This is a genomic window from Sphingomonas sp. AC411 (assembly GCF_979253035.1).
In genome coordinates, this window is record NZ_CEEDAQ010000003.1 from 1 (window position 1) to 94,132 (window position 94,132).

The following is a 94,132-nucleotide window of genomic DNA, read 5'->3' on the forward strand; positions in this document are numbered from 1 at the left end:
TAAGGCGAGGGAGTCCGCTTGGCCGATCCGCAAAGCTCACCCCCGATCCAGATCACGCTCGGCGAACGGTCGATAAGCGAAGGCGTATCGGTGCGCGAAGCCGCCAAGCTGCTCAAATGCCACCATGCCACACTCTACCGGGCGCTGACCGCAGCGACGGTGGCTTTATAATGCGGTGGACTGCGCAGCCTGACACTTCGGCAGGGAAGGCCTGATGCCTATCCGGCCCGAGCACGTGTTCTTGTACCCGATCGACTGGGTGCAGCTATCACACCAGGTACGCTTCGTGCGGGCGGGGGACACTGCGAGCATTGTGGACGTCCCCACAGGCAGAAGGTCTTCCACCTAGGCGACGGACGGTGGTGGGATCGGAACCGGCAATGCTGGCGCAATGGCCGGGGCCGGCGCGTGCGACGGCCTACGGAAAACATTCTGGTACAAGGCCGGTGGACACACCGGTGGTCCTGGCTGTGCGCGCACCCTAACGCGCATGATCCGAGCGACGGTGCGCTTCACCAGCTCGCTGGCGCTCTGCCAACGCTGCCACATGCTCCACGATGGCCCGGGAGCCTCGACGCCGGCGCTGGATGAACGCGCGCTATCGGCGTGCGCACAGGTGATCTGTTCTGCGGTCCATACCCCAAGCTGGGAGGCGACTGGATTGCGCCCACCCGCTCAGCATGCTCGACGATCACCGCAGTGGAACGTCTTCCCGTTGACACTCGTTTCACTTATTGCGTTTACAACTCGCAGTCACTAGATGGCTTCCGCCCTGGGGATGAAACATGGCCGCCGTGGCCTTCAATATCGACGAGGCCCGAGCCTACTGCACACGAGATCGAGGCGGCCGGTAACGCCGCGCGTGCACTGTCGAGGGTAGATTCAGCCGCCCTATTCACCTGACTGTAGAAGGGGCAGGTGAGGACGTTATCAGCCTGCCGTCTGGTGTGTTCAACAGCATCGTCAAGATGCTGGTTGAGATCGGCAACAGTCATGCCGTCACATGCGTGCCGGTACGAGGCCGAGCTTACAACTAGCCAACAGCCGACCTGCTCAACATGTCGCGTCACACCTCATTAAGCTCTTAGAACGCGGTGATCTGCCGTTCCGGATGGTCGGCACGCATCGTAAGCTTCTCGGCCGCGACGTGCTGACCTACCGCAAGCCGCATGGATGCGGCCCGGCGCTGAGGCCCTGCAGGAAATGGCGGATCTGGATCAGGAAGCTGGCCTCTTCGACGATCACACGCCTCTCGATCGTCCCTGATGCTGGTCGGCCGCTACACCGTCCTGCTCGATGCCAACGTCAGCCGCACCCCTCCATCGTGCGGGGTGCGCGCGTGGTTCGCCGCCAGCCGGCTGTTCCGGCGCTCTGGAGCGAGGCCATCCTGGCCGAGTGGGAGGAAAGCTTAAGGCGACGGTTTGCCGATCTGGCAGCTGACCATTTCCAACGCCAGCGGACCTACATGGACAGCTTCGGAGGCGCTGGTGGAAGGCTACGAACCGCTGATGCCTGCCCTGACACTGCCTGATCCCAAGGACGTCCATGTTCTTGCCGCAGCGATTCACGGCAGAGCCGACGCGATTGTCACGTACAACCTCAAGGATTTTCCGGTCGAAGCAGCCGCCCGCCACGGTATCGAGGTGAAGCATCCGACGACTTCATCGTTAATGTCATCCGACCTCGATACGGCCAAGGCGCTGACCGCAATCGGAAACCAACGCACGTCAGTTTCACAATCCGCTGTCACCGCCGAAGATTACCTCGACCGCTTTCGGAAAAGCGATTTGGTCCAAGCAAGCCACCGACTGCAACCCCTTGTCGAGCTATTCTGAATGAGGGTTCTGACTACCAGTAAGCGCTTGAAGGCGGCGACCTATCTCAAGCGTCAGAACCGTTCGGTTTTGACACAAAGCTTCCTCGAAAACGATGGTCTTTTGGGAACGATAGATCTTTCCCAAAGCCGTTTTCCACGAGAAGGGAGAACACTAGAACCGCTTGCGAAGCCTACAGGCGGTAGAGCGCACGCACGCTAAGCGCCGCGCTCGATCGGATTGTCCAGCGAGCTTTCGATAATTGGGCACTCCGGGCGATCATCGCCGTGACAGCGCTCAGCCAAGTCGATCAGCGCCAGTGCGCCAGCTTTTCAACGCGCGCGCCTTGCGGCCCAGCTCGGCAGCGCGCGCTTTCGCCAGCGCCTTAACTTCGGCGCTCGACCGATCCGATCCGACCACAAGCCGAAGTGGCGTGCGGATCTCCTCGATTAAACACAGGTCTCGCGCGTTGGCGATGAACCGCAGCCGATGAATGTCCACTTCCGAATAATCCCGGTAGCTCCCGCGCCGGAGCGGTGCCGGGCACAAGGTCGATCTTCTCGTAGTGGCGGATCATGCGTTGCGAGACGCCGCTGGCCTCCGACGCCGCCCCGATGTTCATGGATTTCACCGTGTTCAGACGCAGCGCGTTGAGCACGACGGTGAAGGAAGAGGGCCATCGCAGCGCCAGCCAGCATTGGTGACAGAAGGATGCCGGCAACGGGAGTAGAGCACGCCGGCCGCGACGGAGCACGCCGACCCCGTTGAACAGGAATGAGAAGAACAGGTTCTGCCGAATGTTCCGCATCGTCGCACGGGCGAGCTTGCGCGCGCGCACGATCGCCGAAAAGATCGCCGCGTGTGAGCGTCATGCCCGCGCTTTCTATCGCTACGTCGGTTCCCGTCCCCATCGCGAGCCCAACGTCGGCAGCGGCCAGCGCCGGGGCGTCGTTGATACCGTCGCCGGCCATTTGCAACCTTGGCACCATCAGCTTTCAATTCGCCGATGATCCGCGCCTTATCTTCCGGTCGCAGATCGGCGCGTACATCGTCCAGGCCGCCCACGGCGCGCGCAACCGCATCGGCCGTCCCGCGATTGTCGCCCGTCAGCATGATAACGCGCAGAGCCTTCCTTGCGAAGAGCCGCGATGGCGTCGCGCGCCGAAGGGCGCACCGGGTCAGCAACCGCGAGCAAGCCCGCGAGTGCGCCGTCGATCGCGATCAGGATGACGCCGGCTCCCTCGCTCCGATGGCGATCGGCCGAAGCGTCGAGTGACTGGGGATCGGCACCGACCCGGCTCATTTGTGCGGCATTGCCGATCACCACCGATCGGCCGCCAACCGTGGCGCTGCACACCCATGCCGGTCTGCGAAGCGAAGTCTGCGACCGTGGCGAGTTGCAATCCGCGTTCCTTGGCGGCGACGACGATCGCGTGGGCTAGCGAGGTGTTCGGACTGTCCTTCGACAGCCGCAGCGAGCGCGAGCATGTCGTTCTCTCCAACGGTGCCGGTTGCCTCGATCGCGACCAGCGACGGCTTGCCTTCCGTTAGCGTGCCCGTCTTGTCGATGACCAGCGTATCGACCTTATCGAGTGCCTGTAGGCTTTCGGCATTCTTGACGAGCACGCCGGCCTGCGCGCCGCGGCCGGTTGCCAACCATAATCGACGCATAGGGTCGCGAGCCCGAGCGCGCGCAGGCAGGCGATCACCAGCACGGCGATCGCATTAAGGAGGCGTGACCCATGCGCGGCTCGGGACCGACCAGCGACCACACCACGAAGGTCGCGACCGAGATCAACACGACCAAAGGTACGAACCAGCCCGATACCCGGTCGGCGACCGCCTGGATCGGGGCACGGCTGCGCTGCGCTTCCGCGACCATGCGGACGATGCGCGCCAGCATCGTGTCGAACCGACCGCGCCGGCTTCCATAGCGAGGCTGCCCGTGCCGTTCACCGTCCCCCCGTGACTGCGGCATCGACTTCCTTGAGGACGGGGCCGGCTCGCCGGTGAGCATGGATTCATCGACCGAGGAGCGACCCTCGACCACCACGCCATCGACCGGGATCGCATCGCCGGGGCGGACCCGCAACCGATCTCCGGTTGCCACGTCGGCAAGGCTGACTTCTTCCTCTGACCCGTCAGACCGCAACCGTCGCGCTGTCTTGGGAGCGAGGTCCATGAGGGCGCGTATCGCGCGGCCAGTCGCCGCTCTGGCGCGCAATTCGAGAACCTGTCCGAGCAACACCAGTGTCACGACGACGCCGGCAGCTTCGTAATAGACTGGGACCATGCCCCCGTGCATCCGGAACGTCGCAGGGAAGATGCTGGGCGCGAGTGTTGCGACCAGGCTGTAGAGGAATGCCGCACCGACGCCGATCGCGATCAGCGTGAACATATTCAGATGGCGGGTGCGAAGCGACATCCACCCCGCTCGAAAAGCGGCCATCCCGCCCACAGCACAATTGGCGCAGTGAGTGCGAGTTGGACCCAAGGCGAAGCGGTAGGGCTAACAACATGGAGCCCAAACATCTCGGCGAACATCGAAACAATGAGCAGCGGAACGGTGAGCGCTCCTGCTACCCACAAACGCCGGGTGAAATCGACTAGTTCTGGATTGGGACCGTCATCGAGCGACGGCTCTTCCGGTTCGAGGGCCATGCCGCAAATGGGGCACGTTCCCGGCCCTTCCCGACAGAATCTCAGGGTGCATGGGGCACGTCCACATCGCTCCCGGGGTTGCCACCGGCTCGGGCTTTGGCTTGGCCCCAAGGTAGGCATCAGGGTCAGCGACGAACTTGGTTCGACACCCTGCACTACAGAAATGATACTCGTGCCCGGCATGCTCGGCATGGTGCGCTGTTTTTGCCAGATCAACGGTCATGCCGCATACCGGGTCGGTCACTGTGGCAGAAGGTTCTCCGCCCGCTTTCCCTGAGCAGCATCCTTCCTTGGCAGCTTGTGGAACAGCCGGAGATTTGGAGGACGAGCAGCAGGACGCGCCCGCCTCGCGCTCGATCGCAGCAGCTTTATCAGCTTGCTTGTTCGAGCACCCGCAGCCCCCGGCCAAATGGGCGTGGAAATCAGGGTCGTTCATAGAAAAACTCCTTCAACCCGAGAGCATGTAGAGGTCTCGACACCGTGTCAGGGTCAAGCCCCCTTCCAACGACTCACGGCACCTAATTAAATTACGTCGCAAAGCTCGATTGCCCTCAAACCAATAGCTACATGGCCGACGCAGGGTTCGAGCGTGCCGAGCCAACCTACCAGCACGAGGATCGCGACCACGCACGAAGCCTCGACTGCAAGACTTGTTCGCAAGGTTCGCAGCGCGCCTTTATAATCGCCTGCTGACACCGATCGTTCGAATGCCGGTGTAAAGCGGAAGCGGTTAAGCGAAGCGAGTCCGAGCATCCCACCCAACAGCACAAGCTTGGCGATCAAGAGCCTGCCGTAGACCGTCGTGCCGAGGGTCGGGAGATTGCCAAGGCCAACCAACAGCCAAGCGTTGATGAGGCCGGTGATGACGATCGTACCGACGACAATCGTGCCGGTCAGACCGAACCCGTGCAGCGCTCGATAGGTCAGTGCGAGGTGGGCGGCATCGGTGCGCCGCGCTGGTCGTGTCACCAGCAGCCCAAGCCCGAGCAGCGCTCCCACCCACGCACCAGCGCTCAGGAGATGGAGGATATCGGCCGCCAGATGCACCCACCCGGTCGCGCCTTCGTCCATCGCCCCGTGCCCCGTCCAGGCGAGCGTTGCGAGAGCGACGCCGGAAAAGATGGCGACCAAGCCAAGCGGCATCGTGCGCCGCGCCGCTATTAGGGCAGCGATAGACGCCACCAAGAGCGCGATCATGCGTACTTTCCATGCCGTGCCCGTTGCGGAGTCGAGAGCAGCATTCCGACTGCTTCCCGATCGATCGGCCACGGAGGTGCACCTGCCATCGCGGCTGCGAGCAGCGCGACCGCTATGCCGGAGAATAGCAGGGCGAGAAGCCCGGTCCCGAACAGCCAAGGGCGGAAGGCAAGCGCGTTGCCGCGCTCACCGACCTTCAACCCGTAGAGGCCGAATGCCGAGAGGCCGAACAGCCCGCTCAGCGTCACGTAAAGCGCGAAGCGAACCGCGATCAGCGGCCAGTCGGCTTCCACCTTACTTCACCGTGAAGGCGTAGTTTCCGGTGATGCGGTGTGTGTCGGTCGAGACCACATGCCAGGCAAGCTTATAGCTACCCGCGCCGAGCGGCGACTTGGGCGTGACGACGAGGGTGCGACCGTCCGAGCCGACAGTTGCGGTCCCGACGACTTTCATTGGTGCGTGCGTCATGCCGCCATGCCCGGTCATCATCAGATCCGCACCGGAAAACTTGGGCATCAGCTTCTCGCTGAAGCGCAGTGTGACATTGGCGGGCTTCGCGACCATCGCATTCGGTGCCGGGGATGCGGATACGAGTTTGGGATGGGCCTGGGCGGCTCCGGCAAGGCCGAGAAGGACGACAGCGGTAGGAAGGAAGACGCGACGCATGGGAATACTCCGATCAGGTTCGTGCCTGTTCTACGCGGCCCGGCCGCTCGCCCCTCATGACGGAAGTCGAGGGGTGATGGGCATCGCTGCGTAACAAGTGGTAGAGGCGCGGAGTGGACAGCATGGACGATCTAGACAGAACATTGGCGAGGCTCGCGGGCGCACCCGTGCCGGCATCGCTGGACGGGATCGAAGCGCAGGTGTTCGCACGCATCGGTGCGCAGCCCGTCGCACGGTTGACCGGATTGGGCGTCGGGGGCGTGATGGTCGCAGCGCTCGCGATCGGCATGGTTGGCGCGGAACTTCCGGCGACCGCCAGCCCTGCGGTGTCGCTTTCGCCGCTCGGGGGCGCATCACCACTGGCGCCATCGGTCTTGCTGATTGGTGAGCCATGACATCGACCAAGCGGCTTATCGTCTGCGTTGTACTGGCCTTCCTCGCGGCTATCGCAGGCGTATTTCTTGCGCGCGTGTTGCTGCCCCAGCCTAAGCAACCGGGCACCGCCTTGCACGAGGTCCTGCACCATAAGCTGGCGCTTGATGGCAATCAGCAGGCCCGGCTGAAAAGCCTAGAGGACCGGTTCGCGGTGCAACGCCACGCGCTGGAATTGGAAATGCGCGCGGACAATGCACGGCTAGCCGAGGCCATTGAGACCGAGCATGGCAACGGCCCCAAGGTGACCGCCGCGGTCGATCAGAGTCATGCGGCGATGGGCGAGTTACAGAAGGCAACGTTGGCGCATATCTTCGCCATGCGGCAGCTTTGCGCCCGGATCAGACCCCCCAATTCGATGCTGCGGTGGTGAAGGCGCTCACCGACGACCAGGGGTGAGCCTCGATTGGACCACCCTGTCCGACGGCGAACTGGCGACGCTCAGCATCGCTGGCCGACAAGCGGCATTCTCCGAAATCATGCGTCGCTATCGTCAGCCTATATTCCGGCTCGCGCGCGCCTTTGTCGGCGAGGCCGACGAAGCGCTCGATTTGGTTCAAGAGACGTTTGTCGCGGCGCATCAGGCGATGCCGCGCTACGATACACAGCGGGCGATGAAAGCATGGCTTTCTACGATCGCCGTCAACAAATGCCGGGATTGGGCAAGGAAGCGCGCGGTCCGTCGGTTTTTCTCCTTTGCCGCACCGCTCGACGAACAGGCCGAGACGATCGCGGACGATCAGGTAGCAATCGATGACGCAGCAGCCGATCGGCAGGAACTTGCCAAAGTGACGCGCGCCATCGCGACCTTGCCGATGAATCTCAAAGAACCGTTGGTGCTCCGCACGATCGAGGGTTTGAGCCAGGCGGAAACGGCCGATGTATTGGGGATCAGCCAGAAGGCGGTCGAAACCAGGCTATATCGGGCTCGCGCGCGCCTCGCCGAAAATTTGAAAGAGAACCAAGGGGTAGGCGCACGGGACGCGTAAGAGGTGAGACGGGCCGGCAGCGGCTCAATCCCAAGGAGCTACCATGTCGCGCGTTCTAGACCGCCGCCAATTGCTGCGCGGTGCCACTCTTGCAGGAGGCGGTGTTGCGCTGTCGGCATATATGCCGGCATGGGCGCAGCCTGTTTCCGCTGGTATTGTGAAGCCGCTGCCTACTGTATCGGGTGATGAAATCCGGCTCCGGGTCGCGCACCAGATGATGATGATCGACGGACGGCAGAGCCACGCCATCGGCATTAACGGCACTGTGCCCGCACCGCTGATCCGGCTGCGGGAAGGTCAGACCGTGCGGCTGCATGTCGAGAACGGTCTTGATGAGCAGACCTCGTTGCACTGGCACGGCCTGATCGTGCCGTTCCAGATGGACGGCGTGCCGGGCGTTGCCTTCCCCGGCATCGATAAGCGCACGACCTTCACCTACGAGTTCCCGATCGTGCAGGCCGGCACCTATTGGTATCACAGCCATTCCGGGTTGCAGGAGCAGATGGGGCTCTACGGCCCCATCGTGATCGACCCCAAGGGCGTTGACCTGATCCAGTCGGATCGCGAGCACGTTATCGTGCTGTCCGACCACAGCCAGCTCCACCCGCATCGCATCTTCATGAAGCTCAAGAAGCAGTCGGGCTATTTCAACCGGCAGCAGCAGACGCTCGCCGGCCTGCTCAAGGGCGAGGACCAGCCGCTCAAGGATCGCCTCGATTGGGGCAAGATGCGGATGGACCCGACCGACGTCGCCGACGTGACGGGTTCAAACTACACCTATCTCGTCAACGGGCATGGGCCGCAGGACAATTGGACGGGGCTGTTCAGGCCGGGCGAGCGGGTGCGGCTGCGTGTCATCAATGCGTCCGCGATGACGACCTTCAACGTCCGGATTCCGGGGTTGAAGCTGAGCGTTGTCCAGGCGGACGGCCTCAACGTCCGTCCCGTTGAGGTCGACGAGTTCCAGATCGGCGTGGCCGAGACCTACGACGTGATCGTCACTCCATCGGACGAGCGCGCCTACACGCTGGTCGGTGAGAGCGTGGACAGGTCCGGCATGGCGCGCGCAACGCTAAGCCCCCGCGAAGGCATGGCCGCTGAAGTCCCTCCACTTCGCAAGCGCCCTGTCGCCACCATGAAGGACATGGGGATGGACATGAACATGGATATGTCGGGCGGCGGTTCGATGCAGGGCATGGACCATAGTGGCATGCCTGGAATGGATCACGGATCAATGGCCACGGCTGAAAAGCCCGCCGCTGCGATGGACCACGCGCAGATGGACCACGGTGCTGCCGGTGCCGGCGCGGGCGGAATGGCCGGGATGGATCACGGCGCGATGCAGTCGGGTGCTACGATGCCAGGCATGGCAGGTGCGCCCGACGCCGCAGGTGGTATGGCAATGGGCGGCATGGCGGGCATGGACATGAACATGCGCGACTTTTCGAAAGCGCCGGGCGTGAAGAAGGGGCCGGGTGTCCAGACCATCTCGCCGATGCCGATGGATCGTACCGGCGACCCCGGTCAGGGTCTGGAGAATGTCGGGCATCGTGTGCTGAATTACCGCGATCTGGTCGCGGTCGATCGCAATCCCGATCTGCGCGCGCCGTCGCGCGAGGTGCAGATCCACCTTACCGGCAACATGGAACGCTACATGTGGGCGCTCGACGGTGAAAAGCTGTCCGAGGTGAAGGCACCGATCCCATTTCTTGCTGGCGAGCGCGTCCGCGTCACGCTGGTCAACGACACGATGATGGGCCACCCGATCCACTTGCACGGCCACTTCTTCGAATTGGTGACGGGGCACGGCGCGTACAGCCCGAGAAAGCATACCGTCATGGTCCAACCGGGGGCAAGGTCAGTTGGGACGTGACCGCCAACGAGGGCGATTGGGCATTCCACTGCCACATGCTCTACCACATGCACGCGGGCATGATGCAGGTCGTCCAGGTCCGTTCGGCGAAGGGAGAGGCGGCATGAAGGCGCTGCTTCTCGCCGGGATCGGCGCGCTGGTCGCCACGGCACCTGCCACGGCGCAGACGATGGACCATTCAATGATGCCGGGCATGAGCATGCCGGGCATGAAAATGCCGGCGAAAAACCGACCGCTAGATCGAGACCGGCCACAAAGCGGGCCCCTGCCAAGAAGGCAGCGACTAGGAAGGTCCCGGCAAAGCGTCCTCCAAGCCTGCAGCCGATCCACATGCCGAACACACGATGCCCGGCATGGACATGAGCGGTGCGAACGCGGCCGATCCGCACGCCGGCCACGACATGTCCCAAATGTCAGGCATGAACCCTGCTCCGGCTACCGCAACAGGCGAGCACACCGGCCATGATATGTCGGCGATGCCCGGCATGGATATGGCACCCGGCCAGCCAACGCAGCATGACATGTCTTCAATGCCGGGAATGGCGACCGTGCCTGTCGGTACAGACCTGAAGCCGGGCAATGCGCCCGCGCCTGCACCATCTCCGGTGCTGGCAGCGTCTCGCTATTACGGCGAGGCAGCCATGAGCGATGCCAACCGCGACCTGCGCCGCGAGCATGGCGGAATGACCTACTACCAAGTGCTCTTCAACCTTGCCGAGTATCAGGCGCGCAAAGGCGGGGACGGCTATCGATGGGATGGCGAGGCTTGGATCGGGGGAGACATCAACCGTCTCACCCTGAAGAGCGAAGGCGAGGGCACATTTGGCAAACCGCTCGAAGCGGCCGAGGTGCAGGCGCTCTACAGCCGTGCGCTCGATCCCTATTGGAACCTTCAGGCGGGCGTCCGCTACGACTTCAAGCCGAACCCTTCTCGCACCTACGCGACGGTCGGGATCGAGGGGCTTGCGCCCTATTGGTTCGACGTCGAGGGGGCACTGTTCCTTTCTGACAAGGGCGACGTGCTTGGCCGAGCCGAGGCATGGTACGACGAGCGAGTGACACAATTCTTCGTCCTTCAGCCTCGCGTGGAAGCCAACTTTGCAGCCCAAGACGTGCGCCAGGACGGCATCGGATCGGGGCTTACGGACCTCGAACTCGGGCTCAGGCTGCGCTACGAAAAGTCGCGTGAGTTTGCGCCCTACATCGGCGTGTCGTGGGAAAGGCAATTCGGCGACACGGCACGCTTCACGAGAGCACGCGGTGATGACACGGGCGGCTTCAGCTTCGTTGCCGGCGTGAGGACCTGGTTCTGAGGAGCGGCAGGCTCCGCCTTCATGTCGGTGCCAGCAAGCTTCATCGCTGGCTGGCACTGATTATCGGGGTGCAGCTACTGCTCTGGTTCTCCAGCGGCTTGTTGATGAGCATCCTGCCGATCGAGCGGGTACGAGGAGAACACCTCGTTGCACGCGAGAACACGGCGACGATCGATCCGGCTCAGGAGTTTGCTTCCCCGGCATCGGTGTTGGGCGCTGCCCCCGGCCCGGTGCGCGAACTGCGCTACACGACCTTGTTCGGACAACCCGTCGCCGAGTTGACGATGGCTAACGGCACGGTCCGGATGCACGACGCCCGGACCGGTTTGCCGATGCAGCGTATCGATGCGCCCTTTGCGCTACGAGTTGCACGCGCGGCATATCGCGGCCCCGGTGTCCCTGTTGCGTCCGTCATGTTTGCTCGAACAGCGAGCACGGAGTTTCGTGGCAAACTGCCGGTCTGGCGTGTGGAGTTCGAGGACGCCGAGACGACGCGCGTGTTCGTGTCACCGGAGAACGGTAGGATTGTCGGTGTCCGAACGGGTACGTGGCGGCTCTATGATTTTTTCTGGGGCCTCCACATCATGGACTGGAAAAACCATGAGAACTTCAACACCCCTTGGATGATGGCATTTGCAGCTGGGGGCTAGCCCTTGCGGTGGCAGGCGTGGTGCTGCTCTACATGCGCTGGCCGCGCCGCAGGCAAAGAAAAGTCCAAGGGTGCACGACGTTGCCGCGTAACTCTCTCTAGGTGGGGGATACCTCGGGAGAACGACTATGAAGACCATTACCACGATCGGCATGTTAGCCGCAGCGCTCGCCGCCAGTCCGCTTGCCGCACAGAGCAGCATGGCGGGCATGGATCATAGCCAGATGCAGGGAATGGATCATTCCAAGATGATGAATGATCCGGGCAATCCTTACGCCGCATCCGAGATGGACATGCATCAGAAGATGATGGCCGCGAAGCAGGGAGACGCATCGGAGATGTGGACCCGCAAGATGATCGAACATCATCGTGGAGCCGTTACCATGTCGCGCGTGGCGCTTCGGGACGCGAAGGATGCCGACACGAAGCGGATGGCGCAGATGACCATTACGAAGCAGGAAAAGGACATCGCCGAGCTTCAGGGCTGGCTCAAGTCGCATGGCAAGCGCGCCCAATAAGGCCGCTGGCAGGAACCCCGCCCCCGGGCGGGGCTTCACCAAAGGAGTTTAGCAATGAAGTTTACGATCCGGAGTGCGATCGTCGCCGCAGCGATGATGACCCCGGCTGTGGCCTTAGCGGCGAACAGCATTGCCATGCACCGCGATCCAGGGTGCGGCTGTTGCGAGCAGTGGGCCAAGCAGGTCCGTCAGCAGTTCGGGCGCAACGTGCAGATCATCGATGACGCTCACCGCGATGTGCTTCAGCGCAAGATGGGTGTCCCCGCCGACCTCAGTTCATGTCACACCGCGGTAGTCGACGGTATGGCATTTGAGGGCCATGTACCGATTGCCGACATGAAACGGGTGCTTGCCCAGCATCCCAAAGGCGTAAACGGGCTTGCTGTGCCGGGTATGCCGGTGGGATCACCTGGCATGGAAATGCCGGGCATGAACGCACAGCCCTATGAGGTGATCGCGTTCGGACCAACCGGACGCAAGGTGTTCGCCCGCCATTAAAGAGGGAGGCGCGGACGCCTCCTCCCATTTACTTTTCATGCCCGACATGTCGTGGCCGGCATGGTCTTTACGCCTGCCGCTTTCATGTCGGTGCAGGGCGTTGTCGGAATCGATAGTGGTTTGAAGATCGTGAGAGCTTTCATAACTTAACATATCCGCTATGCCGGATGCATGGATAACGATCTCGGCTATCATTGCGCTTGGTGCGCTCGCGCAAGGCACACGCCTCGACGTGTTTCGCCTGCTGGTTCGCCACGAACCGGACGGCATGGCGGCGGGTGAAATTGCCCGTCAGCTCGACGTGCCGCAGAACACCATGTCCGCGCACCTCGGCATTCTCGCGCGCGCCGGCATCGTGCGCTCGGAACGGCATAGCCGGTCGATTATTTACCGTGCCGATCTAGACGGGCTGCGCGCGCTAACGCTGTTCCTCGTCAAGGATTGCTGTGCCGGCTCGCCTGAACTGCGTGCGCCGCTCCTGGCCGAACTCACCCCCTGCTGCTGAAAGGACGCCCCGTGGCCGTCGATATCGTGATCTATCACAACCCCGAGTGCGGCACGTCGCGCAACACGCTGGCGATGATCCGCAATGCTGGCATCGAGCCGCACGTCATCGAATATCTGAAAACCCCACCCTCGCGCGCGTTGCTGGTCGAGCTGATCGACCGCGCCGGGATCACGCCCCGCGATCTGCTACGCGAGAAGGGGACGCCCTATGCGGAGCTGGGCCTTGGTGACGATGCGCTGTCAGACGACACGCTGGTGGACGCGATGATGGCGCATCCGGTCCTCATTAACCGGCCGCTGGTCGTCTCGCCGCTCGGCGTGAAGCTGTGCCGACCGTCCGAAGCGGTCCTCGATCTGCTGCCTGATGCCCAACAGGGCGCGTTTGCCAAGGAAGACGGCGAACAGGTTGTGGATGCTTCGGGCCAGCGCATCGCCTGATGCTGCTCGCGTTCGCTATCTTCGTCGTCACGATCGCGCTCGTCATCTGGCAGCCCAAGGGCCTGGGCATCGGCTGGAGCGCGCTAGGCGGCGCGGCCGTCGCGCTACTCGTCGGGGTCGTTTCGCTCTCTGACGTGCCGGTGGTGTGGGGCATCGTCTGGAACGCGACCGCGACGTTCGTCGCGATCATCATCGTCAGCCTGTTGCTCGATGAAGCCGGGTTCTTCGAATGGGCGGCGCTCCACGTTGCGCGCTGGGGCGGGGGCATGGTCGTCGGCTGTTCGTGCTGATCGTCCTGCTCGGGGCGGCGGTGTCGGCGCTGTTCGCCAATGATGGCGCCGCGCTGATCCTGACGCCGATCGTTATCGCGATGCTGCGTGCCCTGGGATACAAGGACAAGGCGACGCTGGCGTTCGTGATGGCGGCGGGATTCATCGCTGATACCGCCAGTCTGCCGCTGATCGTCTCCAACCTCGTCAACATCGTGTCGGCCGACTTCTTCCGGATCGGCTTTGCCGATTACGCCTCGGTGATGGTGCCGGTCGATCTGGCGTCGATCGCCGCGACACTGGTTGCGCTGCTGCTGTTCTTCCGGCGCGACATACCGGCAAGCTACGATGTGGCGCAGCTCCGCACGCCCGGTGATGCGATCCGCGACCGTGCCACGTTCAAGGCGGGCTGGGTCGTTCTTGCTCTACTGCTTGCCGGCTTCTTTCTGCTCGAACCCTCGGCGTGCCGGTCAGCGCCGTGGCTGCTGCCGGCGCAGTCCTCCTGCTCATCATCGCCGCGCGCGGTCACGTCATCCAGACGCGCAAGGTGCTGGCCGGCGCGCCGTGGCAGGTCGTGATCTTCTCGCTCGGCATGTACCTGGTCGTCTATGGCCTCCGCAATGCGGGCCTGACTGACCACCTTGCCAGCCTGCTCGATCGTACCGCGCAAGGCGGTGTGGGGTGCAGCGTTCGGGACCGGGATCATCGCCGCGCTGCTCTCGTCGGTGATGAACAACATGCCGACCGTGCTAGTAGGCGCGCTGTCGATCGACGCGACGCACGCCACGGGCGCGATCAAGGAAGCGATGATCTACGCCAACGTAATCGGGTGCGACCTCGGACCGAAGATCACGCCGATCGGTTCGCTCGCGACACTGCTCTGGCTGCATGTCCTCGGGCAAAAGGGCATCCGGATTGGCTGGGGCTATTACTTCAAGGTTGGTGCGACACTAACGATCCCGGTGCTGCTGGTAACGCTCGCGGCACTCGCGATCAGGATCAGCATGGTATGACGGCACTCGTCTATCTTGCCGCGTCGCTTGCGGAAATCGCAGGGTGCTTTGCCTTTTGGGCATGGTTGCGGCTGGACAAATCGCCTCTGTGGCTGGCTCCGGGCGTGGTCTCACTTATGCTGTTCGCCTGGCTACTGACACGCGTGGATAGCGACGCAGCGGGGAGGGCCTATGCTGCCTATGGCGGCGTCTACATCTGCGCATCGCTGATCTGGCTCTGGGCTGTCGAAGGGGTAAGGCCCGATCGCTGGGACGCGGGTGGAGCTGCACTTTGCCTGATCGGCACCTGTATCATTCTGCTTGGCCCAAGGACCGCCTGATGCCGCTCCGCACTCTCTCCGATCCTGATAATCTGCCCGCGCTTGATCGGCGCTATGCGCTCGATCGTCCTGCCCTTGGGCTGGGCGCTGGTGATCCACCTCCGCGCATACTGTTGCTCTACGGCTTCCCTGCGGGAGCGATCCTTTTCGCGGCTATGCGTCGAGGAAGCTGCTCGCCTGCTGCAATTCTTCGGCTGCGAAACGCGGATCTTCGATCCTTCGACGTTGCCGTTGCCCGATCAGGTGACGGGGACGACCACCCGGCCGTTCACGAGCTGCGCGAACTGTCGATGTGGTCGGAGGGGCATGTGTGGTGCAGCCCCGAGCGGCATGGCCAGATTACTGGCATCATGAAGCTGCAAGTCGATCACCTGCCGCTGTCGATGGGCGGCATGCGCCCAACGCAAGGCCGCACGCTTGCCGTCATGCAGGTGTCGGCGGGATCGCAGTCGTTCAACAGCGTGAACACCCTGCGCGTCCTCGGCCGTTGGATGCGAATGGTGACGATCCCCAACCAATCCAGCGTAGCCAAGGCGTTTGCGGAGTTTGACGACGCCGGTCGGATGAAGCCGTCCAGTTATTACGATCGGATCGTGGATGTGATGGAGGAGCTGGTGCGCTTCACGGTCCTGCTACGCCCGCACACCACGCAGCTTGTCGATCGCTATTCCGAGCGAAAGGAGGCAGGTATGCCGATCGATAGCGCCACGGACCTTTCGAGCATCGCAACCTCACCAACGTATCGGAAAGGCCAGTAAAGTCCGCTTAGTGTGGCAAACCGCTCCTGCGACATTGTGCATCACTGAGTGTGCTTCTAGATGCATCCAATGAAACGCCGGGCTCGCCCACTGTCCAAGATATTGCATTCCATGGCGTTTTTCGTCCTGGCCGTGATGTTGCTGGTCCGGCTTGGCCCGCTCTGCGAGACGATGGCGATGGCCGCGCCTCCGGCTGCGTCCGCGATGATGGACTGCGCCAGCAAATCAGCAGGCGCTCCCATCAAAAAGGCGCCTGCGTCGGCTTGCGCTATACCGTGCGTTGCAGTTGCCGGCGAAACCGTCGAACATATCGAGCTGGTTCCGTCCTCCCGTCTATCGCCATGGCCAGCTCCACAGACGGGCCTTTTAGGCGTGGCATACGCTCCGGCCACACCCCTCCGCAAACCGTGTGAAATTGAACATCATCACACGTAAGTTTCGGAGAATATCATGACCAAGTTTAAGCTCATCAGCGCTGCCTTCGCCCTCACTCTGTCGACTGGCGCATTCGCCGCTGTCGCCAATTGCTGCGCCGACATGGCGTGCTGCAAGGACGGTGCGGACTGCTGCAAGGATGGCGCAAAAGCCAAGGCCGCGGACTGCTGCGATCATGCTAAGGGCGGCATGAAGCACGGCTGAAGCTGGATAGGGGCGGGCAACCGCCCCTATTTTTCTAGTCTACGTCTACTCGGCGCGGCACGCCGTCCCGCCACGGTCGCTGCGACGAGCGGAGAGTTACCTTCAGGGTTGAGGCTCTCCCCGAACCGCATCCATCGTTCGTCCCATCTCGCGCGCGATTACCGCCAGAGTCTGCTTGGCCTCGATACGCCGACGAAGCTCGGCGTCATCATTATCGGTCCAAGACGTTCCACGTCGAGCGGTCAGCCCAATACCTCCTCGATCAGGAGCAGGCCCAAAAACCCGATGAAAAACATCGCGCTGATAAGCGGAGTGTCCGGCTTCTCGTGTGCCTCAACCAACAGCTCTTCCGTCACGAGGTAGAGCAGCGCCATCAGACCGAAACTGAGAAACCCGGCGATCACGACGGGCGGAAACGTCGCAACGGGAGTCGCTATCGCCGCACCGATCGGCAGCAACAAGGCGATCCCCATCGTAATCGCGATGATCCGCGCCTTGGACTTGATCGTCTCGCCCAACTCGGTCGTCACGGTCAGTCCGAGAAACAGCACCTCCAACGTCAACGCGATCGTCAGCAACACGCCGGCCTTCCCGCCAGCGACGAACGCCAACCCGAGAACAAGCCCGTCGATCAGGATATCCACTGCGACCGCGCCCAACATAGCGATCGGGCCACTGGCGCGACCCTCAAGAGCTTTGAGCGACAGCATCACGAGAATGCCAAGCGCGCCGCCTGTGAATGTCGCGATCGGTGAACCTTCGTGCATCACCTGGGGCAAGATCTCGGCTGCCGCTGCGGCGAACACGACGCCTGCCGCCAAGTGCTGCATAGCGCTTACGAAGGCATCACTTGGCCGTCTCGATACCGCGAATAGCGAGCCGATCAGTACGGCGACGACGGGAATGAGCGTGAAGGCAACGGCCTGCATAGCTTAAGCCCTCACGCTGTCATGATTCAAAGGCGGCAGTTCGATGTGTCCCCTGATGGGGCTGGCAGCTCGCGCCGTCCGAAACGAGCGTAGAGCGTCGGCAGCACGAACAAGGTGAGCAAGGTTGCGGATATCAGGCCACCAATGACGACGGTCGCCAGCGGCTTTTGCACCTCGGCTCCAGCACCATGACCAAGTGCCATCGGCACAAAGCCAAGCGATGCGACGAGCGCCGTCATCGCAACCGGCCGGAGCCGCGCCAGAGCGCCTTGATGCGCCGCTACCGCACGATCCATGCCTTGCCGCATCAGATCATGGATGGACGACACCATGACCAGCCCGTTGAGAACCGCGACACCCGATAGCGCGATGAAGCCGACTGCCGCTGAAATGGAGAACGGCATGCCTCTTAGCACCAGCGCAAGGATGCCTCCGACCAACGCCAGCGGAACGCCGGTAAACACGATCAACGCATCCCTGACGGAACCAAGCGCGCCGTAGAGCAGGAACATGATGACCACGAAGCAGATCGGCACCACAACGCTGAGCCGATCGCGGGCAGATGCCAGGTTCTCGAACTGACCGCCCCATTCGAGATACGTGCCGGGCGGCAATTTCACCTGAGCGTCGATGGCTGACCGGGCATCAGCCACGACACCCGCCACGTCTCGATCGCGCACGTTGGCCTGCACCACGACACGCCGCTTGCCGTTCTCGCGACTGATCTGGTTGGGACCATCGACCACGGCGATATCCGCCACAGTCGATAGCGGTACGAAGCCGCCACTGCCGGTCGGCACCGGCACCTGAGCAACCGCCGTCAAATCGGATCGTGAGCTTTCTGCCATCCGGATCACGACGGGGAAGCGACGATCGCCTTCAAAGATCACGCCAGCCTGTCGGCCGCCAATGGCTGCGGCAACCGTGTCCTGCACGTCACCGGCCGTTACCCCGACGCGGGACATGGCGGTACGGTTCGGCCGGATATCGAGCATCGGCAAACCTTCGGTTTGTTCGACCCGCACGTCTGCTGCACCCCGCGTCTTTCGAAGGATGCCGGCGATCCGATCTGCGGTCGCGTTCATCTCGCCAAAGTCATCGCCAAAGACCTTGATCGCGATATCGCCGCGCACGCCTGCAATCAGCTCGTTGAATCGCATCTGGATTGGCTGGGTGATCTCATAGGCGTTGCCCGGCAGGGTGGAGAGGCGCTTTTCCAGCCGCTCCACCAGCTCTTCCTTGGACAGGCCGGGGTCGGGCCACTCCTTCTTCGGCTTCAAGATGACAAACGTGTCAGTCGCGTTAGGCGGCATTGGGTCCGATGCGATTTCGGACGTGCCGGTGCGGGAGAAGGCGAAACGGACCTCAGGGGCCTTGGCGAGTGCCTTTTCCACCTGGAATTGCATTGTCTGGCTCTGATCGACCGATGTGCCGGGGATGCGAACTGCCTGCACGAGAATGTTGCCCTCATCGAGCTGCGGCAAGAACTCTTGCCCCAATGTCGTGAAAGCTGCCCCGGCAAGCGCCAGCGCACCGATCGCAACGCCGATGGTAAGGGTGGGCCGGCGCATCGCCGCATCAAGTCCCGGCTCATAGCGCTGCCGGAGGAACGTGACGACGCGGCTTTCCTTCTCCTCGACCCGCTTGCTGAGCCAGATCGCAATCGCTGCCGGTATGAAGGTCAGCGACAGGATGAAGGCGAACACCAAAGCAATGATGACGGTGAGCGCCATCGGCTCGAACATCTTGCCTTCGACACCCGTGAAGGTGAGCAACGGCGCATAGACCAAGATGATAATAGCCTGCCCGTACACCGATGGGCGGATCATCTCGCGCGCCGATGCCGCGACAATCCCGAGACGTTGCTCGATCGTCAGCACGTCATCGCGACCATGCTGCGCCTCGCCCAAACGCCGTAATGCGTTCTCCACGATAATGACCGCGCCATCCACGATCAGACCAAAGTCGAGCGCACCAAGGCTCATCAGATTGGCCGAAACGCCCGCCTCCAACATGCCGATGCTGGTCAGCAGCATCGTAATCGGAATGACGCAGGCCGCGATCAGCGCCGCGCGGAAATTGCCAAGCAGCGCAAACAGAACGACGATTACCAGCACCGCACCTTCGGCGAGGTTGCGGGCAACCGTCGAAATTGTGGAGTTCACCAGCTCGGTCCGGTTCATGACCGGCTTCACGACAACATCGACCGGCAAAGAGCGGCCGATCTGCGTCAGCCGTTCGGCAACGCCGGTCGATACCGTGCGGCTATTCTCCCCGATCCGCATAACCGCGGTGCCGACGACAACTTCATGGCCGTTTTCTGACGCCGATCCCATGCGTAGCGCCTGCCCGGTGCGAACGGTCGCGATCTGGTTAAGCAGGATCGGAACGCTCTCGCGGGTGGCAACGACGGTACGTGCCAGCTCGTCGGCGTTGCGAACACGCCCATCCGATCGAACCGCCAGCCCTTCTCCGTTGCGGTTGACCACGCCAGCGCCCGCGCTGGTATTGCTGCGCTGAAGGGCGGTGGTGAGATCCTGAAGCGTTAGCCGCATTGCCGCCATGCGCTGTATGTCCGGAATAACGAGATATTCCTTGGTGTAGCCACCAAGGAGTCGACGCCAGCAAGCCCGGCCGTGCTTTTGAGCTGCGGCGTGACGATCCAATCCTGTACGGTGCGCAGATAGGTCGCCTTGTCGGCGTCGCTGACAAGGTGATCCCCTCGGGGGTGATATAGCTGGCATCGCGCTGCAAGCCGGGTTCGCCGTTGCGGTGGTGAACTTGGTCCAGCTCGCGATATTCGACCGTCCACATGAAGATATCGCCGAGGCCCGTAGCGATCGGCCCCATCTCGGGGTTCACACCTTCGGGAAGGTCTTCCTCAGCGGTTCGCAGACGTTCCGCGACCTGCGCTCGCGCAAAGTAGATATCGGTCTTTTCACCGAAAACCGCTGTGATCTGGGCAAAGCCATTGCGACTTAGCGAGCGGGTATATTCAAGGCCAGGAATGCCCGCGAGCGCGGTTTCGACCGTGAACGCAACCTGCTTCTCGATCTGATCGGGGGAGAGGGCAGGAGCAACGACATTGATCTGCACCTGGTTATTGGTGATGTCGGGTACGGCGTCGATCGGAAGCTGACGCAGCGCGCCAATCCCGAGCAATGCAGCCGCGATGGTGAGAAGCAGGACGAGCCAGCGCTTCTCGACGGAGAGGGTGACGATGCGACCGATCATGGCTCAGTCCTCATCCCCGCCTGCACCCTTGCCGAGTTCGGCCTTGAGCGTGAAGCTGTTGGTGGAAGCGATGCGCTCCGAGCCGGTAAGGCCTGCCGTTACGGTGACTTGCCCGCCGTTGGTGCGACCAAGCGTCACGGAATTGCCCGGAATCCTGTCGCAGTGCGGACGAACACGAACGACTTGTCCTCGATCATCTGCACTGCGGCCGATGGCACGGCGACGGTGCGGTCCCCGGTCGCAGGAACGAGGATCGATACGTTGACCGTTTCGCCGACGCGCCATGTGCTGCCGGCGTTGTCGAGGGTAGCGATCACCGGCACCAATCGGGTCGTCTCGTCCAGAATGGGGGATACGAACGTGACGCGCCCCTCCTGACGCCGCCCCGGTGCCGTCACTTCGACACGCACGCCGGGTTTCACCCGACCGGCATCGGTGGGGACGAGTGAGGTGGTTACAGTGACCTTCGACAGGTTGGCGACGCGGAACAGCTCTGCATCGGCCGCGACCGCCTGCCCGAGTGTAGCGGATCTCGCGATGACCTGGCCGGCGATCGGCGAGCGAACCGCGATGCGGTTGAGCGCGCCGCCTCCGCTGCCCGTCGCTGACAATTGCTGCTGCGCGAGGCGAAGGGCAATGCTGGCCTCCGTCGCTGCCGTCCGCGCTGCGACCAGATCCTGCTCTGGCGAAACACGTTCAGCGAACAGGCGCTGTTCGCGGCGAAGGTTTGATTGGGCGAGTGCGGAACGCGCGCGCGCGGCTTCTACCTCCGCTTTCAGTGATGCCGCTTCCCGGCTTTCGATGATAGCCAGCGGGTCTCCCCGGCTGACTGACTGCCCGAGATTGCTGGTGAGGGAAACGAGCCGACCGCCTACGGAGGTGGACACAACCTGCACACCCTGAGGATCGCCCTCGATCGTTGCCGATAGCTCGATCGCTCCGGCCACGCCGCCTACTGTAGGACGCGTAACCTCTATCCCGGCATCCGCAATCTGCTGCGCGGACAGGGTGACGATATCCTTTGGACCCTCCTTGGCTTCGCTGGCCTCGGCACCTTCGGTCTTCTCGGCTCCGGCTTTCTCACCGGCCTCGCCGTTGCCACCCCCGCCGCATCCGGCAAGGAGGACAGCCAGGGTCACAGGCGCGAGCGCCCGCATGATGGTCTTCGTCATTGATTGGTTTCCTCGGTCGAGGGCGCTGCGGCAACGAGCCGTTCGAGGCGTGCCTTGGCGTCGTGATAGGTGGCGAGCGCATCGATCGCGGCGGTTCGTGTTTCGGACAGGGTACGTTCGGCATCGAGCAAATCGAGCTGACCGAACTTGCCCTCCCGGTAGCCGATCCGGGCGATCCGAGCGGCTTCGCTTGCCGACGCCAATGCCGGCCCGCTGGCGTTGCGAGCGGTCGTCGCGGCATTCGCGACGTTCGCCTGTGCGCTTGCGATATCCTGCGCGGTATCCAGCTCGGCCGCGCGACGTAGCGCCTGCGCCTGATCAGTCTGCGCCCGCGCCTGCGCCACTGCCGCCTTGCCGTTGTTGAACAGTGGGAACGGGATCGACAGCCCGAACACCGCTGCCACGTCGTTCGTAGCCTCAAGCCGTCGTGCGCTGGCGCTGAGTGTCACGTCGGGAATGCGCTGCGACCTAGCAAGCCGCACCTGTGCCTCTGCCGTTGTCACGTCCGCGCGTGTCGCCGCCAATGCCAGCGTCCCGGCGGTCTCGATCGGCCGCGCTGGACCAAAGCCCTCGACACGGCCGAACCACACCAAGTCCAACGGTCCCGTGAGGGGTTGGCCGATCCGTCGGGCAAGATTGCTTCGGGCGACCTCGGCAAGCCGCTCTGCGCGCTCCACAGCCGTCTCCACGTTGATCCGCAATACATCGGCGCGCTGCTGTTCGAGCGGTGATGCTCGCCCCGCTTGAACGCGGACGCCGGCTGCGCGCGATGCTTCGCGGGCGATACCGGCCTGCTCGCGCGCGGTCACCAGTCGGCGTTCCGCTGCGGTCGCCTCGATGTAGAGCTGCGTGATGGCAAGCCGTAGATCAGCCTCGGCCAACGCCGTGCCTATCCTCGCTCGATTACCAATCGCATCTGCGACAGCGATCCGTGCCGATCGTTTGCCACCCAACTCGATCGGTAGTGCCAGACCTGCCGTTGTCTCGGCGCTTCGAAGACCGCGATATTGGCCGCTGCCGGCAATGTTCTCGGTCTCGGCGACGATCGACGGGTTCGGGCGGTAGCCGGCAACCGTGCGGCCTGCTTGTGCTGCCCGGACGCCAGCCGTGGCAGCCTCAAGGCTGGGGGCGCTGGCTCCGGCAAGCGAAAGCGCCTGCTCAAGGGTGAGCGGGGGACTGGTCGATGTTGGATCGGCTGACTGCGCCTGTGCGATCGACGCGCACGACGCCACGGCCAATAAGGCCGCAATAAAACGGTGCATGGGTAACGGACTCCTGACGAACCTTGGGCATCCGCACGGGCTTTCCCGGCGGAATTAGGCGTTGGTCAGGCTTGGGGAGGACGTAGGGCTGGGTCCGACGCTACCGGGGCCTTGGGCGCATTGCGCCACATCGATGCAGTCATACGAACGCTGCTGGCTGGTCCGGTTGAATCGGACGCGATCGGCACGCCGACATGATGGCCGTGGCAACCACCATGATGGTGAGGATAAGCCTTGTCGGCGTCTGCCGGCACTTGGTCGGCATCGCCGTCGCAATGATCGAGGGAGCTGACCGCTGTGGTATCAACGCACGTCACGCCTTCGGTCGCATGCGCGACTGATCCAAGCCCGAGCATAAGCACGAGCATGAAACTGAGGAACAGGGCGGAGAGGCGGTGCATCGGCCCGCGCCTTAGCAGCTTACCGACTGCCATGTAACGACTGCTGGTAAGTAGCGGGGGCGGGTGAGGGCTCGCTACGCATTTCGGCGCGTGCCTGCCGCATGATCTGAACACCGCCCGATATTCCCAACACAGCCATCAAGGTGGCGACGGCGAGATCAGGCCACGCGCTGTTGAGGCCGAACACTCCGCCTGCGGCCAGTACGACGGCGATGTTGCCAATCGCGTCGTTACGCGAGCAAATCCACACTGACCGCATGTTCGCATCACCGCTTCGAAAGCGGTACAGCATGACCGCGACTACAAGGTTCGCGATCAACGCGGCGATGCCGACCACGCCCATAATTTCGGCATGGGGCGTTGCTTCGTGGAGCGCCCCCATCCCGCCGCGAACAAGACATAGACGCCTAGCAAAGCAAGCGTCGCCCCCTTCAACATCGCAGCGCGTGCGCGCCAGGCTATCGCCATTCCGGCAACGCCAAGGCTGATTGCGTAGTTCGCAGTATCCCCAAAAAGTCGAGCGCGTCGGCTTGCAGCGCCTTCGATCCACCCGTGATGCCGGCAACGATCTCGATAACGAACATGCCGCCATTGATGGCGAGCGCAATCCATAGCGCGCGCCGCCACTTAGGGTCGTTGAGAGTGTCCGCCTTGTCGGACGCGCAGCTTGTGCAGGCCATATTCGCCACCTCGATAGAATCGATCTGACAGCCTATATGCACCCTCTAGTCGCTAGAGGGTCAAGCGCTGTGTCTGAGAAACTGACGATCGGAAAACTGGCTGGTGCGACCGGCACGAAAGTCGAGACGATCCGCTACTATGAGCAGATTGGCTTGCTGCCGGCTCCTGAGCGATCGGCGGGGAACTATCGGACCTATGAGGGCGCGCATCTACGCCGCCTGTCCTTCATCCGTCGCGCGCGTGATCTTGGCTTTTCAATCGATCAGGTGCGCGAGCTTATGGGGCTTGCCGATCGGCGCGATCAGTCCTGCATCGCCGTCGATGTCGTTGCCAACCAACACCGCGACGCGATTAGACGCAAAATTGCAGACCTCACCGCGCTTGCTGGTGAACTCGACGCGCTAATAGATTCCTGTAGCCGCAACACCGTCGCCGACTGCCGGATCATCGAAGCACTTGCCCCTTCCGCATAGCGCATCGCTGCTGTCCGGTGGAATGATCGGCTTGCACCGCTTGGGCACTTCAATCCGTGGAGCTGACGATCGCACTTCTTGCCGCCACGTCATCCCGACTGATCTCGATGGTACAGCGCACCGTCTTCTTAGTCCTCACAGCTATCTTGTAGCAGGCTTGCACAGCCTTGCGATTTGCGGTGATGATCCGATCGGCTGCCGCGATGTTGGCGAAAGCATCCGGCCCAGCAGCTCGCATGAGGCGCTGCCCGGCTTCCCATTTCGGTAGGTCAAGCGTGCGCGCTGCCATCCACTCGGGCACCTGCCACTTCCCCGGGAGCTCGCGCGCGATGATCCCCGGCACGATCGTCCATAGCAGCGCCCCGCCCAGGCACGCTCCCGCACCGACCTGCCACAAGGTACGGCGCTGCTCGTCCGCACGGCGGGCAGAACCGCCGATACCGTGCAAAGCGGTCGTCGCCTTGTCCATCTTCTCACCGGCGGTCGCGATCATGCGCCGATCCTCGTCGCGGGCATGGCCGCCAGCCGCGACGATCCGGTCGGCGACATAGCGCAGCGCGACATTGTCCTCGGCCGTTTTCGCCAGCACGCCGACATTTTGCATGGTCGCGTTGAGCGCCTTCGCCATTTTCCCCAGCGTCTCGCTGTAATCGGGTATCTCCGGCACCTCGGCGCGCTCCGCGGACAGCCGCTCGACGGCGCGGCGCAACAGCGCAAGCTCACCGCGGACACCTTCAAACGCCTCCGCTGCGGCGTCCAGTTCGTGATCGTCACCCATGCACTTCTTCCCCTTTACTGCATGAAACCACAAACCGGATCGTACCCGAAAGCACGAACCGTCACCGGCTCATCCCCGATCCCGGTCGCGCCCACGATCGAGCGACGACGACAGCGCATCGCCGATCGACCGCTCGCTTTCCTGCTTCAGTGCCAGGTCGGGTGCATGGCGACGCAGTGCGGATTCGAGCTGCGGGTCGCGGTGCAGCCCGCCCGCCACCTTCTCCATCCGCTCACGCAACCGCTCGGCACCGGCACTGTCGCCGGCCCGCTCCATTCCTGCCCGCGCCTGCTGCATTTTCTGCCAGCCTTCCACGAACCGCTCGGCACGCGCGTCCGGGTCTAGCCGCACACGCTTCTCGTCGGCCATCGCGCGTGTCGCGCCAACTGTGTTGCCGCCCGACACCTGCTCGATAAGCTTCGGATCACGCGCAAGCGCCGATGCAAGGTCGCGCGCGGCATGGGGACGGGTCGCGTCCAGCCTCTCGCCAGCCTTCTGCAAAGCGCTCTCCTGATGCGGCAGCACCGGCAGACCCTTGTTGCGCATCCGGCCGATATCGCCCGCGGCACGTGCATAGCGTTCGATCGCCTTGGCCTGAGAGACGTCCAAGGTGGTGTTAATCGGCCCCCTGGCTGCGATCACGGGCGGTGTTAATCAGACCCCTGGCCGTGATCGCGGGCAGTGTTAATCGCCCCTCTTTCGCGACAGCCGGCTTTGGCCGGAAACCGGCAAACATGCCCTTGGCCTTGTCGCGCACCTTCTCGACCATCTGGCGTGCGAGTTCCGGGAACCGGATCTCGCGCCGATCGGCGAACGCCCGCGCCTGATCCTGCTCGGGCTTAGCGTAATCGCCCGCCATGTCCTTGCCGCGATCACGCGAGAGCGCGCGGACGAGCTGGCGCTGGTCGCTGAAGTCGTCGCGGCCATAGTGGAGCTGCACGTCGTCACGATGACGCGACATGCCGACATAGGCGCTGTGCCGGTCCATGCCGGGGGTGGCGAGGACGTGCGCGCGATCGACCGTCACGCCCTGCGATTTATGGAACGTCGCCGCATAGCCATGATCGACATGGGCATAGTCCTTGGTGTCGAACGCGACGCCGCGCCCGTCATCGAGGCGCACCGCCATGCCCTCGGACGATACCCGCTCGATCGTCGCCAGCGTGCCGTTCTTCACCCCCATGCCGCGCTCGTTGCGCAGGAACATGATGCGGTCGCCCGTCGCGAACTGCCGCTCACCGCGCTCGGCCTTCACCGTCACGTCGTCGCCAAGGTCGCCGGATGCGCGCAACCGGTTGCGCGCCTCGCCATTGAGGCTCTGCACTTCGGCGTTGGTGTGGGTGAGGATGATCCGGGTCTTGCCCGGCTCGGTCTGGCGTGCGCGATCCCAACCGTCCACCAGCTCGCCCCGCGCCTCGTCACGGTTGTCGGCGACGTGGACCATGCCCTTGCTGTCATAGGCATGGATCGCCTCGCCGGTGCGCCCGGTCGCCAGCGCACGCGTGGCGTCGCGCTGCCAGTCCTCGCGCTGCCGGCGTATCTCGGTGATCTCGGCCGCGCCGTGGCGCTCGGTGACGCTGCGAAAGGCCGCGCCGGCCTCGATCGCCTGCAACTGCTCGGGGTCGCCGACCATCACGACCTTGGCCCCGGCATCGCGTGCTTGGGACAGCACCCGCTCCATCTGACGCGAGCCGATCATGCCGGCCTCGTCCACCACCAACACGTCCCTTGGGCCTAGCTGTTCACGCCCCCGCCCCCATGCGTGTTCAAGGCTGGCGATGGTGCGGGACTGGATGCCGGACCCGCCCTCAAGGTTCTCGGCCGCGATGCCTGACAACGCCGCGCCGCGCACCGTGTAGCCCTGCCCCTCCCAAGCCTCGCGCGCGACGCCCAGCATCGCCGATTTACCGCTGCCGGCATAGCCGACGACGGACGCCAGCCCACTGTTGCCGGTGACGTGATCGAAGGCGTCGCGCTGCTCGCTCGACAGGACAAGCCCTCGGCCCTCGGCTGCGTCGATCGCGGCGTCACGATGCCGATCGACGATGCCATGCGCGGCGCGGCCCGCCAGCTCGTCGCTCGCGCGCTCAAGCCGGTTCTCCACCGCGATCATGTCGCGGCTGGTGAACCGCTCCTGGTCGCGCCCGTCCTTCCCCAATGCGACCAGCTCGGGGCTGGCGCGCACCGCCCCCATCACCTGGTCGAACTGCTCCTTGCCGTCGCTGTGCCGGAAGGCGAACGTCGCCAGGTCGCGAGTGGTGAACGTGGCCTGCTGCCGCGTGATCGCGTCCAGCGCGACATTGGGATCGGCGATGATCTTCTCGCCGTTCTCACGAGCGATGCGCGTGTGATCCTCGATCCGCTCCGCCTCAAGCCCCTGCTCCGGACGACGCGATGCGGCCGGGCCGATCTTGTGCTGCGGTTCCAGCCCGATCCCCTGCGCCTCGTAACTGCGGTGGTCGATGCGACCCTCAAGCCCAAGCTCGGCCATGCGCTCATTAACGTGGGCGCTCCACGCCTCGCGCCAGTCCTTCAAAAGCTCGGTCGAGTTCCAGTCGCGGTTCTTCTTCCCGAACCCCTCCGGCCCCACGTCGCGCATCGCAAGCATGACATGCGCGTGCGGCTTGGGCGTGCCGTCCTTCGCCTTGTCCCAATGCACGTTCAGATCCGCGACCATCCCGCGATCGACAAACTGCTGCTTCACGAAATCGCGCGCTAGCTGGACGCCCTGTTTCTCATTCATCTCGCGCGGAATCGAGAACTCCACCTCGCGGGCAAGCTGCGCGTCCTTGCGTTTCTCGCCTGCCTCCACCTCGTTCCACAAGGTCGTGCGGTCGTTTAAACGCTCCGGTGCGCCCTGTGGCAACATCACTTCGGAGTGGATCACGCCTGCCTTGTTGCTGAAGTCGTGATTCCGGTTCAACCGATCGTCGTGCAGCTCGGATGCGGAGCGATAGGCGGCGCTCGCGACGGCGCTCGATCCGTTCGCGCGGCTCACAACCTTGGCGGAGAAATGGTAGATCGCCATGACGCCCTGCTTATTGCACTTCTGAGCGCACGTCGGCAACGACGTATAAGCGCGCACTCATCCTCCGCTTCGCTCCTCCTGATTGACTTGGTGCTGCGTTCTGCTCGTTCTGGCTTTACCCATATGCTCGGCGCGCTAAGATGTTGATGAGCGATACGCGGAAGGGTAAAGGCGATGCGGAAGGTTCGCGATTACGATGCCGAGCTGAAGGCACTGGGTGACAAGGCCCGCGCGCTCAAGGCAAAGCGGGTCGAACAGCTTGGCCAGCTCGTCGTTGCGACCGGGGCCGATGCGCTTGATCCGGAAACCCTCGCCGGGGTGCTGCTCGATGCGATCGGATCAAAGGATGCGGGCGCGAAGGAGGCATGGCGCGCGAAGGGCGCGGCCTTCTTTCAACGACGTGGGCGCAAAGGTGGCGGCGCTGCTGCAATCGACGGATCGGGCACTGCGACTGAACCAGGCGGCGACGCTGCGGGCGGAAGCGGCGGAACGGCGAACGGATAGCAGGGGCTGGGTCGTGCAACGTCGCGAACGAACACGCCATCTGATTGAACTGGGCGGGCTGGTCCAGAAAGCCGGGCTGGTCGAGCTGACCGACGACGATCGCGCCACGCTCTACGGCGCGCTGCTCGATCTCGCCGGGCGTGGTCGCGGCGACGATGCTGGCGACGTGCTGGCGCTATGGAAGCGGCGCGGCAAGCGGGCGTTCGACGCGGAAGCGGAAGGGAGCGAAGCGCAATGAGCGATTTCGATATCGAGACGATCCGTGCCCAAGTCCGCGCGATGAATTTCGTGCGCGGCACGCCGGCGGAAATCGCGATGTGGCATGAGGACATGGCGGACTCGCGCGCCAACCTGGTCATCGAGGACATGATCCCGACGCCCAACGACGATGCGTTCTTCGCGATGATGCTTGACGAGGGCGTGCCCTCCCCTTGTATCGCAAATCCTGCTCCGGCTGCTCGATCATCCCGACTCCGACCGGTCCTTGCCGGTCACGCCGATGGAAGCGCACTGATGCCGAGGCGACGGATCAGCCCGCTGTTCGCGGTCTTCGTCGCCTTCGTGGTGCTGATGGCGAGCAACGCCTGGCTCAAGGGCATCTTCGGCTATGGTGAGATTGCGACCGACATTCCGTTCCTGCTGGCCGGCGCGATCCTGTTCCTGGCTTGGCGCTTCAACCGGCGCGCCGCCAACCAGCGGAGCGATCTGCTCGGCTCCGCTCGTTTCGGCGACCGAACCGACGTGCGAAAGCTGGAGGCGAACGGAGATCTCCTGATTGGCCGCTCGGCGAAGTCAGGCAAGCTGCTGCATTACGACGGCGCGGCGCATCTGCTAACGATGGCACCCACCCGGTCGGGCAAGGGCGTCGGCACGATCATTCCCAACCTGCTGCTGCTCGATCGCTCGGTGATCTGCATCGACCCCAAGGGTGAGAATGCCCGCGTCACCGCCCGTGCGCGTGCCGCCAAGGGCAAGGTCTGGTGCCTCGATCCGTTCGGCGTGTCGGGTCAGCCGCCTGCCCGCTACAATCCGCTCGACCGGCTCGATCCCGCCAGCCTCGATCTCGCGGAAGATGCCAACACCCTCGCCGACGCCCTAGTGCATGACGCGCCGGGGCAATCGGGCGAAGCGCATTGGAACGAGGAAGCCAAGGCGCTGATCGCGGGGCTGATCCTGCATACCGTCGTCCACGAACCCGCCGACGCCCGAGTGCTGGCGACGGTGCGCGACAAGCTGACGCTCGCCCCTGCCGGCTTTGCCGCTTTGCTGGCCAAAATGCAGGACAGCGCCGGCGCCGGTGGCCTGATCGCCCGCGCCGCCAACCGCCAGCTCGGCAAGTCCGATCGCGAAGCCGCTGGCGTGCTGTCCTCGGCACAGCGCCATACCCACTTTCTCGACAGCCCTCGCATCGTCGCCAGCACCGCCGCGTCGGATTTCACCTTCGCGGGGCTGAAGGACACGACCGCCACCGTGTTCCTGTGCCTGCCGCCCGATCGGCTCGACACCTATGCGCGCTGGCTGCGGCTGCTGGTGAGCCAGGCCGTCACCGACATGGCGCGGTCCACCGCCCGTCCTGCCCGGCCCGTGCTGTTCCTGCTGGACGAGTTCGCCGCGCTCGGCCGTCTCGAACCGGTTGAACGCGCGATGGGCCTGATGGCGGGCTATGGCCTCCAGCTCTGGCCGATCCTCCAGGACATGCACCAGCTTAAGGCCACCTATGGCGAGCGCGCCGGCACCTTCATGTCCAACGCCGGCGTGATCCAGACGTTCGGGGTCAACGATCATGCCACCGCCGACATGCTCTCGCGCACGATCGGCGACACCACGATCGAATATGATACCGTCAGCACGTCGCGCGGCACCGGCTGGGGCGAAAACCGCGCTGGTCCCTCGGAGAGTGTCAGCGGGCACGTCTCCGCTCGCCGGCTCGCCACACCGGACGAAATCATGCGAATGCGGCCCGATCAGCTTCTGCTGCTCCGCCAGGGCGAAAACCCGCTCGCGGTCGAGAAAATCCGCTACTACGATCAACGCGAGTTCACTGGCCTGTTCGATCCTGCGTGACGATGTGCGAAAGGTGAGTTTTGGGGTAGCGCCTCACCTTCCGAAGGTGACGGAGCTGGTGATCGGATTGACGATCTACGAAACCGATCGCGAAGGAGCTGATTTAAGCACCAACAGCGAGGTTCGGTGCTGCAAGGGTGCGGATCGTGGCAAAGCCCTCTTCCCTGCCCTCATGGCGCTCTTGGTCGGCTCTGGCGTAGTATCTGGTCGCCAGCTTGCCTTTCTTCTTTTTCCGCTAAGCACGCGGCGTTTGCGCCGCTCTGGTGACAGCGCAGCTGGCACCAGACGAATAGTGCATCGGCCATTAGGCCGATTCCATTTGCCTATTCTGACGGTGGTTATCCACAGGCTCGCCACCCCAAAGCTCACCTTTCGCCGTTCAGATTCTCTAATTCTTCTGATTCAAGATTCAGAGCCCTGAAAGGTCCGTATTTCTGCCGAAAAATGCCTCCAATAGTGAGCGTTGGGGTCGATTCGCGTGAGTTTCGGGGTAGCATGCGGTGAGCTTTGGGGTCGGTAAAAGTGAGTGTTCGGGCAGGGTCCAGTGAGTGTTGGGGTACCCCAATGGTTGGGTTAAAAGGATCGGTGAGTTTTGGGGTATCCGCCTCTCTGCTCCACGGGGAGCTGAAACATTTGCCTAGCTCACTTTTCGTGATTAGGGTGAGTTGGTAAGTTCCTCTAGCTCACCGTTGGTCAAGCCTATGTCGCAACCTGCCGTGGTCGATATGACATTCCGCACGCTGGCCCAGAAGGGACGTGGAAATCCTTTTGATCCCGCCAACTACGGTGAAATCGTCAAGCCCGGCGAGTTGGTCGATATTGTAGAGCTAAGCCCCCTCACCCTCGCGGATCGCCGTATCTACAACCTGCTGATCGCCAATGCCTGGGAACGCATTGGCGAGCCGATCATCCATCGCATTGCGAAATCCGGACTGAAAGGGACGCACCAAGGCAACGAGCGCATAGAGAGTTCACTGCTGCGCCTCATGGGCACCATCGCGATCGTCACGATCCGCAAGGATGGCAAGAGCTACAAGCGCCGTGTCCAGCTGCTCGGCCCAAGTGATGAAAGCCTCGAAAAAGACGGCTTCCTTCACTATCGTATCCCAGAAGAGCTAATCGAGATACTGCGGAACAGTCAGGTTTATGCCCGTCTCAAGACGCAGGTAATGTATTGCTTCGAGTCAAAATACGCACTTTGTCTCTATGAAATGATCGAGCGGCGCATTGGTCTCGAATACAAACAGAAAGAGGAGTTTACGATCGAAGAGCTGCGCGGCCTGCTTAACGTGCCTGAAGGTAAACTCGAACGCTTCGCTGATATGAACAAATATTGTCTGAAGGTGGCTGTCGAGGAAATTAACAAGCTTTGCCCCTTCTATGTCGATTTCACGCCGATCAAGAACGGGCGCAAGGTCGAACGGGTGGCACTCCACTGGTTCCCAAAAACGTCCAGCGGCAAGCGCGACGCACAGAACCTGATCGACCAGCACAGCATTGTACGACGGGCAAAGCTGCGCGGCGGAATTCCCGAACTGCCCGTGCTGGTAGATTTCAGCGCGTCGGCCCAAAGGTGAGCCGCTACCCCAAAACTCACCGATAGGCTTTGCTACCAACCTCTACATGCCAGACACGTGTTCACGTTCCATCGTGTTCTCGTGTTCTCGTGCTATCATGTTCACATGCCAACAAGTGGGCTGGCGGATTCCGGGGTGCCCGTTACAGATGCCGGGCATTCACCCAGCCCTTGCATGTTCCACTCGGGACGGATCATTCGGATCGCCCCCTCTTCGGGGTCGGTACATAGAACGGACCCAGATATACGTTAAGCGCCCTCATCCGGGTTCAGGCGGCGCAAATCACCCGTTTGTCGCGCATCTGCGATGGCGACAGGGTTTTCCGTCATCCCTAGTACCTAGCGACGACTTTTGGGACAAAGCCGTCGTAGCAAGTCCAGTCACATCGCGACGATCTACGGGAAAGGCTGTCTGGCGCTCGGCGCCTTTCGCGCGACGGCATGGTGATCGCTCCACCGCCGTCTAGAAAGGGATAGGCTATCGAAAGAGTCTGGGTGACATCGCCCAGCAAAACGATCGATTTCGCTACTGATTTCATCATGGTAGGCCGCTTGCATGACCGCATCCGATCGCGCCGAACAGAATCTGATCCTCCGCTGTCCGGAGCCGCTCAATGCGGAAACGCCCCCGGATAAACTGATCACGTCCTTCCTGACGCCGCAGGCGAACTTCTACATCCGCAGTCACGGACCAACGCCGGAGCTGGCCGACGATCATCGTATAGCGCTGGACGGCTTAGTCGACCGCCCGCGCTCCTACACGGTTGCCGAACTTCAAACGGCATTTGCGACCCGGACAGTGACCGCGACCATGCAGTGCGCCGGCAATCGTCGGGCACATCTTCAAGACGTGGAAAAGACTTCGGGCGATCCCTGGGACGTGGGCGCGATTGGCAATGCGGCGTGGACCGGCGTCGCACTGTGCGACGTGCTCGCCGCAGCCGGCATCCAGGACGGCGCGTCGTTCGTCGGCACTACGGGGGCCGACAACGTGGATGTCGATGGTGAGACGGCACCGTTCGGTGCCTCGATCTCGATCGCCAAGGCGCTAGAGCCCGACGTGCTGATCGTCTGGGCCATGAATGGCGAGGCGCTGGCCCCCGAACATGGCGCACCGCTGCGGCTCGTCGTGCCGGGTTATGCGGGCGTTCGTAGCGCCAAGTGGCTGACGCGCATCGAGGTGCGCGATCGCCCGTCCGATGCGCCGATCCAGGCTAAGGACTACAAGCTCTTTCCGGCGTCGGTAGCGAAGGAGGACGCAGACTGGGATCGGGGTCTGACTATCGAGGAGATGCCGCTCAATGCTGCGATCTGCGCGCCGGTGGACGGCGCGCATGTCAGCGCCGGCGCGTGCGAAATCGCGGGTTATGCGGTCGCCTTCGGCCGAGCGGTCACCCGCGTCGAGGTCTCCGTCAATGGCGGCACCGACTGGCTGCAGGCGGAACTGACTGCAAAACCCGATGCGCCTTGGAGCTGGACGCAGTGGCACGTCACGGTCGATCTGTCTCCCGGACTCCACGTCCTGATCGTGCGCGCCGTTGACGGTGCCGGGCAGATGCAGCCCGAACGGCCCGAGCCGATCTGGAACTTCGCCGGCTATCTCTCGACTGCCTGGCATCGCATCGCCGTTACCGCTGGCTGATGGACGCGCCGCACGACGCCGATCGGGCCCATGCGAAGCTGGCGGAGAGCGCGAGCAAGCTGAAGGACAGCGCAGTCCAGCAGGTGGACAGCGCCGACCGTCGCACAGAGCTTGCCGCGGACCGCACAATCCTCGCCGGCGAACGCACCTATGCTGCCTGGGTGCGTACCGGACTGGCGGCGCTCGCTTCCGGTATCGGCGCGCGCGCGCTGCTCAAGGACGTCGTGTTCCCGTGGCTGGCGACGGCGACCGGGACCATGCTGATCTTGTTCAGCGCCTTTTGCTTCGCCGCTGCGGTGTGGCGAGAGATGGGCGCAGGCGCCCCGCCGCCACGACCGGACATCAAGCGCCTGCCAGCGACGTTGCTCCTAGTGATGAACGGGTTTCTTATGCTCGTGTCACTGGCCGCGCTCGTCGGCATCTGGACGGCACGCTCGTAGCAGCCATCCCTAGGTTTGCTGCGAACCGATCAGACCCCGCAGCGCATCCGCGGCTTTCGTGCGGTATCGCCCCCTTGTGACGAAGCCCGAAAACGACGTGGGCCAAAGCCGATCGGTCCCGCATGCAGCGTACCCGGGGTCGGTACATATAACGGGCTCAGATAGACGCTGCCGACTGGCCGGTCCGAGCATTTGCCCGACCAACATGCCCATTGACGGTTGGGGCAAACGTCTAATAGATCGACTTTGGCAATGGATTTCTGCCGGGCAATTTGGCCGAACCGCTCTGATAAGAGCTGATGATTCCTACTTGGCGCCTTCAGGCAGCAAGGAGGAATTGTGCGCGCTACCTTTCGCAATCTCGTCGGCACGCTGAATGTCGCGGCATTCATGCGCGATCGTCACGACCATGCGATCTCTGTCCTGCGCTGGGCGCTGATCTTGCTGCCCATGGCGGCACTCGTCGGGACGCTATGTGCGGCGTTCCTGCTGAGTCTCGATACCGTTACGCGACTGCGGTTTGCATCGCCTTGGCTGCTCTATCTGCTACCGGTGGGCGGGTTCGTTGTCGGATTCCTCTACCATGTCACCGGGCGCACAGTGGAAGGCGGCAACAATCTGATCGTCGAGCAGATCCACGAGCCTGGCGGCGGGGTGCCTCTGCGGATGGCGCCGCTCATCTTCTTCGGCACAGTGGTGACGCATCTTTTCGGTGGCTCGGCCGGACGTGAGGGCACCGCCGTCCAATTGGGTGGAAGCCTTGCCAGCGGTTTCGGCCGCGCGCTCCGCCTCGATGCGGGCGGCACGCGCATCCTGTTGATGACGGGTATCGCAGCCGGGTTCGGCGCGGTCTTCGGCACGCCGATCGCAGGCGCGGTCTTCGCGCTCGAAGTGCTGGCGATCGGCCGCGTTGAATATTCCGCGCTAGTGCCTTGCCTCGTTGCAGCGCTAGTCGGCGATTGGACGTGCCTCGCCTGGGGTATCCATCACGGTGTCTACCCGATCGGTGCGTTGATACCGGTCGATGCGCTGCTCGTGACGAAGGCGGGTATTGCGGGGATCATATTCGGATTGGTCGGTTTGGCCTTCGCCGAAGCCAACCACGTGGTCGGGGGATGTCTGAAGCGGATCGTCCCCTATGGTCCGCTACGTCCAGTGATCGGCGGGGTCGTCGTTATCGCGCTCGTCTTCCTGTTCGGCACGCGCGACTATCTAGGCCTGGGTGTCCTGGCAGCGAGGCCCGAGAGCCTTACCATCGCCAGCTTCTTCGGACCAGACACGCATCCGTGGAGTTGGGCGATCAAGCTGCTGTTTACTGTCGTCACGCTCGGTGCGGGTTTCAAAGGTGGTGAAGTCACGCCGTTGTTCTTCATCGGCGCGACGCTCGGTAACGCGCTGGCGCCTTTCTTGGACGTACCGACGGGCCTGTTCGCCGCGATCGGCTTTGTTGCGGTCTTTGCCGGGGCTGCCAATACCCCGCTCGCCTGCACCTTCATGGGGATTGAACTGTTTGGCGCCAGCTATGCGGTGCCGATCGCCGTCGCCTGTTTCGTGGCCTATCTCTGCTCGGGCCACAATGGCATCTACCTGTCGCAGCGCGTTGCGATACCCAAGGTGCCCGCGAACGGCCTCGCGCCCAATGCAACACTGCGCGAGACACGTACACGCCGCACAGCACTTCGCGCGCAGAACCGCGTGTCGTGAGTGATGTGCTTAGCCTGATCCCCCGATACGTCGGGCGCAGCCTTCGGATCGGGGTCTTGCGCCTTGCCCTTCGCGGCGCCCGGCTGCTTTGCGCTCATGGCGGTCAGATAAGCGACGATCGCCGGCACGTCAGCCTGTGCAACAGGAGCCTTGTAGACCTCGCGCATCTTGGTGACCTCCGCGGTCCACTGATCGGAGGAGAGTGGCGGCTGGTTCAGCGCCATGCTCGCCGAATGACACGAGGTGCAGTTGGCGTTGATGACGTCGGCATGCGGGCCGGCGGGATATTGCCCTTCGTCGGTCGGGAGATCGACCGAGGTGGACGCCAGCGAGAAGCCGCGCGCCGAAACGCTTGGCGGCGGTGGTGCGGTCGGGGCGGCAGGCGGCGGGGCGATGCGGCTGTTCGGGGCACCGATCGCGAGTAGAAGAACGACGGTCGCGCCGACGAACCCGAACGACAGCGTGCCGATGGAAGGCGTTTTCATGGGGGAGCGCTCCTCAGCCGACGACGATGTTGGTGGTTTCGATGTTGCCGCGCATGAACCCGCCCGGGTTCCAGATCGGCGTCATCGGCTGCGCGATGCCGGCGGTGTTCCAGCAGCGCGACATCAGTCTGGTCGGGCCCGCATGGCTGAGCGGCACCTGCGCATCCCAGCGGCGGAAACTGTATTTGCCGTGATCGGGGCCAAGCGTCGTCTTGTACCAGCTCTTGCCGTTGTCGGTCGACACATCGACCTTGGCGACGCCGCAATCGCCGCCCATCGCGATGCCGCCCAGCGGGATTGACCGGTCAAACGCGATCGCCTGCCCTTCGTCGAGGCTCGTGACCCAACTGCGCGGGATCATCTTGTTGATCGGGACGGCCGGGAAATCCTTCTGGCCAGGCCGCACGTTCGCGCCTGGAGTGTCAGGGATCTTGTACGCCTTGGCCATCCAGTAACCGTCGTCGGGCGCGGCAAGCACCTCGATGTCGTTCAGCATCTTGACCCAATAGGTCGAATACCAGCCGGGTACGATCAGCCGGACCGGGAAGCCGTTGAGGAGCGGCATCTGTTCACCGTTCATCCCGAAGGCGAGCATCACTTCGCCGTCGCGTGCGTGGTCGATCGACAGCGACTTCGCAAAATCCGGTCCACCCGCGACCACCGGCTGGTCGAGCGCACCGAACCGCACCGCGACCGCGCCCGGCTTCACGCCGGCGATATCGAGCACGTCGCGCAGGCGCACGCCGAGCCATTTGGCGTTGCCCATCGCCCCGTGACGCCACTGCGCACCGGCAACAGGGGCTGGAACAGCGCACGCGAATTGCCCGAGCATTGGTTGATCGCCGCCAGCTCGACGCGTGGCAACTTCAGCAGTTGCGCGAGCGAGATCGACAGCGGCCGCGTGACCGCGCCGTGCACCTTGATCCGGAACGCCTCGACATCGATCGCGGTCGGAATGTCGGCCCAGTGCCAGCGGACGAAGAACTGGTCGTTCGGTGTGAAGACGTCGCCATTGAACACGCTCATCGGCGTTTCCAGCAGCGGCGGGTGGATCCGCTGGAGGATCATGCTGCCCTTGCCGGGGAACGCACTGGTTATCGGCCGTTCCGATGGGCCACCCGGAAGATGCAGGTCGACCATGCTCTGCGCCAGCGCGGGTGCGGCGATCAGCGCGCCGCTGCCGATCGCAGCCTCTGCGAGAAAGCGACGGCGGTTCGTCGCCTGCGCCAGTTTCATATCCAGGCTGTCCACCAGCATTCTCCCTTCGATGTCATGCTCTTATGCGCGATCCGTCCGACGGTCTGCCCGGTACGGGTCGATCGGATGGGCCGGTTCGATCCGGCAGGACGATCAGTTCGGCCCATCAATTGGCTTGGGCGATGCAGGGCGACACGAACAGGTTTCCGCGCCAGCCGCCTGCGACCGTCTTGGCGCCGACCAGCAGCCACATCGCTGCGAGCGCGATGGTGAGGATGGTGCCGACGATCCCGAAAAAGCCGAGCTGGAGCGTCGTGCCGAGCTTGAAGGTGGCGACAGTGTAGACGCCGAGCGGGAAGGTGTAGCCCCACCAGCCAAGGTTGAACGGGATACCCGCGCGCCAGTAGCGGATCGTGATCAGCGTCGCGAGCGCCAGCCACCACAGGCCGAAGCCCCAGAGCAACAGCCCGGCGATCGTGCCGATCCCCTGCGCTACCGCGCCGATCTGGCCGAGGCCGTTGGCGGCGAGGATCGCGGGCGCGTCGCTACCGAGCACCAGCATCCCGAGCGCACCGGTGCCGATCGGACCGAGCGCGAGCCAGCTCGAGGCGGCCATGCTCTCGTGCGGCAGCTTGTGGAGAGCCATCCGCAGGATCAGGATCGCGAGAATGCCGAACGCGACCGGCACCGAATAGGCCCACAGGACATAGGAGGTCGCCAGCACCACGAACTGATGATGGGCGTCGGCCAGATGCGGTGCGAGCAGGCCTCCGCTCGCGCCTGCGACCTCGGCCGCGACCACTGGCAGGAGCCACACCGCGGTCATGCCGTCGAGCGAATGTTCGTGCCGGGTAAACATGAGGTAGGGGATCGCTACACCGCAGGCGAGCGACATCGCGACGTCGATCCACCACAATGTCTCGGCGATCGGGATCACGCCGGCGCCGAACCGCGGCAGGCCGAACGCCAGGAACCCGTTGATGATCGTCGCGAGGCCCATCGGGATCGTACCGATGAACATCGATACGGTGTTGTGCCCGAAGATCCGCCGCGCCTCGTGCCCGAACATCGTCCAGCGCGCGGTGTAGAGCCCGGCGAACAGCGTGAAGAGCGCGATGTTGAAATACCACAATGCCTCGCCGACCGGGTGCAGCGACGTGCCGACGCCCGGCACCTGCGGTAAGGCCAGCGCCAGGATACCGGTGCCCATGGTCGCGGCGAACCAGTTGGGCGTGAACTGCCGGATCATCTCGCGCGGTGAGTCGAGCCGGCTGAGCGGCTTCAGGCCATCAAGAACGGGTTTCAGATCGGCGGTCACTTGCCAGTCTCCTTGATGAGATCGGTCAGCGCATCGGCCGCCCGGGTACGATAGCGCTCTTTGTGCCGCAGCGCGTAGAACGGACGCCGCGGCAGACCGAGCGGCAGATCGTGCAACGTTCCGGCCGCGATTGCAGGTGCGACGACATGCTGCGACAGGACCGCGACGCCTGCGCCAGCCTCGACCGCGCTACGTACCGCCTCGTTCGACGGCAGGGTCAGCGCGGTGGTGAGGTCCGACGGATCGACGCCGCGCTGGCGCAACACCTCCTCGAACGACGAGCGCGTGCCCGATCCCTGTTCGCGGACGATCCAGCGCGCGGCGCGGATCCAGTCCTCGTCGATCGTGTCGGCTGCGCGATCGCTTACCAGCACCATGCGGTCGTTCGCGACCGTCCAATGCGCGAGCGCGGGCTCGTCGATCACACCCTCGACGAAGCCGAGCTCGACCGCACCGTCGAGCACGCGCGCCGCGGCCCCTCGGTGTTGTCGATCGCCAGTTCGATTGAGATCGCGGGGTAGCGCGCATGGAACGCCGCCAGCTGGCGGGGCAGCCAATAGCCTGCGATCGTCTGGCTTGCGACCAGCCGCAGTGTGCCGCGCTCCAGTCCTGCATATTCGGCCAGTGCAAGTTCCGCGCTGGCGGCACGGCCAAGCACTGCGCGCGCGTCGACCAGAAACATGCGGCCCGCTTCGGACAGTTCGATCCCGCGGCCGACCCGGTGGAACAGCGGCACGCCGTGCCGAGCTTCTAGCGCGGCGATGGCAGCGCTTGCGGCTGACTGCGTCACATTGAGCGCTTCGGCAGCGCGCGTCATGTGCTCGCGCTCTGCGACACCGACGAAAATCCTGAGTTGTTCGAGGGTCATGCCCGATCTCCTTGCCCCAATGATAGGGAAAGGAGATCAATCGCACCAACCAAAGATTACAGTCATTCCAATCAGATATACCGATCGTTCATTTCAGAATGTCGATAACCGCCTCACGTTCATCGACCAGTTCGGCAATCGTGCGATCGAGCATCGATCGCTGGAACGGATCGAGGGTCAGGCCTTCGATACGCGCATACCCACCGCTCATGCAGTGCACCGGCACGCCGCACACCAGTCCTTGCGGGATACCGTAGGAGCCATCTGACACCACGCCCATCGACACCCAATTATCGCCTGCGCCGTGCACCCAGTCGCGCAGATGGTCGATCGCTGCATTTGCGGCCGACGCGGCCGAGGACGCACCCCGTGCTTCGATGATCGCGGTTCCGCGCTGCGCAACGGTGGGGATCAGGGTTTCGCGGTACCAGGCCTCGTTTCCGATACGGTCGGCAAGCTTTTGGCCATCGAGTTCGGCATTCCCCCAGTCGGCAAACATCGTCGGCGAATGGTTTCCCCAGACGACGAGCTTTGTAATCGCATCGACACCTACACCCGCCTTGGCCGCAAGCTGTCCCTGCGCGCGGTTGTGATCGAGGCGGATCATCGACGTGATGTTTTCGGCAGGAAAACCCGGTGCGCTTTGCGCAAGAATCCAGGCATTTGTGTTGGCGGGATTGCCGACGACCAGGATCTTGGCGTCACGTTTGGCCACTGCGTCCAATGCTGCGCCCTGCGTCTTGAAGATCGCTGCGTTGGCAGCGAGCAAATCACGGCGCTCCATGCCCTTTGAGCGGGGACGAGACCCAACCAGCATGGCCGCATCGATGTCCTTGAAAGCCACCATCGGATCATCAGTAATGATCACACCTGCCAGTAGCGGGAACGCGCAATCCTCCAGTTCCATGACCACGCCGCGTACGGCGTCCATAGCCTGCGGCACGTCGAGCAGTTGAAGGATAACGGGCTGGTCCGGTCCGAACACGTCACCCTGCGCAACCCGGAAGAGCAGCGAATAGCAAATTTGTCCTGCGGCACCGCTGATCGCGATCCTGACGGGGGCTTGGTCATTTTAGAAAGGGCTTTCCTTGGGAAATTACAGACGGTGTAAGACCGATCAACGCGCCGCCACGGCAAGCGCCGCATCGCGCCCGGATGGCACCAGATTGGCGAGACCTTTTCCTGATCGCACGGCACCAGGAACGTAGATCAGGCTTTGCGCATCCGTACTGATAGGGATTGTCGACACGGTGGTGTACGTCAGCGTGTCGATCCCAGCGACCTTGTTGGTTCCGGCCAGGCTGGCATAGATTCTCGTACCATCGCCCGACGGCCAAACCGCACTTGGAGCCGCTTGTAGCGGGACGGTTGCCACAGCCTCCAGGCTGTCGGTTCTATAGACCTTGATTGCAGGTTGATCGCCGCCAATGCTGACATAGGCAAAGGAATCGTCCGCGCGCTGGGCGAAGTTGACCGCGCCCGTTGCTGGACCAGTGTTTATCACTTCGCGTACCGCAAACGGCGGTTTGGCAGCAAAAACCGTGGTCGTGCCGCTCTCGCGGCGTGTTGCCCAAATCTGTTTGCCATCTGGCGAGACCGCGATTGCTCCCTCACCTGCACCGTTGCTGGCAACGTGTCCGACGACGCGCCGATGCTCGACGTCGACAACCAGGATGGACGGCCTTTCAGTAAGCGATACAAAGGCATAGCGTCCGTTTGGCGACAGGATGGTCGCGCCCGCTCCGCCACTTGCTGGTACGCGGGTGATCTCCCGCGCGGTCTTAGGATCCACGACTGCGATGGCATGTTCATCGCCGAGCGAAACCCAGAGTTCGTGCCCATTGGGCGTAAACGCGACGGCGGTAGGCGACGTCTGGAACACGGTCCGGCCTCGTTCCGTGTTCGTGGCCAGATCTACGAGCGTCACACTGTGCTGCGCTAATGCCGATACCGCCAGGGTCCGCCCGTCACGCGTTGCAGCCAGGTGCTGGACTTTGGGGCTGGAAAAGCTGGGCTCAGCTATCGCGCTTTTGGTGAGGTCGATGCGTCCCAGTTCGTTGCCCGCTGCAGGATCGATGACAACGATCTTTGTCGATGTCGGGTCAGACACATAGATCCGGTCATGATGACTAAGGTCGATATCAGCCTTCGACCACGGTGCCTGAACCGCCTTGATATCGCAGGGAAAGTCGTCCGCCGCAGGTGCAGCCCAATAGGCCTGAGCGATCGCCGGGACTGGGGCTACGGAGGCCAACATCGCGGCAACCAGAACGATCGCAGCTTTCATCGTTTGATCCTTATCGCGGATCCGGCGGGTGATCGTGCCAGTCCGATGCCGCTAGATCGACCGATATCTCCCCTGCGTCCAACGCATGGTAGCGATGGTTTCAATACGAAAACGCGATCATAGATTGTCTACCGTTCTTTTTAGATGATCAGAACAACCATGCTTATGCGTTGGATCGATGGCTGCGCCGCGATCATTTACGCTGTCACGCTCGGCATTCATCGCTCGCGTGTCATAAATGGGAATACTAAAGGCATGACGATGAAATCTCGCACGGCCTTGCTAACGGCGATAGCCGTGTCCGTATCGACGGGTGCGTTAGCGCAAACGGACGGTTTCGCGTCCGCAATGGATGCGGCGATGGCGCGGATGCACGGCGCGATGATGACCGGTTATTCAAGCGATCCCGATCGCGACTTCGCAAGAATGATGATCCCGCATCATCAGGGTGCGATCGACATGGCCGAAGTCGAACTGCGGTTCGGCAAGGATGAACGCCTGCGCCGGCTCGCCCAGGGAATCATCGTCGAACAGCGTCAGGAAATCGCGGTGATGCAGGGCATCCTATCCGAAGGCGGCGCGTTGCTGCCTCACACCGAACCGACCGCGACCGGTCACCCCCATCACGGAGACCGTCCATGAAGCGTTTCACCCTAACCGCCTGCGCCGCCTTGTGTTTCTCGGGCCCTGCGTTTGCCCAGCAAGTGCCGAACGCGACCCCCGACGTCCCCGTCAGCGCGCAGGACCGGTTCTACACCTCGGACCAGTTCTCCAACACCGTGTCGGTGATCGATCCGTCGACCAACACGCTGCTCGGCGTGATAAAACTCGGCGACCAGACCCCGCGAACCTCAGCCCGCTCTACAAGGGACAGCTGCTCGTCCACGGCATGGGCTTCTCGCCTGATCGCAAGACGCTGGCGGCGATCTCGATCGGCTCGAACTCGGTGACGTTCATCGACACTGCGACCAATGCCGTGAAGCATACGACCTATGTGGGCCGATCGCCGCACGAAGCGTTCTTCCGCCCCGACGGTCGCGAAGTCTGGGTCGCGGTGCGCGGCGAGGATTATATCCAGGTGCTCGACGGCAAGACCTTCGCGCCGACTACGCGCATCCCCGTTCCTAATGGCCCCGGCATGACGATCTTCTCGCCGAACGGGAAATACGGTTACGTCTGTTCGAGCTTTTCTCCCGAGACCGTTGTGATCGACACCGCCTCGAAGAAGATCGTCGGTCGCGTCAAGCAGGCGAGCCCGTTCTGCCCCGACATCGCCGCGACGCCCGACGGCAAGCAGGTCTGGTTGACGCTGAAAGACGTCGGCAAAGTCATGGTGTTCGACGCCAAGCCACCCTTCGCAGTGCTCAAGACGTTCGACACAGGCGCGATCACCAACCACGTCAACATCGCCCGCACCAAGGCTGGCCAGTTCGCCTATGTGACGGTCGGCACCGAGAACGTCGTCAAGGTGTTCCGCACCACCGACTTCGCGCAGGTCGCGAACATCCCGGTCGGCGCGCTCCCGCACGGCCTTTGGCCGTCGGGCGACGGTACGCGGATGTATGTCGGGCTGGAGAACGCCGACGCAGTCGCGGCGATCGATACCGCCAGCAACACCGTTATCGCGACGATTCCGATCGGTCAGGGGCCCCAAGGCGTGGCCTACGTTCCCGGCGCGGTGCCGGTAGGCGATGGCCGTGCAAACCTGATGCCGCTCGCCCAGGCCGGCATGAAGATCCAGCTGACTCTTTCCGGGACTGGGCGCAGCCAGGTCACGCTGTTCGATCAGGGCCAAGTCCAGATTTTGCAGGCGGCGGTTGCGGGCCTCAGTCCAAAGATGCCCTATGTCCTTGGGCTATCCTCCCGCGCTGATGGCAGCGGCGTGATCCAGCCTCTGGCGAAGTTCATGACCAATCCGGCGGGCGGCGCGATAGTCAACACGCTCGGACCGCTCCGCCAGATCGTCAGCGACGCAAAAGGCGACATGCGCCGTTACCTCGTCATTGCTCCGGGCGACCCGATGATGCCGGGCGCCGTCGTTCAGGTGCAAAAATGAGGATTCCGGTGAAACCTGCGATCTCTTGTCCGTATCCGGTATCTTGGTCATGACGCTGGTATAGGCTGCCGCAGCGTTTTGAGACTGTCGGAAAACACATGCTTTCGGACAGGGTGCGCTCCGGCCTTGGGTCGTGGCGCCAACAGGATGGCAGAGTGTGCGACAAACCCTGTCGCTTTGGTCAGCTGTACGGAAACCCGAATCTGGGGGTTTGCTGACACCCGATCGCGTTAGCGTACATCTGGGTCCGTTCTATGTGCAGACCCCTCTTCAAAGCTGCGCGTCACCGCTCCCCGAACGGGTGCTTGCCGTACTGGCGCATGAGAAGGTCGATTGCCTCGCCCATCAAGGCCTGAAGGGTAGTTCCGTTCTCGGCCGCCAGCACATTTAAGCCTCGGCTAACTTCCGGACTAAAGTATGCGCTGACAGCCTTCTTGCCCTGCCGCGCCGCCGATCGCACCGACGCCGAGCCCTCAATGGCTGGGGTCGAGACGCTCGGCTCCACCTTCGCGCGTTCTGCACGCTGCTGCCTCATGGCGCCAAATTTGCTCATGTCAGCCTCGCTTCTTTCTGCCCTGCTTACTTGTGGGCAAGTTCACACGTTCGCTTGTCCACGTCCATAGCGCGGCGATCTCCTCCGCCGCCTTACCGTCAGGCTCCGCCTCTATCGCGGTTTTCCCTTGCGCCGTGCTGTGGTGATAGATCGCGCGCATCGTGAGCATGACGGGCGCGACCGGCACACCCATACCCTCAACGCCTTCGCTGCCCTCAATCAGCTCCCGCGCGTCTCTGTAAGTAGTTGGCGCGCGCTGAGGACCGCCCATGAAGAGCACGAAGGCCGGCTTGCCTGCTGCCTTCACCAGCTCGGCCGTCGTTTCAACGGCTGACAAGTCGAACGCTTGGGGACGACAAGGAATAAGGATCAGGTCCGCAGCCTTGCACGCCTCGCGCGCCATGATGTCCGCGTGTGGGGGCGTATCGATAATGACTAGGTCCGCGCCTAGATCGGCTGCTTGCTGCACCTTGCGCGGAAGGAGGGTGGGGGAGGCACAATCTACGACCTCAGGGTCCGCGCCGCCTCGCCAGTGGTTCCATTGGCTAGCGGTCGCTTGCGGGTCCGCGTCGAGGATCAGCGCGGAGAGGCCCGCACTGGTGGCGGCACCGGCAAGGTGGATGGCAAGCGTGGTCTTACCCGCTCCGCCCTTCTGGCTGATGATAGATATGGTCTTCATGTAGCCCCTGCACGTGTTCGCGTGTGAACATGATGGATAGCACACAAGTGAGCAAGATAACAATCTCACTTGTGAACTGATAGCCTTCGTGGCCTGTAGCAGCGTGGTTGGGTGGTCGTAAGCTGCACCCGAGGTTCGCGGCATAAGGGAGCATACGTGACAGGAATATCAGGGGGTCAGGATCAGGCGGCTGGACGTGGGTGCAGGGCTTCGGAACGGCCTTTGCGGGCGTGCTTGCCTACCTTGGCGCGCGTTTTGGCGCGCAGGCCGGGAAGGAGAACGCAGACAAGGCCATCTTCGTCCAGATCGTCACCAGCGAGCGCGCGGTATGGCGAGAAGCAATGCGAGGGCTGGTTGTAGAGTTAACGGCCGAGGTGCGGCGTGGTGCAGTTAGCCCTGCCAAGCCGGTGAATTGGCGAAAGGTACATGCCGCGCGCGCTGGTATCGTACTCCGCCTAAACCCGGCCTGCCGCGACGTAGGGACTGAGGACAAACATGCCCTGGATCGCGCGCTCTTCCGCGCAGTCGAGGAGCTAGTGAGTGCGCGGCATACTCCAAAGCCCGATTGGCTCAAAAAGGCGGATACGGTCGAGAAAGCAGCCCAACGGCTCATCAAGAAGGAATGGGACAAGTCGAAGAAGGAGGCTCGCACAGGCAGGCTTGAAGAATGAGGCTGTGAGGGCCGCAGGATAGCAACTGTCGACTGTCTCAAATGTTCTAAGTTTCGCAACAGAGCCCTTAGAGCTCGTGTTCTCTCATGTGCTGATGTCGCAAAAGTCGGTTGCAAAATACTTTTATTACGATACAATTTTGCAACATGCTGATTGGCTATGCTCGTGTGTCCACCGATGACCAAGATCTCCGGCTGCAACGCGCCGCGTTGAAGGAGGCCGGATGCAAGCGGACGTTCGAGGAGAAGATCTCGGGCGCGAAGCGTGACCGGCCCGAGCTGGCCAAGATGATCGAGCAGCTGCGCGACGACGACACGGTGGTAGTGACGCGGCTCGACCGACTGGCGCGCTCGACGCGCGACCTGCTGGACATCGCCGAGAAGCTGAAGGAGGCTGGTTCCGGCCTGCGCTCGCTGGCCGAGCCCTGGGCCGACACGACCTCGCCAGCTGGTCGCATGGTGCTGACCGTGTTCGCCGGCATCGCTGAGTTCGAGCGTGAGCTGATCCACCAGCGCACCAGCAGCGGACGAGTGGCGGCTAAGGCGAGGGAGTCCGCTTTGGCCGTCCGCCAAAGCTCACCCCCGATCAGATCACGCTCGGCGAACGATTGATAAGCGAAGGCACATCGGTGCGCGAAGCCGCCAAGCTGCTCAAATGCCACCATGCCACACTCTACCGGGCGCTGACCGCAGCGACGGTGGCTTTATAATGCGGTGGACTGCGCAGCCTGACACTTCGGCAGGGAAGGCCTGATGCCTATCCGGCCCGAGCACGTGTTCTTGTACCCGATCGACTGGGTGCAGCTATCACACCAGGTACGCTTCGTGCGGGCGGGGGACACTGCGAGCATTGTGGACGTCCCCACAGGCAGAAGGTCTTCCACCTAGGCGACGGACGGTGGTGGGATCGGAACCGGCAATGCTGGCGCAATGGCCGGGGCCGGCGCGTGCGACGGCCTACGGAAAACATTCTGGTACAAGGCCGGTGGACACCGGTGGTCCTGGCCTGTGCGCACCTTAACCATGATCCGAGCGACAGTGCGCTTCACCAGCTCGCAGCGCTCTGCCAACGCTGCCACATGCTCCACGATGGCCCGGAGCATCGACGCCGGCGCTGGATGAACGCGCACTATCGGCGTGCGCTGGGTGATCTGTTCTACGGTCCATACCCCAAGCTGGGAGGCGACTGGATTACGCCCACCCCGCTCAGCATGCTCGACGATCACCGCAGTGGAACGTCTTCCCGTTGACACTCGTTTCACTTATTGCGTTTACAACTCGCAGTCACTAGATGGCTTCCGCCCTGGGAGATGAAACATGGCCGCCGTGGCCTTCAATATCGACGAGGCCTACGAGCCTACTGCACACGAGATCGAGGCGGCCGGTAACGCCGCGCGTGCACTGTCGAGGGTAGATTCCAGCCGCCCTATTCACCTGACTGTAGAAGGGGCAGGTGAGGACGTTATCAGCCTGCCGTCTGGTGTGTTCAACAGCATCGTCAAGATGCTAGTTGAGATCGGCAACGGTCATGCCGTCACTGTCGTGCCGGTACAGGCAGAGCTTACAACTAGCCAAGCAGCCGACCTGCTCAACATGTCGCGTCCACACCTCATTAAGCTCTTAGAACGCGGTGATCTGCCGTTCCGGATGGTCGGCACGCATCGTAAGCTGCTCGGACGCGACGTGCTGACCTACCGCAGCCGCATGGATGCGGCCCGGCATGAGGCCCTGCAGGAAATGGCGGATCTGGATCAGGAAGCTGGCCTCTTCGACGATCACACGCCTCTCGATCGTCCCTGATGCTGGTCGGCCGCTACACCGTCCTGCTCGATGCCAACGTCATGCACCCCTCCATCGTGCGGGGTGCGCTTTTGTGGTTCGCCGCCAGCCGGCTGTTCCGGCCGCTCTGGAGCGAGGCCATCCTGGCCGAGTGGGAGGAAAGCTTAAGGCGACGGTTTGCCGATCTGGCAGCTGACCATTTCCAACGCCAGCGGACCTACATGGACAGCTTCGGAGAGGCGCTGGTGGAAGGCTACGAACCGCTGATGCCTGCCCTGACACTGCCTGATCCCAAGGACGTCCATGTTCTTGCCGCAGCGATTCACGGCAGAGCCGACGCGATTGTCACGTACAACCTCAAGGATTTTCCGGTCGAAGCAGCCGCCCGCCACGGTATCGAGGTGAAGCATCCCGACGACTTCATCGTTAATGTCATCGACCTCGATACGGCCAAGGCGCTGACCGCAATCGGAAACCAACGCCGTCAGTTTCACAATCCCGCTGTCACCGCCGAAGATTACCTCGACCGCTTTCGGAAAAGCGATTTGGTCCAAGCAAGCCACCGACTGCAACCCCTTGTCGAGCTATTCTGAATGAGGGTTCTGACACCAGTAAGCGCTTGAAAGGCGGCGACCTATCTCAAGCGTCAGAACCGTTCGGTTTTGACACAAAGCTTCCTCGAAAACGATGGTCTTTTGGGAACGATAGATCTTTCCCAAAAGCCGTTTTCACACGAGAAGGGAGAACACTAGAACCGCTTGCGAACGCCCACAGGCGGTAGAGCGCGGCACGCTAAGCGCCGCGCTCGATCGGATTATTCAGCGAGGCTTTCGATAATTGGGCACTCCGGGCGATCATCGCCGTGACAGCGCTCAACCAAGTCGATCAGCGCCAATTGCATAGCTTTCAACGCGCGCGCCTTGCGGCCCAGCTCGGCAGCGCGCGCTTTCGCCAGCGCCTTAACTTCGGCGCTCGACCGATCCCGATCCGACCACAAGCCGAGTAGCGTGCGGATCTCCTCGATTGGAAACCCAAGGTCTCGCGCGTTGGCGATGAACCGCAGCCGATGAATGTCCACTTCCGAATAATCCCGGTAGCTCCCGCGCCGGAGCGGTGCGGGCACAAGGTCGATCTTCTCGTAGTGGCGGATCATGCGTTGCGAGACGCCGCTGGCCTCCGACGCCGCCCCGATGTTCATAGTTTCACCGTGTTCAGACGCAGCGCGTTGAGCACGACGGTGAAGGAAGAGAGGGCCATCGCAGCGCCAGCCAGCATTGGTGACAGAAGGATGCCGGCAACGGGGTAGAGCACGCCGGCCGCGACGGGCACGCCGACCCCGTTGAACAGGAATGAGAAGAACAGGTTCTGCCGAATGTTCCGCATCGTCGCACGGGCGAGCTTGCGCGCGCGCACGATCGCCGAAAGATCGCCGCGTGTGAGCGTCATGCCCGCGCTTTCTATCGCTACGTCGGTTCCCGTCCCCATCGCGAGCCCAACGTCGGCAGCGGCCAGCGCCGGGGCGTCGTTGATACCGTCGCCGGCCATTGCAACCTTGGCACCATCAGCTTTCAATTCGCCGATGATCCGCGCCTTATCTTCCGGTCGCAGATCGGCGCGTACATCGTCCAGGCCGCCCACGGCGCGCGCAACCGCATCGGCCGTCCCGCGATTGTCGCCCGTCAGCATGATAACGCGCAGACCTTCCTTGCGAAGAGCCGCGATGGCGTCGCGCGCCGAAGGGCGCACCGGGTCAGCAACCGCGAGCAAGCCCGCGAGTGCGCCGTCGATCGCGATCAGGATGACGCCGGCTCCCTCGCTCCGATGGCGATCGGCCGAAGCGTCGAGTGACTGGGGATCGGCACCGACCCGGCTCATTTGTGCGGCATTGCCGATCACCACCGATCGGCCGCCAACCGTGGCACTGACACCCATGCCGGTCTGCGAAGCGAAGTCTGCGACCGTGGCGAGTTGCAATCCGCGTTCCTTGGCGGCGACGACGATCGCGTGGGCTAGCGGGTGTTCGGACTGTCCTTCGACAGCCGCAGCGAGCGCGAGCATGTCGTTCTCTCCAACGGTGCCGGTTGCCTCGATCGCGACCAGCGACGGCTTGCCTTCCGTTAGCGTGCCCGTCTTGTCGATGACCAGCGTATCGACCTTATCGAGTGCCTGTAGGCTTTCGGCATTCTTGACGAGCACGCCGGCCTGCGCGCCGCGGCCGGTGCCAACCATAATCGACATAGGGGTCGCGAGCCCGAGCGCGCACGGGCAGGCGATCACCAGCACGGCGATCGCATTAAGGAGGGCGTGACCCATGCGTGGCTCGGGACCGACCAGCGACCACACCACGAAGGTCGCGACCGAGATCAGCACGACCAAAGGTACGAACCAGCCCGATACCCGGTCGGCGACCGCCTGGATCGGGGCACGGCTGCGCTGCGCTTCCGCGACCATGCGGACGATGCGCGCCAGCATCGTGTCCGAACCGACCGCGCCGGCTTCCATAACGAGGCTGCCCGTGCCGTTCACCGTCCCCCCGTGACTGCGGCATCGACTTCCTTGAGGACGGGGCCGGCTCGCCGGTGAGCATGGATTCATCGACCGAGGAGCGACCCTCGACCACCACGCCATCGACCGGGATCGCATCGCCGGGGCGGACCCGCAACCGATCTCCGGTTGCCACGTCGGCAAGGCTGACTTCTTCCTCTGACCCGTCAGACCGCAACCGTCGCGCTGTCTTGGGAGCGAGGTCCATGAGGGCGCGTATCGCGCGGCCAGTCGCCGCTCTGGCGCGCAATTCGAGAACCTGTCCGAGCAACACCAGTGTCACGACGACGCCGGCAGCTTCGTAATAGACTGGGACCATGCCCCCGTGCATCCGGAACGTCGCAGGGAAGATGCTGGGCGCGAGTGTTGCGACCAGGCTGTAGAGGAATGCCGCACCGACGCCGATCGCGATCAGCGTGAACATATTCAGATGGCGGGTGCGAAGCGACATCCACCCCGCTCGAAAAACGGCCATCCCGCCCACAGCACAATTGGCGCAGTGAGTGCGAGTTGGACCCAAGGCGAAGCGGTAGGGCTAACAACATGGAGCCCAAACATCTCGGCGAACATCGAAACAATGAGCAGCGGAACGGTGAGCGCTCCTGCTACCCACAAACGCCGGGTGAAATCGACTAGTTCTGGATTGGGACCGTCATCGAGCGACGGCTCTTCCGGTTCGAGGGCCATGCCGCAAATGGGGCACGTTCCCGGCCCTTCCCGACGAATCTCAGGGTGCATGGGGCACGTCCACATCGCTCCCGGGGTTGCCACCGGCTCGGGCTTTGGCTTGGCCCCAAGGTAGGCATCAGGGTCAGCGACGAACTTGGTTCGACACCCTGCACTACAGAAATGATACTCGTGCCCGGCATGCTCGGCATGGTGCGCTGTTTTTGCCAGATCAACGGTCATGCCGCATACCGGGTCGGTCACTGTGGCAGAAGGTTCTCCGCCCGCTTTCCCTGAGCAGCATCCTTCCTTGGCAGCTTGTGGAACAGCCGGAGATTTGGAGGACGAGCAGCAGGACGCGCCCGCCTCGCGCTCGATCGCAGCAGCTTTATCAGCTTGCTTGTTCGAGCACCCGCAGCCCCCGGCCAAATGGGCGTGGAAATCAGGGTCGTTCATAGAAAAACTCCTTCAACCCGAGAGCATGTAGGGTCTGACACCGTGTCAGGGTCAAGCCCCCTTCCAACGACTCACGGCACCTAATTAAATTACGTCGCAAAGCTCGATTGCCCTCAAACCAATAGCTACATGGCCGACGCAGGGGTTCGAGCGTGCCGAGCCAACCTACCAGCACGAGGATCGCGACCACGCACGAAGCCTCGACTGCAAGACTTGTTCGCAAGGTTCGCAGCGCGCCTTTATAATCGCCTGCTGACACCGATCGTTCGAATGCCGGTGTAAAGCGGAAGCGGTTAAGCGAAGCGAGTCCGAGCATCCCACCCAACAGCACAAGCTTGGCGATCAAGAGCCTGCCGTAGACCGTCGTGCCGAGGGTCGGGAGATTGCCAAGGCCAACCAACAGCCAAGCGTTGATGAGGCCGGTGATGACGATCGTACCGACGACAATCGTGCCGGTCAGACCGAACCCGTGCAGCGCTCGATAGGTCAGTGCGAGGTGGGCGGCATCGGTGCGCCGCGCTGGTCGTGTCACCAGCAGCCCAAGCCCGAGCAGCGCTCCCACCCACGCACCAGCGCTCAGGAGATGGAGGATATCGGCCGCCAGATGCACCCACCCGGTCGCGCCTTCGTCCATCGCCCCGTGCCCCGTCCAGGCGAGCGTTGCGAGAGCGACGCCGGAAAAGATGGCGACCAAGCCAAGCGGCATCGTGCGCCGCGCCGCTATTAGGGCAGCGATAGACGCCACCAAGAGCGCGATCATGCGTACTTTCCATGCCGTGCCCGTTGCGGAGTCAGAGAGCAGCATTCCGACTGCTTCCCGATCGATCGGCCACGGAGGTGCACCTGCCATCGCGGCTGCGAGCAGCGCGACCGCTATGCCGGAGAATAGCAGGGCGAGAAGCCCGGTCCCGAACAGCCAAGGGCGGAAGGCAAGCGCGTTGCCGCGCTCACCGACCTTCAACCCGTAGAGGCCGAATGCCGAGAGGCCGAACAGCCCGCTCAGCGTCACGTAAAGCGCGAAGCGAACCGCGATCAGCGGCCAGTCGGCTTCCACCTTACTTCACCGTGAAGGCGTAGTTTCCGGTGATGCGGTGTGTGTCGGTCGAGACCACATGCCAGGCAAGCTTATAGCTACCCGCGCCGAGCGGCGACTTGGGCGTGACGACGAGGGTGCGACCGTCCGAGCCGACAGTTGCGGTCCCGACGACTTTCATTGGTGCGTGCGTCATGCCGCCATGCCCGGTCATCATCAGATCCGCACCGGAAAACTTGGGCATCAGCTTCTCGCTGAAGCGCAGTGTGACATTGGCGGGCTTCGCGACCATCGCATTCGGTGCCGGGGATGCGGATACGAGTTTGGGATGGGCCTGGGCGGCTCCGGCAAGGCCGAGAAGGACGACAGCGGTAGGAAGGAAGACGCGACGCATGGGAATACTCCGATCAGGTTCGTGCCTGTTCTACGCGGCCCGGCCGCTCGCCCCTCATGACGGAAGTCGAGGGGTGATGGGCATCGCTGCGTAACAAGTGGTAGAGGCGCGGAGTGGACAGCATGGACGATCTAGACAGAACATTGGCGAGGCTCGCGGGCGCACCCGTGCCGGCATCGCTGGACGGGATCGAAGCGCAGGTGTTCGCACGCATCGGTGCGCAGCCCGTCGCACGGTTGACCGGATTGGGCGTCGGGGGCGTGATGGTCGCAGCGCTCGCGATCGGCATGGTTGGCGCGGAACTTCCGGCGACCGCCAGCCCTGCGGTGTCGCTTTCGCCGCTCGGGGGCGCATCACCACTGGCGCCATCGGTCTTGCTGATTGGTGAGCCATGACATCGACCAAGCGGCTTATCGTCTGCGTTGTACTGGCCTTCCTCGCGGCTATCGCAGGCGTATTTCTTGCGCGCGTGTTGCTGCCCCAGCCTAAGCAACCGGGCACCGCCTTGCACGAGGTCCTGCACCATAAGCTGGCGCTTGATGGCAATCAGCAGGCCCGGCTGAAAAGCCTAGAGGACCGGTTCGCGGTGCAACGCCACGCGCTGGAATTGGAAATGCGCGCGGACAATGCACGGCTAGCCGAGGCCATTGAGACCGAGCATGGCAACGGCCCCAAGGTGACCGCCGCGGTCGATCAGAGTCATGCGGCGATGGGCGAGTTACAGAAGGCAACGTTGGCGCATATCTTCGCCATGCGGCAGCTTTTGCGCCCGGATCAGACCCCCAATTCGATGCTGCGGTGGTGAAGGCGCTCACCGACGACCAGGGGTGAGCCTCGATTGGACCACCCTGTCCGACGGCGAACTGGCGACGCTCAGCATCGCTGGCCGACAAGCGGCATTCTCCGAAATCATGCGTCGCTATCGTCAGCCTATATTCCGGCTCGCGCGCGCCTTTGTCGGCGAGGCCGACGAAGCGCTCGATTTGGTTCAAGAGACGTTTGTCGCGGCGCATCAGGCGATGCCGCGCTACGATACACAGCGGGCGATGAAAGCATGGCTTTCTACGATCGCCGTCAACAAATGCCGGGATTGGGCAAGGAAGCGCGCGGTCCGTCGGTTTTTCTCCTTTGCCGCACCGCTCGACGAACAGGCCGAGACGATCGCGGACGATCAGGTAGCAATCGATGACGCAGCAGCCGATCGGCAGGAACTTGCCAAAGTGACGCGCGCCATCGCGACCTTGCCGATGAATCTCAAAGAACCGTTGGTGCTCCGCACGATCGAGGGTTTGAGCCAGGCGGAAACGGCCGATGTATTGGGGATCAGCCAGAAGGCGGTCGAAACCAGGCTATATCGGGCTCGCGCGCGCCTCGCCGAAAATTTGAAAGAGAACCAAGGGGTAGGCGCACGGGACGCGTAAGAGGTGAGACGGGCCGGCAGCGGCTCAATCCCAAGGAGCTACCATGTCGCGCGTTCTAGACCGCCGCCAATTGCTGCGCGGTGCCACTCTTGCAGGAGGCGGTGTTGCGCTGTCGGCATATATGCCGGCATGGGCGCAGCCTGTTTCCGCTGGTATTGTGAAGCCGCTGCCTACTGTATCGGGTGATGAAATCCGGCTCCGGGTCGCGCACCAGATGATGATGATCGACGGACGGCAGAGCCACGCCATCGGCATTAACGGCACTGTGCCCGCACCGCTGATCCGGCTGCGGGAAGGTCAGACCGTGCGGCTGCATGTCGAGAACGGTCTTGATGAGCAGACCTCGTTGCACTGGCACGGCCTGATCGTGCCGTTCCAGATGGACGGCGTGCCGGGCGTTGCCTTCCCCGGCATCGATAAGCGCACGACCTTCACCTACGAGTTCCCGATCGTGCAGGCCGGCACCTATTGGTATCACAGCCATTCCGGGTTGCAGGAGCAGATGGGGCTCTACGGCCCCATCGTGATCGACCCCAAGGGCGTTGACCCGATCCAGTCGGATCGCGAGCACGTTATCGTGCTGTCCGACCACAGCCAGCTCCACCCGCATCGCATCTTCATGAAGCTCAAGAAGCAGTCGGGCTATTTCAACCGGCAGCAGCAGACGCTCGCCGGCCTGCTCAAGGGCGAGGACCAGCCGCTCAAGGATCGCCTCGATTGGGGCAAGATGCGGATGGACCCGACCGACGTCGCCGACGTGACGGGTTCAAACTACACCTATCTCGTCAACGGGCATGGGCCGCAGGACAATTGGACGGGGCTGTTCAGGCCGGGCGAGCGGGTGCGGCTGCGTGTCATCAATGCGTCCGCGATGACGACCTTCAACGTCCGGATTCCGGGGTTGAAGCTGAGCGTTGTCCAGGCGGACGGCCTCAACGTCCGTCCCGTTGAGGTCGACGAGTTCCAGATCGGCGTGGCCGAGACCTACGACGTGATCGTCACTCCATCGGACGAGCGCGCCTACACGCTGGTCGGTGAGAGCGTGGACAGGTCCGGCATGGCGCGCGCAACGCTAAGCCCCCGCGAAGGCATGGCCGCTGAAGTCCCTCCACTTCGCAAGCGCCCTGTCGCCACCATGAAGGACATGGGGATGGACATGAACATGGATATGTCGGGCGGCGGTTCGATGCAGGGCATGGACCATAGTGGCATGCCTGGAATGGATCACGGATCAATGGCCACGGCTGAAAAGCCCGCCGCTGCGATGGACCACGCGCAGATGGACCACGGTGCTGCCGGTGCCGGCGCGGGCGGAATGGCCGGGATGGATCACGGCGCGATGCAGTCGGGTGCTACGATGCCAGGCATGGCAGGTGCGCCCGACGCCGCAGGTGGTATGGCAATGGGCGGCATGGCGGGCATGGACATGAACATGCGCGACTTTTCGAAAGCGCCGGGCGTGAAGAAGGGGCCGGGTGTCCAGACCATCTCGCCGATGCCGATGGATCGTACCGGCGACCCCGGTCAGGGTCTGGAGAATGTCGGGCATCGTGTGCTGAATTACCGCGATCTGGTCGCGGTCGATCGCAATCCCGATCTGCGCGCGCCGTCGCGCGAGGTGCAGATCCACCTTACCGGCAACATGGAACGCTACATGTGGGCGCTCGACGGTGAAAAGCTGTCCGAGGTGAAGGCACCGATCCCATTTCTTGCTGGCGAGCGCGTCCGCGTCACGCTGGTCAACGACACGATGATGGGCCACCCGATCCACTTGCACGGCCACTTCTTCGAATTGGTGACGGGGCACGGCGCGTACAGCCCGAGAAAGCATACCGTCATGGTCCAACCGGGGGCAAGGTCAGTTGGGACGTGACCGCCAACGAGGGCGATTGGGCATTCCACTGCCACATGCTCTACCACATGCACGCGGGCATGATGCAGGTCGTCCAGGTCCGTTCGGCGAAGGGAGAGGCGGCATGAAGGCGCTGCTTCTCGCCGGGATCGGCGCGCTGGTCGCCACGGCACCTGCCACGGCGCAGACGATGGACCATTCAATGATGCCGGGCATGAGCATGCCGGGCATGAAAATGCCGGCGAAAAAACCGACCGCTAGATCGAGACCGGCCACAAAGCGGGCCCCTGCCAAGAAGGCAGCGACTAGGAAGGTCCCGGCAAAGCGTCCCTCCAAGCCTGCAGCCGATCCACATGCCGAACACACGATGCCCGGCATGGACATGAGCGGTGCGAACGCGGCCGATCCGCACGCCGGCCACGACATGTCCCAAATGTCAGGCATGAACCCTGCTCCGGCTACCGCAACAGGCGAGCACACCGGCCATGATATGTCGGCGATGCCCGGCATGGATATGGCACCCGGCCAGCCAACGCAGCATGACATGTCTTCAATGCCGGGAATGGCGACCGTGCCTGTCGGTACAGACCTGAAGCCGGGCAATGCGCCCGCGCCTGCACCATCTCCGGTGCTGGCAGCGTCTCGCTATTACGGCGAGGCAGCCATGAGCGATGCCAACCGCGACCTGCGCCGCGAGCATGGCGGAATGACCTACTACCAAGTGCTCTTCAACCTTGCCGAGTATCAGGCGCGCAAAGGCGGGGACGGCTATCGATGGGATGGCGAGGCTTGGATCGGGGGAGACATCAACCGTCTCACCCTGAAGAGCGAAGGCGAGGGCACATTTGGCAAACCGCTCGAAGCGGCCGAGGTGCAGGCGCTCTACAGCCGTGCGCTCGATCCCTATTGGAACCTTCAGGCGGGCGTCCGCTACGACTTCAAGCCGAACCCTTCTCGCACCTACGCGACGGTCGGGATCGAGGGGCTTGCGCCCTATTGGTTCGACGTCGAGGGGGCACTGTTCCTTTCTGACAAGGGCGACGTGCTTGGCCGAGCCGAGGCATGGTACGACGAGCGAGTGACACAATTCTTCGTCCTTCAGCCTCGCGTGGAAGCCAACTTTGCAGCCCAAGACGTGCGCCAGGACGGCATCGGATCGGGGCTTACGGACCTCGAACTCGGGCTCAGGCTGCGCTACGAAAAGTCGCGTGAGTTTGCGCCCTACATCGGCGTGTCGTGGGAAAGGCAATTCGGCGACACGGCACGCTTCACGAGAGCACGCGGTGATGACACGGGCGGCTTCAGCTTCGTTGCCGGCGTGAGGACCTGGTTCTGAGGAGCGGCAGGCTCCGCCTTCATGTCGGTGCCAGCAAGCTTCATCGCTGGCTGGCACTGATTATCGGGGTGCAGCTACTGCTCTGGTTCTCCAGCGGCTTGTTGATGAGCATCCTGCCGATCGAGCGGGTACGAGGAGAACACCTCGTTGCACGCGAGAACACGGCGACGATCGATCCGGCTCAGGAGTTTGCTTCCCCGGCATCGGTGTTGGGCGCTGCCCCCGGCCCGGTGCGCGAACTGCGCTACACGACCTTGTTCGGACAACCCGTCGCCGAGTTGACGATGGCTAACGGCACGGTCCGGATGCACGACGCCCGGACCGGTTTGCCGATGCAGCGTATCGATGCGCCCTTTGCGCTACGAGTTGCACGCGCGGCATATCGCGGCCCCGGTGTCCCTGTTGCGTCCGTCATGTTTGCTCGAACAGCGAGCACGGAGTTTCGTGGCAAACTGCCGGTCTGGCGTGTGGAGTTCGAGGACGCCGAGACGACGCGCGTGTTCGTGTCACCGGAGAACGGTAGGATTGTCGGTGTCCGAACGGGTACGTGGCGGCTCTATGATTTTTTCTGGGGCCTCCACATCATGGACTGGAAAAACCATGAGAACTTCAACACCCCTTGGATGATGGCATTTGCAGCTGGGGGCTAGCCCTTGCGGTGGCAGGCGTGGTGCTGCTCTACATGCGCTGGCCGCGCCGCAGGCAAAGAAAAGTCCAAGGGGTGCACGACGTTGCCGCGTAACTCTCTCTAGGTGGGGGATACCTCGGGAGAACGACTATGAAGACCATTACCACGATCGGCATGTTAGCCGCAGCGCTCGCCGCCAGTCCGCTTGCCGCACAGAGCAGCATGGCGGGCATGGATCATAGCCAGATGCAGGGAATGGATCATTCCAAGATGATGAATGATCCGGGCAATCCTTACGCCGCATCCGAGATGGACATGCATCAGAAGATGATGGCCGCGAAGCAGGGAGACGCATCGGAGATGTGGACCCGCAAGATGATCGAACATCATCGTGGAGCCGTTACCATGTCGCGCGTGGCGCTTCGGGACGCGAAGGATGCCGACACGAAGCGGATGGCGCAGATGACCATTACGAAGCAGGAAAAGGACATCGCCGAGCTTCAGGGCTGGCTCAAGTCGCATGGCAAGCGCGCCCAATAAGGCCGCTGGCAGGAACCCCGCCCCCGGGCGGGGCTTCACCAAAGGAGTTTAGCAATGAAGTTTACGATCCGGAGTGCGATCGTCGCCGCAGCGATGATGACCCCGGCTGTGGCCTTAGCGGCGAACAGCATTGCCATGCACCGCGATCCAGGGTGCGGCTGTTGCGAGCAGTGGGCCAAGCAGGTCCGTCAGCAGTTCGGGCGCAACGTGCAGATCATCGATGACGCTCACCGCGATGTGCTTCAGCGCAAGATGGGTGTCCCCGCCGACCTCAGTTCATGTCACACCGCGGTAGTCGACGGTATGGCATTTGAGGGCCATGTACCGATTGCCGACATGAAACGGGTGCTTGCCCAGCATCCCAAAGGCGTAAACGGGCTTGCCGTGCCGGGTATGCCGGTGGGATCACCTGGCATGGAAATGCCGGGCATGAACGCACAGCCCTATGAGGTGATCGCGTTCGGACCAACCGGACGCAAGGTGTTCGCCCGCCATTAAAAGAGGGAGGCGCGGACGCCTCCCTCCCATTTACTTTTCATGCCCGACATGTCGTGGCCGGCATGGTCTTTACGCCTGCCGCTTTCATGTCGGTGCAGGGCGTTGTCGGAATCGATAGTGGTTTGAAGATCGTGAGAGCTTTCATAACTTAACATATCCGCTATGCCGGATGCATGGATAACGATTCGGCTATCATTGCGCTTGGTGCGCTCGCGCAAGGCACACGCCTCGACGTGTTTCGCCTGCTGGTTCGCCACGAACCGGACGGCATGGCGGCGGGTGAAATTGCCCGTCAGCTCGACGTGCCGCAGAACACCATGTCCGCGCACCTCGGCATTCTCGCGCGCGCCGGCATCGTGCGCTCGGAACGGCATAGCCGGTCGATTATTTACCGTGCCGATCTAGACGGGCTGCGCGCGCTAACGCTGTTCCTCGTCAAGGATTGCTGTGCCGGCTCGCCTGAACTGTGTGCGCCGCTCCTGGCCGAACTCACCCCCTGCTGCTGAAAGGACGCCCCGTGGCCGTCGATATCGTGATCTATCACAACCCCGAGTGCGGCACGTCGCGCAACACGCTGGCGATGATCCGCAATGCTGGCATCGAGCCGCACGTCATCGAATATCTGAAAACCCCACCCTCGCGCGCGTTGCTGGTCGAGCTGATCGACCGCGCCGGGATCACGCCCCGCGATCTGCTACGCGAGAAGGGGACGCCCTATGCGGAGCTGGGCCTTGGTGACGATGCGCTGTCAGACGACACGCTGGTGGACGCGATGATGGCGCATCCGGTCCTCATTAACCGGCCGCTGGTCGTCTCGCCGCTCGGCGTGAAGCTGTGCCGACCGTCCGAAGCGGTCCTCGATCTGCTGCCTGATGCCCAACAGGGCGCGTTTGCCAAGGAAGACGGCGAACAGGTTGTGGATGCTTCGGGCCAGCGCATCGCCTGATGCTGCTCGCGTTCGCTATCTTCGTCGTCACGATCGCGCTCGTCATCTGGCAGCCCAAGGGCCTGGGCATCGGCTGGAGCGCGCTAGGCGGCGCGGCCGTCGCGCTACTCGTCGGGGTCGTTTCGCTCTCTGACGTGCCGGTGGTGTGGGGCATCGTCTGGAACGCGACCGCGACGTTCGTCGCGATCATCATCGTCAGCCTGTTGCTCGATGAAGCCGGGTTCTTCGAATGGGCGGCGCTCCACGTTGCGCGCTGGGGCGGGGGCATGGTCGTCGGCTGTTCGTGCTGATCGTCCTGCTCGGGGCGGCGGTGTCGGCGCTGTTCGCCAATGATGGCGCCGCGCTGATCCTGACGCCGATCGTTATCGCGATGCTGCGTGCCCTGGGATACAAGGACAAGGCGACGCTGGCGTTCGTGATGGCGGCGGGATTCATCGCTGATACCGCCAGTCTGCCGCTGATCGTCTCCAACCTCGTCAACATCGTGTCGGCCGACTTCTTCCGGATCGGCTTTGCCGATTACGCCTCGGTGATGGTGCCGGTCGATCTGGCGTCGATCGCCGCGACACTGGTTGCGCTGCTGCTGTTCTTCCGGCGCGACATACCGGCAAGCTACGATGTGGCGCAGCTCCGCACGCCCGGTGATGCGATCCGCGACCGTGCCACGTTCAAGGCGGGCTGGGTCGTTCTTGCTCTACTGCTTGCCGGCTTCTTTCTGCTCGAACCCCTCGGCGTGCCGGTCAGCGCCGTGGCCGCTGCCGGCGCAGTCCTCCTGCTCATCATCGCCGCGCGCGGTCACGTCATCCAGACGCGCAAGGTGCTGGCCGGCGCGCCGTGGCAGGTCGTGATCTTCTCGCTCGGCATGTACCTGGTCGTCTATGGCCTCCGCAATGCGGGCCTGACTGACCACCTTGCCAGCCTGCTCGATCGTACCGCGCAAGGCGGTGTGTGGGGTGCAGCGTTCGGGACCGGGATCATCGCCGCGCTGCTCTCGTCGGTGATGAACAACATGCCGACCGTGCTAGTAGGCGCGCTGTCGATCGACGCGACGCACGCCACGGGCGCGATCAAGGAAGCGATGATCTACGCCAACGTAATCGGGTGCGACCTCGGACCGAAGATCACGCCGATCGGTTCGCTCGCGACACTGCTCTGGCTGCATGTCCTCGGGCAAAAGGGCATCCGGATTGGCTGGGGCTATTACTTCAAGGTTGGTGCGACACTAACGATCCCGGTGCTGCTGGTAACGCTCGCGGCACTCGCGATCAGGATCAGCATGGTATGACGGCACTCGTCTATCTTGCCGCGTCGCTTGCGGAAATCGCAGGGTGCTTTGCCTTTTGGGCATGGTTGCGGCTGGACAAATCGCCTCTGTGGCTGGCTCCGGGCGTGGTCTCACTTATGCTGTTCGCCTGGCTACTGACACGCGTGGATAGCGACGCAGCGGGGAGGGCCTATGCTGCCTATGGCGGCGTCTACATCTGCGCATCGCTGATCTGGCTCTGGGCTGTCGAAGGGGTAAGGCCCGATCGCTGGGACGCGGGTGGAGCTGCACTTTGCCTGATCGGCACCTGTATCATTCTGCTTGGCCCAAGGACCGCCTGATGCCGCTCCGCACTCTCTCCGATCCTGATAATCTGCCCGCGCTTGATCGGCGCTATGCGCTCGATCGTCCTGCCCTTGGGCTGGGCGCTGGTGATCCACCTCCGCGCATACTGTTGCTCTACGGCTCCCTGCGGGAGCGATCCTTTTCGCGGCTATGCGTCGAGGAAGCTGCTCGCCTGCTGCAATTCTTCGGCTGCGAAACGCGGATCTTCGATCCTTCGACGTTGCCGTTGCCCGATCAGGTGACGGGGGACGACCACCCGGCCGTTCACGAGCTGCGCGAACTGTCGATGTGGTCGGAGGGGCATGTGTGGTGCAGCCCCGAGCGGCATGGCCAGATTACTGGCATCATGAAGCTGCAAGTCGATCACCTGCCGCTGTCGATGGGCGGCATGCGCCCAACGCAAGGCCGCACGCTTGCCGTCATGCAGGTGTCGGCGGGATCGCAGTCGTTCAACAGCGTGAACACCCTGCGCGTCCTCGGCCGTTGGATGCGAATGGTGACGATCCCCAACCAATCCAGCGTAGCCAAGGCGTTTGCGGAGTTTGACGACGCCGGTCGGATGAAGCCGTCCAGTTATTACGATCGGATCGTGGATGTGATGGAGGAGCTGGTGCGCTTCACGGTCCTGCTACGCCCGCACACCACGCAGCTTGTCGATCGCTATTCCGAGCGAAAGGAGGCAGGTATGCCGATCGATAGCGCCACGGACCTTTCGAGCATCGCAACCTCACCAACGTATCGGAAAGGCCAGTAAAGTCCGCTTAGTGTGGCAAACCGCTCCTGCGACATTGTGCATCACTGAGTGTGCTTCTAGATGCATCCAATGAAACGCCGGGCTCGCCCACTGTCCAAGATATTGCATTCCATGGCGTTTTTCGTCCTGGCCGTGATGTTGCTGGTCCGGCTTGGCCCGCTCTGCGAGACGATGGCGATGGCCGCGCCTCCGGCTGCGTCCGCGATGATGGACTGCGCCAGCAAATCAGCAGGCGCTCCCATCAAAAAGGCGCCTGCGTCGGCTTGCGCTATACCGTGCGTTGCAGTTGCCGGCGAAACCGTCGAACATATCGAGCTGGTTCCGTCCTCCCGTCTATCGCCATGGCCAGCTCCACAGACGGGCCTTTTAGGCGTGGCATACGCTCCGGCCACACCCCTCCGCAAACCGTGTGAAATTGAACATCATCACACGTAAGTTTCGGAGAATATCATGACCAAGTTTAAGCTCATCAGCGCTGCCTTCGCCCTCACTCTGTCGACTGGCGCATTCGCCGCTGTCGCCAATTGCTGCGCCGACATGGCGTGCTGCAAGGACGGTGCGGACTGCTGCAAGGATGGCGCAAAAGCCAAGGCCGCGGACTGCTGCGATCATGCTAAGGGCGGCATGAAGCACGGCTGAAGCTGGATAGGGGCGGGCAACCGCCCCTATTTTTCTAGTCTACGTCTACTCGGCGCGGCACGCCGTCCCGCCACGGTCGCTGCGACGAGCGGAGAGTTACCTTCAGGGTTGAGGCTCTCCCCGAACCGCATCCATCGTTCGTCCCATCTCGCGCGCGATTACCGCCAGAGTCTGCTTGGCCTCGATACGCCGACGAAGCTCGGCGTCATCATTATCGGTCCAAGACGTTCCACGTCGAGCGGTCAGCCCAATACCTCCTCGATCAGGAGCAGGCCCAAAACCCGATGAAAAACATCGCGCTGATAAGCGGAGTGTCCGGCTTCTCGTGTGCCTCAACCAACAGCTCTTCCGTCACGAGGTAGAGCAGCGCCATCAGACCGAAACTGAGAAACCCGGCGATCACGACGGGCGGAAACGTCGCAACGGGAGTCGCTATCGCCGCACCGATCGGCAGCAACAAGGCGATCCCCATCGTAATCGCGATGATCCGCGCCTTGGACTTGATCGTCTCGCCCAACTCGGTCGTCACGGTCAGTCCGAGAAACAGCACCTCCAACGTCAACGCGATCGTCAGCAACACGCCGGCCTTCCCGCCAGCGACGAACGCCAACCCGAGAACAAGCCCGTCGATCAGGATATCCACTGCGACCGCGCCCAACATAGCGATCGGGCCACTGGCGCGACCCTCAAGAGCTTTGAGCGACAGCATCACGAGAATGCCAAGCGCGCCGCCTGTGAATGTCGCGATCGGTGAACCTTCGTGCATCACCTGGGGCAAGATCTCGGCTGCCGCTGCGGCGAACACGACGCCTGCCGCCAAGTGCTGCATAGCGCTTACGAAGGCATCACTTGGCCGTCTCGATACCGCGAATAGCGAGCCGATCAGTACGGCGACGACGGGAATGAGCGTGAAGGCAACGGCCTGCATAGCTTAAGCCCTCACGCTGTCATGATTCAAAGGCGGCAGTTCGATGTGTCCCCCTGATGGGGCTGGCAGCTCGCGCCGTCCGAAACGAGCGTAGAGCGTCGGCAGCACGAACAAGGTGAGCAAGGTTGCGGATATCAGGCCACCAATGACGACGGTCGCCAGCGGCTTTTGCACCTCGGCTCCAGCACCATGACCAAGTGCCATCGGCACAAAGCCAAGCGATGCGACGAGCGCCGTCATCGCAACCGGCCGGAGCCGCGCCAGAGCGCCTTGATGCGCCGCTACCGCACGATCCATGCCTTGCCGCATCAGATCATGGATGGACGACACCATGACCAGCCCGTTGAGAACCGCGACACCCGATAGCGCGATGAAGCCGACTGCCGCTGAAATGGAGAACGGCATGCCTCTTAGCACCAGCGCAAGGATGCCTCCGACCAACGCCAGCGGAACGCCGGTAAACACGATCAACGCATCCCTGACGGAACCAAGCGCGCCGTAGAGCAGGAACATGATGACCACGAAGCAGATCGGCACCACAACGCTGAGCCGATCGCGGGCAGATGCCAGGTTCTCGAACTGACCGCCCCATTCGAGATACGTGCCGGGCGGCAATTTCACCTGAGCGTCGATGGCTGACCGGGCATCAGCCACGACACCCGCCACGTCTCGATCGCGCACGTTGGCCTGCACCACGACACGCCGCTTGCCGTTCTCGCGACTGATCTGGTTGGGACCATCGACCACGGCGATATCCGCCACAGTCGATAGCGGTACGAAGCCGCCACTGCCGGTCGGCACCGGCACCTGAGCAACCGCCGTCAAATCGGATCGTGAGCTTTCTGCCATCCGGATCACGACGGGGAAGCGACGATCGCCTTCAAAGATCACGCCAGCCTGTCGGCCGCCAATGGCTGCGGCAACCGTGTCCTGCACGTCACCGGCCGTTACCCCGACGCGGGACATGGCGGTACGGTTCGGCCGGATATCGAGCATCGGCAAACCTTCGGTTTGTTCGACCCGCACGTCTGCTGCACCCCGCGTCTTTCGAAGGATGCCGGCGATCCGATCTGCGGTCGCGTTCATCTCGCCAAAGTCATCGCCAAAGACCTTGATCGCGATATCGCCGCGCACGCCTGCAATCAGCTCGTTGAATCGCATCTGGATTGGCTGGGTGATCTCATAGGCGTTGCCCGGCAGGGTGGAGAGGCGCTTTTCCAGCCGCTCCACCAGCTCTTCCTTGGACAGGCCGGGGTCGGGCCACTCCTTCTTCGGCTTCAAGATGACAAACGTGTCAGTCGCGTTAGGCGGCATTGGGTCCGATGCGATTTCGGACGTGCCGGTGCGGGAGAAGGCGAAACGGACCTCAGGGGCCTTGGCGAGTGCCTTTTCCACCTGGAATTGCATTGTCTGGCTCTGATCGACCGATGTGCCGGGGATGCGAACTGCCTGCACGAGAATGTTGCCCTCATCGAGCTGCGGCAAGAACTCTTGCCCCAATGTCGTGAAAGCTGCCCCGGCAAGCGCCAGCGCACCGATCGCAACGCCGATGGTAAGGGTGGGCCGGCGCATCGCCGCATCAAGTCCCGGCTCATAGCGCTGCCGGAGGAACGTGACGACGCGGCTTTCCTTCTCCTCGACCCGCTTGCTGAGCCAGATCGCAATCGCTGCCGGTATGAAGGTCAGCGACAGGATGAAGGCGAACACCAAAGCAATGATGACGGTGAGCGCCATCGGCTCGAACATCTTGCCTTCGACACCCGTGAAGGTGAGCAACGGCGCATAGACCAAGATGATAATAGCCTGCCCGTACACCGATGGGCGGATCATCTCGCGCGCCGATGCCGCGACAATCCCGAGACGTTGCTCGATCGTCAGCACGTCATCGCGACCATGCTGCGCCTCGCCCAAACGCCGTAATGCGTTCTCCACGATAATGACCGCGCCATCCACGATCAGACCAAAGTCGAGCGCACCAAGGCTCATCAGATTGGCCGAAACGCCCGCCTCCAACATGCCGATGCTGGTCAGCAGCATCGTAATCGGAATGACGCAGGCCGCGATCAGCGCCGCGCGGAAATTGCCAAGCAGCGCAAACAGAACGACGATTACCAGCACCGCACCTTCGGCGAGGTTGCGGGCAACCGTCGAAATTGTGGAGTTCACCAGCTCGGTCCGGTTCATGACCGGCTTCACGACAACATCGACCGGCAAAGAGCGGCCGATCTGCGTCAGCCGTTCGGCAACGCCGGTCGATACCGTGCGGCTATTCTCCCCGATCCGCATAACCGCGGTGCCGACGACAACTTCATGGCCGTTTTCTGACGCCGATCCCATGCGTAGCGCCTGCCCGGTGCGAACGGTCGCGATCTGGTTAAGCAGGATCGGAACGCTCTCGCGGGTGGCAACGACGGTACGTGCCAGCTCGTCGGCGTTGCGAACACGCCCATCCGATCGAACCGCCAGCCCTTCTCCGTTGCGGTTGACCACGCCAGCGCCCGCGCTGGTATTGCTGCGCTGAAGGGCGGTGGTGAGATCCTGAAGCGTTAGCCGCATTGCCGCCATGCGCTGTATGTCCGGAATAACGAGATATTCCTTGGTGTAGCCACCAAGGAGTCGACGCCAGCAAGCCCGGCCGTGCTTTTGAGCTGCGGCGTGACGATCCAATCCTGTACGGTGCGCAGATAGGTCGCCTTGTCGGCGTCGCTGACAAGGTGATCCCCCTCGGGGGTGATATAGCTGGCATCGCGCTGCAAGCCGGGTTCGCCGTTGCGGTGGTGAACTTGGTCCAGCTCGCGATATTCGACCGTCCACATGAAGATATCGCCGAGGCCCGTAGCGATCGGCCCCATCTCGGGGTTCACACCTTCGGGAAGGTCTTCCTCAGCGGTTCGCAGACGTTCCGCGACCTGCGCTCGCGCAAAGTAGATATCGGTCTTTTCACCGAAAACCGCTGTGATCTGGGCAAAGCCATTGCGACTTAGCGAGCGGGTATATTCAAGGCCAGGAATGCCCGCGAGCGCGGTTTCGACCGTGAACGCAACCTGCTTCTCGATCTGATCGGGGAGAGGGCAGGAGCAACGACATTGATCTGCACCTGGTTATTGGTGATGTCGGGTACGGCGTCGATCGGAAGCTGACGCAGCGCGCCAATCCCGAGCAATGCAGCCGCGATGGTGAGAAGCAGGACGAGCCAGCGCTTCTCGACGGAGAGGGTGACGATGCGACCGATCATGGCTCAGTCCTCATCCCCGCCTGCACCCTTGCCGAGTTCGGCCTTGAGCGTGAAGCTGTTGGTGGAAGCGATGCGCTCCGAGCCGGTAAGGCCTGCCGTTACGGTGACTTGCCCGCCGTTGGTGCGACCAAGCGTCACGGGAATTGCCCGGAATCCTGTCGCAGTGCGGACGAACACGAACGACTTGTCCTCGATCATCTGCACTGCGGCCGATGGCACGGCGACGGTGCGGTCCCCGGTCGCAGGAACGAGGATCGATACGTTGACCGTTTCGCCGACGCGCCATGTGCTGCCGGCGTTGTCGAGGGTAGCGATCACCGGCACCAATCGGGTCGTCTCGTCCAGAATGGGGGATACGAACGTGACGCGCCCCTCCTGACGCCGCCCCGGTGCCGTCACTTCGACACGCACGCCGGGTTTCACCCGACCGGCATCGGTGGGGACGAGTGAGGTGGTTACAGTGACCTTCGACAGGTTGGCGACGCGGAACAGCTCTGCATCGGCCGCGACCGCCTGCCCGAGTGTAGCGGATCTCGCGATGACCTGGCCGGCGATCGGCGAGCGAACCGCGATGCGGTTGAGCGCGCCGCCTCCGCTGCCCGTCGCTGACAATTGCTGCTGCGCGAGGCGAAGGGCAATGCTGGCCTCCGTCGCTGCCGTCCGCGCTGCGACCAGATCCTGCTCTGGCGAAACACGTTCAGCGAACAGGCGCTGTTCGCGGCGAAGGTTTGATTGGGCGAGTGCGGAACGCGCGCGCGCGGCTTCTACCTCCGCTTTCAGTGATGCCGCTTCCCGGCTTTCGATGATAGCCAGCGGGTCTCCCCGGCTGACTGACTGCCCGAGATTGCTGGTGAGGGAAACGAGCCGACCGCCTACGGAGGTGGACACAACCTGCACACCCTGAGGATCGCCCTCGATCGTTGCCGATAGCTCGATCGCTCCGGCCACGCCGCCTACTGTAGGACGCGTAACCTCTATCCCGGCATCCGCAATCTGCTGCGCGGACAGGGTGACGATATCCTTTGGACCCTCCTTGGCTTCGCTGGCCTCGGCACCTTCGGTCTTCTCGGCTCCGGCTTTCTCACCGGCCTCGCCGTTGCCACCCCGCCGCATCCGGCAAGGAGGACAGCCAGGGTCACAGGCGCGAGCGCCCGCATGATGGTCTTCGTCATTGATTGGTTTCCTCGGTCGAGGGCGCTGCGGCAACGAGCCGTTCGAGGCGTGCCTTGGCGTCGTGATAGGTGGCGAGCGCATCGATCGCGGCGGTTCGTGTTTCGGACAGGGTACGTTCGGCATCGAGCAAATCGAGCTGACCGAACTTGCCCTCCCGGTAGCCGATCCGGGCGATCCGAGCGGCTTCGCTTGCCGACGCCAATGCCGGCCCGCTGGCGTTGCGAGCGGTCGTCGCGGCATTCGCGACGTTCGCCTGTGCGCTTGCGATATCCTGCGCGGTATCCAGCTCGGCCGCGCGACGTAGCGCCTGCGCCTGATCAGTCTGCGCCCGCGCCTGCGCCACTGCCGCCTTGCCGTTGTTGAACAGTGGGAACGGGATCGACAGCCCGAACACCGCTGCCACGTCGTTCGTAGCCTCAAGCCGTCGTGCGCTGGCGCTGAGTGTCACGTCGGGAATGCGCTGCGACCTAGCAAGCCGCACCTGTGCCTCTGCCGTTGTCACGTCCGCGCGTGTCGCCGCCAATGCCAGCGTCCCGGCGGTCTCGATCGGCCGCGCTGGACCAAAGCCCTCGACACGGCCGAACCACACCAAGTCCAACGGTCCCGTGAGGGGTTGGCCGATCCGTCGGGCAAGATTGCTTCGGGCGACCTCGGCAAGCCGCTCTGCGCGCTCCACAGCCGTCTCCACGTTGATCCGCAATACATCGGCGCGCTGCTGTTCGAGCGGTGATGCTCGCCCCGCTTGAACGCGGACGCCGGCTGCGCGCGATGCTTCGCGGGCGATACCGGCCTGCTCGCGCGCGGTCACCAGTCGGCGTTCCGCTGCGGTCGCCTCGATGTAGAGCTGCGTGATGGCAAGCCGTAGATCAGCCTCGGCCAACGCCGTGCCTATCCTCGCTCGATTACCAATCGCATCTGCGACAGCGATCCGTGCCGATCGTTTGCCACCCAACTCGATCGGTAGTGCCAGACCTGCCGTTGTCTCGGCGCTTCGAAGACCGCGATATTGGCCGCTGCCGGCAATGTTCTCGGTCTCGGCGACGATCGACGGGTTCGGGCGGTAGCCGGCAACCGTGCGGCCTGCTTGTGCTGCCCGGACGCCAGCCGTGGCAGCCTCAAGGCTGGGGGCGCTGGCTCCGGCAAGCGAAAGCGCCTGCTCAAGGGTGAGCGGGGGACTGGTCGATGTTGGATCGGCTGACTGCGCCTGTGCGATCGACGCGCACGACGCCACGGCCAATAAGGCCGCAATAAAACGGTGCATGGGTAACGGACTCCTGACGAACCTTGGGCATCCGCACGGGCTTTCCCGGCGGAATTAGGCGTTGGTCAGGCTTGGGGAGGACGTAGGGCTGGGTCCGACGCTACCGGGGCCTTGGGCGCATTGCGCCACATCGATGCAGTCATACGAACGCTGCTGGCTGGTCCGGTTGAATCGGACGCGATCGGCACGCCGACATGATGGCCGTGGCAACCACCATGATGGTGAGGATAAGCCTTGTCGGCGTCTGCCGGCACTTGGTCGGCATCGCCGTCGCAATGATCGAGGGAGCTGACCGCTGTGGTATCAACGCACGTCACGCCTTCGGTCGCATGCGCGACTGATCCAAGCCCGAGCATAAGCACGAGCATGAAACTGAGGAACAGGGCGGAGAGGCGGTGCATCGGCCCGCGCCTTAGCAGCTTACCGACTGCCATGTAACGACTGCTGGTAAGTAGCGGGGGCGGGTGAGGGCTCGCTACGCATTTCGGCGCGTGCCTGCCGCATGATCTGAACACCGCCCGATATTCCCAACACAGCCATCAAGGTGGCGACGGCGAGATCAGGCCACGCGCTGTTGAGGCCGAACACTCCGCCTGCGGCCAGTACGACGGCGATGTTGCCAATCGCGTCGTTACGCGAGCAAATCCACACTGACCGCATGTTCGCATCACCGCTTCGAAAGCGGTACAGCATGACCGCGACTACAAGGTTCGCGATCAACGCGGCGATGCCGACCACGCCCATAATTTCGGCATGGGGCGTTGCTTCGTGGAGCGCCCCCATCCCGCCGCGAACAAGACATAGACGCCTAGCAAAGCAAGCGTCGCCCCCTTCAACATCGCAGCGCGTGCGCGCCAGGCTATCGCCATTCCGGCAACGCCAAGGCTGATTGCGTAGTTCGCAGTATCCCCAAAAAGTCGAGCGCGTCGGCTTGCAGCGCCTTCGATCCACCCGTGATGCCGGCAACGATCTCGATAACGAACATGCCGCCATTGATGGCGAGCGCAATCCATAGCGCGCGCCGCCACTTAGGGTCGTTGAGAGTGTCCGCCTTGTCGGACGCGCAGCTTGTGCAGGCCATATTCGCCACCTCGATAGAATCGATCTGACAGCCTATATGCACCCTCTAGTCGCTAGAGGGTCAAGCGCTGTGTCTGAGAAACTGACGATCGGAAAACTGGCTGGTGCGACCGGCACGAAAGTCGAGACGATCCGCTACTATGAGCAGATTGGCTTGCTGCCGGCTCCTGAGCGATCGGCGGGGAACTATCGGACCTATGAGGGCGCGCATCTACGCCGCCTGTCCTTCATCCGTCGCGCGCGTGATCTTGGCTTTTCAATCGATCAGGTGCGCGAGCTTATGGGGCTTGCCGATCGGCGCGATCAGTCCTGCATCGCCGTCGATGTCGTTGCCAACCAACACCGCGACGCGATTAGACGCAAAATTGCAGACCTCACCGCGCTTGCTGGTGAACTCGACGCGCTAATAGATTCCTGTAGCCGCAACACCGTCGCCGACTGCCGGATCATCGAAGCACTTGCCCCTTCCGCATAGCGCATCGCTGCTGTCCGGTGGAATGATCGGCTTGCACCGCTTGGGCACTTCAATCCGTGGAGCTGACGATCGCACTTCTTGCCGCCACGTCATCCCGACTGATCTCGATGGTACAGCGCACCGTCTTCTTAGTCCTCACAGCTATCTTGTAGCAGGCTTGCACAGCCTTGCGATTTGCGGTGATGATCCGATCGGCTGCCGCGATGTTGGCGAAAGCATCCGGCCCAGCAGCTCGCATGAGGCGCTGCCCGGCTTCCCATTTCGGTAGGTCAAGCGTGCGCGCTGCCATCCACTCGGGCACCTGCCACTTCCCCGGGAGCTCGCGCGCGATGATCCCCGGCACGATCGTCCATAGCAGCGCCCCGCCCAGGCACGCTCCCGCACCGACCTGCCACAAGGTACGGCGCTGCTCGTCCGCACGGCGGGCAGAACCGCCGATACCGTGCAAAGCGGTCGTCGCCTTGTCCATCTTCTCACCGGCGGTCGCGATCATGCGCCGATCCTCGTCGCGGGCATGGCCGCCAGCCGCGACGATCCGGTCGGCGACATAGCGCAGCGCGACGTTGTCCTCGGCCGTTTTCGCCAGCACGCCGACATTTTGCATGGTCGCGTTGAGCGCCTTCGCCATTTTCCCCAGCGTCTCGCTGTAATCGGGTATCTCCGGCACCTCGGCGCGCTCCGCGGACAGCCGCTCGACGGCGCGGCGCAACAGCGCAAGCTCACCGCGGACACCTTCAAACGCCTCCGCTGCGGCGTCCAGTTCGTGATCGTCACCCATGCACTTCTTCCCCTTTACTGCATGAAACCACAAACCGGATCGTACCCGAAAGCACGAACCGTCACCGGCTCATCCCCGATCCCGGTCGCGCCCACGATCGAGCGACGACGACAGCGCATCGCCGATCGACCGCTCGCTTTCCTGCTTCAGTGCCAGGTCGGGTGCATGGCGACGCAGTGCGGATTCGAGCTGCGGGTCGCGGTGCAGCCCGCCCGCCACCTTCTCCATCCGCTCACGCAACCGCTCGGCACCGGCACTGTCGCCGGCCCGCTCCATTCCTGCCCGCGCCTGCTGCATTTTCTGCCAGCCTTCCACGAACCGCTCGGCACGCGCGTCCGGGTCTAGCCGCACACGCTTCTCGTCGGCCATCGCGCGTGTCGCGCCAACTGTGTTGCCGCCCGACACCTGCTCGATAAGCTTCGGATCACGCGCAAGCGCCGATGCAAGGTCGCGCGCGGCATGGGGACGGGTCGCGTCCAGCCTCTCGCCAGCCTTCTGCAAAGCGCTCTCCTGATGCGGCAGCACCGGCAGACCCTTGTTGCGCATCCGGCCGATATCGCCCGCGGCACGTGCATAGCGTTCGATCGCCTTGGCCTGAGAGACGTCCAAGGTGGTGTTAATCGGCCCCCCTGGCTGCGATCACGGGCGGTGTTAATCAGACCCCCTGGCCGTGATCGCGGGCAGTGTTAATCGCCCCTCTTTCGCGACAGCCGGCTTTGGCCGGAAACCGGCAAACATGCCCTTGGCCTTGTCGCGCACCTTCTCGACCATCTGGCGTGCGAGTTCCGGGAACCGGATCTCGCGCCGATCGGCGAACGCCCGCGCCTGATCCTGCTCGGGCTTAGCGTAATCGCCCGCCATGTCCTTGCCGCGATCACGCGAGAGCGCGCGGACGAGCTGGCGCTGGTCGCTGAAGTCGTCGCGGCCATAGTGGAGCTGCACGTCGTCACGATGACGCGACATGCCGACATAGGCGCTGTGCCGGTCCATGCCGGGGGTGGCGAGGACGTGCGCGCGATCGACCGTCACGCCCTGCGATTTATGGAACGTCGCCGCATAGCCATGATCGACATGGGCATAGTCCTTGGTGTCGAACGCGACGCCGCGCCCGTCATCGAGGCGCACCGCCATGCCCTCGGACGATACCCGCTCGATCGTCGCCAGCGTGCCGTTCTTCACCCCCATGCCGCGCTCGTTGCGCAGGAACATGATGCGGTCGCCCGTCGCGAACTGCCGCTCACCGCGCTCGGCCTTCACCGTCACGTCGTCGCCAAGGTCGCCGGATGCGCGCAACCGGTTGCGCGCCTCGCCATTGAGGCTCTGCACTTCGGCGTTGGTGTGGGTGAGGATGATCCGGGTCTTGCCCGGCTCGGTCTGGCGTGCGCGATCCCAACCGTCCACCAGCTCGCCCCGCGCCTCGTCACGGTTGTCGGCGACGTGGACCATGCCCTTGCTGTCATAGGCATGGATCGCCTCGCCGGTGCGCCCGGTCGCCAGCGCACGCGTGGCGTCGCGCTGCCAGTCCTCGCGCTGCCGGCGTATCTCGGTGATCTCGGCCGCGCCGTGGCGCTCGGTGACGCTGCGAAAGGCCGCGCCGGCCTCGATCGCCTGCAACTGCTCGGGGTCGCCGACCATCACGACCTTGGCCCCGGCATCGCGTGCTTGGGACAGCACCCGCTCCATCTGACGCGAGCCGATCATGCCGGCCTCGTCCACCACCAACACGTCCCTTGGGCCTAGCTGTTCACGCCCCCGCCCCCATGCGTGTTCAAGGCTGGCGATGGTGCGGGACTGGATGCCGGACCCGCCCTCAAGGTTCTCGGCCGCGATGCCTGACAACGCCGCGCCGCGCACCGTGTAGCCCTGCCCCTCCCAAGCCTCGCGCGCGACGCCCAGCATCGCCGATTTACCGCTGCCGGCATAGCCGACGACGGACGCCAGCCCACTGTTGCCGGTGACGTGATCGAAGGCGTCGCGCTGCTCGCTCGACAGGACAAGCCCTCGGCCCTCGGCTGCGTCGATCGCGGCGTCACGATGCCGATCGACGATGCCATGCGCGGCGCGGCCCGCCAGCTCGTCGCTCGCGCGCTCAAGCCGGTTCTCCACCGCGATCATGTCGCGGCTGGTGAACCGCTCCTGGTCGCGCCCGTCCTTCCCCAATGCGACCAGCTCGGGGCTGGCGCGCACCGCCCCCATCACCTGGTCGAACTGCTCCTTGCCGTCGCTGTGCCGGAAGGCGAACGTCGCCAGGTCGCGAGTGGTGAACGTGGCCTGCTGCCGCGTGATCGCGTCCAGCGCGACATTGGGATCGGCGATGATCTTCTCGCCGTTCTCACGAGCGATGCGCGTGTGATCCTCGATCCGCTCCGCCTCAAGCCCCTGCTCCGGACGACGCGATGCGGCCGGGCCGATCTTGTGCTGCGGTTCCAGCCCGATCCCCTGCGCCTCGTAACTGCGGTGGTCGATGCGACCCTCAAGCCCAAGCTCGGCCATGCGCTCATTAACGTGGGCGCTCCACGCCTCGCGCCAGTCCTTCAAAAGCTCGGTCGAGTTCCAGTCGCGGTTCTTCTTCCCGAACCCCTCCGGCCCCACGTCGCGCATCGCAAGCATGACATGCGCGTGCGGCTTGGGCGTGCCGTCCTTCGCCTTGTCCCAATGCACGTTCAGATCCGCGACCATCCCGCGATCGACAAACTGCTGCTTCACGAAATCGCGCGCTAGCTGGACGCCCTGTTTCTCATTCATCTCGCGCGGAATCGAGAACTCCACCTCGCGGGCAAGCTGCGCGTCCTTGCGTTTCTCGCCTGCCTCCACCTCGTTCCACAAGGTCGTGCGGTCGTTTAAACGCTCCGGTGCGCCCTGTGGCAACATCACTTCGGAGTGGATCACGCCTGCCTTGTTGCTGAAGTCGTGATTCCGGTTCAACCGATCGTCGTGCAGCTCGGATGCGGAGCGATAGGCGGCGCTCGCGACGGCGCTCGATCCGTTCGCGCGGCTCACAACCTTGGCGGAGAAATGGTAGATCGCCATGACGCCCTGCTTATTGCACTTCTGAGCGCACGTCGGCAACGACGTATAAGCGCGCACTCATCCTCCGCTTCGCTCCTCCTGATTGACTTGGTGCTGCGTTCTGCTCGTTCTGGCTTTACCCATATGCTCGGCGCGCTAAGATGTTGATGAGCGATACGCGGAAGGGTAAAGGCGATGCGGAAGGTTCGCGATTACGATGCCGAGCTGAAGGCACTGGGTGACAAGGCCCGCGCGCTCAAGGCAAAGCGGGTCGAACAGCTTGGCCAGCTCGTCGTTGCGACCGGGGCCGATGCGCTTGATCCGGAAACCCTCGCCGGGGTGCTGCTCGATGCGATCGGATCAAAGGATGCGGGCGCGAAGGAGGCATGGCGCGCGAAGGGCGCGGCCTTCTTTCAACGACGTGGGCGCAAAGGTGGCGGCGCTGCTGCAATCGACGGATCGGGCACTGCGACTGAACCAGGCGGCGACGCTGCGGGCGGAAGCGGCGGAACGGCGAACGGATAGCAGGGGCTGGGTCGTGCAACGTCGCGAACGAACACGCCATCTGATTGAACTGGGCGGGCTGGTCCAGAAAGCCGGGCTGGTCGAGCTGACCGACGACGATCGCGCCACGCTCTACGGCGCGCTGCTCGATCTCGCCGGGCGTGGTCGCGGCGACGATGCTGGCGACGTGCTGGCGCTATGGAAGCGGCGCGGCAAGCGGGCGTTCGACGCGGAAGCGGAAGGGAGCGAAGCGCAATGAGCGATTTCGATATCGAGACGATCCGTGCCCAAGTCCGCGCGATGAATTTCGTGCGCGGCACGCCGGCGGAAATCGCGATGTGGCATGAGGACATGGCGGACTCGCGCGCCAACCTGGTCATCGAGGACATGATCCCGACGCCCAACGACGATGCGTTCTTCGCGATGATGCTTGACGAGGGCGTGCCCCCTCCCCTTGTATCGCAAATCCTGCTCCGGCTGCTCGATCATCCCGACTCCGACCGGTCCTTGCCGGTCACGCCGATGGAAGCGCACTGATGCCGAGGCGACGGATCAGCCCGCTGTTCGCGGTCTTCGTCGCCTTCGTGGTGCTGATGGCGAGCAACGCCTGGCTCAAGGGCATCTTCGGCTATGGTGAGATTGCGACCGACATTCCGTTCCTGCTGGCCGGCGCGATCCTGTTCCTGGCTTGGCGCTTCAACCGGCGCGCCGCCAACCAGCGGAGCGATCTGCTCGGCTCCGCTCGTTTCGGCGACCGAACCGACGTGCGAAAGCTGGAGGCGAACGGAGATCTCCTGATTGGCCGCTCGGCGAAGTCAGGCAAGCTGCTGCATTACGACGGCGCGGCGCATCTGCTAACGATGGCACCCACCCGGTCGGGCAAGGGCGTCGGCACGATCATTCCCAACCTGCTGCTGCTCGATCGCTCGGTGATCTGCATCGACCCCAAGGGTGAGAATGCCCGCGTCACCGCCCGTGCGCGTGCCGCCAAGGGCAAGGTCTGGTGCCTCGATCCGTTCGGCGTGTCGGGTCAGCCGCCTGCCCGCTACAATCCGCTCGACCGGCTCGATCCCGCCAGCCTCGATCTCGCGGAAGATGCCAACACCCTCGCCGACGCCCTAGTGCATGACGCGCCGGGGCAATCGGGCGAAGCGCATTGGAACGAGGAAGCCAAGGCGCTGATCGCGGGGCTGATCCTGCATACCGTCGTCCACGAACCCGCCGACGCCCGAGTGCTGGCGACGGTGCGCGACAAGCTGACGCTCGCCCCTGCCGGCTTTGCCGCTTTGCTGGCCAAAATGCAGGACAGCGCCGGCGCCGGTGGCCTGATCGCCCGCGCCGCCAACCGCCAGCTCGGCAAGTCCGATCGCGAAGCCGCTGGCGTGCTGTCCTCGGCACAGCGCCATACCCACTTTCTCGACAGCCCTCGCATCGTCGCCAGCACCGCCGCGTCGGATTTCACCTTCGCGGGGCTGAAGGACACGACCGCCACCGTGTTCCTGTGCCTGCCGCCCGATCGGCTCGACACCTATGCGCGCTGGCTGCGGCTGCTGGTGAGCCAGGCCGTCACCGACATGGCGCGGTCCACCGCCCGTCCTGCCCGGCCCGTGCTGTTCCTGCTGGACGAGTTCGCCGCGCTCGGCCGTCTCGAACCGGTTGAACGCGCGATGGGCCTGATGGCGGGCTATGGCCTCCAGCTCTGGCCGATCCTCCAGGACATGCACCAGCTTAAGGCCACCTATGGCGAGCGCGCCGGCACCTTCATGTCCAACGCCGGCGTGATCCAGACGTTCGGGGTCAACGATCATGCCACCGCCGACATGCTCTCGCGCACGATCGGCGACACCACGATCGAATATGATACCGTCAGCACGTCGCGCGGCACCGGCTGGGGCGAAAACCGCGCTGGTCCCTCGGAGAGTGTCAGCGGGCACGTCTCCGCTCGCCGGCTCGCCACACCGGACGAAATCATGCGAATGCGGCCCGATCAGCTTCTGCTGCTCCGCCAGGGCGAAAACCCGCTCGCGGTCGAGAAAATCCGCTACTACGATCAACGCGAGTTCACTGGCCTGTTCGATCCTGCGTGACGATGTGCGAAAGGTGAGTTTTGGGGTAGCGCCTCACCTTCCGAAGGTGACGGAGCTGGTGATCGGATTGACGATCTACGAAACCGATCGCGAAGGAGCTGATTTAAGCACCAACAGCGAGGTTCGGTGCTGCAAGGGTGCGGATCGTGGCAAAGCCCTCTTCCCTGCCCTCATGGCGCTCTTGGTCGGCTCTGGCGTAGTATCTGGTCGCCAGCTTGCCTTTCTTCTTTTTCCGCTAAGCACGCGGCGTTTGCGCCGCTCTGGTGACAGCGCAGCTGGCACCAGACGAATAGTGCATCGGCCATTAGGCCGATTCCATTTGCCTATTCTGACGGTGGTTATCCACAGGCTCGCCACCCCAAAGCTCACCTTTCGCCGTTCAGATTCTCTAATTCTTCTGATTCAAGATTCAGAGCCCTGAAAGGTCCGTATTTCTGCCGAAAAATGCCTCCAATAGTGAGCGTTGGGGTCGATTCGCGTGAGTTTCGGGGTAGCATGCGGTGAGCTTTGGGGTCGGTAAAAGTGAGTGTTCGGGCAGGGTCCAGTGAGTGTTGGGGTACCCCAATGGTTGGGTTAAAAGGATCGGTGAGTTTTGGGGTATCCGCCTCTCTGCTCCACGGGGGAGCTGAAACATTTGCCTAGCTCACTTTTCGTGATTAGGGTGAGTTGGTAAGTTCCTCTAGCTCACCGTTGGTCAAGCCTATGTCGCAACCTGCCGTGGTCGATATGACATTCCGCACGCTGGCCCAGAAGGGACGTGGAAATCCTTTTGATCCCGCCAACTACGGTGAAATCGTCAAGCCCGGCGAGTTGGTCGATATTGTAGAGCTAAGCCCCCTCACCCTCGCGGATCGCCGTATCTACAACCTGCTGATCGCCAATGCCTGGGAACGCATTGGCGAGCCGATCATCCATCGCATTGCGAAATCCGGACTGAAAGGGACGCACCAAGGCAACGAGCGCATAGAGAGTTCACTGCTGCGCCTCATGGGCACCATCGCGATCGTCACGATCCGCAAGGATGGCAAGAGCTACAAGCGCCGTGTCCAGCTGCTCGGCCCAAGTGATGAAAGCCTCGAAAAAGACGGCTTCCTTCACTATCGTATCCCAGAAGAGCTAATCGAGATACTGCGGAACAGTCAGGTTTATGCCCGTCTCAAGACGCAGGTAATGTATTGCTTCGAGTCAAAATACGCACTTTGTCTCTATGAAATGATCGAGCGGCGCATTGGTCTCGAATACAAACAGAAAGAGGAGTTTACGATCGAAGAGCTGCGCGGCCTGCTTAACGTGCCTGAAGGTAAACTCGAACGCTTCGCTGATATGAACAAATATTGTCTGAAGGTGGCTGTCGAGGAAATTAACAAGCTTTGCCCCTTCTATGTCGATTTCACGCCGATCAAGAACGGGCGCAAGGTCGAACGGGTGGCACTCCACTGGTTCCCAAAAACGTCCAGCGGCAAGCGCGACGCACAGAACCTGATCGACCAGCACAGCATTGTACGACGGGCAAAGCTGCGCGGCGGAATTCCCGAACTGCCCGTGCTGGTAGATTTCAGCGCGTCGGCCCAAAGGTGAGCCGCTACCCCAAAACTCACCGATAGGCTTTGCTACCAACCTCTACATGCCAGACACGTGTTCACGTTCCATCGTGTTCTCGTGTTCTCGTGCTATCATGTTCACATGCCAACAAGTGGGCTGGCGGATTCCGGGGTGCCCGTTACAGATGCCGGGCATTCACCCAGCCCTTGCATGTTCCACTCGGGACGGATCATTCGGATCGCCCCTCTTCGGGGTCGGTACATAGAACGGACCCAGATATACGTTAAGCGCCCTCATCCGGGTTCAGGCGGCGCAAATCACCCGTTTGTCGCGCATCTGCGATGGCGACAGGGTTTTCCGTCATCCCTAGTACCTAGCGACGACTTTTGGGACAAAGCCGTCGTAGCAAGTCCAGTCACATCGCGACGATCTACGGGAAAGGCTGTCTGGCGCTCGGCGCCTTTCGCGCGACGGCATGGTGATCGCTCCACCGCCGTCTAGAAAGGGATAGGCTATCGAAAGAGTCTGGGTGACATCGCCCAGCAAAACGATCGATTTCGCTACTGATTTCATCATGGTAGGCCGCTTGCATGACCGCATCCGATCGCGCCGAACAGAATCTGATCCTCCGCTGTCCGGAGCCGCTCAATGCGGAAACGCCCCCGGATAAACTGATCACGTCCTTCCTGACGCCGCAGGCGAACTTCTACATCCGCAGTCACGGACCAACGCCGGAGCTGGCCGACGATCATCGTATAGCGCTGGACGGCTTAGTCGACCGCCCGCGCTCCTACACGGTTGCCGAACTTCAAACGGCATTTGCGACCCGGACAGTGACCGCGACCATGCAGTGCGCCGGCAATCGTCGGGCACATCTTCAAGACGTGGAAAAGACTTCGGGCGATCCCTGGGACGTGGGCGCGATTGGCAATGCGGCGTGGACCGGCGTCGCACTGTGCGACGTGCTCGCCGCAGCCGGCATCCAGGACGGCGCGTCGTTCGTCGGCACTACGGGGGCCGACAACGTGGATGTCGATGGTGAGACGGCACCGTTCGGTGCCTCGATCTCGATCGCCAAGGCGCTAGAGCCCGACGTGCTGATCGTCTGGGCCATGAATGGCGAGGCGCTGGCCCCCGAACATGGCGCACCGCTGCGGCTCGTCGTGCCGGGTTATGCGGGCGTTCGTAGCGCCAAGTGGCTGACGCGCATCGAGGTGCGCGATCGCCCGTCCGATGCGCCGATCCAGGCTAAGGACTACAAGCTCTTTCCGGCGTCGGTAGCGAAGGAGGACGCAGACTGGGATCGGGGTCTGACTATCGAGGAGATGCCGCTCAATGCTGCGATCTGCGCGCCGGTGGACGGCGCGCATGTCAGCGCCGGCGCGTGCGAAATCGCGGGTTATGCGGTCGCCTTCGGCCGAGCGGTCACCCGCGTCGAGGTCTCCGTCAATGGCGGCACCGACTGGCTGCAGGCGGAACTGACTGCAAAACCCGATGCGCCTTGGAGCTGGACGCAGTGGCACGTCACGGTCGATCTGTCTCCCGGACTCCACGTCCTGATCGTGCGCGCCGTTGACGGTGCCGGGCAGATGCAGCCCGAACGGCCCGAGCCGATCTGGAACTTCGCCGGCTATCTCTCGACTGCCTGGCATCGCATCGCCGTTACCGCTGGCTGATGGACGCGCCGCACGACGCCGATCGGGCCCATGCGAAGCTGGCGGAGAGCGCGAGCAAGCTGAAGGACAGCGCAGTCCAGCAGGTGGACAGCGCCGACCGTCGCACAGAGCTTGCCGCGGACCGCACAATCCTCGCCGGCGAACGCACCTATGCTGCCTGGGTGCGTACCGGACTGGCGGCGCTCGCTTCCGGTATCGGCGCGCGCGCGCTGCTCAAGGACGTCGTGTTCCCGTGGCTGGCGACGGCGACCGGGACCATGCTGATCTTGTTCAGCGCCTTTTGCTTCGCCGCTGCGGTGTGGCGAGAGATGGGCGCAGGCGCCCCGCCGCCACGACCGGACATCAAGCGCCTGCCAGCGACGTTGCTCCTAGTGATGAACGGGTTTCTTATGCTCGTGTCACTGGCCGCGCTCGTCGGCATCTGGACGGCACGCTCGTAGCAGCCATCCCTAGGTTTGCTGCGAACCGATCAGACCCCGCAGCGCATCCGCGGCTTTCGTGCGGTATCGCCCCCTTGTGACGAAGCCCGAAAACGACGTGGGCCAAAGCCGATCGGTCCCGCATGCAGCGTACCCGGGGTCGGTACATATAACGGGCTCAGATAGACGCTGCCGACTGGCCGGTCCGAGCATTTGCCCGACCAACATGCCCATTGACGGTTGGGGCAAACGTCTAATAGATCGACTTTGGCAATGGATTTCTGCCGGGCAATTTGGCCGAACCGCTCTGATAAGAGCTGATGATTCCTACTTGGCGCCTTCAGGCAGCAAGGAGGAATTGTGCGCGCTACCTTTCGCAATCTCGTCGGCACGCTGAATGTCGCGGCATTCATGCGCGATCGTCACGACCATGCGATCTCTGTCCTGCGCTGGGCGCTGATCTTGCTGCCCATGGCGGCACTCGTCGGGACGCTATGTGCGGCGTTCCTGCTGAGTCTCGATACCGTTACGCGACTGCGGTTTGCATCGCCTTGGCTGCTCTATCTGCTACCGGTGGGCGGGTTCGTTGTCGGATTCCTCTACCATGTCACCGGGCGCACAGTGGAAGGCGGCAACAATCTGATCGTCGAGCAGATCCACGAGCCTGGCGGCGGGGTGCCTCTGCGGATGGCGCCGCTCATCTTCTTCGGCACAGTGGTGACGCATCTTTTCGGTGGCTCGGCCGGACGTGAGGGCACCGCCGTCCAATTGGGTGGAAGCCTTGCCAGCGGTTTCGGCCGCGCGCTCCGCCTCGATGCGGGCGGCACGCGCATCCTGTTGATGACGGGTATCGCAGCCGGGTTCGGCGCGGTCTTCGGCACGCCGATCGCAGGCGCGGTCTTCGCGCTCGAAGTGCTGGCGATCGGCCGCGTTGAATATTCCGCGCTAGTGCCTTGCCTCGTTGCAGCGCTAGTCGGCGATTGGACGTGCCTCGCCTGGGGTATCCATCACGGTGTCTACCCGATCGGTGCGTTGATACCGGTCGATGCGCTGCTCGTGACGAAGGCGGGTATTGCGGGGATCATATTCGGATTGGTCGGTTTGGCCTTCGCCGAAGCCAACCACGTGGTCGGGGGATGTCTGAAGCGGATCGTCCCCTATGGTCCGCTACGTCCAGTGATCGGCGGGGTCGTCGTTATCGCGCTCGTCTTCCTGTTCGGCACGCGCGACTATCTAGGCCTGGGTGTCCTGGCAGCGAGGCCCGAGAGCCTTACCATCGCCAGCTTCTTCGGACCAGACACGCATCCGTGGAGTTGGGCGATCAAGCTGCTGTTTACTGTCGTCACGCTCGGTGCGGGTTTCAAAGGTGGTGAAGTCACGCCGTTGTTCTTCATCGGCGCGACGCTCGGTAACGCGCTGGCGCCTTTCTTGGACGTACCGACGGGCCTGTTCGCCGCGATCGGCTTTGTTGCGGTCTTTGCCGGGGCTGCCAATACCCCGCTCGCCTGCACCTTCATGGGGATTGAACTGTTTGGCGCCAGCTATGCGGTGCCGATCGCCGTCGCCTGTTTCGTGGCCTATCTCTGCTCGGGCCACAATGGCATCTACCTGTCGCAGCGCGTTGCGATACCCAAGGTGCCCGCGAACGGCCTCGCGCCCAATGCAACACTGCGCGAGACACGTACACGCCGCACAGCACTTCGCGCGCAGAACCGCGTGTCGTGAGTGATGTGCTTAGCCTGATCCCCCGATACGTCGGGCGCAGCCTTCGGATCGGGGTCTTGCGCCTTGCCCTTCGCGGCGCCCGGCTGCTTTGCGCTCATGGCGGTCAGATAAGCGACGATCGCCGGCACGTCAGCCTGTGCAACAGGAGCCTTGTAGACCTCGCGCATCTTGGTGACCTCCGCGGTCCACTGATCGGAGGAGAGTGGCGGCTGGTTCAGCGCCATGCTCGCCGAATGACACGAGGTGCAGTTGGCGTTGATGACGTCGGCATGCGGGCCGGCGGGATATTGCCCTTCGTCGGTCGGGAGATCGACCGAGGTGGACGCCAGCGAGAAGCCGCGCGCCGAAACGCTTGGCGGCGGTGGTGCGGTCGGGGCGGCAGGCGGCGGGGCGATGCGGCTGTTCGGGGCACCGATCGCGAGTAGAAGAACGACGGTCGCGCCGACGAACCCGAACGACAGCGTGCCGATGGAAGGCGTTTTCATGGGGGAGCGCTCCTCAGCCGACGACGATGTTGGTGGTTTCGATGTTGCCGCGCATGAACCCGCCCGGGTTCCAGATCGGCGTCATCGGCTGCGCGATGCCGGCGGTGTTCCAGCAGCGCGACATCAGTCTGGTCGGGCCCGCATGGCTGAGCGGCACCTGCGCATCCCAGCGGCGGAAACTGTATTTGCCGTGATCGGGGCCAAGCGTCGTCTTGTACCAGCTCTTGCCGTTGTCGGTCGACACATCGACCTTGGCGACGCCGCAATCGCCGCCCATCGCGATGCCGCCCAGCGGGATTGACCGGTCAAACGCGATCGCCTGCCCTTCGTCGAGGCTCGTGACCCAACTGCGCGGGATCATCTTGTTGATCGGGACGGCCGGGAAATCCTTCTGGCCAGGCCGCACGTTCGCGCCTGGAGTGTCAGGGATCTTGTACGCCTTGGCCATCCAGTAACCGTCGTCGGGCGCGGCAAGCACCTCGATGTCGTTCAGCATCTTGACCCAATAGGTCGAATACCAGCCGGGTACGATCAGCCGGACCGGGAAGCCGTTGAGGAGCGGCATCTGTTCACCGTTCATCCCGAAGGCGAGCATCACTTCGCCGTCGCGTGCGTGGTCGATCGACAGCGACTTCGCAAAATCCGGTCCACCCGCGACCACCGGCTGGTCGAGCGCACCGAACCGCACCGCGACCGCGCCCGGCTTCACGCCGGCGATATCGAGCACGTCGCGCAGGCGCACGCCGAGCCATTTGGCGTTGCCCATCGCCCCGTGACGCCACTGCGCACCGGCAACAGGGGGCTGGAACAGCGCACGCGAATTGCCCGAGCATTGGTTGATCGCCGCCAGCTCGACGCGTGGCAACTTCAGCAGTTGCGCGAGCGAGATCGACAGCGGCCGCGTGACCGCGCCGTGCACCTTGATCCGGAACGCCTCGACATCGATCGCGGTCGGAATGTCGGCCCAGTGCCAGCGGACGAAGAACTGGTCGTTCGGTGTGAAGACGTCGCCATTGAACACGCTCATCGGCGTTTCCAGCAGCGGCGGGTGGATCCGCTGGAGGATCATGCTGCCCTTGCCGGGGAACGCACTGGTTATCGGCCGTTCCGATGGGCCACCCGGAAGATGCAGGTCGACCATGCTCTGCGCCAGCGCGGGTGCGGCGATCAGCGCGCCGCTGCCGATCGCAGCCTCTGCGAGAAAGCGACGGCGGTTCGTCGCCTGCGCCAGTTTCATATCCAGGCTGTCCACCAGCATTCTCCCTTCGATGTCATGCTCTTATGCGCGATCCGTCCGACGGTCTGCCCGGTACGGGTCGATCGGATGGGCCGGTTCGATCCGGCAGGACGATCAGTTCGGCCCATCAATTGGCTTGGGCGATGCAGGGCGACACGAACAGGTTTCCGCGCCAGCCGCCTGCGACCGTCTTGGCGCCGACCAGCAGCCACATCGCTGCGAGCGCGATGGTGAGGATGGTGCCGACGATCCCGAAAAGCCGAGCTGGAGCGTCGTGCCGAGCTTGAAGGTGGCGACAGTGTAGACGCCGAGCGGGAAGGTGTAGCCCCACCAGCCAAGGTTGAACGGGATACCCGCGCGCCAGTAGCGGATCGTGATCAGCGTCGCGAGCGCCAGCCACCACAGGCCGAAGCCCCAGAGCAACAGCCCGGCGATCGTGCCGATCCCCTGCGCTACCGCGCCGATCTGGCCGAGGCCGTTGGCGGCGAGGATCGCGGGCGCGTCGCTACCGAGCACCAGCATCCCGAGCGCACCGGTGCCGATCGGACCGAGCGCGAGCCAGCTCGAGGCGGCCATGCTCTCGTGCGGCAGCTTGTGGAGAGCCATCCGCAGGATCAGGATCGCGAGAATGCCGAACGCGACCGGCACCGAATAGGCCCACAGGACATAGGAGGTCGCCAGCACCACGAACTGATGATGGGCGTCGGCCAGATGCGGTGCGAGCAGGCCTCCGCTCGCGCCTGCGACCTCGGCCGCGACCACTGGCAGGAGCCACACCGCGGTCATGCCGTCGAGCGAATGTTCGTGCCGGGTAAACATGAGGTAGGGGATCGCTACACCGCAGGCGAGCGACATCGCGACGTCGATCCACCACAATGTCTCGGCGATCGGGATCACGCCGGCGCCGAACCGCGGCAGGCCGAACGCCAGGAACCCGTTGATGATCGTCGCGAGGCCCATCGGGATCGTACCGATGAACATCGATACGGTGTTGTGCCCGAAGATCCGCCGCGCCTCGTGCCCGAACATCGTCCAGCGCGCGGTGTAGAGCCCGGCGAACAGCGTGAAGAGCGCGATGTTGAAATACCACAATGCCTCGCCGACCGGGTGCAGCGACGTGCCGACGCCCGGCACCTGCGGTAAGGCCAGCGCCAGGATACCGGTGCCCATGGTCGCGGCGAACCAGTTGGGCGTGAACTGCCGGATCATCTCGCGCGGTGAGTCGAGCCGGCTGAGCGGCTTCAGGCCATCAAGAACGGGTTTCAGATCGGCGGTCACTTGCCAGTCTCCTTGATGAGATCGGTCAGCGCATCGGCCGCCCGGGTACGATAGCGCTCTTTGTGCCGCAGCGCGTAGAACGGACGCCGCGGCAGACCGAGCGGCAGATCGTGCAACGTTCCGGCCGCGATTGCAGGTGCGACGACATGCTGCGACAGGACCGCGACGCCTGCGCCAGCCTCGACCGCGCTACGTACCGCCTCGTTCGACGGCAGGGTCAGCGCGGTGGTGAGGTCCGACGGATCGACGCCGCGCTGGCGCAACACCTCCTCGAACGACGAGCGCGTGCCCGATCCCTGTTCGCGGACGATCCAGCGCGCGGCGCGGATCCAGTCCTCGTCGATCGTGTCGGCTGCGCGATCGCTTACCAGCACCATGCGGTCGTTCGCGACCGTCCAATGCGCGAGCGCGGGCTCGTCGATCACACCCTCGACGAAGCCGAGCTCGACCGCACCGTCGAGCACGCGCGCCGCGGCCCCTCGGTGTTGTCGATCGCCAGTTCGATTGAGATCGCGGGGTAGCGCGCATGGAACGCCGCCAGCTGGCGGGGCAGCCAATAGCCTGCGATCGTCTGGCTTGCGACCAGCCGCAGTGTGCCGCGCTCCAGTCCTGCATATTCGGCCAGTGCAAGTTCCGCGCTGGCGGCACGGCCAAGCACTGCGCGCGCGTCGACCAGAAACATGCGGCCCGCTTCGGACAGTTCGATCCCGCGGCCGACCCGGTGGAACAGCGGCACGCCGTGCCGAGCTTCTAGCGCGGCGATGGCAGCGCTTGCGGCTGACTGCGTCACATTGAGCGCTTCGGCAGCGCGCGTCATGTGCTCGCGCTCTGCGACACCGACGAAAATCCTGAGTTGTTCGAGGGTCATGCCCGATCTCCTTGCCCCAATGATAGGGAAAGGAGATCAATCGCACCAACCAAAGATTACAGTCATTCCAATCAGATATACCGATCGTTCATTTCAGAATGTCGATAACCGCCTCACGTTCATCGACCAGTTCGGCAATCGTGCGATCGAGCATCGATCGCTGGAACGGATCGAGGGTCAGGCCTTCGATACGCGCATACCCACCGCTCATGCAGTGCACCGGCACGCCGCACACCAGTCCTTGCGGGATACCGTAGGAGCCATCTGACACCACGCCCATCGACACCCAATTATCGCCTGCGCCGTGCACCCAGTCGCGCAGATGGTCGATCGCTGCATTTGCGGCCGACGCGGCCGAGGACGCACCCCGTGCTTCGATGATCGCGGTTCCGCGCTGCGCAACGGTGGGGATCAGGGTTTCGCGGTACCAGGCCTCGTTTCCGATACGGTCGGCAAGCTTTTGGCCATCGAGTTCGGCATTCCCCCAGTCGGCAAACATCGTCGGCGAATGGTTTCCCCAGACGACGAGCTTTGTAATCGCATCGACACCTACACCCGCCTTGGCCGCAAGCTGTCCCTGCGCGCGGTTGTGATCGAGGCGGATCATCGACGTGATGTTTTCGGCAGGAAAACCCGGTGCGCTTTGCGCAAGAATCCAGGCATTTGTGTTGGCGGGATTGCCGACGACCAGGATCTTGGCGTCACGTTTGGCCACTGCGTCCAATGCTGCGCCCTGCGTCTTGAAGATCGCTGCGTTGGCAGCGAGCAAATCACGGCGCTCCATGCCCTTTGAGCGGGGACGAGACCCAACCAGCATGGCCGCATCGATGTCCTTGAAAGCCACCATCGGATCATCAGTAATGATCACACCTGCCAGTAGCGGGAACGCGCAATCCTCCAGTTCCATGACCACGCCGCGTACGGCGTCCATAGCCTGCGGCACGTCGAGCAGTTGAAGGATAACGGGCTGGTCCGGTCCGAACACGTCACCCTGCGCAACCCGGAAGAGCAGCGAATAGCAAATTTGTCCTGCGGCACCGCTGATCGCGATCCTGACGGGGGGCTTGGTCATTTTAGAAAGGGCTTTCCTTGGGAAATTACAGACGGTGTAAGACCGATCAACGCGCCGCCACGGCAAGCGCCGCATCGCGCCCGGATGGCACCAGATTGGCGAGACCTTTTCCTGATCGCACGGCACCAGGAACGTAGATCAGGCTTTGCGCATCCGTACTGATAGGGATTGTCGACACGGTGGTGTACGTCAGCGTGTCGATCCCAGCGACCTTGTTGGTTCCGGCCAGGCTGGCATAGATTCTCGTACCATCGCCCGACGGCCAAACCGCACTTGGAGCCGCTTGTAGCGGGACGGTTGCCACAGCCTCCAGGCTGTCGGTTCTATAGACCTTGATTGCAGGTTGATCGCCGCCAATGCTGACATAGGCAAAGGAATCGTCCGCGCGCTGGGCGAAGTTGACCGCGCCCGTTGCTGGACCAGTGTTTATCACTTCGCGTACCGCAAACGGCGGTTTGGCAGCAAAAACCGTGGTCGTGCCGCTCTCGCGGCGTGTTGCCCAAATCTGTTTGCCATCTGGCGAGACCGCGATTGCTCCCTCACCTGCACCGTTGCTGGCAACGTGTCCGACGACGCGCCGATGCTCGACGTCGACAACCAGGATGGACGGCCTTTCAGTAAGCGATACAAAGGCATAGCGTCCGTTTGGCGACAGGATGGTCGCGCCCGCTCCGCCACTTGCTGGTACGCGGGTGATCTCCCGCGCGGTCTTAGGATCCACGACTGCGATGGCATGTTCATCGCCGAGCGAAACCCAGAGTTCGTGCCCATTGGGCGTAAACGCGACGGCGGTAGGCGACGTCTGGAACACGGTCCGGCCTCGTTCCGTGTTCGTGGCCAGATCTACGAGCGTCACACTGTGCTGCGCTAATGCCGATACCGCCAGGGTCCGCCCGTCACGCGTTGCAGCCAGGTGCTGGACTTTGGGGCTGGAAAAGCTGGGCTCAGCTATCGCGCTTTTGGTGAGGTCGATGCGTCCCAGTTCGTTGCCCGCTGCAGGATCGATGACAACGATCTTTGTCGATGTCGGGTCAGACACATAGATCCGGTCATGATGACTAAGGTCGATATCAGCCTTCGACCACGGTGCCTGAACCGCCTTGATATCGCAGGGAAAGTCGTCCGCCGCAGGTGCAGCCCAATAGGCCTGAGCGATCGCCGGGACTGGGGCTACGGAGGCCAACATCGCGGCAACCAGAACGATCGCAGCTTTCATCGTTTGATCCTTATCGCGGATCCGGCGGGTGATCGTGCCAGTCCGATGCCGCTAGATCGACCGATATCTCCCCTGCGTCCAACGCATGGTAGCGATGGTTTCAATACGAAAACGCGATCATAGATTGTCTACCGTTCTTTTTAGATGATCAGAACAACCATGCTTATGCGTTGGATCGATGGCTGCGCCGCGATCATTTACGCTGTCACGCTCGGCATTCATCGCTCGCGTGTCATAAATGGGAATACTAAAGGCATGACGATGAAATCTCGCACGGCCTTGCTAACGGCGATAGCCGTGTCCGTATCGACGGGTGCGTTAGCGCAAACGGACGGTTTCGCGTCCGCAATGGATGCGGCGATGGCGCGGATGCACGGCGCGATGATGACCGGTTATTCAAGCGATCCCGATCGCGACTTCGCAAGAATGATGATCCCGCATCATCAGGGTGCGATCGACATGGCCGAAGTCGAACTGCGGTTCGGCAAGGATGAACGCCTGCGCCGGCTCGCCCAGGGAATCATCGTCGAACAGCGTCAGGAAATCGCGGTGATGCAGGGCATCCTATCCGAAGGCGGCGCGTTGCTGCCTCACACCGAACCGACCGCGACCGGTCACCCCCATCACGGAGACCGTCCATGAAGCGTTTCACCCTAACCGCCTGCGCCGCCTTGTGTTTCTCGGGCCCTGCGTTTGCCCAGCAAGTGCCGAACGCGACCCCCGACGTCCCCGTCAGCGCGCAGGACCGGTTCTACACCTCGGACCAGTTCTCCAACACCGTGTCGGTGATCGATCCGTCGACCAACACGCTGCTCGGCGTGATAAAACTCGGCGACCAGACCCCCGCGAACCTCAGCCCGCTCTACAAGGGACAGCTGCTCGTCCACGGCATGGGCTTCTCGCCTGATCGCAAGACGCTGGCGGCGATCTCGATCGGCTCGAACTCGGTGACGTTCATCGACACTGCGACCAATGCCGTGAAGCATACGACCTATGTGGGCCGATCGCCGCACGAAGCGTTCTTCCGCCCCGACGGTCGCGAAGTCTGGGTCGCGGTGCGCGGCGAGGATTATATCCAGGTGCTCGACGGCAAGACCTTCGCGCCGACTACGCGCATCCCCGTTCCTAATGGCCCCGGCATGACGATCTTCTCGCCGAACGGGAAATACGGTTACGTCTGTTCGAGCTTTTCTCCCGAGACCGTTGTGATCGACACCGCCTCGAAGAAGATCGTCGGTCGCGTCAAGCAGGCGAGCCCGTTCTGCCCCGACATCGCCGCGACGCCCGACGGCAAGCAGGTCTGGTTGACGCTGAAAGACGTCGGCAAAGTCATGGTGTTCGACGCCAAGCCACCCTTCGCAGTGCTCAAGACGTTCGACACAGGCGCGATCACCAACCACGTCAACATCGCCCGCACCAAGGCTGGCCAGTTCGCCTATGTGACGGTCGGCACCGAGAACGTCGTCAAGGTGTTCCGCACCACCGACTTCGCGCAGGTCGCGAACATCCCGGTCGGCGCGCTCCCGCACGGCCTTTGGCCGTCGGGCGACGGTACGCGGATGTATGTCGGGCTGGAGAACGCCGACGCAGTCGCGGCGATCGATACCGCCAGCAACACCGTTATCGCGACGATTCCGATCGGTCAGGGGCCCCAAGGCGTGGCCTACGTTCCCGGCGCGGTGCCGGTAGGCGATGGCCGTGCAAACCTGATGCCGCTCGCCCAGGCCGGCATGAAGATCCAGCTGACTCTTTCCGGGACTGGGCGCAGCCGAGGTCACGCTGTTCGATCAGGGCCAAGTCCAGATTTTGCAGGCGGCGGTTGCGGGCCTCAGTCCAAAGATGCCCTATGTCCTTGGGCTATCCTCCCGCGCTGATGGCAGCGGCGTGATCCAGCCTCTGGCGAAGTTCATGACCAATCCGGCGGGCGGCGCGATAGTCAACACGCTCGGACCGCTCCGCCAGATCGTCAGCGACGCAAAAGGCGACATGCGCCGTTACCTCGTCATTGCTCCGGGCGACCCGATGATGCCGGGCGCCGTCGTTCAGGTGCAAAAATGAGGATTCCGGTGAAACCTGCGATCTCTTGTCCGTATCCGGTATCTTGGTCATGACGCTGGTATAGGCTGCCGCAGCGTTTTGAGACTGTCGGAAAACACATGCTTTCGGACAGGGTGCGCTCCGGCCTTGGGTCGTGGCGCCAACAGGATGGCAGAGTGTGCGACAAACCCTGTCGCTTTGGTCAGCTGTACGGAAACCCGAATCTGGGGGTTTGCTGACACCCGATCGCGTTAGCGTACATCTGGGTCCGTTCTATGTGCAGACCCCTCTTCAAAGCTGCGCGTCACCGCTCCCGAACGGGTGCTTGCCGTACTGGCGCATGAGAAGGTCGATTGCCTCGCCCATCAAGGCCTGAAGGGTAGTTCCGTTCTCGGCCGCCAGCACATTTAAGCCTCGGCTAACTTCCGGACTAAAGTATGCGCTGACAGCCTTCTTGCCCTGCCGCGCCGCCGATCGCACCGACGCCGAGCCCTCAATGGCTGGGGTCGAGACGCTCGGCTCCACCTTCGCGCGTTCTGCACGCTGCTGCCTCATGGCGCCAAATTTGCTCGCACGTCAGCCTCGCTTCTTTCTGCCCTGCTTACTTGTGGGCAAGTTCACACGTTCGCTTGTCCACGTCCATAGCGCGGCGATCTCCTCCGCCGCCTTACCGTCAGGCTCCGCCTCTATCGCGGTTTTCCCTTGCGCCGTGCTGTGGTGATAGATCGCGCGCATCGTGAGCATGACGGGCGCGACCGGCACACCCATACCCTCAACGCCTTCGCTGCCCTCAATCAGCTCCCGCGCGTCTCTGTAAGTAGTTGGCGCGCGCTGAGGACCGCCCATGAAGAGCACGAAGGCCGGCTTGCCTGCTGCCTTCACCAGCTCGGCCGTCGTTTCAACGGCTGACAAGTCGAACGCTTGGGGACGACAAGGAATAAGGATCAGGTCCGCAGCCTTGCACGCCTCGCGCGCCATGATGTCCGCGTGTGGGGGCGTATCGATAATGACTAGGTCCGCGCCTAGATCGGCTGCTTGCTGCACCTTGCGCGGAAGGAGGGTGGGGGAGGCACAATCTACGACCTCAGGGTCCGCGCCGCCTCGCCAGTGGTTCCATTGGCTAGCGGTCGCTTGCGGGTCCGCGTCGAGGATCAGCGCGGAGAGGCCCGCACTGGTGGCGGCACCGGCAAGGTGGATGGCAAGCGTGGTCTTACCCGCTCCGCCCTTCTGGCTGATGATAGATATGGTCTTCATGCTAGCCCCTGCACGTGTTCGCGTGTGAACATGATGGATAGCACACAAGTGAGCAAGATAACAATCTCACTTGTGAACTGGATAGCCTTCGTGGCCTGTAGCAGCGTGGTTGGGTGGTCGTAAGCTGCACCCGAGGTTCGCGGCATAAGGGAGCATACGTGACAGGAATATCAGGGGGGTCAGGATCAGGCGGCTGGACGTGGGTGCAGGGCTTCGGAACGGCCTTTGCGGGCGTGCTTGCCTACCTTGGCGCGCGTTTTGGCGCGCAGGCCGGGAAGGAGAACGCAGACAAGGCCATCTTCGTCCAGATCGTCACCAGCGAGCGCGGCGGTATGGCGAGAAGCAATGCGAGGGCTGGTTGTAGAGTTAACGGCCGAGGTGCGGCGTGGTGCAGTTAGCCCTGCCAAGCCGGTGAATTGGCGAAAGGTACATGCCGCGCGCGCTGGTATCGTACTCCGCCTAAACCCGGCCTGCCGCGACGTAGGGACTGAGGACAAACATGCCCTGGATCGCGCGCTCTTCCGCGCAGTCGAGGAGCCAGTGAGTGCGCGGCATACTCCAAAGCCCGATTGGCTCAAAAAGGCGGATACGGTCGAGAAGCAGCCCGACGGCTCATCAAGAAGGAATGGGACAAGTCGAAGAAGGAGGCTCGCACAGGCAGGCTTGAAGAATGAGGCTGTGAGGGCCGCAGGATAGCAACTGTCGACTGTCTCAAATGTTCTAAGTTTCGCAACAGAGCCCTTAGAGCTCGTGTTCTCTCATGTGCTGATGTCGCAAAAGTCGGTTGCAAAATACTTTTATTACGATACAATTTTGCAACATGCTGATTGGCTATGCTCGTGTGTCCACCGATGACCAGATGATCTCCGGCTCGCAACGCGCCGCGTTGAAGGAGGCCGGATGCAAGCGGACGTTCGAGGAGAAGATCTCGGGCGCGAAGCGTGACCGGCCCGAGCTGGCCAAGATGATCGAGCAGCTGCGCGACGACGACACGGTGGTAGTGACGCGGCTCGACCGACTGGCGCGCTCGACGCGCGACCTGCTGGACATCGCCGAGAAGCTGAAGGAGGCTGGTTCCGGCCTGCGCTCGCTGGCCGAGCCCTGGGCCGACACGACCTCGCCGGCTGGTCGCATGGTGCTGAC

The 94,132-nt window shown here is 63.1% G+C and carries 83 protein-coding genes, 21 pseudogenes and 2 riboswitches; of the genes and pseudogenes, 62 read left to right on the top strand and 42 right to left on the bottom strand.

Going from position 1 to position 94,132, the window contains the following annotated elements; genetic code table 11:
- Window positions 1-18 precede the first annotated feature (18 nt).
- Both AC0IX7_RS21150 and AC0IX7_RS21155 read left to right on the top strand, forming a co-directional pair.
- A complete protein-coding gene (locus tag AC0IX7_RS21150; protein WP_471814254.1) occupies window positions 19-171 on the top strand; it encodes a hypothetical protein in 153 nt (50 codons plus the stop codon).
- 1,250 nt (window positions 172-1,421) lie between these two features.
- The gene (locus AC0IX7_RS21155) at window positions 1,422-1,835 is read left to right on the top strand and encodes a PIN domain-containing protein (protein ID WP_471814255.1); all 414 of its coding nucleotides are present in this window, start codon (window positions 1,422-1,424) and stop codon (window positions 1,833-1,835) included.
- A 197-nt stretch (window positions 1,836-2,032) separates the two neighbouring features.
- Here AC0IX7_RS21155 and AC0IX7_RS21160 read toward each other — a convergent pair.
- A pseudogene (locus AC0IX7_RS21160) lies at window positions 2,033-2,436 on the bottom strand (MerR family transcriptional regulator).
- Window positions 2,437-2,611: 175 nt separating this feature from the next.
- Here AC0IX7_RS21160 and AC0IX7_RS21165 point away from each other — a divergent pair.
- Entirely contained in the window at window positions 2,612-2,824 is a 213-nt protein-coding gene (locus tag AC0IX7_RS21165) for a hypothetical protein (protein WP_471814301.1), read from the top strand.
- A 22-nt stretch (window positions 2,825-2,846) separates the two neighbouring features.
- On the opposite strand, the pseudogene AC0IX7_RS21170 reads toward AC0IX7_RS21165, so the two are convergent.
- The 8 genes and pseudogenes from AC0IX7_RS21170 to copC (AC0IX7_RS21205) all read right to left on the bottom strand — a co-directional run.
- Window positions 2,847-2,927, bottom strand: a pseudogene (locus tag AC0IX7_RS21170) (hypothetical protein); the annotation flags it as partial.
- Between the two features lie 207 nt (window positions 2,928-3,134).
- On the bottom strand, window positions 3,135-3,470 hold the full coding sequence (locus AC0IX7_RS21175; RefSeq protein WP_471814257.1) for a hypothetical protein: 336 nt from the start codon (window positions 3,468-3,470) through the stop codon (window positions 3,135-3,137).
- A gap of 49 nt (window positions 3,471-3,519) precedes the next feature.
- Entirely contained in the window at window positions 3,520-4,239 is a 720-nt protein-coding gene (locus tag AC0IX7_RS21180; protein ID WP_471814259.1) for an HAD-IC family P-type ATPase, read from the bottom strand.
- Entirely contained in the window at window positions 4,215-4,520 is a 306-nt protein-coding gene (locus AC0IX7_RS21185; protein WP_471814299.1) for a heavy metal-binding domain-containing protein, read from the bottom strand. The genes AC0IX7_RS21180 and AC0IX7_RS21185 overlap by 25 nt, the downstream gene beginning before the upstream one ends.
- Complete coding sequence (locus AC0IX7_RS21190) at window positions 4,441-4,911, bottom strand: YHS domain-containing protein (RefSeq protein ID WP_471814261.1); 471 nt, start codon at window positions 4,909-4,911, stop codon at window positions 4,441-4,443. Before AC0IX7_RS21190 ends, AC0IX7_RS21185 begins: the two co-directional genes overlap by 80 nt.
- Window positions 4,912-4,997: 86 nt before the next feature.
- Window positions 4,998-5,672 (bottom strand): copper homeostasis membrane protein CopD, encoded by a 675-nt coding sequence (gene copD, locus AC0IX7_RS21195; RefSeq protein WP_471814263.1) that lies wholly within the window; start codon window positions 5,670-5,672, stop codon window positions 4,998-5,000.
- On the bottom strand, window positions 5,669-5,965 hold the full coding sequence (locus AC0IX7_RS21200; RefSeq protein WP_471814264.1) for a hypothetical protein: 297 nt from the start codon (window positions 5,963-5,965) through the stop codon (window positions 5,669-5,671). The genes copD (AC0IX7_RS21195) and AC0IX7_RS21200 overlap by 4 nt, the downstream gene beginning before the upstream one ends.
- 1 nt (window position 5,966) lies before the next feature.
- The gene (gene copC / locus AC0IX7_RS21205) at window positions 5,967-6,338 is read right to left on the bottom strand and encodes a copper homeostasis periplasmic binding protein CopC (protein WP_055763339.1); all 372 of its coding nucleotides are present in this window, start codon (window positions 6,336-6,338) and stop codon (window positions 5,967-5,969) included.
- A 122-nt stretch (window positions 6,339-6,460) separates the two neighbouring features.
- On the opposite strand from copC (AC0IX7_RS21205), the gene AC0IX7_RS21210 reads away from it, so the two are divergent.
- From AC0IX7_RS21210 to AC0IX7_RS21275, 14 genes and pseudogenes are all read left to right on the top strand, one after another.
- Complete coding sequence (locus AC0IX7_RS21210; RefSeq protein ID WP_055763369.1) at window positions 6,461-6,733, top strand: hypothetical protein; 273 nt, start codon at window positions 6,461-6,463, stop codon at window positions 6,731-6,733.
- Window positions 6,730-7,169: pseudogene (locus AC0IX7_RS21215) on the top strand (periplasmic heavy metal sensor). The gene AC0IX7_RS21210 and the pseudogene AC0IX7_RS21215 overlap by 4 nt, the downstream one beginning before the upstream one ends.
- Complete coding sequence (locus AC0IX7_RS21220) at window positions 7,166-7,759, top strand: RNA polymerase sigma factor (protein ID WP_055763333.1); 594 nt, start codon at window positions 7,166-7,168, stop codon at window positions 7,757-7,759. The pseudogene AC0IX7_RS21215 and the gene AC0IX7_RS21220 overlap by 4 nt, the downstream one beginning before the upstream one ends.
- 43 nt (window positions 7,760-7,802) lie before the next feature.
- Window positions 7,803-9,739 (top strand): annotated as a pseudogene (locus AC0IX7_RS21225) (copper resistance system multicopper oxidase).
- Window positions 9,740-9,976: 237 nt separating this feature from the next.
- Window positions 9,977-10,945: a copper resistance protein B gene (locus AC0IX7_RS21230; protein ID WP_471814266.1), complete on the top strand. Its 969-nt coding sequence runs from the start codon at window positions 9,977-9,979 to the stop codon at window positions 10,943-10,945.
- Between the two features lie 68 nt (window positions 10,946-11,013).
- Window positions 11,014-11,595: a hypothetical protein gene (locus AC0IX7_RS21235; protein WP_471814268.1), complete on the top strand. Its 582-nt coding sequence runs from the start codon at window positions 11,014-11,016 to the stop codon at window positions 11,593-11,595.
- Between the two features lie 127 nt (window positions 11,596-11,722).
- Window positions 11,723-12,112, top strand: coding sequence for a DUF305 domain-containing protein (locus AC0IX7_RS21240; protein WP_235516307.1), 390 nt, complete (start codon window positions 11,723-11,725; stop codon window positions 12,110-12,112).
- 54 nt (window positions 12,113-12,166) lie between these two features.
- Window positions 12,167-12,610 (top strand): DUF411 domain-containing protein, encoded by a 444-nt coding sequence (locus AC0IX7_RS21245; RefSeq protein WP_055763320.1) that lies wholly within the window; start codon window positions 12,167-12,169, stop codon window positions 12,608-12,610.
- A 160-nt stretch (window positions 12,611-12,770) separates the two neighbouring features.
- Window positions 12,771-13,115 (top strand): ArsR/SmtB family transcription factor, encoded by a 345-nt coding sequence (locus AC0IX7_RS21250; protein ID WP_471814269.1) that lies wholly within the window; start codon window positions 12,771-12,773, stop codon window positions 13,113-13,115.
- A gap of 11 nt (window positions 13,116-13,126) precedes the next feature.
- On the top strand, window positions 13,127-13,555 hold the full coding sequence (gene arsC / locus AC0IX7_RS21255) for an arsenate reductase (glutaredoxin) (protein WP_082446616.1): 429 nt from the start codon (window positions 13,127-13,129) through the stop codon (window positions 13,553-13,555).
- Window positions 13,555-14,837, top strand: a pseudogene (locus AC0IX7_RS21260) (arsenic transporter). Before arsC (AC0IX7_RS21255) ends, AC0IX7_RS21260 begins: the two are co-directional and overlap by 1 nt.
- Complete coding sequence (locus tag AC0IX7_RS21265) at window positions 14,834-15,157, top strand: YnfA family protein (protein ID WP_031393241.1); 324 nt, start codon at window positions 14,834-14,836, stop codon at window positions 15,155-15,157. The pseudogene AC0IX7_RS21260 and the gene AC0IX7_RS21265 overlap by 4 nt, the downstream one beginning before the upstream one ends.
- On the top strand, window positions 15,157-15,915 hold the full coding sequence (gene arsH, locus AC0IX7_RS21270) for an arsenical resistance protein ArsH (RefSeq protein ID WP_471814271.1): 759 nt from the start codon (window positions 15,157-15,159) through the stop codon (window positions 15,913-15,915). Before AC0IX7_RS21265 ends, arsH (AC0IX7_RS21270) begins: the two co-directional genes overlap by 1 nt.
- Before the next feature lie 450 nt (window positions 15,916-16,365).
- Window positions 16,366-16,554 (top strand): hypothetical protein, encoded by a 189-nt coding sequence (locus tag AC0IX7_RS21275; protein ID WP_041394287.1) that lies wholly within the window; start codon window positions 16,366-16,368, stop codon window positions 16,552-16,554.
- A gap of 242 nt (window positions 16,555-16,796) precedes the next feature.
- On the opposite strand, the gene AC0IX7_RS21280 is transcribed toward AC0IX7_RS21275, so the two are convergent.
- From AC0IX7_RS21280 to AC0IX7_RS21295, 4 genes and pseudogenes are all read right to left on the bottom strand, one after another.
- Window positions 16,797-17,483: a ZIP family metal transporter gene (locus tag AC0IX7_RS21280; protein ID WP_031393017.1), complete on the bottom strand. Its 687-nt coding sequence runs from the start codon at window positions 17,481-17,483 to the stop codon at window positions 16,797-16,799.
- A 26-nt stretch (window positions 17,484-17,509) separates the two neighbouring features.
- Window positions 17,510-20,717 (bottom strand): annotated as a pseudogene (locus AC0IX7_RS21285) (efflux RND transporter permease subunit).
- A 3-nt stretch (window positions 20,718-20,720) separates the two neighbouring features.
- Window positions 20,721-21,889 (bottom strand): annotated as a pseudogene (locus AC0IX7_RS21290) (efflux RND transporter periplasmic adaptor subunit).
- Window positions 21,886-23,151: a TolC family protein gene (locus AC0IX7_RS21295; RefSeq protein WP_133032468.1), complete on the bottom strand. Its 1,266-nt coding sequence runs from the start codon at window positions 23,149-23,151 to the stop codon at window positions 21,886-21,888. The pseudogene AC0IX7_RS21290 and the gene AC0IX7_RS21295 overlap by 4 nt, the downstream one beginning before the upstream one ends.
- Before the next feature lie 197 nt (window positions 23,152-23,348).
- Between AC0IX7_RS21295 and AC0IX7_RS21300 the strand changes: the two genes are divergently transcribed.
- Window positions 23,349-23,492, top strand: coding sequence for a hypothetical protein (locus AC0IX7_RS21300; RefSeq protein ID WP_333962438.1), 144 nt, complete (start codon window positions 23,349-23,351; stop codon window positions 23,490-23,492).
- Between the two features lie 79 nt (window positions 23,493-23,571).
- Here AC0IX7_RS21300 and AC0IX7_RS21305 read toward each other — a convergent pair.
- Window positions 23,572-24,232: pseudogene (locus AC0IX7_RS21305) on the bottom strand (cation efflux transmembrane domain-containing protein).
- 69 nt (window positions 24,233-24,301) lie between these two features.
- Here AC0IX7_RS21305 and AC0IX7_RS21310 point away from each other — a divergent pair.
- Entirely contained in the window at window positions 24,302-24,706 is a 405-nt protein-coding gene (locus tag AC0IX7_RS21310; RefSeq protein WP_235516308.1) for a MerR family transcriptional regulator, read from the top strand.
- A gap of 49 nt (window positions 24,707-24,755) precedes the next feature.
- Here the strand turns inward: AC0IX7_RS21310 and AC0IX7_RS21315 are convergent, their stop codons facing one another.
- Window positions 24,756-25,484 (bottom strand): DUF6118 family protein, encoded by a 729-nt coding sequence (locus AC0IX7_RS21315; protein ID WP_380788808.1) that lies wholly within the window; start codon window positions 25,482-25,484, stop codon window positions 24,756-24,758.
- A 69-nt stretch (window positions 25,485-25,553) separates the two neighbouring features.
- Window positions 25,554-28,512 (bottom strand): annotated as a pseudogene (traA, locus tag AC0IX7_RS21320) (Ti-type conjugative transfer relaxase TraA).
- A 174-nt stretch (window positions 28,513-28,686) separates the two neighbouring features.
- Between traA (AC0IX7_RS21320) and AC0IX7_RS21325 the strand changes: the two are divergent.
- From AC0IX7_RS21325 to AC0IX7_RS21355, 7 genes are all read left to right on the top strand, one after another.
- Window positions 28,687-29,016 carry a conjugal transfer protein TraD gene (locus AC0IX7_RS21325; RefSeq protein ID WP_031393025.1) on the top strand — a complete coding sequence of 110 codons (330 nt, stop codon included), beginning with the start codon at window positions 28,687-28,689 and terminating at the stop codon, window positions 29,014-29,016.
- Between the two features lie 13 nt (window positions 29,017-29,029).
- Window positions 29,030-29,254: a conjugal transfer protein TraD gene (locus tag AC0IX7_RS21330; RefSeq protein WP_031393026.1), complete on the top strand. Its 225-nt coding sequence runs from the start codon at window positions 29,030-29,032 to the stop codon at window positions 29,252-29,254.
- Window positions 29,251-31,080 carry a type IV secretory system conjugative DNA transfer family protein gene (locus AC0IX7_RS21335; protein WP_471814274.1) on the top strand — a complete coding sequence of 610 codons (1,830 nt, stop codon included), beginning with the start codon at window positions 29,251-29,253 and terminating at the stop codon, window positions 31,078-31,080. Before AC0IX7_RS21330 ends, AC0IX7_RS21335 begins: the two co-directional genes overlap by 4 nt.
- Window positions 31,081-31,781: 701 nt before the next feature.
- Window positions 31,782-32,657: a replication initiation protein gene (locus AC0IX7_RS21340; RefSeq protein ID WP_031392895.1), complete on the top strand. Its 876-nt coding sequence runs from the start codon at window positions 31,782-31,784 to the stop codon at window positions 32,655-32,657.
- Between the two features lie 555 nt (window positions 32,658-33,212).
- Window positions 33,213-34,298, top strand: a complete 1,086-nt coding sequence (locus AC0IX7_RS21345) for a sulfite oxidase (protein ID WP_031392894.1) — start codon at window positions 33,213-33,215, stop codon at window positions 34,296-34,298.
- Complete coding sequence (locus tag AC0IX7_RS21350; protein ID WP_051916165.1) at window positions 34,298-34,738, top strand: YidH family protein; 441 nt, start codon at window positions 34,298-34,300, stop codon at window positions 34,736-34,738. The genes AC0IX7_RS21345 and AC0IX7_RS21350 overlap by 1 nt, the downstream gene beginning before the upstream one ends.
- Window positions 34,739-34,977: 239 nt before the next feature.
- A riboswitch (Fluoride riboswitch) is annotated at window positions 34,978-35,054 on the top strand.
- Between the two features lie 23 nt (window positions 35,055-35,077).
- Window positions 35,078-36,442 (top strand): voltage-gated chloride channel family protein, encoded by a 1,365-nt coding sequence (locus tag AC0IX7_RS21355; protein WP_471814276.1) that lies wholly within the window; start codon window positions 35,078-35,080, stop codon window positions 36,440-36,442.
- A gap of 498 nt (window positions 36,443-36,940) precedes the next feature.
- On the opposite strand, the pseudogene AC0IX7_RS21360 reads toward AC0IX7_RS21355, so the two are convergent.
- From AC0IX7_RS21360 to AC0IX7_RS21380, 5 genes and pseudogenes are all read right to left on the bottom strand, one after another.
- Window positions 36,941-38,184 (bottom strand): annotated as a pseudogene (locus tag AC0IX7_RS21360) (molybdopterin-dependent oxidoreductase).
- Between the two features lie 106 nt (window positions 38,185-38,290).
- Complete coding sequence (locus tag AC0IX7_RS21365; protein WP_031392889.1) at window positions 38,291-39,442, bottom strand: TDT family transporter; 1,152 nt, start codon at window positions 39,440-39,442, stop codon at window positions 38,291-38,293.
- Window positions 39,439-40,310: pseudogene (locus AC0IX7_RS21370) on the bottom strand (LysR substrate-binding domain-containing protein). The gene AC0IX7_RS21365 and the pseudogene AC0IX7_RS21370 overlap by 4 nt, the downstream one beginning before the upstream one ends.
- Window positions 40,311-40,398: 88 nt before the next feature.
- Window positions 40,399-41,364, bottom strand: a pseudogene (locus AC0IX7_RS21375) (malate dehydrogenase); the annotation flags it as partial.
- Window positions 41,365-41,427: 63 nt separating this feature from the next.
- The gene (locus tag AC0IX7_RS21380) at window positions 41,428-42,597 is read right to left on the bottom strand and encodes a beta-propeller fold lactonase family protein (protein WP_051916164.1); all 1,170 of its coding nucleotides are present in this window, start codon (window positions 42,595-42,597) and stop codon (window positions 41,428-41,430) included.
- 144 nt (window positions 42,598-42,741) lie between these two features.
- Between AC0IX7_RS21380 and copM (AC0IX7_RS21385) the strand changes: the two genes are divergently transcribed.
- The 3 genes from copM (AC0IX7_RS21385) to AC0IX7_RS21395 are packed head-to-tail and all read left to right on the top strand — an operon-like array spanning window position 42,742 to window position 44,653.
- Window positions 42,742-43,239, top strand: coding sequence for a CopM family metallochaperone (copM, locus tag AC0IX7_RS21385; protein ID WP_235516305.1), 498 nt, complete (start codon window positions 42,742-42,744; stop codon window positions 43,237-43,239).
- Window positions 43,236-43,547, top strand: coding sequence for a hypothetical protein (locus tag AC0IX7_RS21390; RefSeq protein WP_471814278.1), 312 nt, complete (start codon window positions 43,236-43,238; stop codon window positions 43,545-43,547). Before copM (AC0IX7_RS21385) ends, AC0IX7_RS21390 begins: the two co-directional genes overlap by 4 nt.
- Window positions 43,487-44,653, top strand: coding sequence for a YVTN family beta-propeller repeat protein (locus AC0IX7_RS21395; protein WP_471814280.1), 1,167 nt, complete (start codon window positions 43,487-43,489; stop codon window positions 44,651-44,653). Before AC0IX7_RS21390 ends, AC0IX7_RS21395 begins: the two co-directional genes overlap by 61 nt.
- A gap of 283 nt (window positions 44,654-44,936) precedes the next feature.
- On the opposite strand, the gene AC0IX7_RS21400 is transcribed toward AC0IX7_RS21395, so the two are convergent.
- Window positions 44,937-45,206, bottom strand: coding sequence for a ribbon-helix-helix domain-containing protein (locus AC0IX7_RS21400; RefSeq protein ID WP_031392883.1), 270 nt, complete (start codon window positions 45,204-45,206; stop codon window positions 44,937-44,939).
- A 1-nt stretch (window position 45,207) separates the two neighbouring features.
- The gene (gene parA / locus AC0IX7_RS21405) at window positions 45,208-45,885 is read right to left on the bottom strand and encodes a ParA family partition ATPase (RefSeq protein ID WP_031392882.1); all 678 of its coding nucleotides are present in this window, start codon (window positions 45,883-45,885) and stop codon (window positions 45,208-45,210) included.
- A gap of 200 nt (window positions 45,886-46,085) precedes the next feature.
- Between parA (AC0IX7_RS21405) and AC0IX7_RS21410 the strand changes: the two genes are divergently transcribed.
- The 5 genes and pseudogenes from AC0IX7_RS21410 to AC0IX7_RS21430 all read left to right on the top strand — a co-directional run bounded on the left by AC0IX7_RS21410 (window position 46,086) and on the right by AC0IX7_RS21430 (window position 48,927).
- Window positions 46,086-46,556: a hypothetical protein gene (locus AC0IX7_RS21410; protein WP_031392881.1), complete on the top strand. Its 471-nt coding sequence runs from the start codon at window positions 46,086-46,088 to the stop codon at window positions 46,554-46,556.
- 146 nt (window positions 46,557-46,702) lie between these two features.
- A pseudogene (locus AC0IX7_RS21415) lies at window positions 46,703-47,265 on the top strand (recombinase family protein).
- Window positions 47,266-47,634: 369 nt separating this feature from the next.
- Window positions 47,635-47,805, top strand: coding sequence for a hypothetical protein (locus AC0IX7_RS21420; RefSeq protein WP_471814282.1), 171 nt, complete (start codon window positions 47,635-47,637; stop codon window positions 47,803-47,805).
- Between the two features lie 67 nt (window positions 47,806-47,872).
- On the top strand, window positions 47,873-48,355 hold the full coding sequence (locus tag AC0IX7_RS21425; protein WP_055763354.1) for a helix-turn-helix domain-containing protein: 483 nt from the start codon (window positions 47,873-47,875) through the stop codon (window positions 48,353-48,355).
- Window positions 48,355-48,927 carry a PIN domain-containing protein gene (locus tag AC0IX7_RS21430; protein WP_055763351.1) on the top strand — a complete coding sequence of 191 codons (573 nt, stop codon included), beginning with the start codon at window positions 48,355-48,357 and terminating at the stop codon, window positions 48,925-48,927. The genes AC0IX7_RS21425 and AC0IX7_RS21430 overlap by 1 nt, the downstream gene beginning before the upstream one ends.
- Before the next feature lie 221 nt (window positions 48,928-49,148).
- Here AC0IX7_RS21430 and AC0IX7_RS21435 read toward each other — a convergent pair whose 3' ends face one another.
- The 4 genes and pseudogenes from AC0IX7_RS21435 to copC (AC0IX7_RS21450) form a co-directional block, all read right to left on the bottom strand.
- Complete coding sequence (locus AC0IX7_RS21435; protein WP_055763348.1) at window positions 49,149-49,532, bottom strand: MerR family DNA-binding protein; 384 nt, start codon at window positions 49,530-49,532, stop codon at window positions 49,149-49,151.
- A pseudogene (locus AC0IX7_RS21440) lies at window positions 49,529-51,808 on the bottom strand (heavy metal translocating P-type ATPase). Before AC0IX7_RS21440 ends, AC0IX7_RS21435 begins: the two are co-directional and overlap by 4 nt.
- Window positions 51,809-51,986: 178 nt before the next feature.
- Window positions 51,987-53,054: a copper homeostasis membrane protein CopD gene (copD, locus tag AC0IX7_RS21445; RefSeq protein WP_471814285.1), complete on the bottom strand. Its 1,068-nt coding sequence runs from the start codon at window positions 53,052-53,054 to the stop codon at window positions 51,987-51,989.
- A gap of 1 nt (window position 53,055) precedes the next feature.
- Complete coding sequence (copC, locus tag AC0IX7_RS21450; protein WP_055763339.1) at window positions 53,056-53,427, bottom strand: copper homeostasis periplasmic binding protein CopC; 372 nt, start codon at window positions 53,425-53,427, stop codon at window positions 53,056-53,058.
- Window positions 53,428-53,549: 122 nt separating this feature from the next.
- On the opposite strand from copC (AC0IX7_RS21450), the gene AC0IX7_RS21455 reads away from it, so the two are divergent.
- The 14 genes and pseudogenes from AC0IX7_RS21455 (at window position 53,550) to AC0IX7_RS21520 (ending at window position 63,650) form a co-directional block, all read left to right on the top strand.
- Window positions 53,550-53,822, top strand: coding sequence for a hypothetical protein (locus AC0IX7_RS21455; protein ID WP_055763369.1), 273 nt, complete (start codon window positions 53,550-53,552; stop codon window positions 53,820-53,822).
- Window positions 53,819-54,258, top strand: a pseudogene (locus tag AC0IX7_RS21460) (periplasmic heavy metal sensor). Before AC0IX7_RS21455 ends, AC0IX7_RS21460 begins: the two are co-directional and overlap by 4 nt.
- On the top strand, window positions 54,255-54,848 hold the full coding sequence (locus tag AC0IX7_RS21465) for an RNA polymerase sigma factor (protein WP_055763333.1): 594 nt from the start codon (window positions 54,255-54,257) through the stop codon (window positions 54,846-54,848). Before AC0IX7_RS21460 ends, AC0IX7_RS21465 begins: the two are co-directional and overlap by 4 nt.
- Window positions 54,849-54,891: 43 nt before the next feature.
- Window positions 54,892-56,828: pseudogene (locus AC0IX7_RS21470) on the top strand (copper resistance system multicopper oxidase).
- On the top strand, window positions 56,825-58,036 hold the full coding sequence (locus AC0IX7_RS21475) for a copper resistance protein B (protein WP_055763326.1): 1,212 nt from the start codon (window positions 56,825-56,827) through the stop codon (window positions 58,034-58,036). Before AC0IX7_RS21470 ends, AC0IX7_RS21475 begins: the two are co-directional and overlap by 4 nt.
- 68 nt (window positions 58,037-58,104) lie before the next feature.
- Window positions 58,105-58,686, top strand: coding sequence for a hypothetical protein (locus AC0IX7_RS21480; RefSeq protein ID WP_471814268.1), 582 nt, complete (start codon window positions 58,105-58,107; stop codon window positions 58,684-58,686).
- A 128-nt stretch (window positions 58,687-58,814) separates the two neighbouring features.
- Complete coding sequence (locus AC0IX7_RS21485) at window positions 58,815-59,204, top strand: DUF305 domain-containing protein (protein WP_235516307.1); 390 nt, start codon at window positions 58,815-58,817, stop codon at window positions 59,202-59,204.
- Window positions 59,205-59,258: 54 nt separating this feature from the next.
- The gene (locus AC0IX7_RS21490; RefSeq protein WP_055763320.1) at window positions 59,259-59,702 is read left to right on the top strand and encodes a DUF411 domain-containing protein; all 444 of its coding nucleotides are present in this window, start codon (window positions 59,259-59,261) and stop codon (window positions 59,700-59,702) included.
- Window positions 59,703-59,875: 173 nt separating this feature from the next.
- On the top strand, window positions 59,876-60,208 hold the full coding sequence (locus tag AC0IX7_RS21495; RefSeq protein ID WP_055763316.1) for an ArsR/SmtB family transcription factor: 333 nt from the start codon (window positions 59,876-59,878) through the stop codon (window positions 60,206-60,208).
- Window positions 60,209-60,219: 11 nt separating this feature from the next.
- A complete protein-coding gene (gene arsC, locus AC0IX7_RS21500; protein ID WP_082446616.1) occupies window positions 60,220-60,648 on the top strand; it encodes an arsenate reductase (glutaredoxin) in 429 nt (142 codons plus the stop codon).
- A pseudogene (locus AC0IX7_RS21505) lies at window positions 60,648-61,933 on the top strand (arsenic transporter). Before arsC (AC0IX7_RS21500) ends, AC0IX7_RS21505 begins: the two are co-directional and overlap by 1 nt.
- Window positions 61,930-62,253, top strand: a complete 324-nt coding sequence (locus AC0IX7_RS21510; RefSeq protein ID WP_031393241.1) for a YnfA family protein — start codon at window positions 61,930-61,932, stop codon at window positions 62,251-62,253. The pseudogene AC0IX7_RS21505 and the gene AC0IX7_RS21510 overlap by 4 nt, the downstream one beginning before the upstream one ends.
- The gene (gene arsH / locus AC0IX7_RS21515; protein ID WP_031393242.1) at window positions 62,253-63,011 is read left to right on the top strand and encodes an arsenical resistance protein ArsH; all 759 of its coding nucleotides are present in this window, start codon (window positions 62,253-62,255) and stop codon (window positions 63,009-63,011) included. The genes AC0IX7_RS21510 and arsH (AC0IX7_RS21515) overlap by 1 nt, the downstream gene beginning before the upstream one ends.
- A gap of 450 nt (window positions 63,012-63,461) precedes the next feature.
- Window positions 63,462-63,650, top strand: coding sequence for a hypothetical protein (locus AC0IX7_RS21520; protein WP_041394287.1), 189 nt, complete (start codon window positions 63,462-63,464; stop codon window positions 63,648-63,650).
- 242 nt (window positions 63,651-63,892) lie between these two features.
- Here AC0IX7_RS21520 and AC0IX7_RS21525 read toward each other — a convergent pair.
- The 4 genes and pseudogenes from AC0IX7_RS21525 to AC0IX7_RS21540 form a co-directional block, all read right to left on the bottom strand.
- Window positions 63,893-64,578: pseudogene (locus tag AC0IX7_RS21525) on the bottom strand (ZIP family metal transporter).
- A 3-nt stretch (window positions 64,579-64,581) separates the two neighbouring features.
- Window positions 64,582-67,813, bottom strand: a pseudogene (locus AC0IX7_RS21530) (efflux RND transporter permease subunit).
- 3 nt (window positions 67,814-67,816) lie between these two features.
- Window positions 67,817-68,926 (bottom strand): efflux RND transporter periplasmic adaptor subunit, encoded by a 1,110-nt coding sequence (locus tag AC0IX7_RS21535; RefSeq protein ID WP_471814287.1) that lies wholly within the window; start codon window positions 68,924-68,926, stop codon window positions 67,817-67,819.
- Window positions 68,927-68,981: 55 nt separating this feature from the next.
- A complete protein-coding gene (locus AC0IX7_RS21540; protein WP_133032468.1) occupies window positions 68,982-70,247 on the bottom strand; it encodes a TolC family protein in 1,266 nt (421 codons plus the stop codon).
- A gap of 197 nt (window positions 70,248-70,444) precedes the next feature.
- On the opposite strand from AC0IX7_RS21540, the gene AC0IX7_RS21545 reads away from it, so the two are divergent.
- On the top strand, window positions 70,445-70,588 hold the full coding sequence (locus AC0IX7_RS21545; protein ID WP_333962438.1) for a hypothetical protein: 144 nt from the start codon (window positions 70,445-70,447) through the stop codon (window positions 70,586-70,588).
- Window positions 70,589-70,667: 79 nt separating this feature from the next.
- Here AC0IX7_RS21545 and AC0IX7_RS21550 read toward each other — a convergent pair.
- Window positions 70,668-71,328: pseudogene (locus tag AC0IX7_RS21550) on the bottom strand (cation efflux transmembrane domain-containing protein).
- A gap of 69 nt (window positions 71,329-71,397) precedes the next feature.
- On the opposite strand from AC0IX7_RS21550, the gene AC0IX7_RS21555 reads away from it, so the two are divergent.
- Window positions 71,398-71,802: a MerR family transcriptional regulator gene (locus AC0IX7_RS21555; RefSeq protein WP_235516308.1), complete on the top strand. Its 405-nt coding sequence runs from the start codon at window positions 71,398-71,400 to the stop codon at window positions 71,800-71,802.
- Window positions 71,803-71,851: 49 nt separating this feature from the next.
- Here AC0IX7_RS21555 and AC0IX7_RS21560 read toward each other — a convergent pair whose 3' ends face one another.
- The 3 genes from AC0IX7_RS21560 to traA (AC0IX7_RS21570) form a co-directional block, all read right to left on the bottom strand.
- Window positions 71,852-72,580 (bottom strand): DUF6118 family protein, encoded by a 729-nt coding sequence (locus tag AC0IX7_RS21560; protein WP_380788808.1) that lies wholly within the window; start codon window positions 72,578-72,580, stop codon window positions 71,852-71,854.
- A 69-nt stretch (window positions 72,581-72,649) separates the two neighbouring features.
- The gene (locus tag AC0IX7_RS21565) at window positions 72,650-73,189 is read right to left on the bottom strand and encodes a hypothetical protein (RefSeq protein WP_471814289.1); all 540 of its coding nucleotides are present in this window, start codon (window positions 73,187-73,189) and stop codon (window positions 72,650-72,652) included.
- Window positions 73,190-73,231: 42 nt separating this feature from the next.
- A complete protein-coding gene (traA, locus tag AC0IX7_RS21570; protein WP_471814290.1) occupies window positions 73,232-75,610 on the bottom strand; it encodes a Ti-type conjugative transfer relaxase TraA in 2,379 nt (792 codons plus the stop codon).
- 174 nt (window positions 75,611-75,784) lie between these two features.
- On the opposite strand from traA (AC0IX7_RS21570), the gene AC0IX7_RS21575 reads away from it, so the two are divergent.
- The 8 genes from AC0IX7_RS21575 to AC0IX7_RS21610 all read left to right on the top strand — a co-directional run bounded on the left by AC0IX7_RS21575 (window position 75,785) and on the right by AC0IX7_RS21610 (window position 83,542).
- On the top strand, window positions 75,785-76,114 hold the full coding sequence (locus AC0IX7_RS21575) for a conjugal transfer protein TraD (protein WP_031393025.1): 330 nt from the start codon (window positions 75,785-75,787) through the stop codon (window positions 76,112-76,114).
- Window positions 76,115-76,127: 13 nt separating this feature from the next.
- The gene (locus AC0IX7_RS21580) at window positions 76,128-76,352 is read left to right on the top strand and encodes a conjugal transfer protein TraD (RefSeq protein ID WP_031393026.1); all 225 of its coding nucleotides are present in this window, start codon (window positions 76,128-76,130) and stop codon (window positions 76,350-76,352) included.
- A complete protein-coding gene (locus AC0IX7_RS21585; protein WP_031393027.1) occupies window positions 76,349-76,630 on the top strand; it encodes a hypothetical protein in 282 nt (93 codons plus the stop codon). The genes AC0IX7_RS21580 and AC0IX7_RS21585 overlap by 4 nt, the downstream gene beginning before the upstream one ends.
- Window positions 76,630-78,180: a type IV secretory system conjugative DNA transfer family protein gene (locus tag AC0IX7_RS21590; RefSeq protein ID WP_082446614.1), complete on the top strand. Its 1,551-nt coding sequence runs from the start codon at window positions 76,630-76,632 to the stop codon at window positions 78,178-78,180. Before AC0IX7_RS21585 ends, AC0IX7_RS21590 begins: the two co-directional genes overlap by 1 nt.
- Before the next feature lie 702 nt (window positions 78,181-78,882).
- Entirely contained in the window at window positions 78,883-79,758 is an 876-nt protein-coding gene (locus AC0IX7_RS21595; RefSeq protein ID WP_031392895.1) for a replication initiation protein, read from the top strand.
- Between the two features lie 554 nt (window positions 79,759-80,312).
- Window positions 80,313-81,398 carry a sulfite oxidase gene (locus tag AC0IX7_RS21600; protein WP_031392894.1) on the top strand — a complete coding sequence of 362 codons (1,086 nt, stop codon included), beginning with the start codon at window positions 80,313-80,315 and terminating at the stop codon, window positions 81,396-81,398.
- Window positions 81,398-81,838, top strand: a complete 441-nt coding sequence (locus AC0IX7_RS21605) for a YidH family protein (protein ID WP_051916165.1) — start codon at window positions 81,398-81,400, stop codon at window positions 81,836-81,838. The genes AC0IX7_RS21600 and AC0IX7_RS21605 overlap by 1 nt, the downstream gene beginning before the upstream one ends.
- 239 nt (window positions 81,839-82,077) lie before the next feature.
- A riboswitch (Fluoride riboswitch) is annotated at window positions 82,078-82,154 on the top strand.
- Between the two features lie 23 nt (window positions 82,155-82,177).
- Window positions 82,178-83,542, top strand: coding sequence for a voltage-gated chloride channel family protein (locus tag AC0IX7_RS21610; RefSeq protein WP_471814276.1), 1,365 nt, complete (start codon window positions 82,178-82,180; stop codon window positions 83,540-83,542).
- Window positions 83,543-84,040: 498 nt separating this feature from the next.
- On the opposite strand, the gene AC0IX7_RS21615 is transcribed toward AC0IX7_RS21610, so the two are convergent.
- The 5 genes and pseudogenes from AC0IX7_RS21615 to AC0IX7_RS21635 all read right to left on the bottom strand — a co-directional run bounded on the left by AC0IX7_RS21615 (window position 84,041) and on the right by AC0IX7_RS21635 (window position 89,698).
- A complete protein-coding gene (locus tag AC0IX7_RS21615; RefSeq protein WP_197975372.1) occupies window positions 84,041-85,285 on the bottom strand; it encodes a molybdopterin-dependent oxidoreductase in 1,245 nt (414 codons plus the stop codon).
- Between the two features lie 93 nt (window positions 85,286-85,378).
- Window positions 85,379-86,542 (bottom strand): TDT family transporter, encoded by a 1,164-nt coding sequence (locus tag AC0IX7_RS21620; RefSeq protein WP_333981214.1) that lies wholly within the window; start codon window positions 86,540-86,542, stop codon window positions 85,379-85,381.
- A pseudogene (locus AC0IX7_RS21625) lies at window positions 86,539-87,410 on the bottom strand (LysR substrate-binding domain-containing protein). The gene AC0IX7_RS21620 and the pseudogene AC0IX7_RS21625 overlap by 4 nt, the downstream one beginning before the upstream one ends.
- A gap of 88 nt (window positions 87,411-87,498) precedes the next feature.
- Window positions 87,499-88,482 carry a malate dehydrogenase gene (locus tag AC0IX7_RS21630; protein WP_031392887.1) on the bottom strand — a complete coding sequence of 328 codons (984 nt, stop codon included), beginning with the start codon at window positions 88,480-88,482 and terminating at the stop codon, window positions 87,499-87,501.
- A 46-nt stretch (window positions 88,483-88,528) separates the two neighbouring features.
- A complete protein-coding gene (locus AC0IX7_RS21635) occupies window positions 88,529-89,698 on the bottom strand; it encodes a beta-propeller fold lactonase family protein (RefSeq protein WP_051916164.1) in 1,170 nt (389 codons plus the stop codon).
- Window positions 89,699-89,842: 144 nt separating this feature from the next.
- On the opposite strand from AC0IX7_RS21635, the gene copM (AC0IX7_RS21640) reads away from it, so the two are divergent.
- From copM (AC0IX7_RS21640) to AC0IX7_RS21650, 3 genes are read left to right on the top strand one after another with little or no spacing between them, the layout of a single operon-like run.
- A complete protein-coding gene (copM, locus tag AC0IX7_RS21640; RefSeq protein WP_235516305.1) occupies window positions 89,843-90,340 on the top strand; it encodes a CopM family metallochaperone in 498 nt (165 codons plus the stop codon).
- Window positions 90,337-91,572 (top strand): YncE family protein, encoded by a 1,236-nt coding sequence (locus tag AC0IX7_RS21645; RefSeq protein WP_471814293.1) that lies wholly within the window; start codon window positions 90,337-90,339, stop codon window positions 91,570-91,572. Before copM (AC0IX7_RS21640) ends, AC0IX7_RS21645 begins: the two co-directional genes overlap by 4 nt.
- A 10-nt stretch (window positions 91,573-91,582) precedes the next feature.
- Window positions 91,583-91,756 (top strand): hypothetical protein, encoded by a 174-nt coding sequence (locus AC0IX7_RS21650; RefSeq protein WP_471814295.1) that lies wholly within the window; start codon window positions 91,583-91,585, stop codon window positions 91,754-91,756.
- A 270-nt stretch (window positions 91,757-92,026) separates the two neighbouring features.
- Here AC0IX7_RS21650 and AC0IX7_RS21655 read toward each other — a convergent pair whose 3' ends face one another.
- Complete coding sequence (locus AC0IX7_RS21655) at window positions 92,027-92,290, bottom strand: ribbon-helix-helix domain-containing protein (protein ID WP_471814297.1); 264 nt, start codon at window positions 92,288-92,290, stop codon at window positions 92,027-92,029.
- 21 nt (window positions 92,291-92,311) lie between these two features.
- Window positions 92,312-92,989, bottom strand: coding sequence for a ParA family partition ATPase (parA, locus tag AC0IX7_RS21660; protein ID WP_031392882.1), 678 nt, complete (start codon window positions 92,987-92,989; stop codon window positions 92,312-92,314).
- 820 nt (window positions 92,990-93,809) lie between these two features.
- Between parA (AC0IX7_RS21660) and AC0IX7_RS21665 the strand changes: the two genes are divergently transcribed.
- Window positions 93,810-94,132: recombinase family protein (locus AC0IX7_RS21665; protein WP_471814298.1), on the top strand; the 323-nt coding region annotated here is incomplete at its 3' end.

Bases quoted from the DNA above. Each gene is read 5' to 3' on its own strand.
- AC0IX7_RS21165 (WP_471814301.1), top strand. From the start codon at position 2,612: ATGTTCCGCATCGTCGCACGGGCGAGCTTGCGCGCGCGCACGATCGCC.
- AC0IX7_RS21180 (WP_471814259.1), bottom strand. From the start codon at position 4,239: ATGTCGCTTCGCACCCGCCATCTGAATATGTTCACGCTGATCGCGATC.
- AC0IX7_RS21190 (WP_471814261.1), bottom strand. From the start codon at position 4,911: ATGAACGACCCTGATTTCCACGCCCATTTGGCCGGGGGCTGCGGGTGC.
- copD (WP_471814263.1), bottom strand. From the start codon at position 5,672: ATGATCGCGCTCTTGGTGGCGTCTATCGCTGCCCTAATAGCGGCGCGG.
- copC (WP_055763339.1), bottom strand. From the start codon at position 6,338: ATGCGTCGCGTCTTCCTTCCTACCGCTGTCGTCCTTCTCGGCCTTGCC.
- AC0IX7_RS21210 (WP_055763369.1), top strand. From the start codon at position 6,461: ATGGACGATCTAGACAGAACATTGGCGAGGCTCGCGGGCGCACCCGTG.
- AC0IX7_RS21230 (WP_471814266.1), top strand. From the start codon at position 9,977: ATGCCCGGCATGGACATGAGCGGTGCGAACGCGGCCGATCCGCACGCC.
- AC0IX7_RS21240 (WP_235516307.1), top strand. From the start codon at position 11,723: ATGAAGACCATTACCACGATCGGCATGTTAGCCGCAGCGCTCGCCGCC.
- AC0IX7_RS21245 (WP_055763320.1), top strand. From the start codon at position 12,167: ATGAAGTTTACGATCCGGAGTGCGATCGTCGCCGCAGCGATGATGACC.
- AC0IX7_RS21250 (WP_471814269.1), top strand. From the start codon at position 12,771: ATGCCGGATGCATGGATAACGATCTCGGCTATCATTGCGCTTGGTGCG.
- AC0IX7_RS21265 (WP_031393241.1), top strand. From the start codon at position 14,834: ATGACGGCACTCGTCTATCTTGCCGCGTCGCTTGCGGAAATCGCAGGG.
- arsH (WP_471814271.1), top strand. From the start codon at position 15,157: ATGCCGCTCCGCACTCTCTCCGATCCTGATAATCTGCCCGCGCTTGAT.
- AC0IX7_RS21275 (WP_041394287.1), top strand. From the start codon at position 16,366: ATGACCAAGTTTAAGCTCATCAGCGCTGCCTTCGCCCTCACTCTGTCG.
- AC0IX7_RS21280 (WP_031393017.1), bottom strand. From the start codon at position 17,483: ATGCAGGCCGTTGCCTTCACGCTCATTCCCGTCGTCGCCGTACTGATC.
- AC0IX7_RS21295 (WP_133032468.1), bottom strand. From the start codon at position 23,151: ATGCACCGTTTTATTGCGGCCTTATTGGCCGTGGCGTCGTGCGCGTCG.
- AC0IX7_RS21300 (WP_333962438.1), top strand. From the start codon at position 23,349: ATGGCCGTGGCAACCACCATGATGGTGAGGATAAGCCTTGTCGGCGTC.
- AC0IX7_RS21315 (WP_380788808.1), bottom strand. From the start codon at position 25,484: ATGGGTGACGATCACGAACTGGACGCCGCAGCGGAGGCGTTTGAAGGT.
- AC0IX7_RS21325 (WP_031393025.1), top strand. From the start codon at position 28,687: ATGCGGAAGGTTCGCGATTACGATGCCGAGCTGAAGGCACTGGGTGAC.
- AC0IX7_RS21335 (WP_471814274.1), top strand. From the start codon at position 29,251: ATGAGCGATTTCGATATCGAGACGATCCGTGCCCAAGTCCGCGCGATG.
- AC0IX7_RS21340 (WP_031392895.1), top strand. From the start codon at position 31,782: ATGTCGCAACCTGCCGTGGTCGATATGACATTCCGCACGCTGGCCCAG.
- AC0IX7_RS21345 (WP_031392894.1), top strand. From the start codon at position 33,213: ATGACCGCATCCGATCGCGCCGAACAGAATCTGATCCTCCGCTGTCCG.
- AC0IX7_RS21350 (WP_051916165.1), top strand. From the start codon at position 34,298: ATGGACGCGCCGCACGACGCCGATCGGGCCCATGCGAAGCTGGCGGAG.
- AC0IX7_RS21380 (WP_051916164.1), bottom strand. From the start codon at position 42,597: ATGAAAGCTGCGATCGTTCTGGTTGCCGCGATGTTGGCCTCCGTAGCC.
- copM (WP_235516305.1), top strand. From the start codon at position 42,742: ATGATCAGAACAACCATGCTTATGCGTTGGATCGATGGCTGCGCCGCG.
- AC0IX7_RS21390 (WP_471814278.1), top strand. From the start codon at position 43,236: ATGAAGCGTTTCACCCTAACCGCCTGCGCCGCCTTGTGTTTCTCGGGC.
- AC0IX7_RS21395 (WP_471814280.1), top strand. From the start codon at position 43,487: ATGGGCTTCTCGCCTGATCGCAAGACGCTGGCGGCGATCTCGATCGGC.
- AC0IX7_RS21400 (WP_031392883.1), bottom strand. From the start codon at position 45,206: ATGAGCAAATTTGGCGCCATGAGGCAGCAGCGTGCAGAACGCGCGAAG.
- parA (WP_031392882.1), bottom strand. From the start codon at position 45,885: ATGAAGACCATATCTATCATCAGCCAGAAGGGCGGAGCGGGTAAGACC.
- AC0IX7_RS21420 (WP_471814282.1), top strand. From the start codon at position 47,635: ATGCTCCACGATGGCCCGGAGCATCGACGCCGGCGCTGGATGAACGCG.
- AC0IX7_RS21425 (WP_055763354.1), top strand. From the start codon at position 47,873: ATGGCCGCCGTGGCCTTCAATATCGACGAGGCCTACGAGCCTACTGCA.
- AC0IX7_RS21430 (WP_055763351.1), top strand. From the start codon at position 48,355: ATGCTGGTCGGCCGCTACACCGTCCTGCTCGATGCCAACGTCATGCAC.
- AC0IX7_RS21435 (WP_055763348.1), bottom strand. From the start codon at position 49,532: ATGAACATCGGGGCGGCGTCGGAGGCCAGCGGCGTCTCGCAACGCATG.
- copC (WP_055763339.1), bottom strand. From the start codon at position 53,427: ATGCGTCGCGTCTTCCTTCCTACCGCTGTCGTCCTTCTCGGCCTTGCC.
- AC0IX7_RS21455 (WP_055763369.1), top strand. From the start codon at position 53,550: ATGGACGATCTAGACAGAACATTGGCGAGGCTCGCGGGCGCACCCGTG.
- AC0IX7_RS21475 (WP_055763326.1), top strand. From the start codon at position 56,825: ATGAAGGCGCTGCTTCTCGCCGGGATCGGCGCGCTGGTCGCCACGGCA.
- AC0IX7_RS21485 (WP_235516307.1), top strand. From the start codon at position 58,815: ATGAAGACCATTACCACGATCGGCATGTTAGCCGCAGCGCTCGCCGCC.
- AC0IX7_RS21490 (WP_055763320.1), top strand. From the start codon at position 59,259: ATGAAGTTTACGATCCGGAGTGCGATCGTCGCCGCAGCGATGATGACC.
- AC0IX7_RS21495 (WP_055763316.1), top strand. From the start codon at position 59,876: ATGGATAACGATTCGGCTATCATTGCGCTTGGTGCGCTCGCGCAAGGC.
- AC0IX7_RS21510 (WP_031393241.1), top strand. From the start codon at position 61,930: ATGACGGCACTCGTCTATCTTGCCGCGTCGCTTGCGGAAATCGCAGGG.
- arsH (WP_031393242.1), top strand. From the start codon at position 62,253: ATGCCGCTCCGCACTCTCTCCGATCCTGATAATCTGCCCGCGCTTGAT.
- AC0IX7_RS21520 (WP_041394287.1), top strand. From the start codon at position 63,462: ATGACCAAGTTTAAGCTCATCAGCGCTGCCTTCGCCCTCACTCTGTCG.
- AC0IX7_RS21535 (WP_471814287.1), bottom strand. From the start codon at position 68,926: ATGCGGCGGGGTGGCAACGGCGAGGCCGGTGAGAAAGCCGGAGCCGAG.
- AC0IX7_RS21540 (WP_133032468.1), bottom strand. From the start codon at position 70,247: ATGCACCGTTTTATTGCGGCCTTATTGGCCGTGGCGTCGTGCGCGTCG.
- AC0IX7_RS21545 (WP_333962438.1), top strand. From the start codon at position 70,445: ATGGCCGTGGCAACCACCATGATGGTGAGGATAAGCCTTGTCGGCGTC.
- AC0IX7_RS21560 (WP_380788808.1), bottom strand. From the start codon at position 72,580: ATGGGTGACGATCACGAACTGGACGCCGCAGCGGAGGCGTTTGAAGGT.
- traA (WP_471814290.1), bottom strand. From the start codon at position 75,610: ATGGCGATCTACCATTTCTCCGCCAAGGTTGTGAGCCGCGCGAACGGA.
- AC0IX7_RS21575 (WP_031393025.1), top strand. From the start codon at position 75,785: ATGCGGAAGGTTCGCGATTACGATGCCGAGCTGAAGGCACTGGGTGAC.
- AC0IX7_RS21585 (WP_031393027.1), top strand. From the start codon at position 76,349: ATGAGCGATTTCGATATCGAGACGATCCGTGCCCAAGTCCGCGCGATG.
- AC0IX7_RS21590 (WP_082446614.1), top strand. From the start codon at position 76,630: ATGCCGAGGCGACGGATCAGCCCGCTGTTCGCGGTCTTCGTCGCCTTC.
- AC0IX7_RS21595 (WP_031392895.1), top strand. From the start codon at position 78,883: ATGTCGCAACCTGCCGTGGTCGATATGACATTCCGCACGCTGGCCCAG.
- AC0IX7_RS21600 (WP_031392894.1), top strand. From the start codon at position 80,313: ATGACCGCATCCGATCGCGCCGAACAGAATCTGATCCTCCGCTGTCCG.
- AC0IX7_RS21605 (WP_051916165.1), top strand. From the start codon at position 81,398: ATGGACGCGCCGCACGACGCCGATCGGGCCCATGCGAAGCTGGCGGAG.
- AC0IX7_RS21615 (WP_197975372.1), bottom strand. From the start codon at position 85,285: ATGCTGGTGGACAGCCTGGATATGAAACTGGCGCAGGCGACGAACCGC.
- AC0IX7_RS21630 (WP_031392887.1), bottom strand. From the start codon at position 88,482: ATGACCAAGCCCCCCGTCAGGATCGCGATCAGCGGTGCCGCAGGACAA.
- AC0IX7_RS21635 (WP_051916164.1), bottom strand. From the start codon at position 89,698: ATGAAAGCTGCGATCGTTCTGGTTGCCGCGATGTTGGCCTCCGTAGCC.
- copM (WP_235516305.1), top strand. From the start codon at position 89,843: ATGATCAGAACAACCATGCTTATGCGTTGGATCGATGGCTGCGCCGCG.
- AC0IX7_RS21645 (WP_471814293.1), top strand. From the start codon at position 90,337: ATGAAGCGTTTCACCCTAACCGCCTGCGCCGCCTTGTGTTTCTCGGGC.
- AC0IX7_RS21655 (WP_471814297.1), bottom strand. From the start codon at position 92,290: ATGAGGCAGCAGCGTGCAGAACGCGCGAAGGTGGAGCCGAGCGTCTCG.
- parA (WP_031392882.1), bottom strand. From the start codon at position 92,989: ATGAAGACCATATCTATCATCAGCCAGAAGGGCGGAGCGGGTAAGACC.